This is a genomic window from Kribbella endophytica, assembly GCF_054781295.1.
The window spans coordinates 616-107,442 of the sequence record NZ_BAAGUR010000009.1 but is presented as its reverse complement, the minus strand read 5'-3'; the positions used below and the strand labels follow the sequence as shown (position 1 = coordinate 107,442).

The following is a 106,827-nucleotide window of genomic DNA, read 5'->3' as shown; positions in this document are numbered from 1 at the left end:
CCTCCGGCCAGCCGCTGCGGTTCCCGGTCCAGTACGTGATCCGCCCGCAGACCGACGACCAGTACCGCGACTACCGCGGCTACACCGGAACAGTTGCCTCCGGCACCGTCTCGGTCGGCGACCAGGTGATCGTGCTCCCGGCCGGCCGCCGTACGTCGGTCGCCGGCATCGACCGCGCCGTGGTCACCGCCACCTCGACCGCCGTCGCCGAACGCGCCTCCGCCGTCGCCGGCGAGGCCGTCACGGTCCGGCTGGCCGACGACCTCGACGTCGCCCGCGGCTCGGTCATCGTCGCGGCCGACTCCTCCCCCGGCACCCGCCGGGAGCTGTCGGCCACCGTGTGCTGGCTGTCGGACCGCCCGCTGTCGGTGGGCGCCCGGCTGCTGATCAAGCACACCACCACCACCGCCCAGGCGATCGTCACCAAGATCAACGGCGTACTGGACCTGGACACGCTCGGAGTCATCGACGCCGCCGGGCTCGACCTGAACGACATCGGCAAGGTGCAGCTCAAGATCGCCGCACCGCTGGCCGCCGATCCGTACTCCAGCAACAACATCACCGGATCGTTCCTGCTGATCGACGCCCACGACGGGTGGACACTCGCAGCCGGCATGATCGACGAAGAAGAAGGGGAACTGCTGTGACCGCACCCGCGCTCGTAGTCCTCGCCCACGGCAGCCGCGATCCGCGATCGGCCGCCACCGTCCACTCGCTGGTCAAGTGCCTGCGCGAGATGCGGGACGACCTGCGGATCGAAGCCTCCTTCCTCGACCACTGCCCGCCCACGCCGTACCAGGTGCTCGGCAAGCTCGCCGCCGAAGGCGTCGAGGAGGTCGTGGTCCTGCCGCTGCTGCTCTCGACGGCCTTCCACGCCCGGATCGACATCCCGGCCGTGATCGACGAGGCCCGCGGCCGGTTCCCGAGCTTGCGGATCATCGCCTCCGACGTGCTCGGGTACGACGAGACGCTGCTCGACGTGCTCGACCGCCGGATGCGCGCCGAGCTCAAGGACGGCCGGGTGCGCGAGCTCGACGCGCTCGTGCTCGCCTGCGCCGGATCCAGCGACGCCCAGGCGAACGCGGCCGTGACCCGGCTCGCCCGCCTCTGGGGCCAGCGCCACAAGCTCCCGGTCACCGCGGCGTTCACGACCGCGGCGTCCCCGAGCCCGGCCGAGGCCGTCCTGCAGTGGCGGCTGGAGGGTCGTCGGCACGTTGCCGTCGGCTCCTTCTTCCTCGCCCCCGGCGTACTGCCGGATCGCGCTGAAACCACGGCCCGCAAGGCCGGAGCGGTCGCGGTCTCCCGCCCGCTCGGCGTCAGCGCCGAGGTCGCCCGCCTCGTCATGCTCCGGTACGGCGTAGCCGGCCTGGACCTGCTCACGCTGGCTGCACCGGCCCCGCGCCCGCAGCTCGTCCGTACGGCCTGACCTGCAAGCGGCTGCCGGGTTCCCATTCCCGGCAGCCGCTTCACCGTAGGGTTGGACCATGCCCTACGTCCTCAAAGCCCGGTCCGGTCCCGGCAACCTCTGGGTGATGCGGGACCATCCCGGTCAACCCGAGTACGGCGACTACCTCGGTGCGGACGGCGAGAGCCTGTACGACCTGATCGCCGACGGACGCGTCGAGGACCTTGGCTTCACGCCGCGGTTCACCCGCTCGAACAGCGGCAAGCCGGGCGACCTGCTGTGGACGACCGGCGACATGGCGAAGCTGGCGTCGCGACGTTTCGTCGACGTCCTCGAAGCGGTGGGAGCGACGGGATACCGGACGTTCCCCGTGGAGGTCCGCGGGAAGCGTGGCGAGCCGATCGGTGACTACGTCGGGTTCGCCGTGCTCGACGCCGACCCGGAGAAGGATCTGCGGTTCGAGCTGTGGTACCAGGGGTGGAGCTTCGTCGCGTCGGACCGGGTGGCGGACGCGTTGAAGGCGGCCGGGGTGACGGAGCTGTCGGTCAAGCGCCTCAAGAGCTGAAGCGTCGAGGGTCGAGGAACGTCGTGTCGCAGTACGGCGTCTCGCCGAGGGTGAGTTGGGCGAGGAGCTCGCCGAGGCCGCCGGCGTGTTTGAAGCCGTGGCCTGAGTCGCCGCCGGCGATGACCAGGCGACCGGTCTCGTCGGGGTGGCCGATGAGGAACTGGCCGTCGGGTGAGTCCGTGACGATGCAGGGCAGGAGTTTGACCGGGACCGGGTCGAGGCCGGGAAACGCTTCTTCGACGGCGGCGGAGATCTCGTCGACGTCGCCTCGGGGATGGACGTAGCGGTCGACCTCGTCGGCGTCCGCGAACGGCGTGCCCGCGACGTGGCCGTCGTGTTCGAGGCCGAGCTTTACGCCGTACCCGTCGCCGGAGCCGTGGCCCCAGAAGCCGATCCCGCCGGCGCGCTGCCAGATGAACGCGGGGAAGCGCTCCAGCGTGAACTCGTCCGACGCGGGATCCTTCGGCTCGAACCAGTACAGCGGCGTACGGCGAGGCACGAGCGGCAGGCCGGGGACGACCTTGCCGAGCCAGGCGCCGGTCGCGACGACGACGCGTTCGGCGCGGATCTCGATCGTGGGCGTCCTCACCAGCACGCCATCGCCTGAGGCCTCCACGGCGGTGACGAGGGTGTGGGCGAAGACCTGTGCGCCCAACTGCCGCGCGGCTTCGACCTGCGCGCGGACGATCGGCTCCGGGAAGCACAGACCGGCGCCCGGATCCCAGACGCCGATGTCGTCCGCGCCGAAAGCGCCGTACTGCGGTTGGCGGGCGACCAGCTCTGCGTGGCTGAGCTCGACTACGGGGACGCCCGCTTGAGCTGCGGCGGCTAGAGCACCGGTGACGGGCTCGCTGCCGGGCGGACCGGCGTTGAGCGATCCGGTCTGCTCGACCAGGACCTCACCGGTCTGCGCTCCGAGAGCGGTCCACAGTTCGAGCGACTTCTGCGCGATCGGCGGCAGGCCTGGGTGCTCCATGCAGGCGATCCGGAACAGGCGGGTGATGCCGTGCGACGAGCCCAGCGCGTGGCCGATCGCCTGGCGCTCGACACCGATCACGTTGACGCCGCGCGCAGCCAACCGCCAGAGCGCGGCCGAGCCGAAAGCGCCCAGGCCGACCACCACGACATCCGTGCGCAACGTCTCCATGTCAGCCCCAGGTGAGCGGATCCAGCAACAGGTAGAAGTCGAGCCGACGCTGATCCGGCTCCTCCAGACCGTACCCGCGCAGGAACTCGTCGGCGGGCAGATCCCACTCGTCGAGCAGTTGGGCGGTGGTCAGCGCCAGATCGGCGTACCGGTCAGCCAATCCGAGCCGGCCGAGGTCGATGAACCCGGTCAGTTCGAGCGTCTCCGGGTCGAGCAACACGTTCGGCAGGCACGCGTCGCCGTGGCAGACGACCAGGTCGGCGACCTTCTCGGCGTACGGCTGCTCGGCCTTGACCCGCTCCAGCAGGGTATCGGGCCGTTGCTTTCGCGACTCGTCGTTGAGGAAGTCCGGGTTCACAGCACCACGCCGTACGACGTCCGCCGCTTGGTCGACGACCTCGCTGAGCGGCCGGGAGAACGGGCAGTCCGGCAGCTCATGCAGCGCTCGGAACGCGGCCGCGAGAGCAGAGAGCGCATCCTGGCGTTTCTCCGGCGGAAGATCGACCGCCGCGACACCAGGGACAGCAGTCGTCACCAGGCAGGCGCCGTCGGCGGACTCGATCCAGTCCAGCACCTCAGCACCCGGGATCCCGGTCGCAGCCAACCAGATCGCGCGATCGCGCTCCCCGCGCAGCTCCTCGATCCCGTGCACCGGAGCGCACTTCGCGTAGGCCGCACCGTCCGGGCGCCGGAACACCTCGGTGTCCGACTCACCAGAACCCACCGGACCCCAGTCCCCGGCGGGCAGCACCGCCGGCCGGCCCTCGCCGGAGAGGCCCGTCATCCCCATCAGGTCGTGGCAAGGCGGGCCTTCTCGCCCTCCACGTCGAAGTCGGCGGTCGGCCACTCCGGGTTCAGGTCGCGCAGGGTCTCCAGCAGCAGGGTCGTGACGGCCCAGTTGCGGTACCACTTGCGGTCGCTCGGGATCACGTACCAGGGCGCCGACGGGCCGTTGCAGTTCTCCAGCGCCGCCTGGTACGCCTCGGCGTACGCCGGCCAGAACTCGCGCTCGTCGATGTCGCCGGGGTTGTACTTCCAGTACTTGGTCGGGTCGTCCAGCCGCGCCTCGAGGCGTTCCTTCTGCTGGTCGGCGGAGATGTGCAGGAAGCACTTCAGCACCGTCACGCCGCTCTCGGCCAGCTCGGCCTCGAACTCGTTGATCTGTTCGTAGCGCCGGTTCCAGACCGGCGGGGCGACCAGGTTCCGCACCCGGGCGATCAGCACGTCCTCGTAGTGCGAGCGGTCGAAGATCCCGATCATGCCGGGTTCCGGCAGCGCTTGGCGGATCCGCCAGAGGAACCCGCGCCGCTTCTCGGCCGCGGTCGGCGCCTTGAACGACGTGATCCGCAGACCCTGCGGATCCATCAGTCCCGCGCCGTGCCGGATGACGCCGCCCTTGCCGGACGTGTCCATCCCCTGCAGCACCAGCAGCACCGACCGGTTGCCGCCCTTACGGCCCTCGGCGAACAGGCGTTCCTGCCAGTCCGACACCTCCGCGCCGAGCGCGTCCAGCGCGACCTTCCCGTCGTCCTTCGACCCGTCGAACCCGGTGGTCGCGCGCGTGTCGTAAGCGCTCAGGTCGACCGGCCCCGCCGGCACCCGCAACGCGTCCAGCAACTTGTCGCCCGGTGCAGCCTTCTTCTTCGCCATGACGACATCCTGCCCCATCCCCACCGGCAAACCGGTGAGGACAGGGCAGGTGCGGTACGACGTCAGCGCGTAGTGACGGCGCTGCCGAGGTCCCAGCTGATCGACGTCGAGTACAGCGAGAAGCGGTAGTCCCGCACCTTGCTGTACTTGTACGAAAGGCTGACCTCACCCTTCGAGTTCGTCCACAGGCCACCCTTGAGGGTCTGCCACGTGGTCGAGCCCTTCTCACGGAACTGGAAGACGCCCGCGGCCGACCGCTTGAAGAACACGTTGTTCCCCACGGAGTACAGCAGCGAGGTGCCCTTCAGCGTGACGACGTCCGCCTTGCGCGACGACGAGATCCACGCACCGGCCGCCAGCTTCACGGTCGTCGAGGCGCTGTTCTGGGTGTAGGTGGTGCCGTCGGTGTTACTGGAACCGCGACCCTGGAAGGTCTGGGTGCCGATCGCGTCGTCGGAGTAGACCCACCAGGTGCCGTCCAGGTCCGGGTCCGTGGCGTCCCAGCCGATGAAGTTCACATCGCCCTTGGACGGGTGGTTGAGCACCCACAGCGAGGCGTTGCCCGCGCGGTTGCAGTCGCCGCTGACCTTGCCCGGCAGGATCAGGAGCGGCTTGCTGATGGCCACCCGGGTCGGGACCGAGACGTTGCAGGTGCCCGCGGCCTGCGCCGAGGCCGGCGCCTTGAAGGACGGCTGCGGGACCGGCCGGCCGGCGGAGGCCGCCAGCGGGGTCACAGCGGCGATGCCGAGTACGGCAACGGCCGCCGTGAGGGTACGACGAATCATTCGATGTGCTCCTTGGTGTCGAACCTGATCGGCACTGGGACCCCCCTCAGCACCATGCAATGGGGCGGAGCGTAGTTCGCGACGGGGTCGCAGGTGACCAGGTTCGACGGCAACTGAGAGCTGGGTCACTCGCCAGTTGCACCAAGTTGCAACTCTCAGCGGGTGGTGACGGCGCTGCCGAGGTCCCAGCTGATCGAGGTCGAGTACAGCGCGAAACGGTAGTCGCGGACCTTGCTGTACTTGTAGGAGAGAGTGACCTCACCCTTGGTGTTGGTCCACAGGCCGCCCTTGAGGGTCTGCCACACCGTCGAACCCTGCTCGCGGAACTGGAAGACGCCGGCCGCCGAACGCTTGAAGTAGTTGTTCGTGGTGACCGAGTACAGCAGCGAGGTGCCCTTCAGCGTGACGACGTCGGCCTTGCGCGACGACGAGATCCACGCGCCGGCCGCCAGCTTCACCGTGACCGGGACGTTGTTCTGGGTGAACTCGGTGCCGTCGGGGTTGATGCTGCCGATGCCCTGCCAGGTCTGGGTGCCGATCGGGTGGTTGTCCGGCACCGACCAGCGACCGTCGCCGATCGGGTCGACCGGGTCGAACAGCAGCCCGTTCACGTCACCGAGGCTGGGGTGGTTCAGGATCCAGCCCGACGTGTTGTCGGCGACCGCGCACCCACCGGTGCGCTTGCCGTACAGGGTCAGGTCCGGCTTGCCGATCGCGACCCGCGTGGGGACGGACAAGGTGCAGGGTCCGGCGGCGTCGGCCGCGGAGACCGGGCCCTTCAGGCTCGGCGGCATCACCGGGCCGGGGCGGGCGGCCGAAGCCGACAGCGGCGCGAGGGCCGCGAGACCGACGACCGCGACGGCGGCCGTCAGAGTACGACGAATCATGCGATGTGCTCCTAGGTGTCAGTCACTGATGGCACTGGGACCCCCCTCAGCACCGAGATGGTTCGCAGGCTAGCCACCCAGGGGTTCTCCGGCCGGAGCATTGCGTGCAAGCCGAATGGTCAGTCCATTCCCGCGTGAGCCAGGGCGATCAGGCGGGACAGAGCGCGCAGGTACTTCTTGCGGTAGCCGCCCTTGAGCATCGGCGGCGAGAAGAGGCGGTCGAGCGGGAGGCCGCTGTGGATCAGCGGGAGGTCCCGGTCGTACATGCGGTCGGCGAGTACGACGAGGCGGAGCGCGATGTTCTCGTCGGTGAGTTCGCGGAGGTCGGTGATGCCGACGATGTCCACGCCGTCGAGGAACGCGCCGTATTTGCTCGGGTGGAGCTCGCCGAGGTGGTGGTACAGGTCGACGAAGTGGTCCGAGGAGGCGTTCGGGCGTTGCGAAGCGGCCTGCTCGACGGCGGCGTCGGTCCAGGGGTCCGGGGCGACCGGAAGGCCGCGGTGGCGGTAGTCGGGGCCGTCGATCCGGCGTACGTCGAAGTGGCCGGACAAGGCCTGGATCTCGCGGAGGAAGTCGGTCGCCTGGAAGCGGCCCTCGCCGAGCTTGTCCGGCAGCGTGTTGGAGGTCGCCGCGAGCTGGACGCCGGCGTCGACGAGCTGGCGCAGCAGGCGTGAGATGAGGACCGTGTCGCCGGGGTCGTCGAGCTCGAACTCGTCGATGCAGATCAGCCGGTACGCCGACAGCGCCTCGACCGCGTTCCGCAGGCCGAGCGCGCCGACGAGGTTGGTCAACTCGACGAACGTGCAGTACATCTTCGGCCCGGCCGACACGTGCCAGAGCGACGCGAGCAGATGGGTCTTGCCGACGCCGAAGCCGCCGTCCAGGTAGATGCCCGGCTTGAGCGTCTCGGCCGGCGCCTTCCGCCGCCACCAGGACTTCTCCCGGCGCGGTTCGGCGAGCACCTTCCCGCGTTCGACCAGTACGCCGAGCACCTCCGCCTGACTCGGCTCCCCCGCCGCCGGCCGGTACGTCTCGAACCGCACGTCGGCGAAGCGAGGTGGAGGCACGCACTCCGAGAGCAACCGGTCCGGACTCACGTCAGGCCGCCGCCCAACCAACCTGATCGCCATACCGGCAACCCTACGATTCACCGCGGACTGATGGTGACCGCAACACAACCAGGGCGGTCACCATCAGACAGATCAGCCCACGTGCGGGCGGTGCCCCGGCTCCTGGCGGGGGAACGTCTGGTGGCTGCCGGGAACTTCTGGCAACGGCAGCTGCGAGGCCTGGTACTGCGCGAGGCTGTACTGACCGGTGGTGTCCGGCAGCGTCGGCGCGTGCTTGGTGTCACCGAAGCGGAACGCGCCGGTCAGGTCGCCGACGGTCCGGCGCCGCCACGGGCTGATGTTGGTCTCCTTGACCCCCGTGATCCGCTCGAGGAGACGCAGCTGCGACGTGTGGTCGGAGGTCTCGGAGAACACGTAACCACCGGTCGTCCACGGCGACACGATGATGCACGGCACCCGGAAGCCCAGCCCGACCGGCAGGCCGCCTCCGTCGACGCCGGTGTTGGACGTCTTGGTCACGAACTCCCCCGGCGTTCCCGGCCGCGGCGTCGGCGGTACGACGTGGTCGAAGATCCCGTCGTTCTCGTCGTACGACAGGATGAAGACCGTCTTGGCCCACACCTCGGGGTTCGCCGCGATGGCGTCGATCTTGCTCGCCACGAACGTCGCGCCGGCCGCGGGCAGCGATGCCGGGTGCTCGTCGAAGCCCGACGGCGGCAGGATCCAGCTCACGGTGGGCAGCTGGTCGTTCATCGCGTCGTACTCGAACTGTCCCATCGGCTGGGTGACCATGCCGTTGTCGTACAGCGGATCGCCCGGCTGCGCGCCGCCGAACTGCTTCCACTTGGTGATCGACGCCGCTCCGGTCTGGCCGCCGGGCTGGCGGTAGACCTTCCAGCTGACGCCCGCCTCCTGCAACCGCTCGGGGTAGGTCGTCCAGCTGAACTGGTTCGCCGGGCCACCGGTGGTCAGCGACGGTCCGCCGGCCAGGCCGTCCGGGTCGATAGTGCCCGACATCCACATGTGCCGGTTCGGGGCCGTCGGGCCGAGCACCGAGCAGTGGTAGCCGTCGAGGATCGTGAAGGCCTCGGCCAGCGCGAACTGGAACGGGATGTCCTCGCGGGTGAAGTAACCCATCGTGTACGGGCCGTTCTTGGCGCCGTCGGCCGCCAGGTGCGCGGGCAGCCAGTTGTCGTTCCGGCCGCCGTTCAGCGCGTCGTGCTGGACCTTCCACTCGTGGCTGGTCGACGGGATCGCCTGCGCGGCGCTGATCTTGGTGTTCAGGCGGTACGGCAGCAGAAACCCGTCCGGGTTGGACGGGTCCGGCTGGTAGAACACCGGCCGGCCGTTCGGCAGCCGGGCCGCGTGCGGATCGTTGAACCCGCGGACGCCGGACAGCGTCCCGTAGTAGTGGTCGAAGCTGCGGTTCTCCTGCATCAGCATGACGACGTGCTTGATGTCCTTCAGGCCGCCGTGCTTCGGCGGCGGTGACGCCAGCGCCGCCCGGACGTTCGGCGGCAGGGCGAGCGAGGCGGCGGCCAGGCCGGCAGCGGCCGCACCGCCGCCGAGCAGGCGACGCCGGCTGACGCCGGTGGGCTGGTCGGATGAGTCGTTCATCGGGTCTCGATTCGAGGGGGTGGGCGCGCCGACCGTTCGGCGCGGTGCCACTGTCACCGTCCGTCCGCGAAAAGATCGGCGGCCAATACTTATGTGGCGAACCGGCGAACATCCGGCAACCCGTGCGTGCGTCCATCCGGATCCCGGGACGGTCCCATCCGATCTGAAGGCACCGCGTGGAAACAGCGGGGAAACGATCGTCCGGCCTTGACGGCTTTCTTACTTTTAGTTAGGAAGTTGTCAACGGGGATCGCAGCCGGGCTGAACGAGCGAGGAGTCAGCATGCAGGGTGATCGGCAACTCCCATCCACACCGTTTCGACGACGGACCCTGCTCAAGGGCGCGCTCGGCGGGGCCGCGGCGCTCGGGCTCGGGTCCTCGCTGGCAGCCTGCAGCGACGACGGCGGGTCGAGCAGCAGCGGCGGCAAGGCCGTCGTCCGGGTCTGGTCCTGGTACAGCGACCAGGAGGACCAGTTCCCGAAGCTGATCGAGAAGTTCCAGGCCGCGCACAGCAACATCACCGTCGAGAACCGGATCTTCGGCACTCCCGACCAGTACCTGCCGGCCCTCCAGGCCGCGGTCGCCGGCGGCGACGTACCGGAGATCTTCGCGCCGCACACCCGGGCGCTGACCTACGGCACCGGCGGCGTCTCGGCCGACCTGAAGAAGGACCTCGGCGACGACTTCTTGAAGGACTTCTTCGACTCCGCCAACCAGGAGTACACCCTCGACGGCAAGCAGTACGCCGTGGGCTGGATGGCGCAGACCTTCGGCCTGTTCTACAACCCGGACATGCTGAAGAAGGCAGGTGTCGGTGAGGACGAGATCGAGACCTGGGACGACCTGATCGCGGCCGCCGCCAAGATCAAGGCCATCGGCAAGCACCCGGTCGCGCTCAGCTGCAACCCGACGACCAGCTCGCTGGACTTTTTCCTGCCGCTGCTCACCCAGGTCGCCGACGACCCGACGTTCTACCTCAAGCTCGACCAGCTCCAGGACGGCCTGACCTACGAGGACCCGAAGGTGATCCAGGCGCTCGAGCTGAACCAGAAGATCGTCAAGGGCGGCGTCTTCCAGCCCGGTACGACGGGCACCAGCGGCGACCAGGTCCCGCAGATCTTCTACACCGAGAAGTCGGCGATGCTGTTCAACGGCTCGTGGTCGCCGCAGGGCCTGTCCAAGGACGCTCCCCCGGCGTTCGCGAAGAAGTACAAGGTGATGAAGACCCCGGCGATCGCGCCGGGCAAACGGCACTGGTGCGCGAACCAGGCCGGCGCCGGCTGGGCGGTCTCGGAGACCAGCAAGAACAAGGACGCCGCGCTGGAGTTCCTGCGCTTCCTGTACTCCGCCGACCAGTACTCCCCGACCATGAACGACTCGAACTCGATGCCCGCGACCAAGAGCGCCGCGGCCCGGATCGAGCTGCCGATCATGAAGCAGATGACGTCGTGGCTGACCGACGGCGACGGCTGCCCGCACATCCCGTTCGGGCCGGGCTCGGTCGCCGCCGGGGATCCGCTGTCCAAGATCTTCGACGGCACCGGCGAGCCGGCCGCGGTCGCCAAGGAGATGCAGCAGGCGGTGCAGAACGCCAAGGGCGGCTGATCGGGTGGCGACCGCGACCACCGCCCGGCCGTCAGCGGCACCGGCACCCCGTCCGCAGCGCAAGGCCGGCCGCTTCGGTTCACCGCTGCGCAAGTCGCAGCGGATCGCGGGCTACCTGTTCGTGCTGCCGACGTTCGCGCTGTTCCTCGGCTTCGTGCTGTGGCCGATCCTCCGGACGACGTACCTGAGCCTCACGCGGTGGGGCGGGTTCGGGTCGCCGCAGTTCATCGGGCTGGACAACTACACCCGGATGCTCGGCGACCCGGTCGCGCGGCGCGCGCTGATCGTCACGCTGGCGCTGACCGCGGTGACGACGGTGATCCTGACCTTCCTCGGCCTGCTCACGGCGGTTCTGGTGAACGTCGTGTGGAAGCACGTCGGGGTCCTGGTCCGGACCATCCTGTTCATCCCGGGCATCGTCTCGTTCGTGGTGTCCGGCGTGCTCTGGAAGCTGATCTACGACCCGAACATCGGCACGCTCAACCAGGTGCTCGGGGCCGTCGGACTCGACTCGCTGCAGCATCCGTGGCTGGCCGACAGCCGGACCGTGCTGCCGGCCATCATCGTCGTGACGGTGTGGGGCGGGCTCGGCTTCAACATGCTGATCTTCTTCGCCGGCATCCAGGGAATCGATCCCAGCCTGTACGAGGCGGCGGCGGTCGACGGCGCGAACACGGTCCAGCAGTTCTGGAACATCACCGTGCCGAGCCTGCGCGTCGTGACCGGGCTGGTGGTCAGCCTCGGACTGCTGAACGGGTTCAAGGCTTTCGACATCATCTACGTGATGACCGGCGGCGGCCCGAACCACGGCAGCGAGGTCCTCGGGACCTACCTGTACTCGCTCGCCTTCGGCTCGACGTCCGGGTCGATCCCGCAGCTCGGCTACGCGAGCGCGTTCAGCGTCGTGACGATGATCCTCTGCACGATCGCGGTGATCGCTCAGCTCTGGCTGACCAGAAGGGCGGACCGATGAGCGCATCCACGGTCGAGCAGGACCGGCGTACGGCGGAACAGCACGCGCCGTTCCGCTTCCCGCTCGGCAAGAGCTTCGCGGCGTTCGTGCTGGCGCCGTTCTGCGTACTGATGGCGTTCCCGTTCGTCTGGATGCTGCTGACCTCGCTGCGCGAGCCGAGCACGATCTTCGGCGGGCCGATCATCCCGGACAAGCTGACCTTCGCCGGCTACTCGACCGCGTGGACCAAGATCGAGTTCCCGCTGCACTTCTGGAACAGCGTCTGGATCACGTCCGTGACGGTCGTCGGCGTACTGGTCTTCGCGACACTCAGCGGGTACGCCTTCGCCAAGCTGGACTTCCCGTTCCGCAACACGTTGTTCGTCCTGCTGCTGACCACGCTGATGATGCCGTCGACGGCGCTGATCATCCCGCTCTACCTGCAGCTCAAGACGCTCGGGCTGCTGGACACCCAGACCGGGTTGCTGGTGCTCTACATCTCCGGCTCGGCACCGTTCGCGATGTTCCTGATGCGGGCGTTCTTCCAGACCCTGCCGGACGAGCTGATCGAGGCCGCGCGGGTCGACGGCGGCTCGGAGCTGGTGATCTTCTGGCGGGTGATCCTGCCGCTGACCCGGCCGGGCATCGCGACCGTGGTGATCTTCCAGTTCCTGCAGACCTGGAACGAGTTCCTGATCGCGAACACCGTGCTGCAGGACACCAAGTCGCTGCCGCTGCAGCCGGTGCTGTTCACGCTGATGGGCCAGTACTCGACCAACTGGCCGGCGCTGACCGCCGGTCTCACCCTGTCGGTCGTCCCGGTCGTGATCGTCTACGTCCGGATGCAGCGGCAGTTCGTCGCCGGGATGATGCTCGGCGCCGTCAAGAACTAGAACCCCTACCGAAGGAGAACCGTGTCGATCAAGAACGTGGTCGTCAACTGCACCGACGTACCGGCTTCGGTCGAGTACTACGGGAAGTTCCTGGAGCTGCCGCTGATCGGCGAGGCCACCGAAGAGCGCGCTCTCCTGGACGCCGTGACCGCGACCGTCGAGCTGCGCCGGGTCGAGACCGGGCGGGAGGCGACCACCTGGGTCGGCGACGACCTGCAGAAGGGGTTCCGGCACGTCGGCTTCAAGGTCGACCGGCTCGACGAGCGGGCCGCGGTCCTGAAGGCCGCCGGGGTCGAGTTCAAGCTCGATCCGCTGGACGCCGAGGGCGCGGTCCGGATCTGCTTCTTCTTCGACCCGGACGGGACGCTGCTGGAGATGATCCAGGGGGATCTCCAGTACGCCGCCGTGCTGGACGCGGACGGGGTCGCGAAGGAGCGCGCGCTCGGCGTACCGGCGCGGCCGCGGTTCGACCACGTCGCGGTGACGATCGAGGACCGGGAGGCGACCCACGAGTACTACCGGGACAACTACGGCTTCTCGTTCATCGGCACGATCGAGCAGCCGCACGACCCGCGCGGGTTCAGCATCGGCTACCTCAAGGGCGGCGACACGGTGATCGAGGTGTTCACCTACGACCGCGAGAAGTCGTCCCGGGAACCGCAGCTCGACGTGGCCGGTTTCTCGTACGCCGTACTGGCCGGTGACGCTCCTTCCGGACTGCGCGCGCTGACCGCTCCCGACGGAACCCAGGTCCACGTCGATCCGGACGGTTTCGCGTTCACCACGATCTGACTTAACCGGTTAGGCTACTGCCAACAGACCTCGTCGCCCGCCTGCTCCTTCAAGTACCAACCCCCGATCGGTGGCCGGTACTTGAAGGAGTGGGTGGGTTGAGGCCGCCCAGCCACCCACCTCCCGAAAGTTGGTCCTCGTGACTGATCCCTCGGCCGACGACTGGCTGCGGCCGCTCGGCTCGACCGGACTGACCGTGTCCGCCGTCTGCGCCGGCGGCGCCCTGCTCGCGAGCATGCCCGAGGTCTTCGGGTACGAGGTGAGCCGCGACGAGGCCGTCGCCGTGATCGACCGGGTGTTCGACGGTCCGCTGCGCTGGATCGACACCTCGAACGGGTACGGCGCCGGCGAGAGCGAGCTGCGGATCGGCCAGGCGATCGCGGACCGCGGCGGCCTGCCGGACGGCTTCCTGGTCGCGACCAAGGTCGACGCGCTCGGCGACGACTACTCGGGTGACCGGGTCCGGGCCAGCGTGGCCGAGAGCAAGGAACGGCTCGGGCTGGAGCAGCTGCCGCTGGTCTACCTGCACGATCCGGAGTTCCACGACTTCGCGAGCATGCGGGACGCGGTCGACACCTTGATGAAGCTGCGCGCCGAGGGCGAGATCGGGCACGTCGGTCTGGCCGGCGGGTCGGTGCAGGAGCTGGCGCGCTATCTCGACCTCGGAGGCTTCGAGGTGCTGCTGGTGCACAACCGGTGGAGCCTGGTCGACCACAGCGCGGAGGCCCTCATCGAGAAGGCGCTCTCGGCCGAGCTCGCGGTGATCAACGCGGCGATCTACGGCGGCGGGATCCTGGCGAACCCGCAGGGCGGCCTGCAGAAGTACGGGTACCGCGACGCGCCGGCGCAGATGCTCGAGGCGGTCGCGCAGATGGACAAGGCGTGCCGCGAGTACGGGATCGACCTGTCCACGGCCGCGCTGCAGCACTCGGTGAACGACCCCAAGATCACCGGCACCGTCGTGGGCTTCAGCAAGCCGGCGCGCGTCGACCAACTGGTCGCGGCGCTGGAGACCGAGATCCCGGCGGAGCTCACCGCTCGCCTGGCCGAACTGATGCCCGACCGCACCCACTGGCTGGAAGGAACCCGATGAGCAACTCTGATGGTGCGATGCCCGCGGACTCGACGTCGCCCTCGCTCGGGCTCGCCCGATCCGCTTTTCCGAGCGACTTCGTGTGGGGCGCGGCGACCGCGTCGTACCAGGTCGAGGGCGCGACGCGTGAGGACGGCCGCGGGCCGAGCATCTGGGACACCTTCGCCGCGACGCCGGGAAAGATCGCGGACGGCGAGACCGGGGAGGTTGCCGACGACCACTATCACCGGTACGAGGAGGACATCCGGCTGCTGGCGGGACTCGGGCTGAAGGCGTACCGGTTCTCGGTCGCCTGGCCGCGCGTGGTGCCGACCGGGAGTGGTGCGGCCAACCAGGCGGGGCTCGACTTCTACCGGCGGATCGCCGAGACGTGTCTCGCGAACGGCGTCACGCCGTACGCGACGCTCTATCACTGGGATCTCCCCCAGCCGCTCGAGGACGCCGGCGGCTGGCTCGTGCGCGACACGGCCGAGCGGTTCCGGGACTACGCGGCGCTCACGCACGACGCGCTCTCCGACGTGGTCTCGCACTGGATGACGCTGAACGAGCCGTGGTGCTCGGCGTTCCTCGGATACGGCAACGGCGAGCACGCGCCGGGGCGGGTCGAGGGTGCGGATGCGCTGAAGGCGGTCCACCATCTGCTGCTCGGGCACGGCCTGGCGCTGCAGGCGATCAAGACGCCGTCGAACACCGTCGGGATCGCGTTGAACCCCGCTCCGGTGTACGCCGCGTCGGAGTCGGACGCCGACCGGGACGCGCAACGCCGGGTCGACGGGCTGCGGAACCGGATGTTCCTCGATCCGCTGCTGGTCGGGAAGTACCCGGCCGACGTACTGGAGGACACCGGGACGGCCGAGTGGTTCAGCCGGTACGACGCGGACCTGCGACTGATCTCGGCGCCGCTGGACTTCATGGGCGTCAACTACTACTGCCCGTCGACGGTCGCGGCGCCGGCCGACGGCGAGTTCGCCGCGCCCGGTGGACCGACCACCCAACCCGGCAGCGAGAAGGTCGTTGCCGTCGACACCGGTCTCGACAAGACCCAGATGGGCTGGGGCATCGACCCGAACGGCCTGCGCGACATCCTCGTCCAGATCACCACGATGGCACCCGAGCTCCCGCTCTACATCACCGAGAACGGCGCGGCGTACCCCGACGAGATCACCGCGGACGGCACGATCGAGGACGCCGAACGCCAGGCGTACTTCGAGAAGCACCTCACCACGGCCGCCGAGGTCGTCGCCGAAGGCCTGCCGCTGAAGGGCTACTTCGCCTGGACCCTGATGGACAACTTCGAGTGGTCCTGGGGCTACACGCGGCGCTTCGGGCTGGTGCACGTCGACTACACGACACAGCAACGCACGATCAAGAACAGCGGTCTCTGGTTGAAAGACTTCCTAGGTCGCTAGAGCCCGGTTGGAAGTCTGGTGCGGCGTCAGCTGGCTGTGCAGGACCAGCGACGCCGCACCGAGCGCTGCCGCACTCGGGCCCAGCTTGGACACCTCGACCCGCGTCGGGTGGATCGCCCGGACGAACGAGAGCCGGTTGATCTCCTCCGTCGCGGCGCGGGCGTAGAGCTCACCGGCCTCACTGAAGCCGGGGCCGGCCAGGATGATCTGCGACAGGTCGAGCAGGTTGGTGATCGAGAGCAGCGCCTTGGCCAGGTACCGCGCGGACTGCTCGATCAGCTCCAGGCAGCGGGCGTCACCTTCGGTGGCCCGCCGGGCGATCCGGGCGAAGTCGGTCCGTACCGACGTGCGCTTTCCGCGCAGGTCCTTGGCCAGCGCCGGATCCTGCTGGGCCAGCTCGACAACCCGCGCGGGCGCGGCCAGCGCTTCCAGGCAGCCGTTGCCTCCGCACCAGCACGGCGGGCCGTCGACCTCCAGGACCATGTGGCCGATCTCGCCGACGTTCGAGGACGAGCCTCGGTAGACGTCCCCGTTGGTGACCAGCCCCAGGCCGAAGCCGGCGGCGAGGTACAGCGTGGCGAAGTCGTTGGCCGACGGGATGCGGCCGGCCCAGAACTCGCCGATGGCGGCACAGGTCGAGTCGTTCTCGACGACGACCGGGTGGTCGATCGCCTGACTGAGCTGACCTTGTACGGCGAACGGCTCCCACGCGTACCGCTCGCGATCGGCCCGGAGCAACGACGACCCACTCCCCTGCCGGCCGGCCAGCGCGACGCCAACGCCGACCAGGGTGGCCGGCTCGACGCCGGTCCGCGTGATCAGGTCCTCGAGCTCGCCGACCAGCCGGGTGATCACCGTCGCGGGGATGTCGCGGCCGATGCCCTTGGAGGCGAGCTGCTCGATCACGCGGCCGTTCATGTCGGTCACGACGTACGTCGTACTGAGCGTGTCGATCGAGATCCCGACCGCGTGCCGGGCCCGCGGGTTGAACTGCAGCAGCGTCGCGCGTTTACCGCCGGTCGGGTCGCCCAGGCCGGTCTCGACGATCAGGCCCTCGGCCAGCAGCTGCTTGACCACCCGCGAGATCGACGCGCCGGTCAGCCCGGAGCGGTCGGCCAGCGCGACCCGCGTCACGGTGCCGCTGGAACGGATCAGGTCCAGGATCGCGCTGTGCGTCTCCTGGGCCGTCGCACCCTTCAAGATCTTCGCCACGTCGTTCCCTCCCTGTCCGCACTTTAATACAGAAGGTAAGGAAGTGGTGCAGGTTGACCTCAACTGAAGTTGAGGTCCTAGCGTGCGAGGGAGGTTTCCAGAGAGGGAGTGCGCAGATGCGGGCGATCCGCTTGTACGAGTTCGGTCCGGCCGAGAACCTGATCTTCGAGGAGGTCCCCGACCCGGTGCCCGCGGCGGGTGAGTTGCTGATCGCGGTCGAGGCCGCGGGAGTGCATCTGCTGGACACGATGCTTCGGCGCGGGACGGCGGCCGGCGGGCCGGTCGCTCCCCCGACGCTGCCGACGATCCCCGGGCGAGAGGTCGCGGGACGCATCGAGGCTGTTGGCGCGGACGTCGACGCGGGGTGGGTCGGGAAGCGCGTGGTGGTCCACCTCGGGCCGGTGCCTGGCGGGTACGCCGAGAAGGCGGTCGCCCGAGTCGAGTCGGTGCACGGAATTCCCGATCACGTGAGTGCTGCTCACGCGGTCGCCACGATCGGTACGGGCCGGACGGCGACGGGGATCCTGGAGCAGGCGGCGATCACGGCTGACGACGTCGTACTGGTGACGGCGGCCGCCGGTGGGATGGGGAGCCTGTTCGTGCAGAGCGCGCGCAATGCGGGAGCGACGGTGATCGGTCTCGCCGGTGGCGCGGAGAAGACCCGGCAGGTGCAGGAGCTCGGGGCGCAGCTCGTGATCGACTACCGGCAGGCCGATTGGGCGGATCAGGTCGAGGAGAAGCCGACAGTGGTTCTCGACGGCGTCGGCGGCGAGGTCGGGCAGCAGGCGTTCGAGCTGCTGGGGATCGGCGGGCGGATCCTGATGTTCGGCTGGTCCGGCGGTGGGCCGGTCGAGCTCACCACGGCCGACCTCATGCAGCGCGGGCTCAGCGCGACCTGGGCGATCGGGCCCAAGCTGATGCACCGGCTCCGGGATCTGGAGACCGAGGCGCTGCGCCGAACCGTCGAGGGCGAGTGGGTGCCGCTGGTGACCAGCTTCCCGCTGGCCAAGGCGGCCGACGCCCACCGTGCGCTGGAGAACCGTGAGACCGCCGGCAAGGTGGTCCTGGGCACCTAGACCAGGAATCCCCCTGCGCCTCAATGCCGGGGAGCCCGGGCCTTCGCCGACGGTCTCACGGGGTGCGGGCTCCGGGCCGCCTGGTGTGCGGTCCGGAGCCCATCAACCGCGACTTACCAGATCTGGTAACCGAACGTGGCACTACCGCTTGCCCCGCCACTGTCGGTCGCCGTCACCGTTGCCGAGTAAGTCCCGCGGCTGGTCGGTGTCCCCGAGATGACTCCGCTGGTGCTGATCGACAGGCCCGGGGGCAGTCCTGTCGCGCGGAAGGTGACCGGCCGGCCAGAGCTGGCCGTTGCCCGGATCTGCAACGGGAAGCCCTGGTAGCCGACGAACCCGTACTGGCTGCCCGGGTTCTGCACCGTCACCGTGCCCGTCGACGAACCGGTCACCGTGAGGCTGAAGGTCACCTCGTGGCTGACCGCGCCGGTGCCCTTGACCGTCACCTGGTACGTCCCGGCCGGCGTTGTGGCCGACGTCGCCAGGGTCAGGGCCGAGGTGCTCCCGGACGTCACCGAGGACGGCGAGAAGGAGGCCGTCGTACCGGACGGCAGGCCGCTGGCCGCGAGCTGCACGGTCTGCGCGTCGCCGCTCGTGGTCGCCGTACGGACCGTGGTCTGCGCCGAGCCGCCCGCCGCCACCGACCGCGAGGCCGGGTCGAGCGACAACGAGAAGTCGTTGCCGGCCGGCGGGGTCTCCCCCACCGCGAGCTTCCACAGCCCGTACGCCGCGGCGTCGGCACTGCGGTCGAGCACGGTCGCGTTGATGTTCGACGGGTACTTGTCGCAGGAGCCGTGGTAGCACGGGTCGTACGCCGAGCCCGACGTACCGCCCCACTTCTGCGCCTGCGCCGTGGTCTTGCGCGCACTCGCCCCGGCGGCCACGCCGCTGGTCGGGATCCCGGCGTTCTTGAACGACGCGTCGTCGGAGCGCCCGGCGCCCTCGGTGTTCTCCTCCGGCGCCAGGTTCAGCCCGTCGTAGAACTCCTTCAGCACCTTGCCGGTCGTCGTGGTGATGTTGTTGACGAAGTACCCGGCGTTGGTCGAGGCGACCATGTCGAAGTTGAAGTACGCCTTGATCTTGGACCGCTCGGCCGAGGGCAGCTGACCGATGTAGAACTCGGAGCCGTTCAGGCCCTGCTCCTCGTCGGTCCACCAGCCGAACCGGACGTGCTTGGCCAGCGACGGGTTCTTCGCCGCCAGCGTCAGCGCGGTCTCCAGTACGACGGCCGATCCGGACGCGTTGTCGTTGCTGCCGGCCCCGGCACTCACGCTGTCCAGGTGCGCGCCGAGCATGACGACCTGGTTCGCGTCCCCACCGGGGAAGTCGGCGATCAGGTTGTCCGAGGGGTACGTGCAGTTCGTGCAGCGCTGCTTGGCGACGGTGAACCCGGCGTCCCGCAGCTTCTGCTCGATGTAGTTCACCGACGCCGTGTAGCCCGCCGAACCGGCGCGTCGGTTGCCACCGTTGTTGTCGGCCGCCTGCTGCAGCGCGGCCAGGTGTGCCTTCACCTTCTCCACGTCGACGTCCGGTACGCCGGCGGGCGGGGCGGTCCCGCCGACGGTCAACCGGTACGTCGCCGTCCGGTCGGCAGCCGTTCCGTCACCGGTGATCGTGACGGTGTAGCTCCCGTCCGGCGTACTGGACGACGTGGCGATGGTCAGCGTCGAGGAGTTGCCCGACTGGACCGAGGCCGGCGCGAACGACGCGGTGGCGCCGCTCGGCAGGCCGGACGCGCTCAGCTGCACGGTCTGCGCCGAGCCGCTGCCGATCACGGTGTTGATCGTCGCGGTCGCGGACTCACCGGGCTTGACCGAACCGTTGGCCGGCGAGACCGTCATGGTGAAGTCGTTGCCGGTCGGCGCACAGGTCGTCTCGCCGGACTGGGTGCCCAGGGCAACGGCATCCCAGGCGGCCTTCACCTTGGCGTGCAGCGCGCAGCTGGAGTCCAGGTTCTTGGCCGCGGCCAGCGTCGCCACCCGCCACTTCGGGTAGCTCATCCCGGAGGTCTTGGCGAGCATCGTGTTGTAGAACAGCTTGCCCGCTTCCTGGTGCCCGATGCCGGTCAGCGTGCTGCTGTTGCAGGTCGGGCTGTTCGGCTTGCCGTTGCCAGGGTTGCTGCCTTCGGCGAGCAGGTAGAACCAGTGGTTCATCGGGCCGGCCGCGGCGTGCACCGACGACGGCAGGCTGGTCGAGTAGCAGTTCGGGTGGCCGGAGATCTTGGCCGGCTCGTACATGTACCGGATCGGCCCGGCGCCCTGCAGGTTGATCTCCTCGCCGACCTCGTAGTCCGGCGGGTCGTTCGGGTTGTTCAGGTAGTGCTCGGTCAGCGTGCCCCAGATGTCCGCGACCGCTTCCTGCGACGGGTGGCCGGAGATGCCGCCCGGCGTCTTGGCGTCCAGGCCGTGCCCGTACTCGTGGGCGACGACGTCGGTGCCGGTGATCCACTGCCGGTTGTTGTTGTAGCCGAAGACGACGCCGTCCGGGTTGCTCTGGTGACCCCAGTACGCGTTGACGTCGCCCAGCCCGACCAGCGCGTCGGCCCACTTGCCCTGGCCGTCGAGGCCGTTGCGGCCGTACCAGTCCTTCAGCATGTTCCACTCACCGGCGGCGATGTACATGACGTCGACGCAGCCGGCCTCCTTGTCGGTCTTGGAGGTGCTCCCCCAGACGTCGTCGGAGCCGGAGTAGACGGTGCCGGTGCTGTAGTCGGCGCAGCGCAGGTTCGGCCGGCCCGGGTCGGCCATCGTGTACGACGAACCGCTCTGCGTCGTACCGAACGACAGGTTGCCGCCGTTCCAGACGCCGGTGCCGGTGCCGGACGCGGTCTGCTCGATCGCGTGCACGACCTTGCCGGTGCGCGCGTCGACGTACACCTTCTGCCGGCTGTCCTCGCCGTGGTCACGGCCCTGGACGATCGACTCCCAGGCGAGCACCGGCTTTGCGCCTCCGGCGTACACCACCAGCGTCGGGTCGCCGGGAACGGCCTTGGCCTGGTCGAGCGCGGTCAGCGCCGCCTTCTCGGCCGCGGCCTTGCCGACGACCGGGTGACGGTTCACGTCGATCGCGCGCTGCTGGGCGACGGAGATGCCCCGGGTGTTGCCCTTGGCATCCGTCGTGACGACGAAGTCGCCGCCGATCACCGGGAGGTCGTAGTACGTGCGCTGGTAGGCGACGTACTGCAGGCCCCACGGCGTACTGATGTCCTGCTGCCGGACGAACTGGTCACCGGGGCTCGCCTTGAGCTCGGCGGCGCGACCCTCGACCAGCCGGTCGGCGGTCGCCAGGGCGGCGGCGCGCGGATTGACCGGTGGGTCGGCCTGGGCGTCGGCTGCGGGGAGCCTGGTCGCGACCACCGCTGTGGCGGCGGCCGCGAGACTCAGCACGCAGCCGGCTGCGACAGTGCGCAGGGCTGTGCGTTTCACTGGGACACTTCGTTTCTTCATGTGTACGGCCTCACTGAAAGGGGCGGGACCCCAGCGCCGGCCGGGGGGCTGCAGGGCCGTCCGGCCGGCGGCGGGGGACGAGGATCCGGGGTTCGGACTGGGCAGGTGAACGCCCGGGGTCCTCTGTGCAAAGAGATTGGCACCCGTGAGTTATGGCTGTGATATCCCAGCAGGGCATAACCTCGCCGCTATGGAGCTCGAGCTGAGGCATCTGCGAGTGGTCTGCCGCCTGTCCGAGAGCGGCAGCGTCTCGAAGGCCGCGGCGGCCCTGGGCATCTCGCAGCCGTCACTGACCGCCCAGCTGCAGCGGATCGAGGAAGCGATCGGCGGACCGCTGTTCAAACGCGGCCCGTACGGCGTGGAGGCGACTCCGCTCGGCAAGCACGTCCTGGGTCGCGCCCGCTCGATGCTGGCCGACATGGACGACCTGGTCGGCAGCAGCCGCCGGTACACGATCGGCACCGGGCCGATGCGGCTCGGCGCCATGCGCACGGTGATGTACGGCGCCTGGTTGTCCCGGCTCGAGGAGGTACTGCCCGGACGGGAGATCATCACGCAGGTGGACTCGTCGTGCGCCGTACTGACCGATCTGCTCGCGGCCGACATCGTCGACGTCATCATGCTGGGGCGATGTGACGACGTGCACGCGCCGCCGTGCCCGACCGGCGTCCGGGAGCAGACCATGGTCTACCCGGAACCGTTCGCGGTCGCGCTCCCGGCGACGCACCGGCTCGCGGAGCGCGACGAGATCGAGCTGAGCGACCTGGCCGGTGACATCTGGATCTGCCCGCCGGCCGGTCAGGAGGACGGCGACCTCGCCTACCTGCGGACGACGTGCGAGTCCGTCGGCGGCTTCACGCCGCAGTTCCGGTACTCCAACCTCGACACCCCCGACATCGAGCAGCTGATCGGCGCCGGGCGCGGAATCAGCCTGTGCGCGCCGACCGTCCGCGAGATCCCGAACACGGTCGTCCGGCCGCTGCGCGACCACCCGCTCACCTGGCGCCGGACGTTGCGCTGGCGCACCGACCACACCACGCAGGAGGACGTCGACCTCGTGCACCAGGCCTTCGTCGCCACCTACCGGGCCACGATCGCCGAGAACGCGACCCGGCGGCCGTGGTGGACGACCCACCCGGGCTCCCACCCGACCGTGCTCGACCCCGGCGAATAGACACCGACTTGTGACTTCCGGGGCCGGGTCGTCGGACGGCCCGGTCCCGTACGCTCCCCGCCATGAACGTGCCCAGCCAGTCCGAGATCTTCATGATCTCCGGCGAGGAGCGCCGCCTGGTACCTGACGGCCCGGCGATCGTCGACAGCGCGGGCGGTCGGCGCGACGTACCGCCGAAGGCGCTCGACGCACTGCACTACGTGGAGACCGCCCTGCGCGAGGGGTACGCCGTACAGGTCTCGCTGCTGCGGCACGAGCTGCCCGTCCGGGAGGCCGCGCTGGCGGTGGACCTGTCCGAGGAGGAGGTGCGCTCCTGCCTGCCGACCGGGGGTGCGCCAATGGGGCCGGACGACTCCGACGAGTGGGTTCAGCTTGATCAGGTGCTGCAGCTGCAACGGCGGGTGCGGGCGTCGCGACGTGAGGCCGAGTACGAGGCCTACGAGGAGGAGCTCGAGCAGGACACCTGGTAGGCCGTCATCCCAATAAGCTGTCGGCCATGGAGGTCCTGCCGGGTCAGTCCGAGGTGTTCCTGCCGTCCGCCGCCGAGCGCAACCTGGTGCCCGCCGGACCGGCCATCATCGATGCCGAGGCAACCGTTACGACGTACCGCCGAAGATGGTCGAGGCGCTGCGGTTCGTCGAGACCGCGCTGCGCGAGGGGCTTGCCGTGCAGGTGACCGCGCTGCGGCACGAGCTGCCGATCCGTGAGGCCGCGGCCGCGATCGGGATGGCCGAGGACGAGCTGCGCTCGTACGCCGCCTCCGGTGCGCTGGCGTTCCGGTCCGACGAGCCGGTCGACTGGGTCCGGCTGGAGGACGCGCTGGCGTTCAAGCAGCAGCTCAAGGCGCGGCAGCGCGCGATCCTGGACGAGATGCTCGCCGAGTCGGACTACGACGCGGACCCTTCTGACTCCTCCGGCCGGCAGGACTAGCCGGTGGCCGATCCGTCCCGTCGCGCCTTCTCGACGCCAATGTGCTGCTCGGCTCGCTGCAGACCGACATCCTGCTGACGCTCGCGGCCCGCGACGAGTTCCAACCGCGGTGGAACTCCGAGGTTCCGGCCGGCCGGAAGACGGGCGAGCAGGAGAAGGCGCAGACGACGCAGGCTCAGAAGCCGCCGGAGCGCGAGCTGTAGGTACGGCGTACAGGCGCTGCGGTCAGCGGAAGTCGGACCAGGTCAGCGTGTAGAGGACCGCGCCGAACTGCAGGATGTCGCCGGCGCGCACCGCGGTCGGTGAGGTGATCCGGGAGCCGTTCAGGTGCGTGCCGTTCATCGAGTTGAGGTCGCGCACCATCCAGCCGTTGCCCACGTGCCGCAGCTCCGCGTGCCGACGCGACACCGACTCGTCAGCAATCCGCAGGGTGGCGCCCGGGCCGCGCCCGATCCGGATCGTCGGCGACCCCGCCGGCGGTAGCGCCAGCCCCGGCAGCGAAGCCCGCTTCGACCGAGGAGTGAGCGTCACGTACGGGACCTTCGAGATCAGCTCCCGCAACCACTCGACCGCCCGCGGCTCCCGCCCCGGCAGGTCGTGCGTGGCGTCCCGCAGTTCACTCCGGCTCTGAGCCCCGAGCACAAAGCTCATCCGCCGCACGAACGTGTCCTGCGACAACCGCCCGGTCCCGGCGCCCTCGCGAAGGATCTCCAGCGCGCGGTCTCGCTCACGGTCCGAGGGACGCGTGAGTTCCAGGCCGGAGGTCATGCCGGAATTGTCCGCTGACCAGCGGTTCACTGTCCAGCACGCCCAGCTCACAGCCCGCCGGCCCAACCTGCCGCCAGCTCACACCGTACGGCGCACGGCGCACGGCGCACGGCGACGACGCGACAGACTCCCCCACCCCACGCACCAGGCTGTGGGCCCCCGACCGGCACTGCAGGGTCCCCGGCCAATGCCCTCGCCCGCCCCCGTACCTCTCCCCTCTCGACTCGTGTCCCGTCGTGGGTGGGGTGGAGGTGGTTAGCTGAGCAGATGGTTGACGAGGCGAAGATCCTGGGACAGCTGACGGTCGAGGAGAAGGCGGCGCTGTGTCTGGGGTCGGACTTCTGGCATACCGCGGCAGTGGAGCGGCTCGGCGTACCGGCGGTGATGCTGGCGGACGGCCCGCACGGACTGCGGCGGCAGCCGGACGAAGGCGACCATGTCGGGATCGGCGGGAGCCTGCCGGCGACCTGCTTCCCGACGGCGAGCGCGCTGGGTTCGTCGTGGGACTTCGACCTCGTACGGCGGGTCGGCGCGGCGATCGGCGTCGAGGCGCGCGCTCAGGGTGTCGCGGTGGTGCTCGGCCCGGGGATCAACATCAAGCGGTCGCCGCTCTGCGGACGGAACTTCGAGTACCTGTCCGAGGATCCCCTGGTCTCCGGCGTGCTGGGCGCGGCGCTGGTCGACGGGTTGCAGAGCCAGGGTGTCGGCGCTTCCCTCAAGCACTTCGCGGCGAACAACCAGGAAACCGATCGGTTGCGAGTGAGTGCCGAGGTCGACGAGCGGACGCTACGGGAGATCTACCTGGCCGGCTTCGAACGCGTGGTGCGCAGCGCGCGGCCGTGGACGGTGATGTGCTCGTACAACCGCCTCAACGGCGTACACGCGTCGGAAAACCACTGGCTGCTCACCGAGGTACTACGTGAAGAGTGGGGCTTCGACGGTCTGGTGATGTCCGACTGGGGTGCCGTCCACAACCGAGTGGCGTCGCTTGCGGCCGGGCTCGACCTGGAGATGCCACCCAAGCTCGGCATCAGCGATGCAGCAATCGTCGCAACCGTGGCCTCGGGCGAACTGGACGAAGCAGTCCTGGACAAGGCAGTAGAGCGAGTACTCCGCCTGGCAGCGCGTGCCACGGGTCCTGCCGCCACGGGTGCGACTCCGGCAGCGGAGGCAGCAGCACCAGAGGCGACCACCTCCGAGTCGGGGACCTTCGACGTCGACGGGCACCACGCGCTCGCGCGGGAGGCGGCCGCCAACAGCATCGTGTTGCTGAAGAACGACGACGCTCTGCCGTTGGAGCCGGCTGCTGGTGAGTTGGTCGCGGTGATCGGCGAGTTCGCTCGGACCGCGCGCTACCAGGGCGCCGGCAGCTCGCAGGTGAATCCGACCCGCGTGGAGAACGCCTTCGACGAGCTCCGGGCTGCGCTCCCATCCGAGGTCCCGCTGGAGTTCGCCGCTGGGTTCGCTTCCGACAGCGACGACGCTGAGCTGACCGACGAGGCTGTTGCGCTCGCGGAGCGCTCATCTCACGTGCTCCTCTTCCTCGGACTGCCCGCTGTGGAGGAGTCCGAGGGCTTCGACCGCACTCACCTCGACCTGCCCGCGAACCAGCTCGCCCTTCTCGACCGCCTGGCGGCCGTGAATACGCGCGTGGTCGTCGTACTCAGCAACGGCTCGGCCGTCCGGCTCGCGCCGTGGGAACAGCAAGCGGCGGCAATCGTCGAGTGCTGGCTCGCCGGCCAAGCATCGGGCGGCGCGGTGGCCGACGTGCTGCTCGGCAAGGTCAACCCGTCCGGCCGGCTCGCCGAGACGTTGCCGCTGCGGATCGAGGACACCCCGGCGTACCTCAACTTCCCCGGCGAGCACGGGCAGGTCCGGTACGGCGAAGGTGTGTTCGTCGGGTACCGCGGGTACGACGCGGTCGCGCGCGAGGTCAGCTACCCGTTCGGCCACGGCCTGTCGTACACGAGCTTCGCGTACGCCGATCTGACGGTGACTGTTGAAGACGACCTTGGGGTCAACCTCAACTGCAGGGTGACCAACACCGGCGACCGCGCCGGCCAGGAGGTCGTGCAGCTGTACGTCGGCGATCCGGTCGCGCAGGTCCGGCGTCCGGTGCGCGAACTGAAGGGCTTCGCGAAGGTCTCCCTCGCGCCGGGCGAAAGTATCGACGTCAACTTCACCCTTACCGCCCGCGACCTCTCGTACTGGTCGACGCAACACGGTCGGTGGGTCGTCGAGGGTGGCGATTTCGAGTTCGCCGTCGGCGCATCCTCGCGCGACCTGCGGCTCACGACCACCGTCGACATCGACGCACCGCCGCTGCTCCCCCGGCTCGACGAGATGGCGACGCTCGAGGAATGGCTGGAACACCCGGCCGGCGCCGCTGCACTACGAGAGCTGATCGGAGTCGATGCCAACGGCAACCCGCAGGGCATCCTCGCGAGTCCCGACCTGCTGAAGATGATCGGCAACTTCCCGATCAGCAGCATCGCCTCGTTCCCGGGCCTCGGCCTGACCCCGGACAGCGTCAGCAGCCTGGTGGCAAAGGTCGTGGGTTAACCCAGGACGTCGTCGAGGGCGAACTTCACGGGTTCTTCGAGTTGGTCGTACGTGCAGGACTCCGGCGTACGGTCGTCGCGCCAGCGGACGAACTGCGCGGTGTGCCGGAAGCGGACGCCTTCCATGTGGTCGTAGCGGACCTCGACGACACGCTCCGGGCGGAGCGGGACGAAGCTCAGGTCCTTGCCGGCCTGCCAGCGGCTGCCCTCGGCGTTGCGGGGAGTCCGGTTGCCCTCCTCCTGCTTCGCCCAGGCCCACGGATGGTTGTCGAAGTCCGTGACCAGCTCCTGCATTTCCTCGAACAGTTCCTCGCGCCGCGCCATCGGGAACGCTCCGATCACCCCGACGCTCGCCAGCACGCCCTCGTCGTTGAACAGCCCGAGCAGCAGCGAGCCGATCCGGTTCGGGCCGCTCTTGTGCACGCGGTAGCCCGCCACAACGCAGTCGGCAGTCCGCTCGTGCTTGATCTTGAACATGGTCCGCTTGTCCGGCTCGTACAGCCCGTCCAGCGGCTTCGCGATCACGCCGTCCAGGCCCGCGCCCTCGAACTGGTGGAACCACTCGGTCGCCAGCGCCTTGTCGGTCGTCGTCCGGGTCAGATGGATCGGCGTCTTGGCCGGAGCGAGCGCCTTCTCCAACGCCGTACGACGTTCGACGAACGGTCGCTGCGTGTAGTCCTCGTCACCGAGCGCGAGCAAGTCGAACGCGACGAACCGCGCCGGCGTGGTCTCGGACAGCATCTTCACCCGCGACGCCGCCGGGTGGATCCGCTGCTGCAGCACCTCGAAGTCGAGCCGGTCACCGGACCCGCCGACGACCACGATCTCGCCGTCGACCACGCAGCGCTCGGGCAGGTTCGCTTTGATCGCCTCGACCAGCTCGGGGAAGTACCGGGTCATCGGCTTCTCGTTACGGCTGCCGATCTCGACCTCGTCGCCGTCGCGGAAGATGATGGAGCGGAACCCGTCCCACTTCGGCTCGAAGCTCACCTCGCCGTCCGGCATCTGCTTGACGGCCTTGGCGAGCATCGGCTTGACCGGGGGAACCACGGGTAGCTGCATGCGGCCATTCTGCCCGCGGACGGGGCATGATGGAGGTATACCGAACGGTAGCGACCGGAGGTACCGCGATGTACGACGTCGTACTGCTTGTCGAGCAGGAGTTGTCGCAGGAGGACGCCCACCGGGTGGCCGAGCTGCACCAGGACATGCCCGAGCCCGTGAAGTACCACGTGCTCGTGCCGTGCCACAACGCCGAGGCGGGCGTCGAGGCGTCGATCAGCGCCCTCGGAACGGCCGACCTGTACGGCACCGGGCTGATCGATCAACGCGAGGAACTGGCCGAGGCGCAGAAGGCGATCGACAGCGAGGCGCGCGACTGCACGGGGCGCAGCGTCCAGCGGCTGCGCGACCTGGGCCACGACGCCGTCGGCGGGATCTCGCACGACCGCCCGATCGACGCCCTGACGGCGACGGTCGACAAGGTCAAGGGTCAGGAGGTCATCATCCTGACCCGCCCGCACATCGTCGCCGAGTTCTTCCACCTCGACTGGACCAACACCGCCCGCCGCCACCTCGGCGTCCCGGTCCTCCACCTGCTCGAACACGACCCGGAGAAGGCGAAGAAGTAGAACCCCGGTGCAGCATCAGGGCGGCGGCGAAGCCGGCGGCGTGGACAAGGCAGCCGGAGGAGCCGCCCGCGTACTGGTCATCGGCCTAGATCCCGCCAAGCTCGACGGTTGGGATCCAGAGCCGGTGCTCGCGGCGATGGCTCGCGGGCGGGAGCGCTTCGACGAGCTCGGACTGACCGCTGACTGGTGCTTGATCGCACCGGACGACCATCCCGAGCAGGCGGTGATCGAGGCGCTGACCAACAGCACCTACGAGTGCGTGGTCGTCGGCGGCGGCATCCGGAAGCACGAGCCGTTGCTGGAGCTGTTCGAGCAGGTGGTCAATCTCGCGCGCCTACATGCCCCCACCGCCGCGATCGCCTTCAACAGCACCCCCGACGACTGCGCAGACGCCGCCCTACGCTGGCTGAACTAACCGCTCAGGGCCGCGTGAACTGACCCGCTCAACCGCTGGGTGAGCTGACCGCTCAGGGCCGCGTGAACTGACCCGCTCAGCCGCTGGGTGAGCTGGCCGCTCACTCGCTCGGTGAGCTAGCCGCTCAAGCGCTCGGTGAGCTGGCGGCCCACGCAGCTTCACCGAGCCGGTTGGAGCAGCCAGCTCAGTGGAGCATTACGGCGGCGTACGTTAGGCCGGCGGCGAGGGCGGCGAAGAAGAGGGACAGGCCTCGGCGGAGTGTCTGGTCGCCGACCTTGCCGTAGTGGACGCCGTCCTCGGAGTTGTAGGCCAGCCTGAAACCGGTGTAGCCCGCGCCCAGGACCAGTGCGTACTTGATCATCCCGAAGTCCTTCCCTCACGTCAGGACAATGCCGTTTCCTATCAACAGTATGGCCGCTGATAGGTCTGTGCTTCGGCAGGTACCCGGAGGGTGGACGTCTACACAGCCGCAGGCGTCTCCGCGAACTGGGTCCGGTAGAGATCGGCGTACTCACCGTTCAGCGCCAGCAGCTGCTCGTGGGTCCCGCGCTCGACGATCGTGCCCTGGTCGACGACCAGGATCTCGTCGGCGTTGCGGACCGTGGAGAGCCGGTGGGCGATGACCAGCGACGTCCGGCCTTCCAGCGCGGTGTCGAGAGCTCGCTGCACAGCGACCTCGGACTCCGAGTCCAGGTGAGCCGTCGCCTCGTCCAGTACGACGATGTGCGGCGCTTTCAGCAGCAACCGGGCGATCGCCAGCCGCTGCCGCTCACCACCGGACAGCCGGTGGCCGCGGTCGCCGACGACCGTGTCGAGACCGTCGGGCAGCGTGGAGACCAGGTCCCACACCTGCGCCGAGTCCAGCGCCTCGATCATCTCGTCCTCGGTCGCGTCCGGCTTGGCGTAGACCAGGTTGGCCCGGATCGTGTCGTGGAACATGTGTGCGTCCTGTGTGACGTACCCGATCGCGTCGTGCAGCGACTCGAGCGTCACCTCGCGGACGTCGTGCCCGCCGACCCGCACGGCTCCCCCGGTCACGTCGTACAGCCGAGCGACCAGGTTGGTGATCGTCGTCTTGCCGGCTCCCGAAGGACCGACCAGCGCAACCATGTGGCCCGGCTCGACCGTGAAGCTCACGTCGTGCAGCACCTGCGACGATGCACGCTTGTCCAGCACGGCGACCGACTCCAGGCTCGCGAGCGAGACCTGATCGGCGGTCGGGTACGCGAAGGCGACCTCGTCGAACGTCACCGACGCGGAGACGTCGTCCGGCAGCGGCTTCGCGTCCGGCCGGTCCTGGATCATCGGCTCGAGGTCGAGCACCTCGAAGACCCGCTCGAACGAGACCAGCGCGGTCATCACGTCGACCCGTACGTTGGAGAGCGCGGTCAGCGGCCCGTACAGCCGGCCGAGCAACGCGACCAGCGCCAGCAGCGTGCCGATGGTCAGCGTGTCCCGGACGGCGAGGTTGCCGCCGACGCCGTACACCAGTGCGGTCGCCAGCGAGGCGACCAGAGTCAGTGCGGTGAAGAAGACCCGCCCGAGCATCGCGGTCCTGATCCCCAGGTCGCGGACGCGTCCAGCGCGCTCGCCGAACTCTGCGTTCTCCGATGAGGGCCGGCCGAAGAGCGTCACCAGCAGCGCGCCACCGACGCTGAACCGCTCGGTCATCGCCGTCGACATGTCCGCGTTGAGCTGCATCTGCTCGCGCGTCAAAGCGGCCAGCCGTCGCCCGAGAACCCGGGCCGGGACCAGGAAGACCGGCAGCAGCAGGATCGCGACCAGCGTCAGCTGCCAGCTCAGCAGGAGCATCGCGCCGATCACGAGGATCAGGCTGATGATGTTCGAGACGACGCCGGACAGCGTCGAGGTGAAAGCCTGCTGGGCACCGATCACGTCGGTGTTGAGCCGGGAGACCAGCGCACCGGTCTGCGTGCGGGTGAAGAACGCCACCGGCATCTTCTGCACGTGCCCGAACACCTTGGTCCGCAGGTCGAAGATCAGTCCCTCACCGATCTGCGCCGAGTACCAGCGCTGGACCAGGCCGAGACCGGCCTCCACGATCGCGAGCAGCGCGACCAGCAGGGCCAGGCCGGTCACCAGGCCGGCGTTGCCCTTGCTGATGCCGTCGTCGACGATCTTCTTGAACAGCAACGGCGAGGCGATCACCAGGAACGCCGACACCACCACCAGCACCAGGAACACCGTGATCTGCCACCGGAACGGCCGCGCGAACCGCACGATCCGCTTGACCGTGCCCTTCGCCAGCTTCTGGTTGACGACCGACGCGTCCTGCCGGCGCCAACTCCCCGCGCCGCCGCGGCCCCCTTGCATCATCCCTGCACTCATCCGGCTCCTCCCCGTCCTCCACCCGTCGACCTCAACAACACTCCAGGTCAGCCGTTCCTTCCCGATCCGGTCAGCTGAGGTAGGAAGCCAGCGCCGCCAGCCGCCGCTGCTGAGCCTCGCGCTCGGCCTTCAACTGCTCCTGGTAGGAGCGATCCGCAGCACCCAGCAGCAGCGCCTTCGTCTCTCGGATCGCATCCACAAGCGGCGTCAGCAGTGCATCGGTCAGGTCCTTCACCGTGCCTTCCAGCTCCTCGGCCGGTACGACGATGTTGGCCAGCCCGATCTCCTTGGCCTCGGCCGCCTCGACCCACCGGCTGGTCGCACAGATCTCCAGTGCCCGCGAGTACCCCACGAGTTGCACCAACGGCTGCGTCCCACCGAGATCAGGCACCAGCCCGAGCGCGGGCTCCCGCATGCTGAACTTGGCGTCCGGCGCCAGCACCCTCAGGTCGCAGGCCAGCGCCAGCTGGAACCCCGCGCCGACAGCATGGCCCTGAACCGCCGCGATGCTGATGATCTCGGGCTTGCGCAACCAGGAGAACCCGGCCTGGATCTCGGCGATCGTCTGGTGCACCTCGTCGACCGGCTTGGTCCCGAGCGCGAGCAACGGCTCGTCGCCCTCGACCGGCTCGGCCGTCATCAGCGCCCGGTCGAGGCCCGCCGAGAACGACGGCCCCTCCCCCGACACGACAACGACCCGCACGTCCGCGGGCAGGGCTGCCCCGAACTCCGCAAGCGCCCGCCACATCCGGGGCGTCTGCGCGTTCCGCACCTCCGGCCGGTCGAGCACCACTCGCGCGACCGGTCCGTCCACCGTCAACCGCAGTCCGTTGTTCTCCATGCCCAAGAACATACGGGAACGGACCCCCGTTTTCGGGGCGTCCTGATCGGCTGTGGAAAACGTCTCAGGCCAGCGACACCAGGTCGGCGTACTCGTTCGTCCACAGGTCCTCGACGCCGTCCGGGAGCAGCAGCACGCGCTCCGGCTCGAGCGCCTCGACGGCGCCTTCGTCGTGGGTGACCAGCACGATCGCGCCCGTGTACGAACGGATCGCGTTCAGCACCTCGGCGCGCGAGGCGGGGTCCAGGTTGTTGGTCGGTTCGTCGAGCAGCAGCACGTTCGCCGCCGAGACGACCAGCGTCGCCAGCGCGAGCCGGGTCTTCTCGCCACCCGACAGCACGCTGGCCGGCTTGTCGGCGTCGTCCCCGCTGAACAGGAACGCGCCGAGCACCGAGCGCGCCTGCGTCTCGTTGAGCTCCGGGGCCGCGGACTTCATGTTCTCCAGGACGGTCCGGTTGACGTCGAGCGTCTCGTGCTCCTGCGCGTAGTACCCGAGCTTGAGCCCGTGCCCGTCGAGCACCTCGCCGGTGTCGGACTTCTCGACCCCGGACAGCACTCGCAGCAGCGTCGTCTTGCCTGCGCCGTTGAGGCCCAGTACGACGACGCGCGAGCCGCGGTCGATCGCCAAATCGACGTCGGTGAAGATCTCGAGCGACCCGTACGACTTGGACAGTTCCTTGGCCATCAACGGCGTCTTGCCGCACGGCGCCGGCGTCGGGAACGCGATCTTCGCGACGCGGTCGGAGGCGCGGACGTCCTCGAGCGAGGCCATCAGCTTCTCGGCACGCTTCAGCATGCCCTGGGCCGCGGTCGCCTTGGTCGCCTTCGCGCGCATCTTGTTGGCCTGGTCGACCAGCTGCGAGGCCTTCTTCTCCGCGTTCGCCCGCTCGCGCTTACGGCGGCGCTCGTCGGTCTCGCGCTGGGTCAGGTACGCCTTCCAGCCGACGTTGTAGACGTCGATCTCGGCCCGGTTCGCGTCCAGGTGGAAGACCCGGGTGACGGTCTCCTCGAGCAGGTTCACGTCGTGGCTGATCATGATCACGCCGCCGGCGTACTGCTTGAGGAAGTCGCGCAGCCAGACGATCGAGTCGGCGTCCAGGTGGTTGGTCGGCTCGTCCAGCAGCAGCGTCTCGGCCTGCGCGAACAGGATCCGGGCCAGCTCGACACGGCGGCGCTGACCACCTGACAGCGTGTTCAGCGGCTGGCCGAGGACGCGGTCCGGCAGCCCGAGGTTCGCCGCGATCCGGGCGGCCTCGGACTCCGCGGCGTACCCGCCGGCGGCGTGCAGGTCGGCCTCGGCGCGCTCGTACCGGCGCATGCCCTTCTCGCGGGTCTTGTCGTCCGAGCTGGCCATCTGCTTCTCGGCGTTGCGCATCCGGCGTACGACCTCGTCGAGACCGCGCGCGGACAGGATCCGGTCACGGGCCAGTACGGCGAGGTCGCCGGTCCGCGGGTCCTGCGGGAGGTAGCCGATCTCGCCCGAGGAGTTGACCGAACCGCTGGCCGGCAGGCCCTCACCGGCCAGGATCTTGGTCAGCGTCGTCTTGCCGGCGCCGTTGCGCCCGACCAGACCGACCTTGTCGCCGGGACCCACCCGGAAGGACGCCGGCGCGAGCAACTGCCGGGCCCCGACGCGGACCTCGACGTCTGTGGCGGTGATCATGGCGGCGCAGGGGTCCTCAAAGTCGGGTGGCAGGGGTGGGACACGCGTCGGCGACGCCACGTCACGAGGCGGCCTCTACTGTGTGTCCAGGTCTAGTGTAGTTGCTGTGAAATTCAATCCGGACGCCGACTTGGACACCAGCGGTGTGGAGGACACCCGCGGCAGCGGGGGCGGTGGCGGCGGTCTGCTGCCCGGCGGGATGGGGATCCCGGTCGGCGGCGGCATCGGCGGCCTGATCCTGCTCGTGGTCATCCTCCTGCTGAACGGTGGAATCCCCGGCGTGGGCGGCGGCGGCTCCGAGGAGCCCACCGTCCGCAACACCGCCGCGGGCAACCTCGACTCCTGCAAGAAGGGCACCGACCTCGCGAACAACGAGGACTGCCGCTTCGTCTTCTACCAGAACTCGATCGAGGGCTTCTGGGCCGCCGAGCTCCCCCGCCGCGGCAAGAAGTACGTCAAGGCGCCGATGCGCGTCTTCGGCGGCCAGGTGAACACCGGCTGCGGCGCTGCCTCGAGCGCGGTCGGGCCGTTCTACTGCCCGCCCGACCACCGGGTCTACCTCGACATCGGCTTCTTCCAGACGCTGCAGACCGAGCTCGGGGCCAAGGGCGGCAACTTCGCCGAGGCGTACGTGGTCGCGCACGAGTACGGCCACCACATCCAGAACCTGTACGGCTACCTGGACCGGATCAAGACCCGGGAGGGACCGACGTCGGACTCGGTCCGCTCCGAGCTGCAGGCCGACTGCCTGGCCGGGATCTGGACCAACCACGCCACCACCGCCAAGGACGCCCAGGGCGACACGTTCATCGAGGGCCTGACCGACGACGACATCGACCGTGGTCTCGACGCGGCCGCGGCCGTCGGCGACGACCGGATCCAGCAGAAGACCCAGGGCCGCGTCACCCCGGAGAACTTCAGCCACGGTACCGCCGAGCAGCGCCAGCGCTGGTTCCGCACCGGCATGGACTCCGGCGACATGAGCGCGTGCGACACCTGGGGCGCCCAGAGCCTCTGACGCCTGTACGACGAAAGGCCCGCTCCCCGAGGGGAGCGGGCCTTTCGCATGCGTACGGCGTACTGGCCTACTAGGCGACGGCCGCCGGGCGGCGGTAGCCCGGGAGGAGCTCGTCGACGAGGGCGTCGGTCTCGGCCTCGGCGCCGCGGGGGCCACCGTGCTTGGACAGGGCCGTGTACATCTGGCCGGCGATCACCGTGACGTCGTCCGTCGTACCGAAGTGGGACGCCAGGCGCAGGGTCGCGCGCCACAGCTCCTCGGACGCCGGGGCGAAGCTCAGACCGGTCTGGAGCGCCGTGCGGGCCAGGTTGCCGTCGTTGTGGCGCAGGCTGGCCTCGGCCAGCTTGAGCGCCGCGTCGACGACCGACTCGGCCATCCGCCGCTCGATGCCGGCCGCGGCGAGCCACGAGTACCGACCGGCGGGCAGCCCGGACCAGGCCTGGCCGTGCACCAGGCTGAGCGCCGTCGACAGCGGCTGACGCGGGTCGTCCATCAGCTCGGCCTGCTTGGCCAGCGTCCGGAACACGTCCCAGTCGACCCGTACGACGCTGCGGTTCAGCATCCAGCGGCCGGACTCGTCGGCGTACATGGCATCGACACCGACCCACTGGCGGGTGTGCTCGAGGGCCGAGTTCCGCAGCTCGTCGCTGATGCCACGCGGCCAGATGGAGCCCGCCAGCACGTTCGGGTGGACGCCGTAGTCCTGGCCGGCCAGGAACGCCACGATCTCGGTCGCCAGCTGCACGCGGCCCGGGTCGATCGGCCCCCGCGCGTCGACCTCGACCGGTCCGAGCAGGTCGACCTCGACCGGCGCGGCCTGGCTCAGGTCCATCGAGGAGAACTCGTACGCCGGCATGTCCTGCTCCGTCCGGCGCTTGTCCCGCGCCTCCGACTCGGCCGTCTCGAACAGCGCGACCAGGTCCGCGAACTGGGTCGGGTTGATGCTGTGGGCATCGACCTCGAGGCCGAGCAGGCGGCAGACCGCCTGGTTCTTCTCGTCCACGACGAACCGCCAGGGAGCGTCCAGCACGTCACCGACGACGACCACCGCGACGCAGCGCTTCGGGTCGGCCGCCAGGCGGCCCAGCCGCTGCTGCTCCTCCAGCGAGGGCGGAGCGGACACGAAGATGATCTCCGCGCCCCACAGCATCGCGTCGGGGTGCGCCATCCGGGCAGTCGCGACCGAGTCGGCATCGCGGCGGGCACAGGCTTGCACCTGGTTGTCGGTACGCCGGGTGACCTCCTGCAGCGCGTCCTCCAGCCGGGTCCAGTAGCTCAACCGGGCCGGGGCCAGCGACGACAGGTCGTCACCGAAGCCCACCATGCTCACGTGCGCGCCCTCGGACCACAGGTTGGTAGCCAGCTCGGCCGCCAGCGACCCGACCACGTCGCGGGACGCGTTGGTGACACCGCCGAAGCTGACCACACCCCGCGCGGCGTCGAGGTCGACCAGCACGGTGGCGCCGTCGGCGTTCCGGCCGATGGTCACCAGCGTCGGGTACGGCGAAGGCGCGGTCACGTCGCTCGTCGGCGCGTACGCCCGGCGCAGCACCCAGCGGCGCCCGTCGGCGATGACCTGCCACGGCGCGGGCGGCGGGGCCTGGTTCTCCCCCGGCTCCAGCACCAGCGTCAGCGCCCGGTCGGTGACGAGCGCGGCCACGACGACCGGCATCATCCGGTTCGCCTCGGTCATGCTCGCGCCCAGCTGGCGCAGCGAGTTGTCCACGAACTGCGCGGTCGGTACGTCAGCCGCCAGCCGCAGGTTGATCTCGGTCTGCCGCCCGGACGCCGCCTTCGGGCCAGGGCCCAGGGCCCAGCCGCGCCGGCGCTTCAGCGCCACCGCGAGACCGGCCGCCAGCAGGGTCGCCCCGAAACCGTAGATCCCGGCCTCGGTCGCGCTGATCCCGCTGTCCGACTCGACGACCACGTCCGGCACCTTGGTGCCGCCCGCGACCGGGTCACCGGGCTGAGCTTCCGTCGTACCGGGTCCGTGGGGCTGAGTGACGTCGATGCTCGGATCGGCGGGCTTGGTGTCCTTGACGGCGGGGTCGCTGCCGATCGAGATCGAGGACGGCCGCTCGGTGCCCTCCTCCTCGAACCAGCGGGTGCCGGTGCCCGGCTTCACGTCCGTGGACGTCTTCACCGCCGGCTTGGTGACCTTCGGGGTCACCTTCTCCTTGGTGTCCTTGGTGTTCGGCGACAGCTTGTCGTCCTGCTGGACCGGCGTCGGGGTGTCGATCGCGACGCGGACCGTGTGAACGCCCGGGCCCTTCGCGTCGGCGGGCAGGCGGACCTGCCAGCCCGGCATGATCAGGTCCGGGTTGGTCAGCCGGCGGCCATCGGGCTGCAGCTTGTTCTTGTTGAGGTCGTAGATCTCCTTGTAGCGACGACCCTCGCCCAGGTACCGCTCGGCGATGTCCCACAGGCAGTCGTAGTTGCGCCCCTCCGGCGGGCGGACCTCGGTGTACTTGACCACCTGACCGGTCTGGTCGTTGTTGGTCCGTACGCCGGTGTGCCCGCCGCTCAGCACCGTGCTGCGCTTCTCGGTCTGCCGGTACGTCGAGGCGGAGTCGTCACCGCCCTGCGACACGCTGATCGAGCTCGGCGAGGCACCGCTGGTCGTGACCGCGTTGGCGACCGGCAGCGTCACGCTCGCCGCGCCCGCGATCAGCACCACGCCGGCCACGAGCCGCCGGGCCAGGGTCTGCGACCCACCACCCAGCGGGATCCGCGGCGACAACCCGTGCCCCCGCACCTCGGCCACGGCCTCCGCGATCAGGCAGATCACGAAGTGCGCCCACGCGAGCCACACGAAGAACCCGATGATGCCCAGCACCGTCTCGATGCTCAGCTCACTGAACAGCACGTCCCGCGAGGGCATCTGGTCGGGCCAGGGCTTGCCGAAGAACGTCAGCAGCACGTACGGCACGCCACCGACGATCGCCAGCACCGCGAGCAGCGACGCAAACCCCTTCAGCCGGTCGGCCGCCGCACTCCCCGACCCCCGCTGCGGCAACCGCGCCGACCGCACCGGATCAGTCGTCTTCACCATCGTCGTCCCTCCATCGCCCCACCGTCACCCACCGATAGCCTGCACTTCCTGCACAGGCAACCGCTGCACCGCGTCGACCCAGGCCGAGTCAATGAACTCCCAGGTGTCGTCATTGGTGTGCCAGTACGAAACATCCCAGCGGATCCGCAGCTTGACCGTGTACATGCCGTCCGGCTGGGTCGCGCTCGACCGCTTGTACACGTGCTTGCAGTTGCTGATCTGCTGGTCCGGATCTTTGGTCTTGTCGTAGCCGTCCTTACCCAGCGGAGCGACGCCACCGATGCAGTCGATCGGCTTCGAGCCGTCGCCCGGGTCGACGATGATCTCGCCCACCACGCCCCGCATCGTCAAGGAGTCCTGGTCGATGCCGTACACGGCGATAGACGAGTCCTTCTTGATGTACGCACTGTCCGGCGTGAGGTCGAAGTAGGCCGGGATGTTGACCCGCGGCGTGAAGGTCGGGTTGACCTGCAGCACCGGCGGCGGGTAGCCCTCGTCGAACGTCGACCAGAACTTCTCCATGTACTGCAGGACAGGGCACTGGCCTCGCTCAGCCGCTCCGACCGGAATGATCGCGCGCTCGATGTGCGCCTTGACGCCGCCCGGAGGCGCCGCCGACTGCAGGTCGTAGTCGACGATCGTCAGCCGGAGCTTCCATTCCTTGCCGTCCGGCGCGGCAGGCAGGGTCACGCCCGGCGGGACGTCGAAGTCGCGGCACGGAACGAACGGCAGGCCGCCGAGGAGCTCGCGCCAGTTGCTCGCGGCTGTGCCCAGCCAGCCGGATCCGCAGAACGCGCCGAACCCGTTCGAGTTCACGTACAAGTTGCAGGTTCCCGCGCCGATGTGTTTGGTGTCGGCACTCGCCGTACCAGCCGGGACCACCAGTAGCAGTGCCAGCACGGTGCTCAGGGCAATGAAGCCTCGGGCCACCCGGTTGCGCATCCTGTCTCCTGAGTCTTGTCCTACTGGCAGGTTATCGCCGCCCGGGAGCATCATGCCCGCCTCAGCGTGCGTGACACCATCACAGCGGCGCGATCGTGATTAGGTCTAGGCCGGAAAGCGCACCTTGGCGCAGCTGAACGGCTTGGCGGGTCGCATCTCGCGGTACATCGACCAGCCGAGTCCGGTCTCCACCATCTGGATCACCTGCGGATAGCCCTGCGGCGCCGGCTTGACCCACGCCTTCTTGGCCGGATTCCAGTACTGCGTCCGCTGCGACAGACAGAGGTTCAGCTGGACCAGGCCGTGCGGGATGTTCACGGCACTCATCACGACCACGCTGCCCGGCGGCCGCATCACGTAGCCGCGGGTCTTGGCGGTCTTGATGTTGTCGGTGACGTCCAGGTAGAAGTACGCCGGGAACGTCTCCTTGATCACGCTGTCGTTCCGGTCGACGCGGGCCTTGTAGTAGATCGGGTACTTCGCCACGAGGCCTTGGACGGCGGGGTTGTTCGCGTAGTTCCCCGGTACGACGACGACCTGCGCCTTGGCCCCGGGCGGGGTCTTGCCCGGCGTACCGGGTTTGGTGGTCGTGCCCGGTGCCGACGGATCGGGAGTGCCCGGGGTGTCGCTCGTGCTCGTCGAGCCGGAGTCGTCGACACCTTCGGGGACGGTGCCCTTGTTGGTGTCGCCGCCGCCGCATCCGGTCAGCAGGAGGGCAACCGCGAGTACGGCGGCAGGAAGCGTCGGTCGTCGCACGACGGAGACTCCTTCGGGGCGGGTCGGCATCAGCCGGCGGTCGGGGGCACGGAGTTGCGCGGGAAAGCGGTGGGTTCCGGGCCACCCCCACCGGGAGGACTGGTGGGCGGAGACTTCGTCGGAGGGGTTCCCGGCGGCTTGTCCGTCGGGCTGTCCGAGGGACTGTCGGTCGGGCTCGGCGTCACGTTCGGGGTGCAGCTGTCCGGCAGCGGGATCGGGATGGTCAACGTCGGCTTCGGATCGCCGACCGTCCAGGTCGGGCAGCTGACGCTGATCGTGGGCGGTTCGGCCGGCTCGGTCGGCGCGCCTGGTCCCTCGGGCCTGGTGATCACGGAGATCGGCGGGATCTCCTGGGTCTCGTCCGGCTTGGTGACGCCCTGCTCGGCGTGGGCCTCGCCGGTGCCGTGGGCGTCGAGGTTTCCGATGCCGACCATGCCGAGGAACGTGGTCTTGTTGCTGATCGTCACGTCGACGGCGAGGTCCTCAGGGGTGAGCTTCGACGTACCGCAGGCGGTGACGGCCGGGTCGTTCGCGGTGACCTGGGCGCAGAACGCGGTGACCGCCGTACTGGCCTTGGTGGCGTCGATCCTGGCTTCGGCGACCTTCAGGTCGATGGTCGCGGCGCCGACTCGCGCTGCTTCCTGGGCGTAGCCGACGGCTCTCGAGCGGGCGCCCAGTTGGCGGCCGCCGTCGATGACGAGGCCTGCGAGGGTGAAGATCATCAGGGCGAGGATCACGACGGCGGGGCTGAGGGCGCCGCGATCGTTGCCGGGGGCATCGATGCGGAACCAGGCGGTCAGCCGCGTGAGAGTTCGGCGTACGGCGGGCGCTCGGCCCGCGCGGCTACGGGTTCTCGCCATCTCGGACTCCGCGGTAGGGGTCGAGGGAGCTGGAGAACTTCTTGGTGATGGTGGTGTCGCCGCCGATGCCGAGGAGGCCGAGGTCGCGGTAGTCGATGGTGCAGGTGACCTCGACCGACAGCGGCGTACCGGCGACGAAGCCGGTGGTGATGCTGCCGGAGGCGGAGGTCTTGCAGGACTCGACGGCCTGGTCCATGGTGCGGGCGACCGCTTGGTCGACGCGGGCCTGGGCGGTGGACAGATCGCGTGCCTGGCTGGCGGAACGGGCGCCGTCGCGGGCGGCGTTCTCGAGCAGGGACGAGGTCTGGAAGTACCGGCCGCAGGCCAGGAGGAAGAAGAAGAGGATCAGGAGAATGGGGGCGAGGATGACCATCTCCAGGGCCATCGTGCCGCGTTCACTTCTCTTGCGCGCGCTCATTCGCCGTCGTCCGCTTCGAACTGTTCGATGGGGCCGGTCGCCGTACGGGACACCGTCAGCTTCAGACCGGGGACCAGGGAAATGGTCTCGCCGGTGACGGTGAAGGAGACCTGGCCTTCAGGGTCGTTGTACGACGGTGCATCGACCTTCGCGTCGCCGAGGGAGTTGCCGGCGAGCTGCTGGGCGTACGCCTCGATGTCGACGCGGACCTTCTCGCCGATCGCCGGCGAGTACTGCGTCGGCTGGACCATCCGCAACCGGGAGACGCCTTCCTGGGCGGCGTTCAGGGCGACCGAGCGGCCGTACAGCCACAGCGCGCTCTGGATCGACACGAAGATCAGGGCCAGGATCGTCGGCGCGAGGATGGCCAGCTCCAAGGAGCTGGCACCTCGTTCCGACCGGGATCCGGGTACGCCGAAGCGCCGCCTGGACGAGCCGGCTCCGCCGGTCCGGGCGAGGCGGTGCCCGGTGGTGGCGGTGGTGCGCCGGCGTCCCTGCGGCAAGGCGTCAGCCCTTCTGGATCTCGCCGGTGCGCTTGTCGATGACGCCCTTCACCACGGCGCCGATGGCGATCGCGGCGGCGACCAGGATGGCCGAGATGATCGCCCACTCCAGCGCCGAGGCCCCGAGCTCGCTCTCACCCCGCCGGGCCTTGGCCCGTTGGTTGTGGGCCCGCGCCAGCGCGTACCCGACCATCGCGCGCACGAACTGCACTTCCAGGTTCATCCGATTGCCTTTCCCACTCGTGAGCCCGAACCGGGCCTCAGTATGCCCGGTACGACGACCGAACTGCCTCGACGGATCCCTTGCCCGATCCGCCGGCACCACTAACTTCCCAGGATCGCGGCTCCTGCCGGGTAGCCGAGGAAGAGCATGAAGGCGGCGCACATGACGAGCTGGGCCACCAGCATGGACTGGGAGCGTTCGCCGGCCTTGCCTTCGACGTCGGCGAGCTCCTTGCGGCGCAGGGACGCCGCGCGGGACAGCAGCGAGGCGCGGATCTTGGCGCCTTCGTCGCCGGCCAGGGCCAGTGCGGACGCTAGGTCGCGGAGCTCCTCGACGCCGAGGTCCTCGCCGAGGCGGGCCATGGCGTCCCACGGGGTGATGCCGATCAGACGAGCGTTGGCCAGCGCCTGGCGGATCCGGGCCATCGCCCAGTGGTCGCCGATCGTGGACGCCGTCATCAGCGCTTCGGGCAGCCCGCGGCCGCCGGCCAGGTTCATCGCCACGAGGTCGAGGAAGCTGCCGACCACGTGCCGGAAGTCGCGCCGGCGTTCCTCGGCCTCCTGGCGCAGCGCCAGGTCGGGCAGGAAGAACGCGAAGGCCATCGCGGCCAGCGTGACCACGGCGGGGGCCGCGCCCGGTGCAGGGAAGCCCAGGTACGACGCGGCGAACAGCACCACCGGGATGAAGATCAGCGCGCCGAGCGCGAAGAACACCTTGGTGGCGAGCATCGCCGCGAACGGCTGGTTCATCACCGCGAGGTCGCGGCGCAGCCGGCCGAACGCCCAGCCGCGCGCGTTCGCCTCGGCCTCGAGCCGCCGGCCGAGGGTCTCGCGGGCCTTGTCGACCCCGCCGAGCACCTTCTCCCCCGCCGCGCTCGCGGTCGAGCCGCTGGAGTACCCGGCCCGCCCGGCGTCGATCCGCGCGATGGTGGACAGCACGTTCGGCGCCGGCCGGACGAGCATCCGGACCAGCAGGAACACCCCGATGCCGACCAGACCGCCACAGATGAAGGCCCACGTCATCCGCCCACCACCTCCATCCGCTCGTCGCCGGCCCGTGCGGACCGTTTGTCGTCGGCCCGGATCAGGAACCGCTCGGGCACCTCGATCTTGGCCAGCTTGCGCAGCCAGACCAGCCCAACGGCGTACAGGGCGATCACCAGGAAGAGCACGAACTGGCCGATGAAGCTCGTGTACGGCTGGACGTAGACCGGGTTGAACAGCACCAGCGCGGCCGCGACCAGCAGCGTGATCGCGACGACGACCTGGACCGAACGCCGGGTCGAGCGCCGTTCGGCGGCGACCTTACGGCGTACGTCGAGCTCTTCGCGGGCCGAGTCGGCCAGGGCGGTCAGCACCTCGCGCAGACCGGGGCCGCGCAGCCGTGCGTTCAGTACGAGGGCGGCCACGATCAGGTCGGCCGACGGGTCGTCCAGGTCGTCGGCGAACCGCATCAGGGCCGAGGGCAACGGTTCGCGGATGCGGAGCCGGTCGACCAGCAGGTTCAGGCCGGGCTTGATCGCCGGCGCCGCGTTGACGGCGGTCGCCGGGATCGCCTGCTCCAGGCCGACCGCGCCGGCGATCGTGTCGCGCAGCGCCTCGGTCCAGGTGGCCAGGGCTTCCAGCCGCTCGATCGCGCGGCGTTCCTCGCCGGTGCCACCGAAGAACCGGTCGGCCATCGCGGCCAGCAGACCGAGTGCGACCGCGAGCACGAGCCAGCGGGTCACCACCAGGACGATCAGTCCGACGGCGATGCCGGCGCCGAGCCGGGTCAGCTGCCGCCGACCGTCCGCGCTGCGGCTGCGTTTGAACAGTGAGGGCGTCTCGTCGCGCGGCTCGGTCCCGCGGAGCGCGACGATCAGCAGCAGGATCCCGCCGCCGACCACCGCGCCGCTGAGCAGCGCGATCAGGGTCCGGTCATCCATCGGTCCCCCTCACGCCCACCGGCCGTGCACCATCGGCTGGTAGCCGAAGTGCTCGAGCTCGTCCATGCAGGAGATCGGCGCGTGCGCCGCCGCCCGTCCGTCGGGTCCCGGGGCGAACACCTCGCCGGACAGCACGCGGCCGTCCCAGCCGGTCACCTCGCGGATGCTCTCGACGTACCGGCTCAGCGTGCCGCCGTGCTGGTAGTCGTTGTGCTTGCGGACGAACACGACGAAGTCGAGCGCGCCGGAGATCAGCATCTGGGTGGCTTCCATCGGGAGCCGCTCGGTCGCCTGGATGGCGTAGGTGCTGATCCGGTTGAACACCTCCATCGAGCTGTTCGAGTGGATCGTCGACAGCGAGCCGTCGTTGCCCTGGCTCATCGCGTTCAGCATCGTGACGATCTCGTCGCCGAGCACCTCACCGACGATGACGCGGCTGGGGTTCATGCGCAGCGAGCGGCGGACCAGGTCGGCCATGCTCACCTCGCCGACGCCCTCGGAGTTCGGCAGCCGCTCCTCGAACGCCACGACGTTCGGGTGCAGGTCCTTGAACTCGCCGAGCCCGAGCTCCAGCGAGCGCTCGACCGTGATCAGCCGCTCGTGCGGCTGGATCTCGTTGCCCAGCGCGCGCAGCAGCGTGGTCTTCCCGGAGTTGGTGGCGCCCGCGATCATGATGTTCTTGCGGGCCGCGACGGCCGCCTTGAGGAACGAGCCGATCTCGTCGGAGAACGTCCCGTTGGCGACCAGGTCCTTCAGGAACACGCGGCCCAGGCGGGAACGCCGGATCGAGACCGCCGGGCGCGACGTCACGCCCATCACGGCCGACAGGCGGGAGCCGTCGGGCAGCCGCAGGTCGAGCTGGGGGTTCGCCGAGTCGAACGGGCGGCTGGTCAGTCCGGCGTGCGCGGCGAGGACCTGGATCAGCTCGATCAGTTCCTCGTCGGACTCCGCGACCGGTCCGGGACGCTCTTCGCGGCCGTCGCCGTACTGGACGAAGACCTGGTCGCAGCCGTTGATGTCGATGTTCTCGACCTCGGGGTCGTCGATCAGCGGCTGCAGCCGGCCGACGCCGAAGAGCGCGGAGTGGATCGCGCCGGCGATCTGCGCGTCGTCCTCGGGCGTGGGCGGCGTGCGGCCCTCGGCCAGCTCGTAGCGGGCGTGGTCCTCCAGCACCTGCACGATCAGCGAACGGGCATACTCGCGCTCGTCCTCGGCGCTCATCGGCGGTACGCCGTTGACCTGGTCGCGGCGGCGCTGCTCGTTCAGCCGCTCGGCGACCTGGACCCGCAGCTTGCGGACCAGCTCCTGGTCGGTGATCACCTACGGCCCTCCCCGTCCCGCGGCAGTGCCTGCGCCATGTCGTACTCGTACTGCGAGGGCGCCCCGACGACCGCGGCCATCTCGGCGGCGATCTCGCTGCCGGTCCGGATCAGCGCGGTCTTCTCGAGCCGGCCGTGTCCGCGTCCGTCGAAGAACGACGCGCCGACCGGGTCGTAGGCGAGGTGCCAGCGGTGGTGGATCTGGATCGACATCGCGTCCACCACCGACCAGACCTGCTTGACGCCGTCACGGCGCTTCGGGTCGGCCACGACCATCACCGCGAGCCGAGCGTCGACGTGGTGCACCAGCGACGACAGCCGCTCCCGCAGGTGGGCGACGGACGAGCCTGTCGCCGTACAGACCAGTACGACGAGCCGAGCAGCCTGTACGACGGGCAGCTGCGGCGACGAGGCCCCGATCCGCCCGCAGTCGGCCAGTACGTCGGCGCTGTGCATCTGGTTGAAGGTGATGCCCAGCGGCGCCCACAGGCCGCCCATGCCACCGATCTGCTCGGGCGAACGCACTCCGAGCATCACGTCCAGCCCACCGTCGAGCTGCTGGCTGTGCGCCATGATGACCTCGTCGCCGAGGCCCTTGCGGCCCGCGGCGGCCAGACTGACCAGTCCGCGGTCCGAGTTGAGCGGCTGGCCGCCGGGCGCGGTCATCCGGATCGCGACGTCGCTCCCGGCCGGGTCGCACTCGGCCATCAGCACCTGGCGCGGCCAGAGCGCGCCCAGCACCAGACCGGCCGTCGTCACCCCCGGCGAGCCCTTGGCGCTCGCCAGAGCGACCAGGGCCATCAGCGGGCTCCGGGGTCGTTGGAGATCTCCGGCTTCACCGAGTCGGCCAGCTTGACCAGGACCAGCGTCTTCGCCGCGGCGGCGGCCGCCACGTTGGTGACGCGCGAGTCGCGGATCAGCACGGTGATGTTGGCCGTCGTGCTCGCGCCGGTCTTGCCGTCGGTGAGCGAGCCGCTGGTGTTGGTCACCCGCGCCGCCTCCACGATGACCTGCGCGCCACCGGTTTCCTGGTTGGCGGCCGGGACCCGGACGAGGCGGACGATGTCGCCGATCCCGACCGACTCGGCCGGCGCCCGGCCGCTGTCGACACTGATGCCGATCAGTACGCCGCCCGCGGGGATGGGGTCGGGGATGAAGTTCTTCTTCGACACGAACTGACCCGGGTAGATCCACCCGGTCGTGTACTGGTTCTTGATCGAGTCCCGCTCCGACCACAGCAGCAGCGTGCCGGTCGCGCCGGCCAGGTCGCCGCGGGTCAGGTCGTCCTCGGTGATCTGCTGGCCGGGAGCCAGCGTTCCTTTGACGGCCACGAAGTACTGGCGGTCGCCGCTGCGCAGGGCGATCAGCGTGGAGCCGGCGGCGCCGAGCAGGATCAGGATCACCGCCAGGGCGGCCAGCGCGGGGCGGCGCTCGCGACTGCCGGGCAGACGTCTGCCGGTGCCGCTGGGCTTGGCCGCGCGGGCGCCGGCGGCCTGGGGACGGTTGGAGGAGGAGAAACTCACGCGCCTACCGTAATGGCCAGTAGGGACCAACTCCGCCCTCAGGTCCACAGCGTGGCGAGGCTGTTACCCCGCGGACACGTCCGCGACCTCTTCGGGCGTCAGCAGCTCGGTGAACGCACCGGGTCCGCCGTACAAGTGGTCTAGATAGCTGTACAGCGCCTGCAGGCAGCGGCCGAGCTCGCCCTGCCACTCCGGCGCCGCGGCCAGTTCGGTCGCCAGCTCACGTCCTTCGGCCAGCGTCACGGCGGCGTTGACCGGCTGGTCGAGCCGCGCATCCGCTTCTGTAGTTGAAAGATCCACCGGTACGCCGTGCCCGCGAGCCTTCCGGATCCGCCCGGCCAGAGCCGCGCGCTCCGGCTCGGGCAGCAGCCGGTCGAAGCCGGCGCCGCCGTACAACTCGTCCAGATAACCGGTCAGGGCGCCGAACAGCTCCAGGCCGTCGTACTCCGGGCCGGTGAGATTGGTGTGCCGCAGCCGGGAGGTCAGGCTGCGGGCTTCGGCGACGGTCCACGACGAGGGCGACAGAACAGTGCTCACCGAGCCAGCCTGGCACACCCAGGTTGATGCATCAGGCAACGAAAGTGGACGGCCGATGTCAATCACCCACCGTTTTCCGATCGAGATCGGAAGTCGGTTGCCTGAGGGAACCGCGCCAGTTACCTTGCGGTCACACTCACGTCACAATGAGGTGATACGGAGGGGGACTGAGCAGCGATGACCGAAGCACCTGGGGTCTCTTCGAGCGGTCGGTTGCGGTTCACGCCGGCCGAGCGGGCGCGTGCCGCACTGGGCGTCGCACTCGGCGTGGTGTCGCCGGAGGCTGTCGCGCTCGACGACGGCCGGGTCCGGCTCGGCGGTGCGGGCGAGCTGCTGGAGCACGCGGCGATGGACCGGCTGGACACACGACTGGCCGCGATGGCCGGGCGCGAGAACATCACCGACCAGCGGCTCCTGGTGGAAGCGGTTGCCGCGCTGGGCGCGGAGGTCGACCACAGCCGTGGCGGTTCGTCCCCGGTCGACGGAGCGACGGTCGCACTGGACCAGTTGCTCGATCTGCCCGACGCGGCCGAGGACGTCCAGGACGAAGCCCGGACCGTGCTGCGCAACGTGCTGGAGACCAACCAGCTCACCACCGACACCGCCGTACGACGGCTGGCCGCGGAGCGGGCTGCCGAGCGCGCTCCCCTGCTCGCCGACACCGGCAGAGCGTCGTACGAGATCCAGCGGGAGGCCGAGCTCCTCGGTCGGCCCAGCACTCCCCCGGCAATCGTCCGGCGACGTACCGAGACCGGACGGCACCGCCGCCAGGTCGGTGCGCGCCACCGCAAGGCCAATGCACCCCGCACAGCCAGTACGCCGGCAGCAGGCGGCCTGACCGCGACCGGCCGCCCGGAGTCCGAGCCGAAGCTGACACCGGCCGAGGCACTCGACGCGCTCAGGCTGGTCCAGCCCAGCGACCTACCCGGTGAGATCACCACCCCGAACGACGTCACCAGCCGAGGCCTCGGTCTGGTCACCACGGCGGACCACGGCCGCCAGTACTTCCGGGTGCTGGACGAGGAGCCGCCGGGCCGGCTGGTCGCGCACACCACAGTGCGGTCGGGCAGCTTGACCGATCCGCACCTGGTCCGGATCGCCGGCCGGGTGCCCGCCGAGCAGCTCCCTCGTGTCTGGGCGAGCCAGATCGGCGGAGCGCTACGGGAGGTCAGCGCCAAGGCGCCTACCAGCAGGATCGGCAAGCTCCGGGCGCATTTCCCCAGGTTCCAGGGTCGCGAACGGCAGGCGGCCGCGCAGTACGACCAGTTCCGGCTGGTCAGCCGCAACTGGCGCGAGGAGCAGCTCCAGGCCACGCCCGACCAGGCCAAGCTGACCCAGCTGCGCGGTGAGCTCGAGCAGCTGGCCAGTGCGATCGAGCGGACCGGCCAACCGGCTCCGGCGCTCCCCGACTCGGCCCGCGCCCTCATCGTCGTACCGCAGACCCAGCCGGCGCCGGCTCCGGCCCAGCCGAACACGCCTGCCCATCTGCGCGAGCAGGTGGTCCAGGAGATCGCCGGACTCGAGAAGGCCGCGGAGGGACTCGACGGCCGCGCGAAGAGTCACCGTACGACGGCTGAGGACGCCAAGACGGCCGCCACCGACTCGGTGGCCAAGGCGGAGGTCGAGGAGGGCCGCAAGGACTCGGCAGGTGGAGTACGCGGCCGCAAGCTGCGGGTCGCCGCACAGTCGTCGAGCCGCAAGGCAGGGCGGCACGAGACGATCGCAGAGACCTGTGGTGTCGCCGCCGCCCAGGCGCGAGAGGCCGGGCAGGCGTACGGCGCTCTGCTCACCAAGCTGGAGGAGCTGGAGGCCTCAGGCGGCAAGCCGGGCCCGGAGATCCAGCAGCTGGCCCAGGCTGCGACCGAGAAGGTCTCGGCGTACCGGGCTGCTGTCACGGCGACCATGCCGTCGCAGGACGTCCAGCACACCGCGATCACGTCCGGCCGCTTCCCGCACCTGACCAAGCTGACCCGTGAGCTCAACCAGGAGCTCTCCCGGCGGCAGAGCACCTTCCGCTACACGCCGGAGGTGCTGCACCGACGGCTCCGCTCGGCGACCCGGCGAGTGCTCTCACCGGACGGCGTCCTGCTGACCGTCGGCAACAACCCGCGGGCGGACGCCGCCGGCGTGATCCAGTTCAAGGTGAAGCTGAGCCCCGGTGAGCTGCGCGAGGTCCTCTCGTCGCCGCTGACCTTCGACGAAGGTGCGCTCGCCCAGCTGCGGCAGGGCGGCTTCAGTGTCGCGACGACCACTGTCGAGTCGCTCGGTCAGAACAGCGCCGCCGGCCTCAGGGCACTCACGGCGGCCTTCCCCGACCACAGCGCGCTCAAGGGCTTCTCGCACGTCATCACTCCCGGGTTCGAGCACGCCGTCGGCCAGAGCCACTCCGTCACCGGCAGCGCCCAGGAGAACGGTCTGTCCGGCGCGGTCGAGGTCCTGAACGGCGAGATCCTGCGCTACTCCGCCGACGCGCCGGAGTGGCGCTGGCAGGTCCGTGGTGGCGTGGGCGAGCCGTGGTCGCAGACCAACGTCGTCGACTCGGGCGACCCGCAGGACGCCACGCAGTTGGTGATGGGCATCAGCCACAGCTACACGGTCGCTCCCCCGAAGGACACCGTCCGGCTGGACGACCTCGAGTTCGGTCCGGACGTCGACCCCGCCGTCGCCCTGGAACGGACCGAGCAGCTGCCCGAGCACGTCGCGTCGCGGGTCGACGGCATGGACGACCTGGCCGACAAGGGGATCGCCGGGCTGGGGAGCCGGCTCGGCAAGCTCGACCGGACCGCGGTCGACCAGGTCCGCGCGATGTGCGTCGAGGACGCTCCGGCGGCGCTCACCGAGGCGACCCGGCCGGGCGGGTTCGGCCGGATCATCTACAACGGCGGGCGCGCGGTCGCGTACGCGCAGCTGAGGACGACCGTCGTCCGCGACTCCGCGGAACTGCTCAGCGACAGCTCCCCCGAGCACAAGATCGAGCGGATCCGGGTGGGCTTCTCCGGCGCGAGCGGCGGCCAGTCCTTCGGGACGTCGTCGTCGACCGGGGCCACCCTCGAGTACCCCGGCAAGGCCATGAGCGACTTCGCGGGCAGCACGGACTTCGGCCCGACCCTGCGCGTCGGGCGCAGCGTGTCCCGCGGCGACAGCCTCAACGTCAGCGACGTCGCCATCCACCCGAGCGTCCAGCGGACCGAGGAGACCATCGGCGTCAAGGTCCGGCTCGAGCACACGCTCACCTTCCACCGGCTCGACAAGGAGGAGTCGTTCGACGTCGAGAACGCCGGCGACGCCGTACTGCGGCTGCCGGAGAACGAGGCGGCCGACAACAACCTCCCCTTCCCGAAGGCCGCGCTCGTGCTCGACGAGAACGGCAAGGCCCAGCTCAGCGCGGACGGCGGTGTCCTGACCCGCGGCTGCGCCCAGCCGGGCGAGCCGATGAAGCTGCCGGTCTGGATGGGCAACGACAAGGGCCAGCTCCGTGGCGCGGGCGCCGCGCTGGTGCAGAAGCTGCGTGGCGCCGATCCGGCGTACAAGGCCTTCGTGCGACACCTCAGCGACGAGGGGATGGTGCCGAAGCTCGACAAGGACTTCCAGCCGATCCTGAAGGGCGCCGACCTCCAGGACCCGGTGGTGGTCAGTCAGCTGGCCAACCTCGAGCGGGTGTCGCAGCAGCTGTCGCAGCACCGGTTGGAGACCGGGTACGACCAGGCCTGCCAGGGCGGATTCGTGTTCGCGCTGACCCAGCACCGGGTCAGGGAGTCGCCGCAGGAGCGGACCTACCGGGTCGCGATGACGCAGGACTTCAAGAAGCCCCGCTGGCTCGGGCTGAACCGGTCGCAGACCGCCGCCAACCTGCACATCGGGTCGAACACGACCAGCCGCTCCCGCAGCCGGTCGAAGGGACTGCCCTGGACGGCCAAGTTCGGCCTCAGCGACAAGCCGGGGGAAGGCCAGGCGGGCAGTACGCCGAGCGTCGGGCCGTCGTACGGGCGTTCCGCGATGGGCCGGTTCTTCTCCTGGGTGACCGGTACGACGGTCAACGGCGTGACGCTGACCGAGAGCTCGGGGCCGCTGGCAGACTTCCGGATCAACCACACGCTGACCGTCACCGAGGTCTTTCCCGACGGCGACTCCGACCCGATCGTCGAGGTCGAGGGCAGCGCCAAGATCTCGATCGACAGCGAGTTCTGCGACCGTGGCGAGCCGCAGTGCGTCGCGATCGACGGCCAGGTCAACGCTCAGCTCCTGCAGACCGCGACCTGGCAGCACCTGGACGGCGGCGACATCGCGACCCGGCTGACCGCCGCCATGCCCGCGGTCGCTCGCAGCGACTCCGCCGCCCTGCACCACCTGGCCGGCTTCGTCAGTGTGCGCAACCTCAACGCGCACCCCGAGATGCTGACCACCGAGTACCGGACCGACTTCGCGGTCAGCCCGGCGCCGTCCGACGCCCAGCAGGCGGTCGCCCAGCGCGGTCTCACCCCGCGCCGCGGCAGCATCACGATGACCACGAAGATCGAGAACCTCCGATACGTCGGCAGCGGGCACCCGATCATCGGCGACATCAACCTGACCCTGGACAGCGCCGGCTTCACCACCGGCAGCTCGACCGGGAACACCGCCGGCATCGGTGGCGGCACCGGATCGGTCGACCCCGTCGGTGACGGCTGGAGCGGCTCGGTCGGCGTGAGCCGGTCGGGCAACATCTCCAGCTCCAGCAACGAGCTGGCGATCCGGGGCGTCGAGCGGCTGAACATCAAGGACGGTCAGCACTACCAGTTCGTCGGCGACCTCAAGCTGGAGGCCAAGATCAAGGCGGCCGGACTGGCCGCGCCGCAGAAGGTGGAGCTCGACGCCGGCACGGTGATGCTCACGCTCCCCGAGCGGGACGCGTTGCAGATGTACGGCGCCAAGGACATGGACCTGCCGCTGGAGAAGGTCGCCGACGCGGTCGAGCGGCTGAAGGACGGCAACCTCAGCCTCGACCGCCGGACGTCCGCGGCCATGATCCGGCGCTACCAGCTCGACAAGAAGGGCGTCACCACCGGACTCGCGGCCACGCACACCGACGAGCAGCTGAAGGCGCTGCTGCGCCGTAAGGTGCCGGTCACCAAGCCGCAGTCCCAGCCGGAGACGTTCGAGCAGGTCGCGGCCGACGCCGAGAAGGTCGCCGCGACGCGGGCCGAGGCGCAGCTGCCGGACCACTACAAGACCACGATGGGCGCCGGGCTGATCGACCGCGACCTCTTCCGCGACGCCGACGGCAACGTCACCACGATGGAGCGTGAGGTGAACGCGGCGGTCGCCGAGGCGGTGCCGGACGCGAGCGCCGACCCGGCCGTCGGTGCGGCGATCCGCAGCCAGCTGGCCTCGATCCGCTGGCGCGGGCACGCCGAGAAGGTCAAGGACCCGACCGGGTTGAACCTGGAGCTGCCGTTCGGCGGCGAGGAGCCGGGGACGTCAGCGCCGCGCGTCCTGCGGATCCGCGCCCGGATGGTCCGCACCGGACCGATCACCATCGACGAGGCACCGGGCGAGGGGACTCCCCCGCAGCCGGCCGCCGGCGCGACGCCCGCCGTGCCGGCCGCAGCAGTGACGCCGGCTGTCGCGGCCGAAGGCGCGGCTCCCGAGGGCACGGCGACGGCCGAGGGCGACGAGCCGGAGCAGACCGAGAACGCGCTGATCATCCTGCAGGGCTACGACTACATCGAGGAAGGCCGCGGCATCACCCGCAGCGTCGGGTACGGCGCGGAGCTCGGTGCCGGCCTCACCGACGGCGACGCCGGGTCGGCCGGGCTGAGCACCGAGCTGACCACGTCCGAGTCCGTCAACGTCGTCGACCAGAGCACCCACCTGAGCCGCGCGCTGTGGTCGAAGACCAAGCGGGTCGAGCACGACTTCCGGCTCGTCATCGAGGTCGAGGAGGTCCCGGGCCCGGGCGCCGAGACCAAGGGCAAGCTGCGCCAGACCGCCGACCGCCTCCGCAACGACGAGAAGCGCCCGGCGCCCCACAAGCGTGAGGCCACCGGCCGCATGACGCTGCTCGTACCGGCCTCCGACGTGAACCAGGTGCCGTTGAAAGCGCCGGAGTTCACCGACCACCGCCCGGTCGTGCTGTCGACGCAGAAGTTCCTGCGCGGCATCCAGCTGCACGACCAGAACGGCGAGCTGCCCAACGAGCAGGAGACGATCGACGACCCGAACTTCGACGACGCGCTCGTCACGCGGGTCACCAGCGAGCTGGGCGGCCGCCGCTGGCTGACCAGGGCCGGCGTCCAGCAGCACAAGGGCCTCCTTCGCGAGGAGCTCAACGGCAGCGCACGCCGGATCGCCTTCGAGCGTTCCGACGGCACCGGCAGCCCGTGGACGCCGGGCCTGCCCGTGCCCGGACACGGCTCGCGCCAGGTCCGGCTGCGGCTGCGCGCCGACCTGTCCGGTCTGCAGCTCGTTTCGGACAGCTCGGAGCACGCGCAGCTCGGTGAGGCGCACCGTAACCAGGTCGCCGTCAACACGAGCCAGGAGAGCACCCGGCTGGCCCCCACCAGCCAGAACATCGGGATCTCGGACCCGACCACCGGGGTGAGGTTCGGTGTGTCGTCCGGTGAGCAGGCGAAGGAGAAGAGCTCCGACACCTCCGGCAACCGCGACGAGACCAACTCCAACGAGTCCGGCGAGCTCGTCACCGTGCAGCTGCTGGTCACGTTCCACGTCGACGCCCGGCGGCAGCGCACGACCCGCGACCACCAGACGAAGGTCACCCACGAGGCGACCTTCGAGAACGCCGCGACCGGTGTGGTGACGCTGAGCGTGTTCCGGCACGAGTTCGAGGCGATGCAGGCCCGGATGGAGGCCGGCCAGGCGCCGATGCAGCACTGGAACCCGGACGAGCTCGCCAAGCTGGCCAAGCGCGTCCCGGTACGACGGGTGGCCGCCAGCGAGGTCGTCACCGGCCCCGACGGCTCGAAGAAGGTCGAGCCGTACAAGCCGCTGGTCAAGGCGCTCGAACGGGCCCGCAAGGAGCAGGTCGAGGTCGTCGTCACGATGAAGCAGCAGGACGGCGGCAAGCAGGTCTACCGTGCGCTGCCCAACGGCACGATGGTCGGCAAGGACGACAACGGGTACGGCGCGGCGTTCGGCGCGCTGCACCCGTCGCTGGCGATGCTGGCCGAGGGCAACAAGGTCGACCTGCGCGCCCTGTACGACGCCAAGGGCGCCGGCGAGCGGTTCAGCGGGACCGTGGTCCAGGCGCTCGAGGAGAAGGGCGTGCCGGCCTCGGCGCTGACCGGGCTCGACCACACCCGGTCGAGTCCGCACAACGCACCGGAAGAGGCGCAGGGCGCGAAGGCGCACGCGGCGCAGCACGTGGCGATGGCCCGCGGCAAACGCGGCAGCGGAATGGGAGTCCAGTGAGCGACCACGACCCGACGTACGCGATCGCCAGGACCGGCGACGAGACGCTGCTGTTCCTGGAGCTGAACCCGTGCCCCGACTGCGGCTCGATCGAGACGCCGTGGGAGCACGGGCTGGCCGACGAGGACGGCGAGCTGGTGATCAGCTACGCCGGGATCTGCTCCGGCTGCGGCGCTTCCCGCGAGTACTTCTTCGGGCTGCCGGAGACCGAGTCGGTCGGGCCCTTCCCGAACTTCGGTGGACCCGAGCCGTCGGAGCTGCTGGACGCCGGGCAGTGGATGTCGGTCGCCGACAGCGCGGCCGCTTCGGTGCCCTCGGATGCCTCGACCGACGACCAGCAGGCCGCGACGGTCATGGCGATCGCGCGGGCGGCGGTGGAGGAAGTGATCAAGTTCGTGCCGCCGGACGGCGCCGTCGTACCCGACGATGCCTTCTGGACCGACGAGGGGCGTGCGCTCCGGGACGCCGAACCGGGTAGGTTCCGGGTGGAGCGACTGCTCGTCGTCCGTGACAGCTACAGCGATCCGGGAGTTGTTTGATGCTGACCGCGAGGACCTTGGCCGAGGCAGAGGTCTACCTGAGCGTGCTGGCCACCGCCGTCGAGGCGCCGCGGGTGACCGCGACGCCCGAGATCAGCCGGACCGAGGGCGAGGAGGCCTGGACGGTCAGTTCGCCGACCGGAGAGGTCCAGGTGCTGTACAGGACCGAGGAAGCGGCGCGACTGAGCGAGGCCCGGTTCGGCCTGGGCAACTCGCTGCTGCTCGACGCGGGCGACTGGGTGCAGCTGGCGTCGGTGTGGGCGCAGCGCGCGCAGGACGCCGACCTGGAGTACACCGGGCAGCCGGGCCAGGACCGCGCGCCGGTCGAACTGAACTGGGAGTTCGCCCGGGACGCGATGGGTGAGGCGCTGAAGTTCCTGCCTGAGGGCGCCGATGAGATCCCCGACGAGGGTTTCTGGACCGAGCTCGGGCTGCGCACGCACGAGCTGGACCGCGAGCTGTTCACCCGCGCGAAGCTCACTGAGGACTACGAGTTCTACCGCGACACGCTGATCGACTTCCGCAAGCTCTACGGCGAGGCCTGATCGCCTTCCGGGTCGGTCAGTTCGATCCGGATCGCCCGGGCGTCGACACCAGCCTGCTCGAGCACCTTCTGCTTGGGATCGGCCACCCCCAGAAAGGGTGGCCGGACCAGGCCCCTCAGCGCCTTGAGCCGCGGGTCCTCCAGCACGGTGTCGATCGCCTTCCGGTCTCCCCCGGTCACCAGCGCGTCCAGCTTGGCCGGCGCCAGAATCCGTACGGCGACCTCCGTCGCCGCGTTGAACGCCTCCCGCGCCTGGTTGTCCCGCCGCCGGGCGAACCGCTGCTGCGACCAGCCGCCGGCCTTCGTCGTCCCCTGCACGTGCCGCGACCCGACCTTCGAGTCGGTCAACCTGCCGCCGACAAAGACGCCCGCGCCGTAGCCACCCCGCCGTACCAGCAGCAGTCCGAGCCGGTGGTCGCCGAGCACATGCGCGACCAGGCCTTCACGCGTCAGTTCGTCGAGCGGCCCGAACGGAACGGCGATCTCGGCAATCGAGCCGTCCTCCCCCACCACCCGTACGACGTCCGGCTTCACGTCGTACGACGTCTCGCCGTGCCGCTCCCCGAACCCGGTCAGCCACCGATCGAGCCGCTCCGGAGCGACGGAAACGACGCGAGTCACCTGCGGAAGTCTTCGATGTTGACGGTGGGAATGCCGCCGCCGGCCCGGGCGATGATGGCGACCGACGGCTCGTCGGTGGGGTTGGACTCGCGGTGGATGGTGAACGCGGGGACGTGGATGAAGTCGCCGGCCTCCGCGTCGAGGTAACCGTCGCCGCCGTCGAACTCCAGGCGCAGGATGCCGGAGACGACGTACAGGCTGGTCTCGTTGCGGTCGTGGTGGTGCCAGCCGGAGATCGCGCCCGGCGCGGTCTCGACGCGGCCGGCCCAGAGGATCGGCAGCTCGAACGCCTTCTTCCGGAGCATGCCGCTGGTCGGATCGGACTCGATCAGGTCGACCTCGCGGATCACGCGCACCGGTTCGCTCATCCGTCCATTGTCACGCAACCGAAGCCGGGCATGCGAAAGCCCGGGCCACCTGACCCGGGCTAGCGCAGTACGGGGAGAGCTCAGACGTTGAAGCCGAGCGCGCGGAGCTGCTCGCGGCCGTCGTCGGTGATCTTCTCCGGGCCCCACGGCGGCATCCAGACCCAGTTGATCCGGAAGTCGTTGACCAGGCCGTCGAGCGACATCCGGGTCTGGTCCTCGATCACGTCGGTCAGCGGGCAGGCCGCCGACGTCAGCGTCATGTCGATGATCGCGGTGTTGCTGTCGTCGACGGTGACGCCGTAGATCAGGCCGAGGTCGACGACGTTGATGCCGAGCTCGGGGTCGACGACGTCCTTGAGCGCCTCCGTCACGTCCTCGACGGCGACACTGCTGCCGGCCGGGGCCGCGGCTGCTTCGAGGTCCACCTCGGGCAGCTCGATCTTCTCTTCGGTCTGGTCAGGCATTGCTCACTCCCTCAGTCTTGGCCAGCGCCTGGGCGGTGGCGTCGCGCCAGGCCGACCAGCCCAGCAGCGCACACTTCACCCGGGCCGGGAACTGCGCGACGCCCGCGAAGGCGACGCCGTCCTCGAGTACTTCCTCGTCCGGTTCGACGTTGCCCCGGCCCTGCATCAGCTCCAGGAACTTCTCGTACGTCGCCATGCCCTCGGCGACCGGCTTGCCGATCACCAGGTCGCTCATCACCGAGGTCGCCGCCTGGCTGATCGAGCAGCCGACCGACTGGTGCGTCACGCCGGTCACGGTCTCGCCGTCGAGCTCGACCCGGAGGGTGACCTCGTCCCCGCAGGACGGGTTCACGTGGTGCACCTCCACGTCGTACGGCTCCGCGAGCCCAGCGTGGTGCGGGCTGCGGTAGTGGTCCAGGATGATCTCCTGGTACAAGCTGTCGAGCTGCATATCTCAGTCCACCTTGAAGAACGATCGGACGAATCCGAGTCCGTCGACGAGCGCGTCGATCTCCTCGGGTGTCGTGTACAGGTAGAAAGACGCTCTGGTCGACGATTGCATTCCGAACCGCTCGTGCACCGGCCGCGCGCAGTGGTGCCCGGCGCGGACCGCGATGCCACGGGTGTCCAGCACGGTCGACACGTCGTGCGGGTGGACGCCGTCCAGCTCGAAGCTGATCGCTCCCCCGCGGTCGACCGCGGTCGTCGGCCCGAGGATCTTCAGGCCCGGCACCGTCTGCAGGCCGTCCAGCGCGTACGCCGTGATGGCCTGCTCGTGGGCGGCGACCTTGTCCATCCCGATCCCGGACAGGTAGTCCAGCGCCGCACCGAGACCGACCGCCTGCGCGATCGGCGGCGTACCGGCCTCGAACCGGGCCGGCGGCGGCGCGTACGTCGAACCGGTCATCCGGACGATCTCGATCATCTCGCCGCCACCGAGGAACGGCGGCAGCGAAGCGAGCAGGTCGTACCGTCCCCAGAGCACGCCGATGCCGGTCGGGCCGACCACCTTGTGACCGGTGAAGGCCAGCAGGTCGGCACCCAGCGTCGAGACGTCGACCGGGAACTGCGGCACGGCCTGCGACGCGTCGACCACCATCACGGCGCCGACGGCGTGCGCCTTGGCGGCGATCTCGGTGATCGGGTTGATCGTGCCGAGCGCGTTCGACACCCAGGTCAGCGAGACGACCTTCGTCCGCTCGTTGATGAGTTCGTCGATGTTACTCAGGTCGAGGCGGCCCTCGTCGGTGACGCCGAACCACTTCAGCGTCGCGCCGGTCCGCTCGCAGGCCAGCTGCCACGGGACGATGTTGCTGTGGTGCTCCATCTCGGAGATCACCACCTCGTCACCCGGCTTCAGCGAAGCACCGAGCGTGTACGCCGCCAGGTTGAGCGCCTCGGAGGCGTTCTTGGTGAAGACGATCTCGTCGCGGTTGGCCGCGCCGATGAACGCGGCGACCTTGTCCCGACCGCCTTCGTACGCCGCGGTCGCCTCGGCCCCGAGCTGGTGCATCGCGCGGGCCACGTTCGCGTTGTGCTTGAGGTAGTGGTCCTCGATCGCCTTCACGACCTGCGCCGGCTTCTGCGACGAGTTGGCCGAGTCCAGGTAGACCAGCGGGAACCCGCCCGCGAGCTCGCGGGACAGGATCGGGAAGTCCGCCCGGACCGACTGCAGGTCCAGCGGACTGCTGAAGGTCCGGGCGTCCGTCATGCCTTGGCGCCCGTCTTCAGGAACCGCTCGTACCCGTTGGCCTCGAGCTCGTCGGCCAGCTCGGCGCCACCCTCTTCGGCGACCTTGCCGTCGACGAACACGTGCACGAAGTCCGGCTTGATGTAGCGCAGGATCCGCGTGTAGTGGGTGATCAGCAGGACGCCCTTGTCGCCGGCCTCGGCGAACCGGTTGACGCCGGTGGAGACGATCTTCAGCGCGTCGATGTCGAGGCCGGAGTCGGTCTCGTCGAGGATCGCGATCTTCGGGTTCAGCAGCTCCAGCTGGACGATCTCGTGGCGCTTCTTCTCACCACCGGAGAAGCCCTCGTTGACGTTGCGCTGACCGAAGTCGGCGGCCATGTCCAGGTCGGCGAGCGCCTTGTTGACGTCCTTGACCCAGGTCCGCAGCTTCGGCGCCTCGCCGTCGATCGCGGTCTTGGCGGTGCGCAGGAAGTTCGACACCGACACACCGGGGACCTCGACCGGGTACTGCATGGCCAGGAACAGGCCGGCCCGGGCGCGCTCGTCGACGGCCATGTCCAGCACGTCCTCGCCGTCCAGCGTCACGGTGCCGCTGGTGACGTTGTACTTCGGGTGGCCGGCGATCGAGTAGGCCAGCGTGGACTTGCCGGAACCGTTCGGGCCCATGATCGCGTGCGTCTGACCACCGGCGATGGTCAGGTCGACGCCGCGCAGGATCTCCTTCGGGCCGTTCTCGGTGTCGACCGACACGTGCAGGTCGCGGATCTCGAGTGTCGCCATGGGTTTTCTTCTATCTCCGTCGCTAGGAAGCTTGGTTCAGGGGGTTCTTGACGTCGACCAGCACGTCGTCTCCGTCGAGCCGGACCGGGTAGACCGGGACCGGGTCGTACGCCGGCAGGCTGGTCGGCTCACCGGTGCGCAGGTCGAACCGGGAGCCGTGCAGCCAGCACTCGATCTCGCAGTGGCCGACGTCGCCCTCGGACAGTTGGATCTGCGCGTGCGAGCACTCGTCGCGGACGGCGAAGACCTGGCCCTCGCTCTTCACGACGGCCACCTCCACGCCGCCGACCTCCGTGGCCAGCACTCCCTCGTCGGGGAGGTCTGCGAAGGCGCACGCGCGTTCGAACGTGTCGCTCATGTTCAGGCCTTGGCCGCCGCGCTCAGCTCGGCCGTACGGGCCAGCTTCTGCTCGATCACCTCGTGCAGGTGCTCGGTCACCTCCGGGACGCCGATCCGCCCGATGATGTCGTTGAAGAAGCCCGACACCACCAGCCGGCGCGCCACGTCCTCGGGGATGCCGCGGGCCTGCAGGTAGAACAGCTGCTCGTCGTCGAACCGGCCGGTCGCCGAGGCGTGCCCGGCGCCCTCGATCTCGCCGGTCTCGATCTCCAGGTTCGGCACCGAGTCGGCGCGGGCGCCGTCGGTGAGCACCAGGTTCCGGTTCAGCTCGAAGGTGTTGGTGCCCTCGGCCGCGGCCCGGATCAGCACGTCGCCGATCCACACCGAGCGGGCGTGGTCTCCGGCCAGCGCGCCCTTGTAGAGCACGTTGGACTTGCAGTTGACCGCTTCGTGGTCGACGAAGAGCCGGTTCTCGTGGTGCTGACCGGCCTCGGCGAAGTACACGCCCAGCAGCTCGGCGTCGCCACCCGGACCGGCGTACCGGACGTTGGTGGACAGTCGCACGATCTTGCCGCCGAGGGTGACCGCGACGTGGTTGAGCTTGGCGTCGCGACCGACGACGGCGTCGTGCTGGCCGACGTGGATCGACTCGTGGTCGCCCTGCTGGATCGTGACGACCCGCAGCTCGGCGCCGTCGCCGACGACGATCTCCACGTTCGCGCCGTACTCGCCGGAGCCGGAGTGGTCGATGATCACGGTCGCGCGGCTGTGCCGGCCGGCCTCGATCACGAGGTGGCCGTAGCCACGGCCGCCGAGACTGGCGACGTTCACGTGCACGGGCTCGGTCAGCTCGGCCTCGACCGGGATGCGGACCGCGAGTGCGTCAGCGGCGTGCTTCCACGCCACGGCGGCGATCCGGTCCTGCGGGGTGAGCGCCTTGACCGCGTCGATCGCGATCGTCTCGACCACGACGCCCTCGGGGCCGCGGGCCTCGATCTTCGGCGACTCGGTGCCGGCCTCGTCGGCGTACAGGCCCTTGAGCGCCTTGACCGGGGTGAAGCGCCACTCCTCCTCGCGACCGTTCGGCACGGCGAAGTCGGCCACGTCGTACGACGTGGTCCGCTCGCTCCGGGCCTGCAACGGCACCGGGGAGCCCGGTCCGTGGGAGTGGCCCTGGTTACCGGTGGCAACCAGGGTTTCGGTGGCGGTCATCAGCCGACGGCCCCTTCCATCTGCAGCTCGATCAGTCGGTTCAGTTCCAGCGCGTACTCCATCGGGAGCTCGCGGGCGATCGGCTCGATGAAGCCGCGGACGATCATCGCCATCGCCTCGTCCTCGGCCATGCCCCGGCTCATCAGGTAGAAGAGCTGGTCGTCACTGACCTTGGACACGGTCGCCTCGTGCCCCATCGCGACGTCGTCCTCGCGGACGTCGACGTACGGGTAGGTGTCGGAGCGGCTGATCGTGTCGACCAGCAGCGCGTCGCAGCGCACCGTGGACTTGCTGTGGTGCGCACCCGGCGCCACCTCGACGAGCCCCCGGTACGACGTCCGGCCGCCACCGCGGGCGACGGACTTCGACACGATCGAGCTGGAGGTGTACGGCGCGTTGTGCACCATCTTGGAGCCGGCGTCCTGGTGCTGGCCCTCGCCCGCGAACGCGACCGACAGGGTCTCGCCCTTGGCGTGCTCGCCCATCAGGTACACGGCCGGGTACTTCATCGTCACCTTGGAACCGATGTTGCCGTCGATCCACTCCATCGTCGCGCCCTCTTCGCAGGTGGCGCGCTTGGTGACCAGGTTGTAGACGTTGTTCGACCAGTTCTGGATCGTCGTGTAGCGGCAGCGGGCGCCCTTCTTCACGATGATCTCGACGACCGCGGAGTGCAGCGAGTCCGACTTGTAGATCGGCGCGGTGCAGCCCTCGACGTAGTGGACGTAGGCGTCCTCGTCGACGATGATCAGCGTCCGCTCGAACTGGCCCATGTTCTCGGTGTTGATCCGGAAGTAGGCCTGCAGCGGGATGTCCACCTTGACGCCCTTGGGCACGTAGATGAACGAGCCGCCGGACCAGACCGACGTGTTCAGCGCGGCGAACTTGTTGTCGCCGACCGGGATCACCGAGCCGAAGTACTCCTGGAACAGCTCCGGGTACTCCTTCAGGCCGGTGTCGGTGTCGAGGAAGATGACACCCTGCTCCTCCAGGTCCTCACGGATCTGGTGGTAGACGACCTCGGACTCGTACTGCGCGGCGACGCCGGCGACCAGGCGCTGCTTCTCCGCCTCCGGGATGCCGAGCTTGTCGTAGGTGTTCTTGATGTCCTCGGGAAGCTCTTCCCAGCTGGTCGCCTGCTTCTCGGTCGACCGGACGAAGTACTTGATGTTGTCGAAGTCGATGCCGGACAGGTCGGCACCCCACGACGGCATCGGCTTGCGGTCGAAGAGCTTCAGGCCCTTCAGCCGCAGGTCGAGCATCCACTCGGGCTCGTTCTTCAGCGCGGAGATGCCACGCACCACGTCGGCACTGATGCCGCGCTGGGCGACCGCGCCGGCGGCGTCGGAGTCGGACCAGCCGTACTGGTAGTTACCGAGGCCTTCCAGTTCGGGGTGAGCGGTTTGCGTCATCGTGCAGTCCTCGCAGATTCGCCGTCGGATACAGGAGAAACCGGCTGGGAGCCGGGAATGTGTGTCGTGCAGACACCGTCGCCGTGCGCGATGGTGGCCAGTCTCTGGACGTGCTTGCCGAGCAACCGCGAGAAGACCTCGGTCTCGGCCTCGCACAACTGGGGGAACTGCTCGGCCACGTGCGCGACCGGGCAGTGGTGCTGGCACAGCTGCTCGCCGGCACCGGCCTGCTGGGTGGAGGCGGCGTACCCGTCGCCGGTCAGCGCCTGGGCCAGCACCTCCGCCTTCTCGCCGTCGGGAGCCGCGTCCAGCAGTTCGCGGTACCGGTCCTCGACCTCGGCGACCCGGCGCCGGGCGAACTCCGCCACGGCCTGGTCACCGCCGGCCTCGGCGATGAACTGCAGCGCGGTCGCGGCCAGGTCGTCGTAGGCCTGGTGGAACGCGTGCCGGCCGGAGTCGGTCAGCACGAACACCTTGGCCGGACGGCCCCGCCCGCGCGGTCCGTAGATCCGCTCCTCGCGGGACTCGACCAGCCCCTCACCGAGCAGGTGGTCGAGGTGCCGGCGGACCGCCGCCGGGGTCAGTTCGAGCCGTTCGGCCAGCACCGCGGCACTGGACGGCCCGTTGGTCAGGATCGAGCGGGCGACCCGGTCCCGGGTGGACTCGTCGCGTGCCTGAGCGCTGCCCGAAGGCAGGCTGTTCCCCCTGGTGGAGGACGACGCGGGAGTTTTCACAACAACAGTGTCGCGTAAATGCCAGGGCCCTTCAAATAAGGCTGCCCTAACCGGTTCACGCCGTTCCGCCTCAGCCCAACCAGGACCGTGAGCAGCGTCACGTCGACGGGTTTCCTACACTGCGTACGTGCCAGTCGCGGTGGAGATCGACAACCTAGTCGTCCGGTACGGCGAGAAGACCGCTGTCGACGGCCTCACTCTCACCGTAACCGGCGGGACAGTCACGTCCGTGCTCGGCCCCAACGGGGCGGGCAAGACGACCACGGTGGAGACCCTCGAGGGGTTCCGCCGTCCGGATTCCGGCGCGGTCCGGGTGCTCGGGCTCGACCCGATCGCCGACCACGACGAGCTGATGCCACGGATCGGCGTGATGCTGCAGGAGGGCGGCGCGTGGTCCGGCGTACGGGCGCTCGAGATGCTCCGGTACGTCGCCTCGCTGCACGCCCACCCGCTCGATCTGCCGGCGCTGGTCGAGCGGCTCGACCTCGGCACGTGCGGCAAAACGCCGTACCGGCGGCTGTCGGGCGGGCAGAAGCAGCGGCTGTCGCTGGCCCTGGCGATCGTCGGGCGGCCGGAGATCGCATTCCTGGACGAGCCGACCACCGGCCTGGACCCGCACGGCCGCCGCGAGATCTGGCAGCTCATCCGCGACCTGCGCGAGGACGGCGTCACCGTCGTACTGACGACGCACGCGATGGACGAGGCCGAGCAGCTGTCCGACCAGGTGCACGTGCTGTCGGCCGGCAAGGTGATCGCCTCCGGCAGCCCGGACGCCCTGACCGACCACGGCACCAAAACGCTCGAGGACGTCTACTTGGCGTTGACTGCACCACCCGCGCGGGAGACGAAGTGAGCAGGACTGTGCCGGAGACTCCAGTAACCGCCTACACCCCCAGGCCCGGCTCCGCGCCGTGGCCGCGCAAGGTGTTCGCGCACGCGCAGATGGAGTTCCGGCTGCTCCTGCGGAACGGCGAGCAGTTGCTGCTGGCGCTGGTGATCCCGCTCGGACTCCTGCTGTTGCTGGGTGGCACCGGTCTGGGCGACCGGCTGCCGCTGGGTGACGGTCGGGCTGTCGACCTCGCTGTACCGCGGGTCCTGGCGCTGGCGGTGCTGTCCACGTCGTTCACCTCGTTGGCGATCGCCACCGGGTTCGAGCGCCGGTACGGCGTCATCAAGCGCCTCGGTGCCTCACCGCTGTCCCGGACCACACTGCTGGCCGGGAAGATCGGCTCGGTCCTGGCCATCCAGGTGGTCCAGCTGGTCGTCCTGATCGGCGCGGGCTTCGCGCTCGGCTGGAAGCCGGTCGGCGGAGTCGACGCGGTGGTCGGCATCGTCCTGATGGTCCTGTGCGGAACGGCGGCGTTCGCGTCGCTCGGACTGCTGATGGCCGGCATCCTGCGCGCCGAGGCGACGCTGGCCGCGGCCAACCTGCTCTACCTGCTGCTCCTGGTCGGCGGCGCGATCATGACGCCGGTCGACGAGTACCCGAAGGGCATGCAGGGCATCGTCCGCCTCCTGCCGAGCGCAGCACTGGCCAACGGCTTCGCCCACTCCACCGTCCAGGGCGTCATCCCCTGGGCCGCCGTACTGTCGTTGACGCTCTGGGCCGCGGTGCTCGGGTACGTGGTGTCCCGGACCTTCCGCTGGGACTGAGTGATACCTCTCACCACCGGCGGAGACACCGTGCCCACCCGTCACTGTTCGTTCTGGCAGGCACATTAGAGTGTGCCGGTGATGAGCACCGAGACCCCGGCCCCCGCCACCGAGCCGCCCGTCACCGGATTCTGGCGTCTGCTGCCCGAGCCGAGCCTGGACGTCGTCCGGCGCTGGGGCTGGGTGTCCGTGATCGTCAACATCGGCATCGTGGTGACCGGCGGTCTGGTCCGGCTGACCGGCTCCGGCCTCGGCTGCCCGACCTGGCCGTCGTGCACCGACTCGTCGTACGTGCCGCACCCGGAGCTCGGGATCCACGGCGCGATCGAGTTCGGCAACCGGATGCTCGGGTTCGTGGTCGCGATCGTCGCGATCGGCACCTGGCTGGCCGTGATGCGGTACCGGCCGAAGCGCAAGGACCTGCGCCGGCTGGCGACCGCGGCGGCGCTGGGCGTCCCGCTGCAGGCCGTGATCGGCGGCGTCAGCGTGCTAACCGGGCTGAACCCGTGGATCGTGTCTGCGCACTTCCTGGTCTCGCCGATCATCATCACGCTGACCGTGTCGATGATGCGCCGGTCGCGCACGAGCCCTTATCCACATACTCCCCCGGTGGTCCGCGCCCTGGCGACCGCCTCGGTGGTGGCGGTCTGGCTGGCCGTTGCCCTCGGCACCCTTGTCACCGGCGCCGGCCCGCACTCGGGTGATCCCGACACCGGCCGGAACGGCTTCGACGAGGAGCTGATCAGCCAGCTGCACGCCGACGTGGTGTTCGCGCTGCTCGGCGTCTCGATCGCGCTGGTGATCGCGACCCGCGTCACCGCGACGTCGCGGACGCTGCGCAAGCTGGCCGCGTGGCTGCTCGCGATGGAGCTGCTGCAGGGCGTCGTCGGCTTCACCCAGTACTTCACCGGCCTGCCCTGGGTGCTTGTGCTGATCCACATGTTCTTCGCCGCCGTACTGATCGCGCTGGTCACCGCCGTGTACGCCGAACGCGGTACTCCCGCTACGTAGAACAGCACCCGGGGCGTCCGGTCGGGTGAGACGGCCGGACGCCCCGGGCTGTTCGGGGAGGGACTACCTCACGCGGTAGATCGCTCCTGGACCGAAGACGGGCGACGAGACGTACAGGTCACCCCATCTGCTCCACGCTGCACCGCTGGGCAGCTGAAGCTTGCCGCGGGCCACCTCCTTGCGGGGACCGCCGTTGTGCCACTTGTTGGGCCACTGGACGATCAGCGAGCCGACAGCGGTCGGCTGACCACTGACCTCCCACCTGAGCCAGCTGTCACGTGCCAGCTGTACGGCGGCGATCGCACCGCGCGGACCACCGGCCAGGTCGACGATCGACGTGTAGCCGTCGGCCCACCGCTGGCAGTTGCCCTTGTTCGGCTTGTACGGGTCACACGTCGCGCCCACCGAGCCCGGCTTGATCCGCCAGATCTGCGACGTGCCCGGTGTGGCCGGGAAGCCCCGCAGCTCGCCGACGTACCAGTAGCCGTCAGAGCCGACCGTGACCGACGTAGCGACAGCCTCGCTGACCACCGGCGTACCGGCCGGCGGGAAGTCCGGCGGCGGTGGGTAGCCCGTCGGGACCTTGACCGTGCGCGGCTTCAGCCGGGCCACGGTCTTGATGTGACCGTTCGGCCAGACCCGCAGCAGGTCGTTGTTGGCGGCGTCGGCGACCAGGACCGTACCGTCACGCAACGCGGCCACCCCGAACGGGTTGGACTCGGTCGGGCTGTCGGCCTGGTTGTACGGATCCGGGTCCTTCGACTGGTACTTGCCGATGTCGGCGATCTTCAGCGGCGCCTTGCCCGGCCGCAGCTTGTACAGCGTCGCGGCGCCCGGCGTGAGCGGCGCTCCCGGCTCACCTCCGGCTCCGGTCAGCGCGTACGTCGTACCCCAGACGTTGGTGTCGATGGCGGGTGCGAAACCGCCTGGGACCGTACCGAGCTTGCGGATCTTGTGACCGCTGGACCAGGCCTCCCACACCGAACCGTCGCCGGTGCTGTAGATGATCCTGGACCAGAACGTCGAGACACCGCGCGGCGAGTCGATGCCGGTGACGACCGGCTTGAGTCCATTACCGCCGGTCGCTTCGGACGGAGCGGCCACCAGAACCGATCCGACCAGCACGGCCGCCGAAACAGCGGCCAGACGTGCTTTGGTAACCCCCACTAGTTCCCCCTAGTGTCCTGCCTCCCCAGGGTGGAGTGTGGCTCCACAGACCACCCCATGGCAGCACCGAGAAGCGAGCAGGTCAACGGGAGGACTCTGCGCTTCCAAACGGATGCCGACAGCAACCAGTAGATCAGTGCAGCAAGGGGTCGATTGCCGCGGCGATGAACAGCAGCGCCAGGTAGATGTTGGAGAAGTGGAAGAGGCGCATCGGGCGTAGGGCCGGGCCCTCGGCGCCGGTGTGGGCTCGGGCCAGGAGGGCGAACGCTTCGCGGAGGAAGACGACACCCAGGATGACAGCGGCGAGCGGGTAGACGAAGCCGGTGTCGGCGACCGGCCAGAGGGCCAGCGAGGTGATGACCATCAGGATGCTGTAGACGAGGATCTGCCGCGCGGTGGCGACGGGAGTGGCGACCACCGGCAGCATCGGTACGTCGACCGAGGCGTAGTCCTCGCGGTAGCGCATCGCCAGCGCCCAGGTGTGCGGCGGCGTCCAGAGGAACACCACGCCGAACAGCACCAGCGGCGTCCAGGCCAGGTCGTTGGTGACCGCGGTCCAGCCGATCAGGGTCGGGAAGCAGCCGGCGATCCCGCCCCAGACGATGTTCTGCACGGTCCGGCGCTTGAGCACCATCGTGTAGACGAACACGTAGAACAGGTTCGCCACCAGCGCGAGCACCGACGACAGCCAGTTGACGAAGAAGCCGAGCTCCAGCGTGGCCAGCACGCCGAGCACGATCCCGAAGACCATCGCCGAGCGCGGGCTGACCGCGTGCCGCGGCAGCGGGCGGCGGCGGGTGCGGCGCATCTGCTCGTCGATGTCGCGGTCGAGCACGCAGTTGATCGTGTTCGCGCTGCCGGAGGCGAGGATCCCGCCGACCAGCGTGGCGGCCACGACGCCCAGCCCGGGGACTCCCCCGGCGGCCAGGAACATCACCGGCACGGTCGTGATCAGCAGGAGCTCGATGATGCGCGGCTTGGTCAGACCGACGTACGCCTTGATCACGTCGCGTACCGACGGACTGGGCACCTCAAGGGGAGCAGCCTCGGTCGGCAGCGGCGCCGGGTACGACGTCGTCGCGGCTGGACGCGGGTCGACGGCCGTCACGAACACCTCGAACTATTGGGGTTGACGCCGGGGACCGGCGCTGACGGTTAGAGAGTCTACGACGCCCCGTAGGAGGTGCCGAACCACCCCCTGCCACAGTCGATCGACGGGTGCTGGTGACCTAACAGACAACCCCACCGGTTACACACTTGGGAACAACAGTTACGACATCCGGGTTGCCAGGGATGAAGGGTGATCAGGAGGCTGGCGAGTAGGCTCGCAGCGATCATTCTGTGCCCCAGAAACGTGCCGTGAATGTACTGCCATCGAGAGGAGCGCCGCCGGCGTGACGGAGAAGACCAGCAGCAAGCTTGAATGGACCGATGTCGACCAGCGCGCGGTCGACACCGTGCGGGTCCTCGCGCTGGACGCCGTGGAGAAGGTCGGCAACGGCCACCCCGGAACGGCGATGAGCCTCGCCCCGGCCGCGTACCTGCTGTTCCAGAAGGTGATGCGGCACAACCCCGCCGACCCGCACTGGGCCGGCCGTGACCGTTTCGTCCTCTCGGCCGGGCACTCCAGCCTGACCCTCTACATCCAGCTGTACCTGGCCGGTTTCGGCCTGGAGCTGGACGACCTGAAGTCGCTGCGGACCTGGGGCAGCGCGACTCCCGGCCACCCGGAGTACAGCCACACCCCCGGCGTCGAGACGACCACCGGCCCGCTCGGCCAGGGTGTCGGCAACGCGGTCGGCATGGCGATGGCGGCCCGGCGTGAGCGCGGTCTGCTGACCCCCGACGCGGCCGCCGGCGAAGGTCTCTTCGACCACCGGATCTACGTGATCGCCTCCGACGGCGACCTGGAGGAGGGCGTCTCCTCCGAGGCCTCGTCGCTGGCCGGGCACCAGAAGCTCGGCAACCTGACGGTGATCTACGACGCGAACAAGATCTCCATCGAGGACGACACCAACATCGCGTTCTCCGAGGACGTCGCGGCCCGCTACGCGGCGTACGGATGGGACGTCCACGACGTCGACTGGACCAACGGCGGCACGGGCTACGAGGAGAACGTCCAGGCCCTGTACGACGCGATCGAGGCCGGTCACGCCGTCACCGACAAGCCGACCTTCATCCGCCTGCACACGATCATCGGCTGGCCGGCACCGAACGCGCAGAACACCGGCAAGATCCACGGCTCGGCCGCGGGCGCCGCCGAGGTGGCCGCGACCAAGACGGTCCTGGGCTTCGACCCGGAGCTGACCTTCGAGGTCGCGGACGACGTGATCGCGCACACCCGTGGCGCCATCGACCGTGGCAAGGCGCTCCAGGAGGAGTGGAACACCAAGTACGACGCCTGGCGGCAGGGCGCTCCCGAGCAGGGCGAGCTGTACGACCGGCTCACCAAGCGTGAGCTGCCGGCCGGCTGGAAGGACGCGCTGCCGACCTGGGAGGCCGACGCGAAGGGCGTCGCCACCCGCGCGGCGTCCGGCGAGGTGCTGACCAAGGTCGCGCCGGAGCTGCCGGAGCTGTGGGGCGGCTCGGCCGACCTGGCCGGCTCGAACAACACGACTCCCAAGGGCCAGCCGTCGTTCATCCCGGCCGAGCACGCCACCAAGGAGTTCCAGGGCAACGAGTACGGCCGGGTGCTGCACTTCGGCATCCGCGAGCACGGCATGGGCTCGGTGATGAACGGCATCGCCCTGCACGGCCTGACCCGCCCGTACGGCGGAACGTTCCTGGTCTTCAGCGACTACATGCGCCCGGCCGTCCGGCTGGCCGCGCTGATGAAGCTGCCGGTCACGTACGTGTGGACGCACGACTCGATCGGCCTCGGCGAGGACGGCCCGACCCACCAGCCGATCGAGCACCTGGCCGCGCTGCGCGCGATCCCGGGCCTCGACGTGGTCCGCCCGGCCGACGCCAACGAGACCGCCGCCGCGTGGGCGACGATCCTCGAGCACACCGACCGCCCGGCCGGCCTGGTGCTGACCCGGCAGAACGTGCCGACCTTCCCGCGCGGGACCGACGGCTACGCCACCACCGAGAACGTGCACAAGGGCGGGTACACGCTGCTCGACACCGACGGCACGCCCGACGTGGTCCTGATCGGCACCGGCTCGGAGCTGCAGCTGGCCGTCGAGGCCCGCGAGACCCTGGCCGCCGAGGGCGTCAAGGCCCGCGTCGTGTCGCTGGTCTCCCGTGAGTGGTTCGACGAGCAGGACGACGCCTACCGCGACTCGGTGATCCCGCCCGCGGTCAGGGCGCGGGTCTCGGTCGAGGCCGGCATCAAGCTCGGCTGGCGCGACCTCGTCGGCGACGCCGGGCGCAGCGTCAGCCTGGAGCACTACGGCGCTTCGGCCGACTACAAGCGGCTGTACTCGGAGTTCGGCATCACCGCCGACGCCGTCGTACAGGCCGCGAAGGACAGCCTTGCCGCGGCAGCCGAGCTCGGTGGCAGCGGTGTACCGGCAGGACGTGCCGCGGCCGGACCGGTCGGTCCGGCGGACACCTACGCCGCCAACTGACAACCAAGAACATCGGAGGCTTCGGACAATGAACGACCGTTTGAAAGACCTCGCCGACGCCGGCGTCTCGATCTGGCTCGACGATCTCTCCCGTCAGCGACTGACCAGCGGCAGCCTGGCCGCCCTGATCCACGACCAGCACGTCAGCGGGGTGACCACCAACCCGACGATCTTCGCCAAGGCGATCTCGGACAAGAACGCCTACGCCGAGCAGGTCGAGCGGCTGTCGGCCGAGGGTGTGTCGACCGACCAGGCGATCCGGGTGATCACCACCGACGACGTCCGGAACGCCGCGGACCTGTTCAAGCCCGTGTACGACGACACCGACGGTGTCGACGGCCGGGTCTCGATCGAGGTCGAGCCCGGGCTGGCCCGCGACACCGCGAAGACCGTCGAGCAGGCCAAGCTGCTGTGGGACATCGTCGGCCGCGAGAACGTCTTCGTGAAGATCCCGGCCACCAAGGAAGGCATCCCGGCGATCGCCGAGACGCTGGCCGCCGGGATCAGCGTGAACGTGACGCTGATCTTCTCGCTCGACCGCTACAAGGCCGTCGCGGACGCGTTCCTCACCGGCGTGGAGAAGGCGATCGACAACGGGCACGACGTGACCAAGCTGGGCAGCGTCGCCTCGTTCTTCGTCAGCCGCGTCGACACCGAGATCGACAAGCGACTCGATGCCATCGGCACCGACGAGGCGAAGGCCCTGAAGGGCAAGGCGGGAATCGCCAACGCGCGCCTGGCCTTCGAGGCGTACGAGGAGATCTTCTCCTCCGACCGCTGGCGCGAGATCGAGACCGTCGGCGCGAAGCCGCAGCGTCCGCTGTGGGCGTCGACCGGCGTCAAGGACCCGGCGTACAAGAGCACCATGTACGTCGAGCAGCTGGTCACCCAGGGCGTCGTCAACACGATGCCGCAGGCAACGATCGACGCGGTCGTCAAGGAAGGCGACATCACCGGCGACACCGTGCGCGGCGACTACGACGGCGACCGCAAGGTGATCGCGGACCTGGAGAAGCTCGGCATCTCGTACGACGAGGTCGTGCAGCTGCTCGAGGACGAGGGCGTCAGCAAGTTCGACGCCTCCTGGTCGGAGCTGCAGAACACCGTCACCGCGGCCCTCAAGGCGGCGGCCAAGTGAGCACTCCCGCCGTCAGCACCGCCAACGGTGACTGGGGATCGACGATCGACCGGCTGGTGTCGGAGAAGATCGCGTCCCGGATCGCCGCCAAGGACGCCACCGTCTGGGGTCCGGAGGCCGAGTCCGAGTCGGCCATCCGGCTGAGCTGGGTCGACCTGCACGACTCGTCGCGGCCGCTGCTGGCCGAGATCGAGGCCCTGCAGGCCGATCTGCGGGCCGAGGGCCTGGACCGGATCGTCCTGGCCGGCATGGGCGGCTCGTCGCTCGCGCCGGAGGTGATCACCCGGACGGCCGGCGTCGAGCTGGTCGTCCTGGACTCCACCAACCCGAGCGTGATCGCCCGTGCGCTGGCCGGTGACCTGCAGCGCACGGTGATCGTCGTGTCCAGCAAGTCCGGCGGCACGGTCGAGACCGACAGCCAGCGCCGGGTCTTCGTGAAGGCCTTCACCGACGCGGGCATCGACGCTTCCTCGCGGGTCGTCGTCGTCACCGACCCGGGGTCGCCGTTCGAGAAGCTCTCGGCCGACGAGGGCTACCGCAAGACCTTCCTGGCCGACCCGCACGTCGGTGGGCGCTACAGCGCGCTGACGGCGTTCGGTCTGGTCCCGTCGGCTCTGGCTGGCGCGGACGTGGCCGAGCTGCTCGACCAGGCAGCCGAGGCGGCTCCGGCGCTGCAGGCGGACTCCGCTGCCAACCCGGCCCTCGTGCTCGGCGCCGTACTGGCTGCCAGTGCGGGACGGGACAAGGCGATCATCGCGGCCGAGGGCTCCGACATCGTCGGCTTCCCGGACTGGGCCGAGCAGCTGATCGCCGAGAGCACCGGCAAGAACGGCAAGGGTGTCCTGCCGGTCGCGGTGAAGGGCGTGCACGCGCCCGAACTGCACAGCACGGCGTCCGACCTGGTGCACGCGCTGCTCGCCGACAAGGCGAACAGCGACGTACCGACCGCTCTCACGTCGGGTTCGCTCGGCGGGCAGTTCCTGCTCTGGGAGACGGCGACCGCGGTCGCCGGGTACCTGCTCGGGATCAACCCGTTCGACCAGCCGGACGTGGAGAGCGCCAAGAAGGCCGCGCGTGGTCTGCTCGACGCGCAGCCCGAGCCTGAGGCTGCCGCGTTCACCGACGGTGCCGTGGAGGTTCGCGGGACCGACGGCCTGCTCGACGGTGTCGACACCGCCAAGGGCGCGCTCGACGCGCTGCTCGGCCAGCTCGCCGACGACGGGTACCTGGCCGTCATGGCCTACCTGGACTCCGAGCGTGACGAGAACCTGATGGCGATCCGCCCGGCGCTCGCGTCGAAGACAGGTCGCCCGGTGACCTTCGGCTGGGGCCCGCGGTTCCTGCACTCGACCGGCCAGTACCACAAGGGCGGCCACCCGCAGGGCGTGTTCCTGCAGATCACCACCTCGGAGTCCACCGACGTGGAGATCCCGGACCGGCCGTTCACGTTCGGGACGCTCATCTCGGCGCAGGCCGCGGGTGACGCCGGCGTCCTGGCCGACCGCGGCCGACCGGTGCTGCGGCTGCACCTGACCGACCCGCAGGCCGGCGTACAGCAGCTCATCTCCCTACTCGACGCACACGACAAGTCGGAGGCAAGCGGCCGATGACCGCTGAGTTCGAAGAAGAGTCGCCCGGCCCGGTGAACCCCCTGCGGGATCCCCAGGACCGGCGGCTCCCCCGGATCGCCGGGCCCTCCAGTCTGGTGATCTTCGGTGTCACGGGCGATCTGGCCCGCAAGAAGCTGATGCCGGCCATCTACGACCTGGCGAACCGGGGGCTCCTGCCCCCGGGCTTCGCCCTGGTCGGGTTCGCGCGGCGCGACTTCACCAACCAGGATTTCGCGCAGATCGTCCACGACTCCGTCAAGGAGCACGCCCGGACGCCGTTCCGCGAAGAGGTCTGGCAGCAGCTGGCCGAGGGCTTCCGGTTCGTGCCGGGCGACCTCACCGACGACGAGGCGTTCAAGCGACTGCGGGAGACCGTGGACGAGCTGGACGTCAACCGCGGTACGGGCGGCAACCACGCGTTCTACCTGTCGATCCCGCCGGGCCTCTTCCCCAAGGTGGTCGAGAAGCTCAAGCAGCACGGCCTCGCCGACGAGACGCCGGGATCCTGGCGCCGGGTCGTCATCGAGAAGCCGTTCGGGCACGACCTGAAGAGCGCGCGTGAGCTCAACCACGTGGTCGAGTCCGTGTTCCCGCCCGAGGCGGTCTTCCGGATCGACCACTACCTGGGCAAGGAGACCGTCCAGAACATGCTGGCGCTGCGGTTCGCCAACGCCATGTTCGAGCCGGTCTGGAACAGCCACTACGTCGACCACGTGCAGATCACGATGGCCGAGGACATCGGCATCGGCGGCCGGGCCGGGTACTACGACGGCATCGGCGCGGCCCGGGACGTGATCCAGAACCACCTGCTCCAGCTGCTCGCGCTGGTCGCGATGGAGGAGCCGGTCAGCTTCGACGCGTGGTCGCTGCGGCAGGAGAAGAAGAAGGTGCTCGCGGCGGTCAAGCTGCCCGAACGCCTCGACCTGCACACCGCCCGCGGTCAGTACGCCGCCGGCTGGGCCGGTGGCACCAAGGTGAAGGGCTACCTGCAGGAGGACGGCATCCCGAAGTCCTCCGCGACGGAGACCTTCGCGGCGATGCGCGTCGACGTGGACACCCGCCGCTGGGCCGGCGTCCCGTTCTACCTGCGCACCGGCAAGCGCCTCGGCCGCCGGGTGACCGAGGTCGCGGTGATGTTCAAGCGCGCCCCGCACCTGCCGTTCACGGCGACCGAGACCGAGGAGCTGGGACAGAACGCCCTGGTGATGCGGATCCAGCCGGACGAGGGCATCACGATGCGCTTCGGCGCCAAGGTGCCGGGCACGATGATGGAGATCCGCGACGTGAACATGGACTTCGCCTACGGCGGGTCGTTCACCGAGTCCTCCCCCGAGGCCTACGAGCGGCTGATCCTCGACGTGCTGCTCGGCGACCCGCCGCTGTTCCCGCAGCACACCGAGGTCGAGCTGGGCTGGAAGATCCTCGACCCGGTGATCAACTTCTGGGCCGACCACGGTCAGCCGGAGCAGTACGACTCCGGTGGCTGGGGCCCCGACTCCGCCCACGAGATGCTCGCCCGCGACGGACGCGCCTGGAGGCGGCCATGATCATCGACCTGACCGGTACGACGTCGAGCGAGATCGCGTCGGCGCTGCTGAAGGCCCGCCGCAACGCGGGCTCGCCGGCCATGGGCATGGTCGGCACCATCGTGGTGGTCGTCGACGAGGCGTCCCACCACGACGCGATGAAGGCCGCGAACGAGGCCGGCCGCGAGCACCCGTCGCGGGTGCTCGTCGCGATCCTGCGGCCGGGGCGCGGCGAAGGCGGGCTGGACGCGGAGGTCCGCGTCGGCGAGGGCGTTCCGGGCGAGGCGGTGCTTCTGCGGCTGCACGGCGAGCTCGCGAAGGTGCCCGAGTCGGTCGTCACTCCCCTGCTGCTGCCCGACTCCCCCGTCATCGTCTGGTGGCCGGGCGGTGGGCCGAAGGTGCCCGCCACCGACCCGCTGGGCAAGCTCGGCCGGCGCCGGGTCACCGACGCCGCGGCGACGCGACGGGCCTCGGTGGACTTCACCGCACGCGCCGAGGGCTACCGGCCGGGCGACACCGACTTCGCGTGGGCGCGGCTGACGCCGTGGCGTGCGCTGATGGCGGCCGCCCTGGACCAGTACCCGGCGCACGTCACGGGCGCGGAGGTCGTGTCGGCGAAGGGCAACCCGAGCGCCGACCTGATGGCCGCGTGGCTGCAGTGCAAGCTGGGCGTCGCTGTCGAGCAGAAGACGTCCCGCGGGCCGGGTCTGACCGCCGTACGGATGTTCACGCCTGCTGGTCCGATCGAGTTGAGCCGGCCGGACGGGTCGATCGCGACGTTCAGCGTTCCTGGTCAGCCTGACCGACCGGTCGCGCTCAAGCGTCGTACGCCGTCCGAGCTGCTGAGCGAGGAGCTGCGGCGGCTCGACCCCGACGACGTGTACGCGCAGACGTTGGCGTGCATGGTCGAGCGGGAGGCGATGCCGGCCGAGGCGAAGAAGGTCAGCGCGACCGACCGGCGTTCGGCGCAGTCGGCGGCCGAGAAGGCAGCTGTGCGTACGGCGGGGGTCTCCGGCAAGGCTGCTTCGACGGCACTGGAGGCTCACGCGGCCGACGCGAAGAAGAAGGCGCCGTCGAAGGCCGCAGTCAAGAAGACTGCCGCCGCGAAGAAGACGGCGGCCGCGAAGGCGACCCCCAAGAAGGCGACTGCGAAGAAGTCAGCCGCCAAGAAGTCGGTCAAGCGGGTGGCTGGGCGCTCATGACTTCAGAACCAACTGTTCTGGTTGCGCCGGATGCCGAGGCGCTGGCGGCCGCGGTTGCTGCTCGGTTCGTCACCCGGCTGATCGACGCTCAGGCCGGCCGCCGGGTGGCGCACGTCGTACTGACCGGTGGTCGGGTGGCGTCGGCTGTCTACCGCGCGGTGGCCGAGTCCTCCGCCCGTACGGCGATCGACTGGCAGCGGGTCGAGTTCTGGTGGGGCGACGAGCGCTTCCTGCCGGACGGCGATGCCGAGCGCAACGCCACGCAGGCCTGGGACGCACTGCTGTCCAAGGTCGACGTGGACCCGTCCAAGGTCCACGAGATGGCCGCCGACACCGGCCAAGGCCCAGAAGCAGCAGCAACCGCGTACGCGGAAGAGCTGACAGCGGCCGCCACGGCATCAGGCGAGACGGCCCAAGTACCGGCCTTCGACCTCTTGATGCTGGGCGTCGGGCCGGACGGGCATGTGGCTTCGCTCTTCCCCGGCTTCCCGCAGCTCACGGTCGACAACACCTCGGCCGTGGCGGTGCACGACTCCCCCAAGCCCCCGCCGACCCGCGTCTCGCTGACCTTCCCGGCGCTCGCGCAAGCGGCGGAGATCTGGTTCGTCGTGGCCGGCGAGGACAAGGCCGACGCCGTACAGACCGCCCTTTCCGGCGGCGACGTACCGGCCACGACACCACAGGGCAAAGAACGCACCCTGTGGCTGCTCGACAATGCGGCAGCTTCAAAAATCAAGTAATTCCTCTTGTAAACTCCGCGGCATGTTCAAGCGCATGATTGCCGTCACGGCCGGACTCTCCCTGGCCGTGACGGCTTTTGTCGTCTCGGCCGGCGCGGACGACGTTCAGGCCGCCACTCCGATCCTGATGGGCGTGCACGACAAGACCGCGCCCGCCGACCTCGCCCAGCGCTATCCCGGCGTCCAGGCGACCCGGGAGTTCGTCGACGGCGTGCAGAAACCCACCGTCGACCTGCGCACGAAGTACGACGCGGTCGCGAAGAAGCCCTGGGCGGCCGGACTGATCCCGTTCGTCAGCATCAAGACCGATCCCGCGAAGACCGGCAGCGGCGCGTACGACGCGCGGTTCCGCGAGCTCGCGGAATGGTTGAAGAACAAACCCGAAACATTTTTCATCTGGTACCACGAGCCGGAGGACAACATGTCCGGCCCGGTCTTCGCGAAGGCATTTCAGCGCGTCCGCGACGTGATGAAAACAGCGAATCCAGGAGTGAAGGTCGGCTACTCCGCAATGGCCTATCAATGGGGATTCCCCAAGTCGACCAAGGACCCGAAGCCCTGGCGGGTCGCCGCCGACTTCTACGGCGCCGACACCTACAGCGGCGGCACGCAGCCCGCGACCGCGATCCTGTCCGAGCACAAGGGCCACCAGCGCTGGTACGACGAGTTGGTACTCAAGACCCCCGGCGCCTCGACCAAGTGGGGGCTGACCGAGCGCGGCTTCAAGCAGACCAAGAGCGACACCCGGCGCGCCGCCGACATCGACCGCGAGACGGCGTACCTCAAGACGCTGAAGACGCCGCCGAGCTTCTACCTGTACTGGAACACACCCGGGACCGAGGGCGACGCCGACCTGGTGAACGGCCCGAAGGCCCAGGCCGCCGTCGCCCGGCTGGTCGCCGCGTTCTAGCCGCTCACCTCGGCCGTGGCGGGCTCCTCCGTCACGGCCTGCCCCTCCGCCCGCGTTTCGATCCCCTTCTGGATCTGGTAGCGGGCCACGAACGAGACCACCAGCGCGACGAAGAGCAGCACCATCGCCAGCGCGACGCCACCGGTCGGCGGCGGGTCCGCCTCCAGCCCGACCTCCTCGCGCGACGAGCCGTTCAGGAACGGCATCACCGCGAGCACGCCGATCCCGAGCGCCGACTCGATCAGCACCACCTTGGGGAAGTGCCCGAGCACCAGGTGGAACAGGCCGCGCCGGTCGCCGGCCGCGCGCACCCGCGCGATCTTCGGCAGCAGCACGGCCTCGTTGAACGCGCCGAGCCCGAGGATCGAGAACACCAGCAGGACCTTCAGCAGCAGGTACTTGCCGTACGTCGTACCGAGGATGTCGCCGACCGACACCGACCCGACCGCCGTCCACGCCTCCAGCAGCCCCGACACCAGCAGCAGCGTCACGCAGACCTGCGCCATGATGCTGAACCGCTGCCACAGCGAGGCCCAGATCAGGCCACCGCTGTCCTGCGCCAACTGCTTGCGGGCCAGCGCCAGCCCGGACAGCACCAGCAGCGACCCGATCCAGAAGCCACCGGCGTACGGGTGCACGGTGGTGACCACGTGGGTCGCGAAGTACGCCGCCTCGAGGTCGGCGGGCCGGCTCGGGACCATCAGGAACAGCGCGGCGACCAGGATCACGACGACCCCGATCCCCGCGATCTTGTCGACGTGCCGTCGTACCGGCCGGAAGAACAGGCTCATCAGCAGCAGGGCACCGAGGCTGTAGATCAGCGCTTGCAGGCCGGCGGTGACGCCGGAGAAGAACCACGCGTTCTTGGGCGCCGCGGTCTGCAGGTAGTCCCAGATCGCCGAGGGCTGCATGCCCTCGGAGAACGCCATGCCCTTGGTCGCACGGGTGACCTTGCCGGCGAACTGCGGGTACGTCGCGAGCAGCAGCGCGGTCCCGGCGATGGCGAGCAGCACGGCCGACCGGTTCCGCAGGGCGCGCCGGTCGGACTCGCTCTCGGTCCGGTTGAGCACCGGCCGCAGGACGAAGGTGTGGAACAGCACGCTGCCGCCGGCCAGACCGGTACTGAGGAAGTAGCAGGACTTGGTCAGGATCCGCCAGAGCTGCGGATACGCGTACAGCGTCTCCGCCGCGTCAACCATGATCGCCACGAGGGGCCTCCTTCGGGTCGCCGGCTTCCAGGCGGGAAGCGGCGGTACCGAAAGTTACAGCCAGACCTTCCTTTGTAGCCAACATTACATCCATACTGTGGACAACTCGTTCGGCGCCGGCCGAACCGAGACTGCGGGAAGATCGTGGGATGACAGAGTTTCGTGAGCTGCACAAGGCGTCGTTCGTGATGCCGAACGCGTGGGACGCCGGGAGCGCGATCGTGCTGGCCGAGGCCGGCTTCACCGCGCTGGCGACGACGAGCGCGGGAATCGCGTTCTCGCTCGGCGCGGGCGACCACACGCTGCCCGACGGCGCGCCCTCGGTGCCGATCGACGTGATGTTCGAGCGGATCCGGCAGATCACCGACGCGGTCGGCGTCCCGGTGAACGGCGATCTGGAGGACGGGTACGGCGCCCGGCCGGAGGACGTCGCGAAGACGATCCGGCTGGCCAAGGACGCCGGTCTGGCCGGCGGCAACATCGAGGACTACGACGGCCGCGAGCTGTACGCCGAGGAGTTGTCGGTAGAGCGGATCGTCGCCGCACGGGAGGCGGCCGGGCCGGACTTCGTGCTGACGGCTCGCACGGACGGCCAACTGCTCAAGGAGCCCACTCCCCTGGCGGACTCGATCCGCCGGGCGAACCTGTTCCGCGAGGCCGGCGCGGACTGCCTGTACGTACCGGGCGTCAACGACCTGGATCAGCTGCGCACGCTGGTGCAGGAGATCGACGGCCCGCTGAACGTCGTCATGGGACTGGGCAGCTCGACGCTGACCGTCGCCGAGGTGACCGGCGTAGGTGTCACCCGGATCAGTCTCGGCGGCAGCATCGCCCGGGCGGCACTGGGCTTCGTACGCCGGGCCGCCGAGGAACTGCAGACCCACGGCACGATGAGCTTCGCGGAGGGACAGATTCCGCAGGGCGAGCTCAACCAGCTCTTCGCCCGGTACGCCGCACAGCACTGAGCACCGGAGCGGAACCCGGCGGCAACGCGAACACCCGGGCGGTCCGTTGAGGACTGCCCGGGTGTACGACGTACCGGCTAGAAGATGATCTCGCCCTTGGAGCGGCGGGCGCGCAGGCGTTCCAGGGCCTCTTCGAGGATCTGGGCGGCCTCCTGCTCGCTGCGCCGTTCCTTCACGTACGCCAGGTGCGTCTTGTACGGCTCGATCTTCGTCGGAGGTGGCGGGTTGTTCACGTCGGTGCTGGTCGGCAGACCGCACCGCGGACAGTCCCACGCCTCCGGAACGGCCGCCTCGACGGCGAAGACAGTCGCGGTCTCGTGCCCGTTGGCACAGAAGAAGACCACGCGCTGCCGGGGCGCGGCCTCGCCGCGCTCCGCCTCGCCCATCGGTCCAGCTCCGACCCGGCTGCCACGAATGGCGCCACCACTACCAGCCACGTGAGCTACTCCCTCTCAGCCGAGCTTGTACAGCAGGCCGAGCGCGACGATGGCCGCGAACCAGATCAGACCGACACCGATCGTGATCCGGTCGAGGTTCCGTTCGGCGACCGACGAGCCGCCCAGGCTGGACGACACCCCGCCACCGAACAGGTCGGAAAGGCCACCACCGCGGCCTTTGTGCAGCAGCACGAGCAGCGTCAGGATCAGGCTGCAGATGACGACAACGATCTGAAAAGCGAGAATCACGAGGAGTAGCCTAACTGAAGGTCCAGGTAACGACAGATACCGGCGAACTCGTCCACCTTGAGGCTCGCTCCCCCGACCAGGCAGCCGTCGACGTCCGGCTGGGCCATGATGCCACCTGCGCTGCTCATCTTCACCGACCCCCCGTACAGAATTCGCACCGAGTCGGCCACTGCGGGTGAGAAGGTCTCCTCGAGCCGGACGCGGATCGCGGCGCAGACCTCCTGCGCGTCCTCCGGGGTCGCCACCTCGCCGGTGCCGATCGCCCAGACCGGCTCGTAGGCGATGACGAGCTTGCGCACGTCGTCGGCCTTCAGCCCGGCCAGCGCGCCGTCGATCTGGTTCACGCAGTGCGCGACGTGGCCGTCGGCCTTGCGGATCTCCAGACCCTCACCCACGCAGACGATCGGGGTCAGCCCGGCCGCCAGCGCCTTGGTCGCCTTGGCGTTGACGAGCGCGTCGTCCTCGCCGTGGTACTGGCGGCGCTCGGAGTGCCCGACCAGCACGTAGGTGCAGCCCAGCTTGGTCAGCATCGCGGCCGAGATCTCGCCGGTGTAGGCGCCCTCGTCGTGCACGGACACGTCCTGCGCGCCGTACACGATCTTCATCCGGTCACCGTCGACGAGCGTCTGCACGCTGCGGATGTCGGTGAACGGCGGCAGCACCGCCACCTCGACCCGCGCGAAGTCGTGCTTTTTGTCCTGCAGCGTCCAGCTCAGCTTCTGCAGCAGGTGCACGGCCTCGACGTGGTTGACGTTCATCTTCCAGTTGCCCGCCATCAACGGCGTACGGGCAGCTGTGCCTTCAAAGGCAGCCATTCGTCGTCAGTCCTCTTCCAGCATAGCCAGACCCGGGAGCTCCTTGCCCTCCAGGTATTCCAGTGACGCGCCACCTCCGGTGGAGATGTGCCCGAACTGGTCGTCGGCGAAGCCCAGCTGCCGTACGGCGGCAGCCGAGTCGCCACCTCCGACGACACTGAGTCCGTCCACCTCGGTCAACGCACTCGCGACGGCCTTGGTTCCACCGGCGAACGCCTCCATCTCGAAGACACCCATCGGGCCGTTCCAGAACACGGTCTTCGCCGCGGCGACCTCGGCGGCGAACGCCTTGCCGGAGTCCGGACCGATGTCGAGGCCGAGCTGGTCGGCCGGGATCGCGTCGGCGGCGACCACGGTCGCGGGCGAGTCGGCCTTGAACTCGGGCGCGACCACGATGTCGGTCGGCAGCACGATCTCGACGCCCTTGCTCTTCGCGGTCTCCAGGTAGCCCTTGACCGTGTCGAGCTGGTCCTCCTCGAGCAGGCTCTTGCCTACCTCGTGGCCCTGGGCCTTGAGGAAGGTGAACACCATGCCGCCACCGATCAGCAGCTTGTCGGCCTTGGCCAGCAGGTTGTCGATCACCGCGAGCTTGTCCGACACCTTCGCGCCGCCGAGGACGACGACGTACGGGCGGGCCGGGTCCTCGGTGAGCTTCTTCAGCACCTCGACCTCGGCCAGCACCAGGCCGCCGGCCGCGTGCGGGAGCTTGCGGGCCACGTCGTACACGCTGGCCTGCTTGCGGTGCACGACACCGAAGCCGTCGCTGACGAACACGTCGGCCAGGCCGGCCAGCTCGTCGGCCAGCGCGCCGCGCTCGGCCTCGTCCTTGCTCTCCTCGCGCGGGTCGTACCGCACGTTCTCGAGCAGCAGGACCTCGCCCTCGTCCAGCTCCTGGACGGCTTCCTGGGCGCTCTCGCCGGTCACGTCGGTGGCGAAGTGCACCTTGACGCCCTCGGGCTGGAGCAGCTCACCGAGCCGGTTGGCCACCGGGGCGAGGGTGAACTCCGGGTTCGGCGTGCCCTTCGGGCGGCCCAGGTGCGCGGTGACGATCACCTTGGCGCCGGCCTTGGCCAGCTTCAGCAGGGTCGGCACGGAGGCGCGGATGCGGCCGTCGTCGCCGATCTGGTCACCCTTGATCGGCACGTTCAGGTCGGAGCGGACCAGCACCCGCAGGCCGGCCACGTCACCGAGGTCATCGATGGTCTTCACAGGTTCAAGTCCTCAGCAAACAGGCTTGCGCCCGGGGCCGGCACCAGGCCGTCCGGACGCAAGCTGTGGGTGGTGGAACGTCAGAGCGTGGCGCCGACGTGGTTGACCAGGTCGACGAGACGGTTGGAGTAGCCCCACTCGTTGTCGTACCAGCCGACGACCTTGACCTGGTTGCCGATCACCTTGGTGAGGCCGGAGTCGAAGATGCACGAGGCCGGGTCGGTGACGATGTCGCTGGAGACGATCGGGTCCTCGGTGTAGGTCAGGTACCCCTTCAGCGAGCCCTCGGCGGCGGCCGCCTTGTAGGCCTCCTTGACCTCCTCGACCGTGACCTCACGGCCGACGGTGACGGTCAGGTCGGTGGCCGAGCCGGTCGGGACCGGGACGCGCAGCGCGTAGCCGTCAAGCTTGCCCTTGAGCTCGGGCAGGACCAGGCCGATCGCCTTGGCCGCACCGGTCGAGGTCGGCACGATGTTCAGCGCGGCGGCGCGGGCGCGACGCAGGTCGCTGTGCGGGCCGTCCTGCAGGTTCTGGTCCTGGGTGTAGGCGTGGATCGTGGTCATCAGGCCACGCTCGATGCCGAACGCGTCGTTGAGGACCTTCGCCAGCGGGGCGATGCAGTTGGTGGTGCAGGACGCGTTCGAGATGACGGTGTGCTTGTCCGCGTCGTACAGGTCGTGGTTCACACCCATCACCACGGTCAGGTCCTCGTTCTTCGCCGGGGCGGAGATGATGACCTTCTTGGCGCCGTTGTCGGCGTGCGTCTTGGCCTTGGTGGCGTCGGTGAAGAAGCCGGTCGACTCGATCACCACGTCGGCGCCGACGTCGGACCACTTCAGGTTCGCGGGGTCGCGCTCGGCGAACGCCTTGAACGTGTGGCCGGCGGCGGTGATGTCGTCGTCGGTCGCCGTGACCTCGCCCGGGAAGCGGCCCAGGATCGAGTCGTACTTCAGCAGGTGGGCCAGGGTCTGGTTGTCGGTCAAGTCGTTGACGGCGACGACCTCGATGTCGGCACCGGACGCCTGAACAGCGCGGAAGAAGTTACGGCCGATCCGGCCGAAGCCGTTGATACCTACGCGTACGGTCACGGGACTACGTCTCCTTGAACTAGCTGTCGAGCACTGCCGCTACAGCCGAAACACTAGCCCAACAGCCCACTTGATCCACTGGTAGCGTCCACATGAGACCACCCCACCACGGGATGGACCACCGGACCAGACCACCCCACGCACGACGGCCCCGGGGTTTCCCCCGGGGCCGCCACGTGAATACCACTGGTCCTACTGGTGAATCCCCTCAGCGCTCGACCACGGGGGCCGGGCGGGTCGGGCCGGTGGTCGCCCGTCCTCTCGCGCCGTCGGCACGGGACTTGGTGGTCGAGTTCCCGGTGGGACGACGTTCGCTGTCCAGCAACTGCTTGGCCAGCGCGAGATCGCCGGCCTTGCCGATGCCGAGCTTGCCGGCGATCGCGGTGACCGGGCCGGACTTGGCCTCGGCCACCGGCCAGCCGGTCGGCTCGGCCGCGACCATGTTGCCCTGGCCGTCCCGGTACTTCTTCAGGTCCGCGTCCCGCTGTTCCTTCTTGACCGTGTTCTCGGTCTTGACCCGCTCCAGGTCGTTCTTGGCCGCTTCTTCGTCCTTGGCGTCGCCCATGGGTCCTCAGCTTGTCGTCGGGTGGTTTCGTCCCCGTACGGCAATCCAAGCAGCGGAGGAATCCGGGTCAACCGGCGTCGGAGCACGGAACGGACACGATCAGGCCGGGTCGAGCATCTCCGGGGTCAGGTTGGCCTCGGTGTTCGGGATGCCCAGGTCGGAGGCGCGCTTGTCGGCCATCGCCAGCAGGCGACGGATCCGGCCGGCCACCGCGTCCTTGGTGAGCGCCGGCTCGTGCAGCTGACCGAGCTCCTCGAGGCTCGCCTGCTTGTGCTCCAGCCGCAGCTTGCCCGCGACCTGCAGGTGATCCGGTACGTCGTTGCCGAGGATCTCCAGCGCCCGCTCCACCCGTGCCCCGGCCGCGACCGCGGCCCGCGCCGAGCGCCGCAGGTTCGCGTCGTCGAAGTTGGCCAGCCGGTTCGCCGTCGCGCGGACCTCGCGGCGCATCCGGCGCTCTTCCCACGCCAGCACCGACTCGTGCGCACCGAGCCGCGTCAGCAGCGCGCCGATCGCGTCGCCGTCGCGGATCACCACGCGGTCGACGTTCCGCACCTCACGCGCCTTCGAACCGATCCCCAGCCGCCGTGCGGCACCGACCAGCGCCAGCGCCGCCTCGGGCCCGGGGCAGGTCACCTCGAGCGACGAGGAGCGCCCAGGCTCGGTCAGTGAGCCGTGCGCCAGGAAAGCACCTCGCCAGGCCGCCACGGCGTCGCAGGAGGCGCCGGAGACCACCGCGGGCGGCAGGCCGCGGACCGGACGGCCCCGGTTGTCCACCAGGCCGGTCTGCCGGGCCAGCGCGTCACCGTCGCGAACCACGCGGACGACGTACTTGGTCTGCTTGCGGATCCCGGACGGGGAGATCACCACCACCTCGGACGGGTGACCGAAGATCTCCGCGATGTCCTTGCGCAGCCGCCGGGCGGCCCGGGCGCTGTCCAGCTCGGCCTCCACGACGATCCGGCCGGACACGAGGTGCAGCCCACCCGCGAAGCGCAGGACCGAGGAGACCTCGGCCTTGCGGCAGCAGGGTTTGGTGACCTGGATGCTGGTCAGCTCGGACTTCACCTGTGCTGTCATCGCCATGAACGAAATCCTCCCACTGCTGTCAAAGACCCTCGCCCGATATCCGGACCAGCCCCGCCGCCCGCGGTCCTAGGGTCCAACTCCCCCAACACGACCAGTGTTACGCGTCTTCCCAACCTTCGTGGCAACCTTTTGGGGTCCGGCTGTCGTTCCTCTTCCGACAGCCACGGGAGGAGCACGATGCGACGACGCAGTGAGGCGGACTTCACGGAGTTCGCCGAAGCGGCCCTGCGCCGCCTGCGCCGTACGGCGTACCTGATGTGCGGTGACTGGCACCGCGCCGAGGATGCGGCCCAGGACGCCCTGGTCCGGATCTACCGCGCGTGGGACCGGTTGGACCACGAGGCCGGGTTGACCACCTACGCCCACCGAGCGGTGGTGTCGGTGGTGCTCGACCAGGCCAAGCGGCCCTGGCGCCGTGAGTTCTCCGACGACGCGGTGCCGGACCAGCTGCTGGCCGACCACTCCGGCGCCGTCGACGAGCGGCTCGCGGTGGTCCAGGCGCTGACCGGGCTGCCCGCCCGGCAGCGGGCCTGCGTGGTCCTGCGGCACTACGCCGACCTCAGCATCGAGGAGACCGCACAGGTGCTCGGCATCAGCACCGGCGCGGTCAAGAGTCAGACCTCCCGTGGTCTCACCGCTCTGCGCGAGCAGCTGAAGCGCCCGGCGCCCGAGGCGTCCGACGCCAAGGCTGTTCCGGTCAACAACAACGAAGGGGTTCTGTCATGAGCAGCGACATCGAGGACCTGCTGGTCGACGCGGCCGACGACTCGGCCGAGCCGATGCGGCACACCGTCGACGACGTCGTACGGCGGGGCCGGCGCGGTCAGCGCCTGCGCCGGATCAGCGCGGTCGCCGTGAGCGCGATCGCGGTCGCCGGCGTCGCCACGGCAGTGGCCGTCCTGCCCGGTCAGGACGACGAGGCGCCGGTCGCCGGTCTCGGCCTGCCCGCGCCGGAGTCCACGATCAGCCTCGACCCGAAGACCGGCAGGGCCACCGAGGTGCTGCCCGCGAAGAGCGCCCTGTCCGACGCGCAGGTCATCGCGCGCTGCCAGACCGCCGACGGCAAGTACCGGCAGAGCGCGGCGAAGGCCGGTGGCGGCTCGGAGTCGATCTCCGGCTGGAAGGTCGCCCTGACCCAGGCCTCCGGGAGCTGGGTGAGCGCGATCCTGGTCTCTCCCGACCAGAAGCGCTTCGCGTACTGCCTGGACAACGCCGGCACGGGCGCGCCGAGCGACGACTACCAGCGTCAGGCGGCCACGGCCGACAAGCCGTACGTCGTGTGGGCCGACCACAACGGCTCCCGCGGCGTCGTCCCGAGTGGTGTTGCGAAGGTCGACTTCCTGACCAGCGACGGCGTCACGTCGCCGGCCGCGGTCGAGGACGGCTTCTTCCTGTGGGCGTCGCGCCGTACGGCCGTCGGTGACCCGTCGGCGCCGATCTGGGCGATCTTCTCCGACGCCCAGGGCCGCGAGGTCGCGCGCTTCAACGCCAACCCGTTCCAGAACGACCAGGTCGGCGTCCCCGGCAGCAAGACCGTCGAGCGCGCGCCGATCTTCCCGAAGCGCTGAATCCGGTCGGCCCCGATCTGAGGGGGTCGGGGCCGGTCGGGTTCAGGCAGTCGGAGTCAGGCGAAGAGCTCGCGGTAGACCTTGGCCAGTTTGGCCGGGTCGTGGTGCAGCAGCTGGTGGTCGTCGGCGATGTCGGCGACCACCAGTTCCGCGCCCAGCGAGCTCGCCGTACGCCGTAACGACGCCGGATCGGGCACGTGCCCCTCATCGGCCAGCACCACGTCGATGCGCAGCTCAGGAGCATGCGCGGCGAGCACCTCGAGATGTGTCTCCGGGGAGAACCCGTCGGTCTCGCCCTTCTGCTCCCCCAGGTTGAGGGTGACCAGCCGCCGAGCGCTCGTCTGCTCCAGGCCACGGCACAGCGCCGGCACCAGCAAGTTCGGGATCACCGACGTGAACCACGACCCCGGCCCGACCACCACCCAGTCGGCCTCGGCCACCGCGACCAGTGCCTCCGGACAGGCCGGCGGATCGGCAGGGTCGAGCGCGACGTCGACCACGTGCCCCTCGGTCGTCGCTACCTCGGTCTGGCCGCGGATCTCCGCGACCGCCTCGGGATGCAACGGATCCAGCCCGATCACGCGGGCCGTGATGTCGAGCGGTACGGAAGACATCGGCAGCACGCGCCCCTGGGCCCCGAGCAGCCGACCGACCCAGTCCAGCCCGTCGACGGCTTCGCCCAGCAGCTCCCACAACGCGACGATCAGCAGGTTCCCGACCGCGTGGTCGTGCAGGGCGCCATCACTGCGGAACCGGTGCTGCAGCACATCGGCCCACGTCCGGCCCCACTCGTCGTCGCGGCACAGCGCGGCCAGGGCCATCCGCAGATCGCCCGGGGGCAGTACGCCGAGCTCCTTGCGCAACCGTCCCGAAGACCCGCCGTTGTCGGCGACCGTGACAACAGCGGTCAGCTGGTCAGTGACCTGCCGCAGGGCAGACAAAGATGCGGCGAGGCCATGCCCGCCACCTAGTGCGACGACCCGTGGGGCCCTCGTCACTCCCGCCCCAGATCTCTGTGCACCACCAACGTCGGTGACCCCTTCTCGCGCAGCCGGCGCCCGATCTCCTCGGCCATCGCGACGCTCCGGTGCTTCCCACCGGTGCAGCCGATCGCGACCGTGACGAACCGTTTGCCCTCGTTCAGATAGCCGGTCCGCAGGGTGTCCAGCACGTCCACGTAGTTCTGCAGGAACTGCTGGGCCAGCGGATGACCGAGGACGAAGTCTGACACAGGTTTGTCCTGCCCGGTCATCGGGCGCAGATCGGGCTGCCAGTACGGGTTCGGGACGAACCGCATGTCGGCCACCACGTCCGCGTCGACCGGGATGCCGTACTTGAAACCGAACGACACCACGGTGGCCCGCAGCTCGGCGTTCTCCTCGTCCCCGAAGGCGTTCACGATCTTCGCGGCGAGCTGGTGGATGTTCAGGTTGGAGGTGTCGATCACCAGGTCCGCGCCGGCCCGGATGTCGCCGAGCAGCGCGCGCTCGCGCTGGATCCCGGTCAGCAGCCGGCCCTCGCCCTGCAGCGGGTGCGGCCGCCGGACGCTCTCCTGCCGGCGCACGATCACGTCGTCGGAGGCCTCCAGGAACAGCACCTGCGGCCGGTATCCCTTGGTCCGCAGGTCTTCCAGCGCGGACCCGAGCTCGTCGAAGAACATGCCGGTCCGCACATCGACCACGACGGCGAGCCGCGGCGACGCTCCGGTGCCGACCACCTGCTCGACGATCGTGGTCAGGAACATCGGTGGCAGGTTGTCGACCACGAACCAGCCGAGGTCCTCCAGCACGTCCGCGACCGAGCTCCGGCCCGCGCCGGACATTCCGGACACGATGATCAGGTTGCCGCTCGACTCGTCCATCAGTTCAGGTTCTCCCCGTTCGGCGGACCGGCGGGCCCCGGTCCGTCGTCGTCCAGTATCTCGCCTGTGGCGGTGTTCACCGACGGCGCCCGGCCGGTGTCGGCCTTCGTTGCCGCGGCGTTCACCGCGAGGACGACCGACTCCGCCGTACGACGGCCGAACCCGGGCAGCTCGGCGACCTCGTCGATGGTCGCCCCGCGGAGCTTGCGCAGCGACCCGAAGTGCCGCAGCAGCGTTTTGCGGCGGACCTCACCAAGACCTGGTACGTCGTCCAGCACGCTCTCCACCATCGACTTGGAGCGCCGGTTGCGGTGGTGGGTGATGGCGAACCGGTGTGCCTCGTCGCGCAGCCGCTGGAGCAGGTAGAGCCCCTCGGAGGTCCGGGAGAAGATCACCGGGTCCTCCTCGTCGGGCAGCCAGACCTCTTCGAGCCGCTTGGCCAGGCCGCAGACCGGGATGTCGCCGAGGCCGAGCTCGTCCATCGCCTGCCGCGCGGCCGCGACCTGCGGCGGACCACCGTCGACGACGACCAGGCCCGGCGCGTACGAGAACTTCTTCGCCCGCCCGGTCTCGGGGTCGATCAGCGCCGCGGCCGCGTCCTGCTCGCCGTCGCTGAACGCCGCATCGCCACCTGACTCGTCGCCCGGTGCTGCGGTCCCGCCCAACGTCGCCCGCTCGTCCAGCAGCCGCTTGAACCGCCGGGTCAGCACCTCGGCGATCGAGGCGACGTCGTTCTGCCCCTCGACGCCCTTGATCACGAACCGCCGGTACTCGCTCTTGCGCGGCAGGCCGTCCTCGAAGACCACCATCGAGGCGACCACCTCGGTGCCCTGCAGGTTCGAGACGTCGTAGCACTCCAGCCGCAGCGGCGCCTCGGGCAGGTCGAGCGCGGTCTGGATCTCCTCCAGCGCCTGGTTGCGGGTGGTCAGGTCGCTGGCCCGCTTGGTCTTGTGCATGGTGAGCGTCTGCAGCGCGTTGCGCGCGACGGTCTCCATCAGGTCCTTCTTGTCGCCGCGCTGCGGCGTCCGGATCGCGACCCGCGAACCGCGCCGCTCCGACAGCCACTCGGTCAGCGCCGTCTCGTCGTCCGGTACGACGGGAACGAGGATCTCCCGCGGGATCGCGTCGGCGGCCTCCGTGGCGTACATCTGCTGGATGAACCGCGACACCAGATCGCCGGTGGTCGCCGTACCGTCGGCCTTGTCGGCGATGAACCCGCGCTGACCGCGGATCCGCCCGCCGCGGACGTAGAAGATCTGGACCGCGACCTCGAGCGGGTCCTCGCTGAGCGCGACCACGTCGGTGTCGGTGCCGTCGCCGAGCACGACCGCGTTCTTGGCGAGGGCCTTGTCCAGCGCCGACAGGTCGTCGCGGATCTTCGCGGCCCGCTCGTACTCCAGCTCGGCCGCGGCGGCCTTCATCTCCTTCTCCAGCCGGCGTACGTACGTCGCGGTCTGGCCGGACAGGAACGCGGAGAAGTCCTCGACGATCTTGAGGTGCTCCTCCTGGCTGACCTGGCCGGTGCAGGGTGCGGCGCACTTGCCGATGTAGCCGAGCAGGCAGGGCCGGCCGATCTGGCGGTGCCGGTTGAAGACGCCCTTGCTGCACGAGCGCATCGGGAAGACCCGCAGCAGCAGGTCGACGGTCTCGCGGATCGCCCAGGCGTGGCTGTACGGGCCGAAGTAGCGCACGCCCTTCTTCTTCGGGCCGCGGCCGACCATCACCCGCGGATACTCCTCGTTGAGGGTGATCGCCAGCCACGGGTACGACTTGTCGTCCCGGTACTTCACGTTGAACCTCGGGTCGTACTCCTTGATCCAGGAGTACTCCAGCTGCAGCGACTCGACCTCGGTCGAGACCACCGTCCAGTCGACCTTCGCCGCGGTCGTCACCATCGACTGGGTCCGCGGGTGCAGGTTCGCCAGATCCTGGAAGTACGACGACAGCCGGGCGCGCAGGTTCTTCGCCTTGCCGACGTAGATCACCCGGCCGCCGGCGTCGCTGAAGCGGTACACCCCGGGCGAGTCGGGGATGGAGCCCGGAGCCGGGCGGTAGGACGATGGATCAGCCACCGCACCACCCTAGTTCGCCCCGCCGACAACGCTCGCCAGTCCTGGCGCCGGCGCGCAAAAGTCTCTACTGCAGCTTCAATGAGACGCTTGAAGGCATGAACTTCGACCAGTACCTCGACCGGCCCGGCGTCCGGACCCTGACCGCGAACGGCGACACCTTCTGGATCTACGACCCGGCCGCTGATCTCCCACCGGAACGGCAGATGCCCTGGGCCACGCTCGTCACCTCCGACGTCTACGACTCCGCTTCGAACCTCGACCGGCCCGGGGTCGAGCGGCTCAATCTCGGCCTGCCGAAGGCGGACTACCTCGAGCTCTTCCCGTCCGTGCCGGACGACGTCGACTACACGGCGCTCGACGTCGTACTGCCGCACCCGGTCTACGCCCCGCAGTACTGGATCTGTGTCGTCTCGCCGTCCGAGGCGACGCTGAAGGAGCTCGAGCCGCTCACCGAACTGGCGTACCGCTTCGCCGTTCGCAAGTACGACAACTTCCGGCGGCGCTGACGTCTCGGCCGCACTGAGATCGTGTTACGGCTTCTCCCCTGCTCCCGGTCGGTGGCGCGTCCGGACGGCGACCCGGTTTTAGCGTGAAACTGACCCGCTGTGTGCCGAGTCAGGGAGCATCCATGAAGCTGTCCACGAACTCGCGCGGCCTGACCGCCGCTCTCGCCGCCGTCCTGGTCTGCGCCTCGGCCCTGCCCGCGGCCGCGCGGGTCGCGCCGGAGACCGACCGCTTCGCGCCGCTCGTCCTGGAGGCGAACTCGCCGACAGCGGTGCCCGGCAGCTACATCGTCGTGCTCAGCGGGACGCCGTCGGCCGACATGACCCGGGCGACCAACCGCAGCCTCGCGTCGACGTACGACGTGACGGTACGACGCGAGTTCCACGCGTCGGTCCGCGGCTTCTCGGCGGCGATGAGCGAGGAGAAGGCCCAGCAGGTGGCGGCCGATCCCCGCGTCGGCTTCGTGCAGCAGAACCAGGTGCTGAAGGCGACGCAGGACGATCCGCCGTGGGGCCTGGACCGCAGCGACCAGCGCACGCTGCCGCTGGACGAGAAGTTCGAGTCCGACACGACGGCCAGCACGGTGCACGCGTACGTGATCGACACCGGAATCTACGCCGACCACAAGGACTTCGCCGGCCGCGCCTCGATCGGCACCGACACCCTCGGCGACGGCCAGAACGGCGTCGACTGCATCGGTCACGGCAGCCACGTCGCGGGGACCATTGCCGGGACCAAGTACGGCGTAGCGAAGGCGGCGAAGGTGGTCGGTGTCCGCGTCCTTGACTGCTCCGGCAACGGCACGACCGAGTCGGTGGTGGCCGGCGTCGACTGGGTCACCGCGAACGCGGTCAAGCCCGCCGTCGCGAACATGAGCCTCGGCGGCAGCAGCGACCCGGCCCTGGACGCGGCCGTCAAGGCGTCGGTGGCCTCCGGCATCAGCTACGCCGTCGCTGCAGGCAACGAAAGCGCCGACGCCTGCGGGGTGTCGCCGTCCCGTGAGCCGTCCGCCGTCACGGTCGGCGCGACCGACCGGAGCGACACCCGGGCGAACTTCTCCAACTTCGGCGCCTGTGTCGACCTGTTCGGTCCCGGCGTCGACATCGAGTCGGTCGGCATCACCGGGCCGGAGGCAACGGAGACCAAGAGCGGCACCTCGATGGCGACGCCGCACGTCGCCGGCGCGATCGCGCTCTACCTGGCCGACAACCCGGAGGCGACACCTGAGCAGGTGACGAAGGCGTTGCTGGAGGCAGCGACCTCGGACGCGGTGAAGGACCCGGGCACCGGTTCGCCGAACAAGCTGCTGTACCTGGTGCCGCCGACGCCGGTGACCCCGCCCGTCACTCCCCCGGTCACCCCGACCCCGACGCCGACTCCCACGCCCACTCCGACCGAGACACCGGTGGTCACGCCTAGCACGACACCGGTCGGCACGCCGAGCCACACGTTGCGGTCGCCCGACGGTTTCGTTGCGGACCGCCCCATACCTCGGACCTGATCACCGAATGGGATGAGCGGCGAGCACGGTCTGTCACCCAGGGTGTACGGCAGGACCGAGCGTGAGGCACCGGGCCGCACGCACTTGCAGAGGGAGATACCGCCCATGTCCCCAGTCACCCCATCCCGTCGTACCAGAGCAGTGCTCGGCGCGGCCGCCGCTTCCGCGCTGGCCGTGTCGGGTCTGGTCGCCACCGGCGTCGCGAGCAACGCCGACGAACCGGCTGCCGCCACTGTCCGCGGCGCAGGCAGCGCGACGGCCATTCCCGGTAGTTACGTCGTCGTCCTCAAGGGCGAGCGTTCCGTCGCGGCGACCAAGGCCACGACGCAGAGCCTGGCGGCGTCGTACGACGCGACCGTGCGCAAGCAGTTCAGCGCGTCGATCCAGGGCTTCTCCGCCGCGATGAGTGAGGACCAGGCGAAGAAGCTGGCCGGCGACGAGCGGGTCGCGTTCGTGCAGCAGAACCAGAAGATGCAGGCCAACCAGGACAACCCGCCGTGGGGCCTGGACCGCGCGGACCAGCGTGACCTGCCGCTCGACAAGAAGTACACCGGGTCGTCGACGGCCGAGAACGTGAACGTCTACGTGATCGACACCGGCATCTACCCCGACCACAAGGACTTCGGCGGCCGCGCCTCGGTCGGCACGGACACCGTTGGCGACGGCAAGGAAGGCATCGACTGCGCCGGGCACGGCAGCCACGTCGCGGGCACGATCGCCGGTGAGACGTACGGTCTGGCCAAGGGCGCGAAGGTGTTCGGCGTCCGCGTGCTCGACTGCGCCGGCTCGGGCTCGACCGAGTCCGTCGTGGCCGGGATCGAGTGGGTGACCGCCAACGCGAAGAAGCCGGCCGTGGCCAACATGAGCCTCGGCGGCGGCGCCGACGAGGCGCTCGACGCCGCCGTGAAGGCGTCGGTCGGCTCCGGCGTGACGTACGCCGTTGCTGCCGGCAACGACACCGCGGACGCCTGCACCACCTCCCCGGCCAAGGAGCCGTCGGCGATCACCGTCGGTGCGACCGACGACGCCGACGCGAAGGCGTCGTTCTCGAACTTCGGCAAGTGTGTCGACCTGTTCGCGCCCGGCGTGGACGTCGAGTCGGTCGGGATCACCGGACCGGACGCGACCGACACGATGAGCGGTACGTCGATGGCGACGCCGCACGTCGCCGGTGGCGTCGCGCTCTACCTGGCCGACCACCCGGACGCCAAGCCGGCCGACGTGGCGACCGCCCTGCTCGGCGCCTCGACCCCGGACAAGGTCGGCGAGCCCGGCGCCGGTTCGCCGAACAAGCTGCTGTTCGTCGGCGCCGTCGACCCGGCCGCGCAGAAGTAACCCGCTAGCCGTCCCCGGCTCGGTCCTCCCCCCTGCCGAGCCGGGGCCTGTACGACGAAGGACCTGGTCACTGTTTCCCGGCCAGGTCCTTCGTCGTACCCCTCCAACTGTCAGGCGGAACCGACGATGTTCCCGCCCTGCACCGAGACGGTCACCGCGGCCAGCGGGTCACGCGCCGGTCCGCTCTTCACGCTGCCGTCGGTCGCGCTGAACTTGCTGCCGTGGCAGTTGCAGTCGATCTCGCCGTTCTCGACCTTCGCCACGATGCAGCCCATGTGGGTGCAGACCGCGGTGAAGCCCTTGTACTGCCCGGCGGTCGGCTGGGTGACGACCACCTTCGCGTCCTTGAAGATCGCACCGCCGCCGACCGGGACGTCCGAGACCGGGCCGAGCACCGGGCCACCCGCGCTCGGAGCCGAGGAGGGCGCCGAACTGGGGGCCGACGTCGGGGCGTCGGAGGGGGCGGAGCTGGTCTGGGTGCTGCTCGGCGTACCGCCGGCGTCGCCGTCGTCACCGCACGCCGCGAGCAACGGCACACTCACGCCCGCCAGCCCTACCACGGCGGCACCGCGCAGCACCGATCGGCGGTCCCGCACATCTGCCACCACCCGGTCGAGCTTGGCCGTTCTGTCGTCGCTCATGAATCTGGACCTCCGTGAGCTGGATGTAGTTGAACGCTCTGCTACCTGCTGTTCTACCCGACCCGGCCAAACCGGGTCGTACCAGGAGGAACGGGCAGATCAGTGGATCGGTTCAAGCGCGACGGGAAACTTGTTCAACGCGTCGCGCGCTCGACCAGCCGGGCGGCCATCTCCAGCGCCGCGCGCCGGGTGGCCGGCTCGAGCATCTCCGGGCGCAGCGGCCAGGCGTGCTGGAAGTGCGCGTCGTACGGGAGCACGACGTACCCGAGACCGCGGTCCGAGACGGCCGACTGCAGCCAGCGGACCGGCTCCGGGTCGTCGGGCCGGTTCTCCGCGATGATCACCAGGCCCTTCTGGACCAGCATCTGCTGACCCTCCGGGGTGAGCTGGTCGAGCTGGGCGATGCTGGCCGGAGCGTCTTCACGCGCCGTCGGGATCACCAGGGCGACCGCGTGCGACGAGCCGGCGACGTACGCCGTGGCCTCGTCGAACAGGCCGGCCGGGCAGTCCACCAGCGAGATCGGGATCTGGTTCGCGCCGCCGACGTTGCGCGAGGCGAGGACGTCGCTGATCGCGTCAGCGGTCGACTCGGCGCGCGCCAGCTGGACCCGGGAGTTCGGCGTGTTCGCGATGCCCTGGTCGAGCCGGTGCGTCAGCTTGCCCTCGAGCGGGAACGCGTCGACCGCGAGCACCATGTCGCTGCGCTGCGACGCGATCGTGTCGGCCAGCAGCGCGGTCACCGTCGACGTGCCGCTCTGCGGCACCGGGCCGAGCACGCCGATCATCCGGCCGATGCCGATCGGGCGGCGGATCACCGCGATGTTCTCGACGTCGCGCTGCATCCGCCCGGAGGCGCCGGCGATGTAGGCCGCCTCGGCAGCGAACCGGCCGACCTTGCGCAGGAAGCCGCCGGGCTTGTCCTCGTGCTGCAGGCCGACCGTGTTCGTTGCCACCGGCAACGCTCCGCCGAGCGGGTCCTGGTACTGCGGCGTGTAGGCCTGGCGGCCGGGACCGCCGTCGGGCGCCGGGTTGTCCCAGCCGCCCGACTCCTGCGCCTGCGGCGTGTTCCAGCTGCCGTCGCCCTGAGGCTGCTGCGGCGGGTACTGCTGGTACTGCTCCTGGTACGGCGGCTGCTCGTACTGCTGCACCGGTGGCTGCTGGTACTGCGGGTACGGCGGCTGCTGGTACTGCTGCTGCTGAGGCGGCGGTGCGTACTGCTGCTGTTGTTGAGGCGGCGGCGGCGCGTACTGCTGCTGCTGTTGTGGCGGGTAGTACGGCGCCTGCTGCTGGTACTGCTGCGGCGGAGCAGGCGGCGGCTGCTGCCACTGCTGCTGGTACTGGGGGTTCTGGTACTGCTGCTGCTGCGGCGGCGGACCAGGCTGCTGCTGCTCGTACTGAGGAACCTGCTGCTGCGGAGGCACAGGTGCACCCCACCCACCACCGGTCGGCGCGGGCGGAGGCGTCATCGTCTGCTCCGCCGGCACCTGTGCCTGGTGAGGGGTGGGCTGCTGCTGCGGCGCGGCCGGTGGGCCGGCCGCCGCCGGCTTGTCGTCGAGGCGGTCCATCATGTCCGCCTGCCAGTTCGGCCCGGTCATACCATCCGATCAGAAGACGTCGAGCAGATCGCTGAACACCCCGAAGGCGCCAAGCACCAACGGGACCAGCGCCACCACAGCCACCACCTGGACCTGGTCCAGGATCTGACCGAGCCGGACCTGCACGTGGTCCTGCGGCGTCCAGGAGAGACCGAAGCCTCCGACCATGGCCACCACCACGAGTAGTCCGACTGCTACCAGTGTGCCACCCACCGACTGCTGGGACAGATCCTGGACCAGCGCGGCGATGACAACTCCAGCAGCGGCGAACAGTCCGAGCACCTCCGCGGCCAGCGGGTACAGCCGCGAGCGCGAGCACAGCAGCAGCGCCAGCAGGGCCGCGATGCTCACCGTCCAGGCGGAGCCGTGCAGCGCGAGCACCAGACCAGCAGCGGCCGACCAGAGCGCGATCGCCGTCGCGGACAGCGCCAGGCCGACGTGCGCCGCGTTCAGCGCCGCCTCGACGTCTGGGCGGCCGACCTCGTTGCCACGGGCCCGTACGTCGTCCAGCGCGGTCAGGCCGGACAGTCCGAGCGCCAGTCGCGGCAGCACGCCGAGCAGCACGACCGCGACCACCGCGATCAGCGCGCTCAGCTTGTCCGCGGAGACGCCCGCGCCGACACCGATGATCCAGATCACCGCGAAGACCATCGCCGTACCGCCGCCGACCAGTCCGCCACCGGCCAGGCCGGCCATCGCGAACAGCAGCGGGCCGACGCCCAGGGCGAGTGCGATGATGCCACCGCGCATCGGAACCGACCAGTCCTCGGACATCCCGAGCGACCAGGCGACGATCGAGAGCAGGACCGGAGTGACCACCAGCAACGTGATCGCGGTCGCCCGCTGGTCCGCCCGGCCCAGTACGACGCCACCGAGACCGGTGATGATCGCGACGACCAGTACGACGAACGCGGCAACGTCCGGCTGGGTCGCCCGGACCAAGGCGATCGCTCCGGCCAGCAGGGCGAAGATCAGTGCGGCACCCGCGGCCCACTGGCGGTGCTTACGCTGGAAGGTGGTCCCCCGGCGTTCGAGGTCGTCCACCGCCTCCTCGGCCACGTCGTACACGGTCGGCGGCGGCGGCACCTCGCCCTCGGCGGCCAGCCGGAGCACCGCGCCGTCACCGATCTGGGCCGAGCCCAGCGTCAGCTCCAGCGAGACCGTCTGCCCGGTCGGGGTGGTCAGGTACCGGCGCCGCGGCGACGGATCGACCGGTTCGCCGAGCATCCGGAGCAGGTCCGGCATCAGCCGACCCAACGGCTCGTCGACCGGCAGTACGGCGTCCATCTGACGCTGCCGCCCGATGATCGTCACCCGGTTGTAGACCGCAGCCACCCGTCACACCTCTCTGATCGTCACAACTACTGAGCTACTGCTGCTGAACGGTTCAGGCGCCGACCGGCGCACCCGGCGGGACCAGCCGGCCGAGCAGCGCGCTGTAGACGTTCCAGTCCAGCTGGTTCTTGCCGTCGCCGATCGGGTACCAGACCGCCGGCGTACCGGACGGGCCGATCTTCACGGGAGTGATCTCGGCGACGCCGGTCAGGTCGAGCGCCCGCTCCGCGCCGGGGCCACGCAGGGCCTCGTTACCGACCGCCATCGCCATCGGAGCCGGTACGCCGGTCCAGTGCGGGATCGCGTTGGTGTCCTTGCCGTTGCCGCGCGTGCCCTGGGCGAAGAACGAGACGAGCGTGAAGGAGTTCGCCAGCTTCTCCGCCACCTTGCGTACGGCGTCCTGCGACGGCAGCCCGTCCGGAGTGGAGACGGCCATCGTGATGACCTCCTCCAGCCCGGCGGGCCGTCGGTGGATCTCGACAGCACCGGATGCGCTCAGGCCGTCCTTGCCACCGCTCAGCGACAGCCAGGTCGGCTTCGGCGCCCGGCGACGGCAGTACGCCGTGAGCTGGCCGACGTTCCAGGGCTGGGTGACCGGCTCAGCCGTGCCCCAGCCGGCCGGGGCTGCGCCGGTCAGGTCCTTGAACAGCTGTTCGGAGGCCTTGCCGACGACTGTCGTCTCCAGCGCCTGGTAGCGGACCCGGGCGGTGATCATCAGCTGCCACGGCAGCTCCAGCTCGACCGCTGCGAAGGTCGGACTCATGTCGACCTTGTCCTGCTCACCCGCCGCGACGGCCGCGAACATCTCGCCGTCCCACTGCAGCTTCGAGCCGCCCTGCCCGTCGTACGCGCCCTCGCCGTTCGGCTCGGTCACCACCCAGCGCGACTCGAGGCCCCGGAACAACGTGGTCCGGGCGTTGAAGGTGAGCTGCGTGGTCGCCGGAGTCACCAGCTGCAGCCCGAGGCCGTCCGCCTCGGCAGCAGCGAGCGCGTCGACCATCCACGCGGACATGCCGACCACCGGGCGGTCCTGCATGATCACGACGACCTTGTCGGTCCGGACGTCGATCGCCGGGCTGAGCTCGACTGGGTTAGGCATGCTGGCCTCCAGCAGCGTTCTGCGCGGTTGCGGCAGGGGTGGGCGGGTTGAACGGCGGCGGAACTGGCTTCCACACTCTGCCACCGAGCCGCTCGACCAGCGTCTCGGCGTACCGGTCGGCCAGCTCCGGACCACCCTCCTGCGGGTTGGCCCGGACCTCCATCCACCACACGGGGGTCTCGATGCCGGCCAGCTCGGCGCCGAGCAGCCGCTCGACCTCACCGGGCACCTGGATCAGTACCGGCGCCTCCAGCGAGGCCAGCGGAGTCCCCTCCGGGGTGCACAGCTGCAGTACGGCGCCGTCGGAGACCTCACGCACCAGCCAGTCCGGTCCCGCGGCCATCATGCCGGCGAGCACGTCCTGGTACGACGGCCTGCCGTCGATCAGTGCCACCACGTCGTAGCTCACTTCACTCCGCCTTCTGGTCGGCAGCGGACGTGGTTCCGTCCGCCAGTGCGGTCTGGATCAGAGAGGGCCGCTCACCGCGCCGGACGAACAGCCCGCGGCCAGGCGGGTAGTTGCCCGGGGCGGCACCGGTGAACAGGGCGCCCTCGGCCTTGTCGCCCGACAGCACCAGGCCGGCGGTGCCGGACTCCATGACCGTGGTCAGGAACGGTTCGTACATCGCGCGCCCGGCACCGGCGGCGCGGCGGGCGATCACGAAGTGCAGGCTGATATCGCGACCCGACGCGATGTACGGCAGGAACGGGTCCATCGGTGCCTGCCCACCACTGGTCAGCAGGTCGTAGTCGTCCGCGACGACGATGACCTTCGGACCGGCGACCGGCGGCGGAGCCGCGTCGTTCAGGTCGTCCGGCAGCCGCTTCTCCAGCTCGCCGGCCACACCGGCGGCCAGCCCCGCACCGACCCGGCCGCTGGTCGCGTAGCCGCCCAGGTACTTCTCCGGGAGGAACCCGCGCAGACCGCGCCGCGGGTCCATCACCGCGAACACGACCTCGTCCGAGCTGTACCGGTCGGTGAGCTGCTCCAGGATCAGCTTCAGCAGGTTGGTCTTGCCGGACGCGGTGTCGCCGAAGATGACCAGGTTCCCGTCGCGCTCGAACAGGTCGAGCAGGACCGGCGCCATCGCCGTCTCGTCCAGGCCGATCGGCACTCGTACAGGCTCTTGCTGCGGGCCGGGCATCGTCGACCGCTCCAGCTTGTGCGGGAGCACCCGGACGCGCGGCGCGACCGGACCCTGCCAGGCCGAGCTCAGTGCCAGTGCCTGGCCCTGGATCGCCTCGCTGAGGTCGTCGTCCTGCAGCAGGCTGTCCGTCCGCGGCAGCGCCAACTGACCGAACAGCTTGCCGCGCGGAGTGAGGACCCGGCCCGGTCCGGCGTTGCGCATGGTCTCCTGCAGCCGGCGGTCGATGTTGGAGTCCGACGGGTCGTTCAGCCGCAGCTCCAGCACCGTGCCGAACAGCGTCTGGGTCGCCATCCGGACGTCGCTCCACCGCAGCATCGCGGTGACCATGTGGATCCCGTAGCTGCTGCCGCGCTGGACCAGGTCCGCGATCGGCTCCTCCAGCTCGTCGAACGTGGTCTTGATCGCGCCGTAGTTGTCGAGCACCAGGACGACGTCGGCGACCGGCAGCTCGGGCACCTCGCCCGCGGCGTGCATCGCGCGCAGCCGTTCCATCGTGTCGATGCCGCGGTCGCGGAAGACGATCTCGCGCTGGTCGAGCATGCCGCGGACCTCCTCCAGCGTCCGGCGGATCTTCTCCCGGTCGGTCCGGATCGCGACCCCGCCGACGTGCGGCAGGTCGGCCAGCGGCTGCAGGCCACCACCGGCCAGGTCGATCGCGTAGACCGCGACCTCCTGCGGCGTGTAGCTGTGCGCCAGCGACGTGACCAGCGTGCGGAGGAACGTCGTCTTGCCCGACGACGGCCCACCGACCAGGGCGACGTGCCCACCGGTGTGGGTGAGGTCGAGCCGGAACACGCTCTGGCTCTGCTTGCGCGGGTCGTCGACGACACCGATCGCGGGCGACATCGGCGGCGCCGGTACGGCGTACTGCAGGCCACGCGCGGCGGTCATGTCGACCGGGCCACCGACCTGGTCCAGCGTGCAGACCTTCGGCAGCGGCGGCAGCCACACCTGCGGGACGGGTGTCGCGGCCGGCTTGACCTGGTCGACGAACACCCCGAGCACCGTCGGCCCGGTGGTGCGTTCGGTCGAGTCGTCCTTGTCGTCCTTCTTCTCGTCCTCGGCCGCGAGCTTGGCCAGGTCGGGCTGCTGGTACGGCGTGACGAGGTACGGCCGGACGGCGGGACCGTCCTTGGCCTTCTCCTCCTCGGGCAGGACGCGACCCTTGTACGGCCCGGACACGTAGGCCGCGCGGAACCGCTGGTACACGCTGGTGTCGACCTTCAGGTACCCGAAGCCCGGCAGCGGCGGCAGGTGGAACGCGTCCTCGGTGTCGAGCACCGTGCGGCTCTCCTCCTCGGAGAACGTCCGCAGACCGAGCCGGTAGGACAGGTAGGTCTCCAGGCCGCGCAGCTTGCCGCCCTCGACCCGCTGGCTGGCCAGCAGCAGGTGCACACCGATCGACCGGCCGATGCGGCCGATCGACAGGAACAGGTCGATGAAGTCCGGCCGTGCGGTGAGCAGCTCGCCGAACTCGTCGATCAGCACGAACAGGTGCGGGTACGGCGGCATCTCCGGCCGCTGCTGCCGCAGCAGTCGGTAGTCGGTGATGTTGGCGACGTTGCCGGCGTCCTTCAGCATCTGCTGCCGGCGCTGCACCTCACCGGCCAGGCTGGCGTACGCCCGCTCGGTCAGGCTCGGGTCGTCGACCAGGTTGGTGATGATGCCCGCGACGTGCGGTACGCCGTCGAACGGCGCGAACGTCGCACCACCCTTGTAGTCGATCAGGACCATCGCCAGGTCCTCCGGCGAGTGCGTCGCGAGCAGACCCATGACCAGTGTCCGCAGTACCTCGGACTTGCCGGAACCGGTCGCACCGATGCACAGACCGTGCGGACCCATGCCCAGCTGGGCCGACTCCTTCAGGTCCAGTACGACGGGCTGCCCGTGGCTGTCGACACCCAGCGGCACCCGGAGGAAGGCCCGCTCGTGGCGCGGCACCCACATCCGCTCCAGGTCGAGATCACCCGGGTCCTGGATCTGCAGCAGGCCCATGAAGTCGACGGTCTTCAGCGACGCGTCCTCCTCGAGCGACTCCTCCGACAGCCGCAGCGGGGCCAGCGAACGCGCCAGGCCCTCCGCCGTCGCCAGTGGGGTGTCGTCGAGCTGGCCCTCGGCGGTCATGTAGCCGCCGCCGCGCAGGTCCTCGACCAGGACGCGCGCCTCCTGGACGGTGATCCGGATGGCGACGTTGCTCGGCTCCTGCATCCGGTCCTGGACCAGGTGGAGCACGGTCACGCCCAGCTCGCCGATGCCCAGCGTCGGGTCGGCCGGAGTGACCTCGGTCGCCACGTCGCCGTACGTGTCGTGCAGGACGAGCATGCGCTGGATCATCCGGCGCTGACCGGTGCCGAGCGAGCCACGGCGGGCCTCGCTGGCCAGGGTGACGCGGGAGGCGACGTCGTCGCGGATCAGCTCGGCCAGGTCACCCGGCTTCGAGGCGATCCGGCGGAACGGGTGCGGGCCTTCGCGGCGCTCCGGGTCGACGGTGTGCGGGAGCCAGCCGACCCACTGCCACTGGTCGAGCGCGCTGGCCGGGAAGCTGGCCGCCACCTCGAGGTCCTCGGGTGCATGGAAGACGGCCGCCTGCAGCATCAGCGCCCGCGCGATCCGTACGACGCCGTCGCGGTCACCGACGATGCTGACGTTGCCCGCGAGGTCCAGCGGGATCGTCAGGGGCATGTCCGGCATCAGCGCGAACCGGCGGGCCAGCGCCTCGGCCTCGGCCATCATGAACGGGTCCGGCGGGTCCATCATCGAGCCGCTCTGCGCGAGCGACGCCGGGACCACGGGCATCCGCCCGGTCGCACAACGCACCAGCAGGAAGTCAGGATCGCTGCGCCGTCGCTCCCAGAGCCGGGCCGGGTCGCGGACGCAGTCCACCAGGGCGTCGGCCGGCGGGTTCAGCGCGAGAGCGGTCTTGCGGTTCTGCCGCTCCATCTTGCCGAACTCCTCGCGCAGCCGCTCGAGGTAGTCCAGGTACCGGTTGCGCTGGTCACGGCTCTCCTTGCCGGACCGGCCGCGCTGGGAGAACATCATCCCGAACGTGCCGACCACGGTCAGCGCCAGGACGCCGACGCCGATCACCGCGGACGTCCCCGTCCGCATCGTGCTCATCATCCCGACCGAACCGAGGACGCCGACGGCCGGCATCAAGGCCTGCATCGCGTTCCCGCCGGCCTTGCCTCGCGCGCCGGGCGGCGGGGTCTCGATGACCCGCGGCTGCCCGGTGTCGATACTCCGGGTGCTCCGCGCCGGGCGGTGCACGAGTCGTGTCGACACTGTCTCTCCTCAGCTGGGCCCGACCGGCCCCTCGACTGCACGACATGAACGCCTCAGATGGCATGCTGCACCGGACTCTAGTGGAGGGGCGGCTCACTACCGATGACCGATACACCGTTCGACCCGCGGCAGGTGCTGGACCTGGTCGCCGACCTGCTGCCGGTACTCCTGCCGGACGCCGAGCTGGACCCGGCCGGGCCGATCGTCAAGCTGCGCTGGAGCCGCGGGGGTCTGGTCTCCAGCGCGGAGGTCGGACTGACCGAGCTGTTCGATCGATGCCGTCAGCAACCGAACCACCTGTGGCCGCGCACCGTCGACGACTGGCTGCGCGCCGTCGTCGCCGAGATCGGGGTCGCGACCGACGAGCACCTGTACGGCGCGGTCGCCGACCGCCAGCGCGTCACGCTGCGTCCGCAGGGCTGGACGGCGTCGTACGACAGCGTGCTCGCGGGCCTCTCGGTCCCGTTCGGCCGGTACTTCGAGATCGCCTTCGGCATCCAGAGCGGTCCGGACTGGCACCGGCTGACGCAGGTGCGGCGAGTCATGCACGGGCTGCACCTGCCGGGCAGTCCGTCCGGACTCGAGCTCACGCTGAACTGGCTGAACGGACTCGTACTGCAGGAAGTGCCTGGTACGCCGTACCAGCGCTTCACGCGACCCGGCGACCAGACCGTCGGTCTGGCGCTGGTCGACCACGAGCAACTCCTGCCCGGTGCCGGCAAGGGACGTGGCTCAGTGCTCGCGCTGCCGTCGACCGACCAGCTGGTGCTCTGCCCGGTCGACCGGAAACAGGACATGCAAGCCCGCGTCGACGAGTTCGCCCGCTGGGTCGCCAAGGAGCACGCCGACGCCGCGGACCCCTGCTCCCCCGGCGTCTACTGGCTGGTCGGCGAACTGCTCGCCGAACTGCCGGTCGACCTGGACGTCACCCCGTCGGTGACGTTGCCCAAGGCCCTCAAATCCCCGTTCTGGCGCCGCGGCCGGAAGTGAGCACGCAGAACAACCCAGCCGCCGTACCGGTGGCTGGGTTGTCGGTGTGGATCAGCGGCCGATGAAGTCGTTCCACTCGTCCAGCGTGATCGCCGGCCCCGGCGGCTCCGGCGGCGCCAGCCCGTCCCGCTCGGCGCGCGTGGCCTCCACGGCGTACTCCTGCGTCTCACTGGAGTACGAGAAGGGGCGCACCACGCCCTCACCGACCAGGTACAACTGGTTCGTGAAGCCACCCGGCGAACTGAACGCCAGGAACTCCTCGACCGGGTAGACCTGCCACCCCTCCAGCGACTCGGCGTCGATCAGTTCGTCGACGTCGTCCTCGTCCTCCTGCGCGTTCATCCACTCGGCCAGCGCCTGCCGGGCACGAGCCAGGACCGCCTGGTCGATCTCTTCCGCCATCCTCAGTCCTCTCCTCGGGCCGGCGTGATGCCGGGACCCCGTCGCGCCGCAGCTCGTACGGCGCTCAGTTCTCCACGTCCAGGGCGTCCAGCGTCGCCTCGTCGATCGGCATCGGCTCCAACCCGGCCCGGTCGGCCAGGTTGCGCAGCGGGTACGCGCCGTACCCGAGGTCGACCTCCCCCGGCCCGATCGTGTACGCGCCGCCGCGCTCGAACAGCGCCAGCAACGGCTCGTACGGATCGTCCAGCTCGGGGAACCTCTGCCGGGGCAGCTCACCGAGCGTGGCCCAACGGACGATCGCCAGTCTCATCGACTCCGGCACGGGGAACGGCCCAGCGGTCGCCGGGTCGAACCGCAACTTCTCCGCGAGCACGGGATCGATCTCGACGGTGGGATCCAGCCGGACGGCCAGGTCGCCGTACGGCCACTCGTCCTCCGCCCCGAGCGCCTGCGCCCACTGCGCCGTACGGCGCAGGAACTCGCGGGTCAGCCGGAACCGCGACGACTGCTGCCGGTACGCCGCGTCGTCGTCCCACGTGACGGCCAGCAGCCGCTCGGTCACCCGCTCGGCCGCGGCGGTGTCGCTCGTCATCCCAGTCCCTCTCGTGCGATCCGGACGATGTCGTCCAGGTTGGACAGATCGGCCGCCATCCCGCCCGGGGGCGGCGTCAGGCCGAGTGCGCGCCAGTGCCGCAGGAGATCGACGCCGTCGGCGGCCTGCCACGACAGCGGCGCCATGTTGTGCGCGCCCGGGAACTCACGGGAGAACCGCGGCACGTCATCGTCCCACGCCTTCGGGTTGGCGATCCGGTAGGGGATCCCCGCCTCCATCAGCTTCGCCTCCACGTACTCGTGCGCGATGAACGACCGGAGCAGGTTCTGCTCGCCCGGGTCCAGCGGCGTACCCTCCGAGGCCTTCTTCCACAGCTTCGCGTACTGCAGCTCCGGGGTGAAGTTGCCGTGCCGGACGTCGCCCGGCCCGATCGGCACGTCGTGGGTGCGCACGAAGACGTTCTGCTTCGCCACGTCGACGATCTCCGGGTCCAGTCCCAACTGGTCCGCGATCTTCGGTACGTCCCCGGTCGTCGTCCGGATCTCCCGGTAGGCGTCCTCGGCCTTCGGGTCGTTGGTGACGAACTCGTTGTGATCGGGATCGCGGACCGGGTACTCCTCGTTCCACCGCGGGCCCGAGCCGTCACCTGAGGTGTGCCCACCCGAGCCGTCACCCGGGGTGTGCCCTCCCGGGCTGTTGTCCGGGGTGCTGCCCCACGAGTCGTTCCGCGGAGGTTGCGAGTGCGGCTGCTGGGGCTGCGGCTGCCCACCGTCACGCGGAGGTGTGCCCGGCTGGTCGCCACTGTGGGTGGGCGTGCCCGGCTGGTCGCCACTGTGGGTACGCGGGCCCGGCTGGTCGCCAGCGTGGGTACGCGGGCCCGGCTGGTCGCCACCGTGGGTGGGCGTGCCCGGTTGGTCGCCACTGTGCGGCGGCCGATCCGGTCCCCCGTGGTGCGGTGGCGTCGCCGGCCGCTGCATGAAGTCCTCACGCGGATCCCGCCCGGAAGCCGGCCGCTCGGGATTGAGCCGGTTGTCGATCCGGTTCGGATCGTGCGGCGCCGGCGGACCGTCGGGGTGCACACGGTTGTCGGCCCAGTTCGGGTCGTGCGGCGCGGGCGGACCGTCCGGGTGCAACGCGTTCGGGATCCGGTTCGGATCGTGCGGCGGCGCGTCAGCAGACCGTGCGGGAGAACCGTCCGGGTTCAGCCGGTTGTCGATCCGGTTCGGGTCGTGCGGCGCCGGCGGACCGTCCGGATGCAACCGGTTGTCGGCCCAGTTCGGGTCGTGCGGCGCCGGCGGACCGTCCGGATGCATCCGCTCCGGAATCGACCGAGGCTCCCCCGGCCGCTGCATGAAGTCCTCCCGAGGATCGCGAGGCTGCTCCGGCGTACGGTCATGCGCCGCCGGGTCGCGACGGTCCATGAAGTCTTCCCGAGGATCGCGCGGCTGCTCGGGCGTACGGTCATGCGCGGCCGGATCCCGCCGATCCATGAAGTCCTCACGCGGATCCCGCGGCTGCTCCGGCGCACGGTCATGCGCCGCCGGATCCCGCCGATCCATGAAGTCCTCACGCGGATCCCGCGGCTGCTCCGGCGCACGGTCATGCGCCGCCGGATCCCGCCGATCCATGAAGTCCTCACGCGGATCCCGCGGCTGCTCCGGCGCACG

The 106,827-nt window shown here is 69.8% G+C and carries 97 protein-coding genes and 1 pseudogene; 38 read left to right on the top strand and 60 right to left on the bottom strand.

The genetic code is table 11. The features are described from left to right. From ACYVIO_RS42700 to ACYVIO_RS42690, 3 genes are all read left to right on the top strand, one after another. The coding region (locus ACYVIO_RS42700; RefSeq protein ID WP_460656747.1) for an elongation factor 1-alpha C-terminal domain-related protein at positions 1–647 on the top strand (647 nt) is incomplete at its 5' end. After that, positions 644–1,426 carry a sirohydrochlorin chelatase gene (locus ACYVIO_RS42695; protein ID WP_460656746.1) on the top strand — a complete coding sequence of 261 codons (783 nt, stop codon included), beginning with the start codon at positions 644–646 and terminating at the stop codon, positions 1,424–1,426. The genes ACYVIO_RS42700 and ACYVIO_RS42695, both read left to right, overlap by 4 nt. 58 nt (positions 1,427–1,484) lie before the next feature. Next, the gene (locus ACYVIO_RS42690) at positions 1,485–1,970 is read left to right on the top strand and encodes a hypothetical protein (RefSeq protein WP_460656745.1); all 486 of its coding nucleotides are present in this window, start codon (positions 1,485–1,487) and stop codon (positions 1,968–1,970) included. Here ACYVIO_RS42690 and solA read toward each other — a convergent pair. The 7 genes from solA to ACYVIO_RS42655 form a co-directional block, all read right to left on the bottom strand. Further along, the gene (gene solA, locus ACYVIO_RS42685) at positions 1,960–3,117 is read right to left on the bottom strand and encodes an N-methyl-L-tryptophan oxidase (RefSeq protein WP_460656744.1); all 1,158 of its coding nucleotides are present in this window, start codon (positions 3,115–3,117) and stop codon (positions 1,960–1,962) included. The genes ACYVIO_RS42690 and solA overlap by 11 nt on opposite strands. A 1-nt stretch (position 3,118) precedes the next feature. Continuing rightward, entirely contained in the window at positions 3,119–3,901 is a 783-nt protein-coding gene (locus ACYVIO_RS42680) for a phosphotransferase (protein WP_460656743.1), read from the bottom strand. Positions 3,902–3,906: 5 nt separating this feature from the next. Beyond that, entirely contained in the window at positions 3,907–4,767 is an 861-nt protein-coding gene (locus tag ACYVIO_RS42675) for a PPK2 family polyphosphate kinase (RefSeq protein ID WP_460656742.1), read from the bottom strand. Between the two features lie 62 nt (positions 4,768–4,829). Further along, on the bottom strand, positions 4,830–5,552 hold the full coding sequence (locus ACYVIO_RS42670; RefSeq protein ID WP_460656741.1) for a hypothetical protein: 723 nt from the start codon (positions 5,550–5,552) through the stop codon (positions 4,830–4,832). A gap of 155 nt (positions 5,553–5,707) precedes the next feature. Next, a complete protein-coding gene (locus ACYVIO_RS42665; protein ID WP_460656740.1) occupies positions 5,708–6,439 on the bottom strand; it encodes a hypothetical protein in 732 nt (243 codons plus the stop codon). A 119-nt stretch (positions 6,440–6,558) separates the two neighbouring features. Beyond that, the gene (gene zapE, locus ACYVIO_RS42660) at positions 6,559–7,569 is read right to left on the bottom strand and encodes a cell division protein ZapE (protein WP_460656739.1); all 1,011 of its coding nucleotides are present in this window, start codon (positions 7,567–7,569) and stop codon (positions 6,559–6,561) included. 72 nt (positions 7,570–7,641) lie between these two features. Then, complete coding sequence (locus tag ACYVIO_RS42655) at positions 7,642–9,126, bottom strand: alkaline phosphatase family protein (protein WP_460656738.1); 1,485 nt, start codon at positions 9,124–9,126, stop codon at positions 7,642–7,644. A 282-nt stretch (positions 9,127–9,408) separates the two neighbouring features. Between ACYVIO_RS42655 and ACYVIO_RS42650 the strand changes: the two genes are divergently transcribed. The 6 genes from ACYVIO_RS42650 (at position 9,409) to ACYVIO_RS42625 (ending at position 15,870) form a co-directional block, all read left to right on the top strand. Continuing rightward, positions 9,409–10,731, top strand: coding sequence for an ABC transporter substrate-binding protein (locus tag ACYVIO_RS42650; RefSeq protein WP_460656737.1), 1,323 nt, complete (start codon positions 9,409–9,411; stop codon positions 10,729–10,731). A gap of 4 nt (positions 10,732–10,735) precedes the next feature. Next, positions 10,736–11,704, top strand: a complete 969-nt coding sequence (locus tag ACYVIO_RS42645) for a carbohydrate ABC transporter permease (protein ID WP_460656736.1) — start codon at positions 10,736–10,738, stop codon at positions 11,702–11,704. Further along, the gene (locus ACYVIO_RS42640) at positions 11,701–12,576 is read left to right on the top strand and encodes a carbohydrate ABC transporter permease (protein ID WP_460656735.1); all 876 of its coding nucleotides are present in this window, start codon (positions 11,701–11,703) and stop codon (positions 12,574–12,576) included. Before ACYVIO_RS42645 ends, ACYVIO_RS42640 begins: the two co-directional genes overlap by 4 nt. Before the next feature lie 21 nt (positions 12,577–12,597). Then, a complete protein-coding gene (locus tag ACYVIO_RS42635) occupies positions 12,598–13,368 on the top strand; it encodes a VOC family protein (RefSeq protein WP_460656734.1) in 771 nt (256 codons plus the stop codon). A 139-nt stretch (positions 13,369–13,507) separates the two neighbouring features. After that, positions 13,508–14,461, top strand: a complete 954-nt coding sequence (locus tag ACYVIO_RS42630; RefSeq protein WP_460656733.1) for an aldo/keto reductase — start codon at positions 13,508–13,510, stop codon at positions 14,459–14,461. Then, a complete protein-coding gene (locus tag ACYVIO_RS42625; protein WP_460656732.1) occupies positions 14,458–15,870 on the top strand; it encodes a GH1 family beta-glucosidase in 1,413 nt (470 codons plus the stop codon). The genes ACYVIO_RS42630 and ACYVIO_RS42625 overlap by 4 nt, the downstream gene beginning before the upstream one ends. Here the strand turns inward: ACYVIO_RS42625 and ACYVIO_RS42620 are convergent. After that, the gene (locus tag ACYVIO_RS42620; protein WP_460656731.1) at positions 15,859–17,082 is read right to left on the bottom strand and encodes an ROK family transcriptional regulator; all 1,224 of its coding nucleotides are present in this window, start codon (positions 17,080–17,082) and stop codon (positions 15,859–15,861) included. The genes ACYVIO_RS42625 and ACYVIO_RS42620 overlap by 12 nt on opposite strands. Before the next feature lie 116 nt (positions 17,083–17,198). Here ACYVIO_RS42620 and ACYVIO_RS42615 point away from each other — a divergent pair, with 116 nt between their 5' ends. Next, positions 17,199–18,158, top strand: coding sequence for a zinc-binding dehydrogenase (locus ACYVIO_RS42615; protein WP_460656730.1), 960 nt, complete (start codon positions 17,199–17,201; stop codon positions 18,156–18,158). A gap of 113 nt (positions 18,159–18,271) precedes the next feature. Here ACYVIO_RS42615 and ACYVIO_RS42610 read toward each other — a convergent pair whose 3' ends face one another. Next, complete coding sequence (locus ACYVIO_RS42610) at positions 18,272–21,583, bottom strand: M28 family peptidase (RefSeq protein WP_460656729.1); 3,312 nt, start codon at positions 21,581–21,583, stop codon at positions 18,272–18,274. A gap of 211 nt (positions 21,584–21,794) precedes the next feature. On the opposite strand from ACYVIO_RS42610, the gene ACYVIO_RS42605 reads away from it, so the two are divergent. The 4 genes from ACYVIO_RS42605 to ACYVIO_RS42590 all read left to right on the top strand — a co-directional run bounded on the left by ACYVIO_RS42605 (position 21,795) and on the right by ACYVIO_RS42590 (position 23,911). Then, positions 21,795–22,778 carry a LysR family transcriptional regulator gene (locus ACYVIO_RS42605; RefSeq protein ID WP_460656728.1) on the top strand — a complete coding sequence of 328 codons (984 nt, stop codon included), beginning with the start codon at positions 21,795–21,797 and terminating at the stop codon, positions 22,776–22,778. Positions 22,779–22,840: 62 nt separating this feature from the next. Then, a complete protein-coding gene (locus ACYVIO_RS42600; protein WP_460656727.1) occupies positions 22,841–23,248 on the top strand; it encodes a hypothetical protein in 408 nt (135 codons plus the stop codon). 145 nt (positions 23,249–23,393) lie between these two features. Then, positions 23,394–23,708, top strand: a complete 315-nt coding sequence (locus ACYVIO_RS42595) for a hypothetical protein (RefSeq protein ID WP_460656726.1) — start codon at positions 23,394–23,396, stop codon at positions 23,706–23,708. A 41-nt stretch (positions 23,709–23,749) separates the two neighbouring features. Then, positions 23,750–23,911 carry a hypothetical protein gene (locus tag ACYVIO_RS42590; RefSeq protein ID WP_460656725.1) on the top strand — a complete coding sequence of 54 codons (162 nt, stop codon included), beginning with the start codon at positions 23,750–23,752 and terminating at the stop codon, positions 23,909–23,911. Between the two features lie 22 nt (positions 23,912–23,933). On the opposite strand, the gene ACYVIO_RS42585 is transcribed toward ACYVIO_RS42590, so the two are convergent. Beyond that, positions 23,934–24,476, bottom strand: a complete 543-nt coding sequence (locus ACYVIO_RS42585; RefSeq protein ID WP_460656724.1) for an FHA domain-containing protein — start codon at positions 24,474–24,476, stop codon at positions 23,934–23,936. A gap of 267 nt (positions 24,477–24,743) precedes the next feature. Between ACYVIO_RS42585 and ACYVIO_RS42580 the strand changes: the two genes are divergently transcribed. Then, complete coding sequence (locus ACYVIO_RS42580) at positions 24,744–27,038, top strand: glycoside hydrolase family 3 C-terminal domain-containing protein (protein WP_460656723.1); 2,295 nt, start codon at positions 24,744–24,746, stop codon at positions 27,036–27,038. On the opposite strand, the gene ACYVIO_RS42575 is transcribed toward ACYVIO_RS42580, so the two are convergent. Next, the gene (locus tag ACYVIO_RS42575) at positions 27,035–28,099 is read right to left on the bottom strand and encodes an ATP-dependent DNA ligase (RefSeq protein ID WP_460656722.1); all 1,065 of its coding nucleotides are present in this window, start codon (positions 28,097–28,099) and stop codon (positions 27,035–27,037) included. The genes ACYVIO_RS42580 and ACYVIO_RS42575 overlap by 4 nt on opposite strands. 68 nt (positions 28,100–28,167) lie before the next feature. Here ACYVIO_RS42575 and ACYVIO_RS42570 point away from each other — a divergent pair, with 68 nt between their 5' ends. Both ACYVIO_RS42570 and ACYVIO_RS42565 read left to right on the top strand, forming a co-directional pair. Then, positions 28,168–28,668 (top strand): hypothetical protein, encoded by a 501-nt coding sequence (locus tag ACYVIO_RS42570; protein WP_460656721.1) that lies wholly within the window; start codon positions 28,168–28,170, stop codon positions 28,666–28,668. A gap of 7 nt (positions 28,669–28,675) precedes the next feature. Continuing rightward, positions 28,676–29,083 carry a hypothetical protein gene (locus tag ACYVIO_RS42565; RefSeq protein ID WP_460656720.1) on the top strand — a complete coding sequence of 136 codons (408 nt, stop codon included), beginning with the start codon at positions 28,676–28,678 and terminating at the stop codon, positions 29,081–29,083. 184 nt (positions 29,084–29,267) lie between these two features. Here the strand turns inward: ACYVIO_RS42565 and ACYVIO_RS42560 are convergent, their stop codons facing one another. The 4 genes from ACYVIO_RS42560 to abc-f form a co-directional block, all read right to left on the bottom strand. Then, positions 29,268–29,444: a hypothetical protein gene (locus ACYVIO_RS42560; RefSeq protein WP_460656719.1), complete on the bottom strand. Its 177-nt coding sequence runs from the start codon at positions 29,442–29,444 to the stop codon at positions 29,268–29,270. Positions 29,445–29,542: 98 nt separating this feature from the next. Beyond that, positions 29,543–31,432 carry an ABC transporter ATP-binding protein gene (locus tag ACYVIO_RS42555; protein ID WP_460656718.1) on the bottom strand — a complete coding sequence of 630 codons (1,890 nt, stop codon included), beginning with the start codon at positions 31,430–31,432 and terminating at the stop codon, positions 29,543–29,545. Between the two features lie 70 nt (positions 31,433–31,502). Beyond that, entirely contained in the window at positions 31,503–32,273 is a 771-nt protein-coding gene (locus tag ACYVIO_RS42550) for an enoyl-CoA hydratase/isomerase family protein (RefSeq protein ID WP_460656717.1), read from the bottom strand. Between the two features lie 64 nt (positions 32,274–32,337). Then, positions 32,338–33,936 carry a ribosomal protection-like ABC-F family protein gene (gene abc-f / locus ACYVIO_RS42545; protein WP_460656716.1) on the bottom strand — a complete coding sequence of 533 codons (1,599 nt, stop codon included), beginning with the start codon at positions 33,934–33,936 and terminating at the stop codon, positions 32,338–32,340. Between the two features lie 106 nt (positions 33,937–34,042). Here abc-f and ypfJ point away from each other — a divergent pair, with 106 nt between their 5' ends. Then, positions 34,043–34,954, top strand: coding sequence for a KPN_02809 family neutral zinc metallopeptidase (gene ypfJ / locus ACYVIO_RS42540; RefSeq protein ID WP_460656715.1), 912 nt, complete (start codon positions 34,043–34,045; stop codon positions 34,952–34,954). A 70-nt stretch (positions 34,955–35,024) separates the two neighbouring features. On the opposite strand, the gene ACYVIO_RS42535 is transcribed toward ypfJ, so the two are convergent. The 13 genes from ACYVIO_RS42535 to ACYVIO_RS42475 form a co-directional block, all read right to left on the bottom strand. Next, the gene (locus ACYVIO_RS42535) at positions 35,025–38,006 is read right to left on the bottom strand and encodes a hypothetical protein (protein ID WP_460656714.1); all 2,982 of its coding nucleotides are present in this window, start codon (positions 38,004–38,006) and stop codon (positions 35,025–35,027) included. Between the two features lie 24 nt (positions 38,007–38,030). Then, positions 38,031–38,948, bottom strand: coding sequence for a hypothetical protein (locus ACYVIO_RS42530; protein ID WP_460656713.1), 918 nt, complete (start codon positions 38,946–38,948; stop codon positions 38,031–38,033). A 105-nt stretch (positions 38,949–39,053) separates the two neighbouring features. Further along, positions 39,054–39,704: a hypothetical protein gene (locus ACYVIO_RS42525; protein ID WP_460656712.1), complete on the bottom strand. Its 651-nt coding sequence runs from the start codon at positions 39,702–39,704 to the stop codon at positions 39,054–39,056. A 29-nt stretch (positions 39,705–39,733) separates the two neighbouring features. Next, positions 39,734–40,564 carry a TadE/TadG family type IV pilus assembly protein gene (locus ACYVIO_RS42520; RefSeq protein WP_460656711.1) on the bottom strand — a complete coding sequence of 277 codons (831 nt, stop codon included), beginning with the start codon at positions 40,562–40,564 and terminating at the stop codon, positions 39,734–39,736. Continuing rightward, complete coding sequence (locus ACYVIO_RS42515) at positions 40,548–40,982, bottom strand: TadE/TadG family type IV pilus assembly protein (RefSeq protein WP_460656710.1); 435 nt, start codon at positions 40,980–40,982, stop codon at positions 40,548–40,550. The genes ACYVIO_RS42520 and ACYVIO_RS42515 overlap by 17 nt, the downstream gene beginning before the upstream one ends. Continuing rightward, on the bottom strand, positions 40,979–41,359 hold the full coding sequence (locus ACYVIO_RS42510) for a TadE family protein (RefSeq protein ID WP_460656709.1): 381 nt from the start codon (positions 41,357–41,359) through the stop codon (positions 40,979–40,981). Before ACYVIO_RS42510 ends, ACYVIO_RS42515 begins: the two co-directional genes overlap by 4 nt. Positions 41,360–41,489: 130 nt before the next feature. Then, positions 41,490–41,708 carry a hypothetical protein gene (locus ACYVIO_RS42505; protein WP_344171457.1) on the bottom strand — a complete coding sequence of 73 codons (219 nt, stop codon included), beginning with the start codon at positions 41,706–41,708 and terminating at the stop codon, positions 41,490–41,492. A 101-nt stretch (positions 41,709–41,809) separates the two neighbouring features. Beyond that, positions 41,810–42,730, bottom strand: a complete 921-nt coding sequence (locus tag ACYVIO_RS42500; RefSeq protein ID WP_460656708.1) for a type II secretion system F family protein — start codon at positions 42,728–42,730, stop codon at positions 41,810–41,812. Beyond that, positions 42,727–43,632 carry a type II secretion system F family protein gene (locus tag ACYVIO_RS42495; RefSeq protein ID WP_460656707.1) on the bottom strand — a complete coding sequence of 302 codons (906 nt, stop codon included), beginning with the start codon at positions 43,630–43,632 and terminating at the stop codon, positions 42,727–42,729. Before ACYVIO_RS42495 ends, ACYVIO_RS42500 begins: the two co-directional genes overlap by 4 nt. Before the next feature lie 9 nt (positions 43,633–43,641). Next, a complete protein-coding gene (locus ACYVIO_RS42490; RefSeq protein WP_460656706.1) occupies positions 43,642–44,952 on the bottom strand; it encodes a CpaF family protein in 1,311 nt (436 codons plus the stop codon). Next, positions 44,949–45,752 carry a hypothetical protein gene (locus ACYVIO_RS42485; protein WP_460656705.1) on the bottom strand — a complete coding sequence of 268 codons (804 nt, stop codon included), beginning with the start codon at positions 45,750–45,752 and terminating at the stop codon, positions 44,949–44,951. The genes ACYVIO_RS42490 and ACYVIO_RS42485 overlap by 4 nt, the downstream gene beginning before the upstream one ends. Beyond that, positions 45,752–46,474: a hypothetical protein gene (locus ACYVIO_RS42480; RefSeq protein WP_460656704.1), complete on the bottom strand. Its 723-nt coding sequence runs from the start codon at positions 46,472–46,474 to the stop codon at positions 45,752–45,754. The genes ACYVIO_RS42485 and ACYVIO_RS42480 overlap by 1 nt, the downstream gene beginning before the upstream one ends. A gap of 63 nt (positions 46,475–46,537) precedes the next feature. After that, positions 46,538–47,011 carry a hypothetical protein gene (locus ACYVIO_RS42475; RefSeq protein WP_460656703.1) on the bottom strand — a complete coding sequence of 158 codons (474 nt, stop codon included), beginning with the start codon at positions 47,009–47,011 and terminating at the stop codon, positions 46,538–46,540. Positions 47,012–47,188: 177 nt separating this feature from the next. Here ACYVIO_RS42475 and ACYVIO_RS42470 point away from each other — a divergent pair, with 177 nt between their 5' ends. Genes ACYVIO_RS42470 through ACYVIO_RS42460 form a run of 3 tightly spaced genes read left to right on the top strand, consistent with a single transcriptional unit; the run spans position 47,189 to position 55,502 of the window. Then, on the top strand, positions 47,189–54,418 hold the full coding sequence (locus ACYVIO_RS42470; protein WP_460656702.1) for a hypothetical protein: 7,230 nt from the start codon (positions 47,189–47,191) through the stop codon (positions 54,416–54,418). After that, positions 54,415–54,957 (top strand): hypothetical protein, encoded by a 543-nt coding sequence (locus ACYVIO_RS42465; protein WP_460656701.1) that lies wholly within the window; start codon positions 54,415–54,417, stop codon positions 54,955–54,957. Before ACYVIO_RS42470 ends, ACYVIO_RS42465 begins: the two co-directional genes overlap by 4 nt. Further along, positions 54,957–55,502, top strand: coding sequence for a hypothetical protein (locus tag ACYVIO_RS42460; RefSeq protein WP_460656700.1), 546 nt, complete (start codon positions 54,957–54,959; stop codon positions 55,500–55,502). The genes ACYVIO_RS42465 and ACYVIO_RS42460 overlap by 1 nt, the downstream gene beginning before the upstream one ends. Here ACYVIO_RS42460 and ACYVIO_RS42455 read toward each other — a convergent pair. From ACYVIO_RS42455 to ACYVIO_RS42410, 10 genes are all read right to left on the bottom strand, one after another. After that, a complete protein-coding gene (locus ACYVIO_RS42455) occupies positions 55,487–56,122 on the bottom strand; it encodes an acVLRF1 family peptidyl-tRNA hydrolase (protein ID WP_460656699.1) in 636 nt (211 codons plus the stop codon). The two genes, ACYVIO_RS42460 and ACYVIO_RS42455, sit on opposite strands and share 16 nt — an antisense overlap. Continuing rightward, the gene (locus tag ACYVIO_RS42450; protein ID WP_460656698.1) at positions 56,119–56,490 is read right to left on the bottom strand and encodes a cupin domain-containing protein; all 372 of its coding nucleotides are present in this window, start codon (positions 56,488–56,490) and stop codon (positions 56,119–56,121) included. Before ACYVIO_RS42450 ends, ACYVIO_RS42455 begins: the two co-directional genes overlap by 4 nt. 80 nt (positions 56,491–56,570) lie before the next feature. Next, positions 56,571–56,954: a metal-sulfur cluster assembly factor gene (locus ACYVIO_RS42445; protein WP_460656697.1), complete on the bottom strand. Its 384-nt coding sequence runs from the start codon at positions 56,952–56,954 to the stop codon at positions 56,571–56,573. After that, positions 56,947–57,405 (bottom strand): Fe-S cluster assembly sulfur transfer protein SufU, encoded by a 459-nt coding sequence (sufU, locus tag ACYVIO_RS42440; protein WP_460656696.1) that lies wholly within the window; start codon positions 57,403–57,405, stop codon positions 56,947–56,949. Before sufU ends, ACYVIO_RS42445 begins: the two co-directional genes overlap by 8 nt. A gap of 3 nt (positions 57,406–57,408) precedes the next feature. Then, positions 57,409–58,665 carry a cysteine desulfurase gene (locus ACYVIO_RS42435; protein WP_460656695.1) on the bottom strand — a complete coding sequence of 419 codons (1,257 nt, stop codon included), beginning with the start codon at positions 58,663–58,665 and terminating at the stop codon, positions 57,409–57,411. Then, positions 58,662–59,426, bottom strand: a complete 765-nt coding sequence (gene sufC, locus ACYVIO_RS42430; RefSeq protein WP_460656694.1) for a Fe-S cluster assembly ATPase SufC — start codon at positions 59,424–59,426, stop codon at positions 58,662–58,664. The genes ACYVIO_RS42435 and sufC overlap by 4 nt, the downstream gene beginning before the upstream one ends. A gap of 22 nt (positions 59,427–59,448) precedes the next feature. Continuing rightward, complete coding sequence (locus ACYVIO_RS42425) at positions 59,449–59,784, bottom strand: non-heme iron oxygenase ferredoxin subunit (protein WP_460656693.1); 336 nt, start codon at positions 59,782–59,784, stop codon at positions 59,449–59,451. Between the two features lie 2 nt (positions 59,785–59,786). Continuing rightward, positions 59,787–60,977 carry a Fe-S cluster assembly protein SufD gene (gene sufD, locus ACYVIO_RS42420; protein ID WP_460656692.1) on the bottom strand — a complete coding sequence of 397 codons (1,191 nt, stop codon included), beginning with the start codon at positions 60,975–60,977 and terminating at the stop codon, positions 59,787–59,789. Beyond that, positions 60,977–62,389, bottom strand: coding sequence for a Fe-S cluster assembly protein SufB (gene sufB, locus ACYVIO_RS42415; protein WP_460656691.1), 1,413 nt, complete (start codon positions 62,387–62,389; stop codon positions 60,977–60,979). Before sufB ends, sufD begins: the two co-directional genes overlap by 1 nt. Next, positions 62,386–63,084, bottom strand: a complete 699-nt coding sequence (locus ACYVIO_RS42410) for a helix-turn-helix transcriptional regulator (protein WP_460656749.1) — start codon at positions 63,082–63,084, stop codon at positions 62,386–62,388. The genes sufB and ACYVIO_RS42410 overlap by 4 nt, the downstream gene beginning before the upstream one ends. 166 nt (positions 63,085–63,250) lie before the next feature. Here ACYVIO_RS42410 and ACYVIO_RS42405 point away from each other — a divergent pair, with 166 nt between their 5' ends. The 3 genes from ACYVIO_RS42405 (at position 63,251) to ACYVIO_RS42395 (ending at position 65,787) form a co-directional block, all read left to right on the top strand. Beyond that, on the top strand, positions 63,251–63,976 hold the full coding sequence (locus ACYVIO_RS42405) for an ABC transporter ATP-binding protein (RefSeq protein ID WP_344171420.1): 726 nt from the start codon (positions 63,251–63,253) through the stop codon (positions 63,974–63,976). Beyond that, entirely contained in the window at positions 63,973–64,776 is an 804-nt protein-coding gene (locus ACYVIO_RS42400; protein ID WP_460656690.1) for an ABC transporter permease, read from the top strand. Before ACYVIO_RS42405 ends, ACYVIO_RS42400 begins: the two co-directional genes overlap by 4 nt. A gap of 81 nt (positions 64,777–64,857) precedes the next feature. Then, positions 64,858–65,787, top strand: a complete 930-nt coding sequence (locus ACYVIO_RS42395; protein WP_460656689.1) for a COX15/CtaA family protein — start codon at positions 64,858–64,860, stop codon at positions 65,785–65,787. Positions 65,788–65,850: 63 nt separating this feature from the next. On the opposite strand, the gene ACYVIO_RS42390 is transcribed toward ACYVIO_RS42395, so the two are convergent. Then, positions 65,851–66,891 (bottom strand): ScyD/ScyE family protein, encoded by a 1,041-nt coding sequence (locus ACYVIO_RS42390; protein WP_460656688.1) that lies wholly within the window; start codon positions 66,889–66,891, stop codon positions 65,851–65,853. Between the two features lie 196 nt (positions 66,892–67,087). Next, positions 67,088–68,062, bottom strand: a complete 975-nt coding sequence (locus tag ACYVIO_RS42385; protein ID WP_460656687.1) for a heme o synthase — start codon at positions 68,060–68,062, stop codon at positions 67,088–67,090. Positions 68,063–68,348: 286 nt separating this feature from the next. On the opposite strand from ACYVIO_RS42385, the gene tkt reads away from it, so the two are divergent. The 7 genes from tkt to ACYVIO_RS42350 are packed head-to-tail and all read left to right on the top strand — an operon-like array spanning position 68,349 to position 77,652. Then, positions 68,349–70,526, top strand: a complete 2,178-nt coding sequence (gene tkt, locus ACYVIO_RS42380; RefSeq protein WP_460656686.1) for a transketolase — start codon at positions 68,349–68,351, stop codon at positions 70,524–70,526. Between the two features lie 28 nt (positions 70,527–70,554). Then, complete coding sequence (tal, locus tag ACYVIO_RS42375; RefSeq protein ID WP_460656685.1) at positions 70,555–71,664, top strand: transaldolase; 1,110 nt, start codon at positions 70,555–70,557, stop codon at positions 71,662–71,664. Further along, complete coding sequence (locus tag ACYVIO_RS42370; RefSeq protein ID WP_460656684.1) at positions 71,661–73,274, top strand: glucose-6-phosphate isomerase; 1,614 nt, start codon at positions 71,661–71,663, stop codon at positions 73,272–73,274. Before tal ends, ACYVIO_RS42370 begins: the two co-directional genes overlap by 4 nt. Continuing rightward, positions 73,271–74,821 (top strand): glucose-6-phosphate dehydrogenase, encoded by a 1,551-nt coding sequence (gene zwf, locus ACYVIO_RS42365; RefSeq protein ID WP_460656683.1) that lies wholly within the window; start codon positions 73,271–73,273, stop codon positions 74,819–74,821. The genes ACYVIO_RS42370 and zwf overlap by 4 nt, the downstream gene beginning before the upstream one ends. Beyond that, positions 74,818–76,002: a glucose-6-phosphate dehydrogenase assembly protein OpcA gene (locus tag ACYVIO_RS42360; RefSeq protein ID WP_460656682.1), complete on the top strand. Its 1,185-nt coding sequence runs from the start codon at positions 74,818–74,820 to the stop codon at positions 76,000–76,002. Before zwf ends, ACYVIO_RS42360 begins: the two co-directional genes overlap by 4 nt. Further along, on the top strand, positions 75,999–76,742 hold the full coding sequence (gene pgl / locus ACYVIO_RS42355) for a 6-phosphogluconolactonase (protein ID WP_460656681.1): 744 nt from the start codon (positions 75,999–76,001) through the stop codon (positions 76,740–76,742). The genes ACYVIO_RS42360 and pgl overlap by 4 nt, the downstream gene beginning before the upstream one ends. Positions 76,743–76,764: 22 nt before the next feature. Then, on the top strand, positions 76,765–77,652 hold the full coding sequence (locus ACYVIO_RS42350) for a hypothetical protein (RefSeq protein ID WP_460656680.1): 888 nt from the start codon (positions 76,765–76,767) through the stop codon (positions 77,650–77,652). On the opposite strand, the gene ACYVIO_RS42345 is transcribed toward ACYVIO_RS42350, so the two are convergent. Beyond that, positions 77,649–78,851 (bottom strand): CopD family protein, encoded by a 1,203-nt coding sequence (locus ACYVIO_RS42345; protein WP_460656748.1) that lies wholly within the window; start codon positions 78,849–78,851, stop codon positions 77,649–77,651. The genes ACYVIO_RS42350 and ACYVIO_RS42345 overlap by 4 nt on opposite strands. 158 nt (positions 78,852–79,009) lie before the next feature. Between ACYVIO_RS42345 and ACYVIO_RS42340 the strand changes: the two genes are divergently transcribed. After that, on the top strand, positions 79,010–79,825 hold the full coding sequence (locus ACYVIO_RS42340; protein WP_460656679.1) for an isocitrate lyase/PEP mutase family protein: 816 nt from the start codon (positions 79,010–79,012) through the stop codon (positions 79,823–79,825). Positions 79,826–79,902: 77 nt separating this feature from the next. On the opposite strand, the gene ACYVIO_RS42335 is transcribed toward ACYVIO_RS42340, so the two are convergent. The 7 genes from ACYVIO_RS42335 to whiA all read right to left on the bottom strand — a co-directional run bounded on the left by ACYVIO_RS42335 (position 79,903) and on the right by whiA (position 85,271). Continuing rightward, complete coding sequence (locus tag ACYVIO_RS42335; protein WP_460656678.1) at positions 79,903–80,262, bottom strand: RNA polymerase-binding protein RbpA; 360 nt, start codon at positions 80,260–80,262, stop codon at positions 79,903–79,905. A gap of 15 nt (positions 80,263–80,277) precedes the next feature. Then, a complete protein-coding gene (gene secG, locus ACYVIO_RS42330) occupies positions 80,278–80,511 on the bottom strand; it encodes a preprotein translocase subunit SecG (protein WP_077013974.1) in 234 nt (77 codons plus the stop codon). Beyond that, positions 80,508–81,326, bottom strand: a complete 819-nt coding sequence (tpiA, locus tag ACYVIO_RS42325; RefSeq protein WP_460656677.1) for a triose-phosphate isomerase — start codon at positions 81,324–81,326, stop codon at positions 80,508–80,510. Before tpiA ends, secG begins: the two co-directional genes overlap by 4 nt. 6 nt (positions 81,327–81,332) lie before the next feature. Next, a complete protein-coding gene (locus ACYVIO_RS42320) occupies positions 81,333–82,535 on the bottom strand; it encodes a phosphoglycerate kinase (protein WP_460656676.1) in 1,203 nt (400 codons plus the stop codon). A gap of 80 nt (positions 82,536–82,615) precedes the next feature. Further along, positions 82,616–83,623, bottom strand: coding sequence for a type I glyceraldehyde-3-phosphate dehydrogenase (gene gap, locus ACYVIO_RS42315; RefSeq protein WP_460656675.1), 1,008 nt, complete (start codon positions 83,621–83,623; stop codon positions 82,616–82,618). A 208-nt stretch (positions 83,624–83,831) separates the two neighbouring features. Then, a complete protein-coding gene (locus tag ACYVIO_RS42310; protein ID WP_460656674.1) occupies positions 83,832–84,188 on the bottom strand; it encodes a hypothetical protein in 357 nt (118 codons plus the stop codon). A 99-nt stretch (positions 84,189–84,287) separates the two neighbouring features. Then, positions 84,288–85,271 carry a DNA-binding protein WhiA gene (gene whiA, locus ACYVIO_RS42305; protein WP_184794734.1) on the bottom strand — a complete coding sequence of 328 codons (984 nt, stop codon included), beginning with the start codon at positions 85,269–85,271 and terminating at the stop codon, positions 84,288–84,290. Positions 85,272–85,451: 180 nt separating this feature from the next. On the opposite strand from whiA, the gene ACYVIO_RS42300 reads away from it, so the two are divergent. Continuing rightward, positions 85,452–86,000 (top strand): SigE family RNA polymerase sigma factor, encoded by a 549-nt coding sequence (locus ACYVIO_RS42300; RefSeq protein WP_460656673.1) that lies wholly within the window; start codon positions 85,452–85,454, stop codon positions 85,998–86,000. Continuing rightward, entirely contained in the window at positions 85,997–86,842 is an 846-nt protein-coding gene (locus tag ACYVIO_RS42295) for a hypothetical protein (RefSeq protein WP_460656672.1), read from the top strand. The genes ACYVIO_RS42300 and ACYVIO_RS42295 overlap by 4 nt, the downstream gene beginning before the upstream one ends. 56 nt (positions 86,843–86,898) lie before the next feature. On the opposite strand, the gene ACYVIO_RS42290 is transcribed toward ACYVIO_RS42295, so the two are convergent. Genes ACYVIO_RS42290 through uvrC form a run of 3 tightly spaced genes read right to left on the bottom strand, consistent with a single transcriptional unit; the run spans position 86,899 to position 90,775 of the window. Further along, on the bottom strand, positions 86,899–87,840 hold the full coding sequence (locus ACYVIO_RS42290; protein ID WP_460656671.1) for a gluconeogenesis factor YvcK family protein: 942 nt from the start codon (positions 87,838–87,840) through the stop codon (positions 86,899–86,901). After that, on the bottom strand, positions 87,837–88,703 hold the full coding sequence (rapZ, locus tag ACYVIO_RS42285; protein WP_460656670.1) for an RNase adapter RapZ: 867 nt from the start codon (positions 88,701–88,703) through the stop codon (positions 87,837–87,839). Before rapZ ends, ACYVIO_RS42290 begins: the two co-directional genes overlap by 4 nt. Further along, entirely contained in the window at positions 88,703–90,775 is a 2,073-nt protein-coding gene (uvrC, locus tag ACYVIO_RS42280; RefSeq protein WP_460656669.1) for an excinuclease ABC subunit UvrC, read from the bottom strand. Before uvrC ends, rapZ begins: the two co-directional genes overlap by 1 nt. A gap of 95 nt (positions 90,776–90,870) precedes the next feature. Between uvrC and ACYVIO_RS42275 the strand changes: the two genes are divergently transcribed. From ACYVIO_RS42275 to ACYVIO_RS42265, 3 genes are all read left to right on the top strand, one after another. Then, on the top strand, positions 90,871–91,281 hold the full coding sequence (locus ACYVIO_RS42275; RefSeq protein WP_460656668.1) for a DUF6194 family protein: 411 nt from the start codon (positions 90,871–90,873) through the stop codon (positions 91,279–91,281). A 122-nt stretch (positions 91,282–91,403) separates the two neighbouring features. After that, positions 91,404–92,780: a S8 family peptidase gene (locus tag ACYVIO_RS42270; RefSeq protein ID WP_460656667.1), complete on the top strand. Its 1,377-nt coding sequence runs from the start codon at positions 91,404–91,406 to the stop codon at positions 92,778–92,780. Between the two features lie 105 nt (positions 92,781–92,885). Continuing rightward, entirely contained in the window at positions 92,886–94,115 is a 1,230-nt protein-coding gene (locus tag ACYVIO_RS42265; protein WP_460656666.1) for a S8 family peptidase, read from the top strand. A 110-nt stretch (positions 94,116–94,225) separates the two neighbouring features. Here ACYVIO_RS42265 and ACYVIO_RS42260 read toward each other — a convergent pair whose 3' ends face one another. The 6 genes from ACYVIO_RS42260 to eccCa all read right to left on the bottom strand — a co-directional run bounded on the left by ACYVIO_RS42260 (position 94,226) and on the right by eccCa (position 103,215). Beyond that, entirely contained in the window at positions 94,226–94,756 is a 531-nt protein-coding gene (locus ACYVIO_RS42260) for a Rieske (2Fe-2S) protein (protein WP_460656665.1), read from the bottom strand. 134 nt (positions 94,757–94,890) lie between these two features. After that, a complete protein-coding gene (locus ACYVIO_RS42255) occupies positions 94,891–96,351 on the bottom strand; it encodes a MinD/ParA family ATP-binding protein (RefSeq protein ID WP_460656664.1) in 1,461 nt (486 codons plus the stop codon). Between the two features lie 9 nt (positions 96,352–96,360). Then, positions 96,361–97,686: a type VII secretion integral membrane protein EccD gene (gene eccD, locus ACYVIO_RS42250; RefSeq protein ID WP_460656663.1), complete on the bottom strand. Its 1,326-nt coding sequence runs from the start codon at positions 97,684–97,686 to the stop codon at positions 96,361–96,363. A 52-nt stretch (positions 97,687–97,738) separates the two neighbouring features. After that, positions 97,739–98,785, bottom strand: coding sequence for a DUF6177 family protein (locus ACYVIO_RS42245; RefSeq protein ID WP_460656662.1), 1,047 nt, complete (start codon positions 98,783–98,785; stop codon positions 97,739–97,741). Then, a complete protein-coding gene (locus ACYVIO_RS42240) occupies positions 98,778–99,194 on the bottom strand; it encodes a hypothetical protein (RefSeq protein ID WP_460656661.1) in 417 nt (138 codons plus the stop codon). The genes ACYVIO_RS42245 and ACYVIO_RS42240 overlap by 8 nt, the downstream gene beginning before the upstream one ends. A gap of 1 nt (position 99,195) precedes the next feature. Further along, the gene (eccCa, locus tag ACYVIO_RS42235) at positions 99,196–103,215 is read right to left on the bottom strand and encodes a type VII secretion protein EccCa (protein ID WP_460656660.1); all 4,020 of its coding nucleotides are present in this window, start codon (positions 103,213–103,215) and stop codon (positions 99,196–99,198) included. A gap of 102 nt (positions 103,216–103,317) precedes the next feature. Between eccCa and ACYVIO_RS42230 the strand changes: the two genes are divergently transcribed. Further along, a complete protein-coding gene (locus tag ACYVIO_RS42230; protein ID WP_460656659.1) occupies positions 103,318–104,205 on the top strand; it encodes a hypothetical protein in 888 nt (295 codons plus the stop codon). 51 nt (positions 104,206–104,256) lie between these two features. On the opposite strand, the gene ACYVIO_RS42225 is transcribed toward ACYVIO_RS42230, so the two are convergent. The 3 genes and pseudogenes from ACYVIO_RS42225 to ACYVIO_RS42215 all read right to left on the bottom strand — a co-directional run. Then, positions 104,257–104,607 carry a hypothetical protein gene (locus ACYVIO_RS42225; RefSeq protein WP_460656658.1) on the bottom strand — a complete coding sequence of 117 codons (351 nt, stop codon included), beginning with the start codon at positions 104,605–104,607 and terminating at the stop codon, positions 104,257–104,259. Between the two features lie 64 nt (positions 104,608–104,671). Continuing rightward, positions 104,672–105,199 (bottom strand): hypothetical protein, encoded by a 528-nt coding sequence (locus ACYVIO_RS42220; RefSeq protein WP_460656657.1) that lies wholly within the window; start codon positions 105,197–105,199, stop codon positions 104,672–104,674. Next, positions 105,196–106,827, bottom strand: a pseudogene (locus ACYVIO_RS42215) (hypothetical protein); the annotation flags it as partial. The pseudogene ACYVIO_RS42215 and the gene ACYVIO_RS42220, both read right to left, overlap by 4 nt.

Coding starts and splice junctions, on each gene's coding strand:
- ACYVIO_RS42690 (WP_460656745.1), top strand. CDS start 1,485: ATGCCCTACGTCCTCAAAGCCCGGTCCGGTCCCGGCAACCTCTGGGTG.
- solA (WP_460656744.1), bottom strand. CDS start 3,117: ATGGAGACGTTGCGCACGGATGTCGTGGTGGTCGGCCTGGGCGCTTTC.
- ACYVIO_RS42680 (WP_460656743.1), bottom strand. CDS start 3,901: ATGACGGGCCTCTCCGGCGAGGGCCGGCCGGCGGTGCTGCCCGCCGGG.
- ACYVIO_RS42675 (WP_460656742.1), bottom strand. CDS start 4,767: ATGGCGAAGAAGAAGGCTGCACCGGGCGACAAGTTGCTGGACGCGTTG.
- ACYVIO_RS42670 (WP_460656741.1), bottom strand. CDS start 5,552: ATGATTCGTCGTACCCTCACGGCGGCCGTTGCCGTACTCGGCATCGCC.
- ACYVIO_RS42665 (WP_460656740.1), bottom strand. CDS start 6,439: ATGATTCGTCGTACTCTGACGGCCGCCGTCGCGGTCGTCGGTCTCGCG.
- zapE (WP_460656739.1), bottom strand. CDS start 7,569: ATGGCGATCAGGTTGGTTGGGCGGCGGCCTGACGTGAGTCCGGACCGG.
- ACYVIO_RS42655 (WP_460656738.1), bottom strand. CDS start 9,126: ATGAACGACTCATCCGACCAGCCCACCGGCGTCAGCCGGCGTCGCCTG.
- ACYVIO_RS42650 (WP_460656737.1), top strand. CDS start 9,409: ATGCAGGGTGATCGGCAACTCCCATCCACACCGTTTCGACGACGGACC.
- ACYVIO_RS42640 (WP_460656735.1), top strand. CDS start 11,701: ATGAGCGCATCCACGGTCGAGCAGGACCGGCGTACGGCGGAACAGCAC.
- ACYVIO_RS42625 (WP_460656732.1), top strand. CDS start 14,458: ATGAGCAACTCTGATGGTGCGATGCCCGCGGACTCGACGTCGCCCTCG.
- ACYVIO_RS42615 (WP_460656730.1), top strand. CDS start 17,199: ATGCGGGCGATCCGCTTGTACGAGTTCGGTCCGGCCGAGAACCTGATC.
- ACYVIO_RS42605 (WP_460656728.1), top strand. CDS start 21,795: ATGGAGCTCGAGCTGAGGCATCTGCGAGTGGTCTGCCGCCTGTCCGAG.
- ACYVIO_RS42600 (WP_460656727.1), top strand. CDS start 22,841: ATGAACGTGCCCAGCCAGTCCGAGATCTTCATGATCTCCGGCGAGGAG.
- ACYVIO_RS42595 (WP_460656726.1), top strand. CDS start 23,394: ATGGTCGAGGCGCTGCGGTTCGTCGAGACCGCGCTGCGCGAGGGGCTT.
- ACYVIO_RS42585 (WP_460656724.1), bottom strand. CDS start 24,476: ATGACCTCCGGCCTGGAACTCACGCGTCCCTCGGACCGTGAGCGAGAC.
- ACYVIO_RS42580 (WP_460656723.1), top strand. CDS start 24,744: ATGGTTGACGAGGCGAAGATCCTGGGACAGCTGACGGTCGAGGAGAAG.
- ACYVIO_RS42575 (WP_460656722.1), bottom strand. CDS start 28,099: ATGCAGCTACCCGTGGTTCCCCCGGTCAAGCCGATGCTCGCCAAGGCC.
- ACYVIO_RS42570 (WP_460656721.1), top strand. CDS start 28,168: ATGTACGACGTCGTACTGCTTGTCGAGCAGGAGTTGTCGCAGGAGGAC.
- ACYVIO_RS42560 (WP_460656719.1), bottom strand. CDS start 29,444: ATGATCAAGTACGCACTGGTCCTGGGCGCGGGCTACACCGGTTTCAGG.
- ACYVIO_RS42555 (WP_460656718.1), bottom strand. CDS start 31,432: ATGAGTGCAGGGATGATGCAAGGGGGCCGCGGCGGCGCGGGGAGTTGG.
- ACYVIO_RS42550 (WP_460656717.1), bottom strand. CDS start 32,273: ATGGAGAACAACGGACTGCGGTTGACGGTGGACGGACCGGTCGCGCGA.
- abc-f (WP_460656716.1), bottom strand. CDS start 33,936: ATGATCACCGCCACAGACGTCGAGGTCCGCGTCGGGGCCCGGCAGTTG.
- ACYVIO_RS42535 (WP_460656714.1), bottom strand. CDS start 38,006: ATGGTGAAGACGACTGATCCGGTGCGGTCGGCGCGGTTGCCGCAGCGG.
- ACYVIO_RS42530 (WP_460656713.1), bottom strand. CDS start 38,948: ATGCGCAACCGGGTGGCCCGAGGCTTCATTGCCCTGAGCACCGTGCTG.
- ACYVIO_RS42520 (WP_460656711.1), bottom strand. CDS start 40,564: ATGGCGAGAACCCGTAGCCGCGCGGGCCGAGCGCCCGCCGTACGCCGA.
- ACYVIO_RS42515 (WP_460656710.1), bottom strand. CDS start 40,982: ATGAGCGCGCGCAAGAGAAGTGAACGCGGCACGATGGCCCTGGAGATG.
- ACYVIO_RS42505 (WP_344171457.1), bottom strand. CDS start 41,708: ATGAACCTGGAAGTGCAGTTCGTGCGCGCGATGGTCGGGTACGCGCTG.
- ACYVIO_RS42500 (WP_460656708.1), bottom strand. CDS start 42,730: ATGACGTGGGCCTTCATCTGTGGCGGTCTGGTCGGCATCGGGGTGTTC.
- ACYVIO_RS42495 (WP_460656707.1), bottom strand. CDS start 43,632: ATGGATGACCGGACCCTGATCGCGCTGCTCAGCGGCGCGGTGGTCGGC.
- ACYVIO_RS42485 (WP_460656705.1), bottom strand. CDS start 45,752: ATGGCCCTGGTCGCTCTGGCGAGCGCCAAGGGCTCGCCGGGGGTGACG.
- ACYVIO_RS42470 (WP_460656702.1), top strand. CDS start 47,189: ATGACCGAAGCACCTGGGGTCTCTTCGAGCGGTCGGTTGCGGTTCACG.
- ACYVIO_RS42460 (WP_460656700.1), top strand. CDS start 54,957: ATGCTGACCGCGAGGACCTTGGCCGAGGCAGAGGTCTACCTGAGCGTG.
- ACYVIO_RS42450 (WP_460656698.1), bottom strand. CDS start 56,490: ATGAGCGAACCGGTGCGCGTGATCCGCGAGGTCGACCTGATCGAGTCC.
- ACYVIO_RS42445 (WP_460656697.1), bottom strand. CDS start 56,954: ATGCCTGACCAGACCGAAGAGAAGATCGAGCTGCCCGAGGTGGACCTC.
- sufU (WP_460656696.1), bottom strand. CDS start 57,405: ATGCAGCTCGACAGCTTGTACCAGGAGATCATCCTGGACCACTACCGC.
- ACYVIO_RS42435 (WP_460656695.1), bottom strand. CDS start 58,665: ATGACGGACGCCCGGACCTTCAGCAGTCCGCTGGACCTGCAGTCGGTC.
- sufC (WP_460656694.1), bottom strand. CDS start 59,426: ATGGCGACACTCGAGATCCGCGACCTGCACGTGTCGGTCGACACCGAG.
- ACYVIO_RS42425 (WP_460656693.1), bottom strand. CDS start 59,784: ATGAGCGACACGTTCGAACGCGCGTGCGCCTTCGCAGACCTCCCCGAC.
- sufD (WP_460656692.1), bottom strand. CDS start 60,977: ATGACCGCCACCGAAACCCTGGTTGCCACCGGTAACCAGGGCCACTCC.
- sufB (WP_460656691.1), bottom strand. CDS start 62,389: ATGACGCAAACCGCTCACCCCGAACTGGAAGGCCTCGGTAACTACCAG.
- ACYVIO_RS42395 (WP_460656689.1), top strand. CDS start 64,858: ATGAGCACCGAGACCCCGGCCCCCGCCACCGAGCCGCCCGTCACCGGA.
- tal (WP_460656685.1), top strand. CDS start 70,555: ATGAACGACCGTTTGAAAGACCTCGCCGACGCCGGCGTCTCGATCTGG.
- zwf (WP_460656683.1), top strand. CDS start 73,271: ATGACCGCTGAGTTCGAAGAAGAGTCGCCCGGCCCGGTGAACCCCCTG.
- ACYVIO_RS42360 (WP_460656682.1), top strand. CDS start 74,818: ATGATCATCGACCTGACCGGTACGACGTCGAGCGAGATCGCGTCGGCG.
- pgl (WP_460656681.1), top strand. CDS start 75,999: ATGACTTCAGAACCAACTGTTCTGGTTGCGCCGGATGCCGAGGCGCTG.
- ACYVIO_RS42350 (WP_460656680.1), top strand. CDS start 76,765: ATGTTCAAGCGCATGATTGCCGTCACGGCCGGACTCTCCCTGGCCGTG.
- ACYVIO_RS42345 (WP_460656748.1), bottom strand. CDS start 78,851: ATGGTTGACGCGGCGGAGACGCTGTACGCGTATCCGCAGCTCTGGCGG.
- ACYVIO_RS42340 (WP_460656679.1), top strand. CDS start 79,010: ATGACAGAGTTTCGTGAGCTGCACAAGGCGTCGTTCGTGATGCCGAAC.
- tpiA (WP_460656677.1), bottom strand. CDS start 81,326: ATGGCTGCCTTTGAAGGCACAGCTGCCCGTACGCCGTTGATGGCGGGC.
- ACYVIO_RS42310 (WP_460656674.1), bottom strand. CDS start 84,188: ATGGGCGACGCCAAGGACGAAGAAGCGGCCAAGAACGACCTGGAGCGG.
- whiA (WP_184794734.1), bottom strand. CDS start 85,271: ATGGCGATGACAGCACAGGTGAAGTCCGAGCTGACCAGCATCCAGGTC.
- ACYVIO_RS42300 (WP_460656673.1), top strand. CDS start 85,452: ATGCGACGACGCAGTGAGGCGGACTTCACGGAGTTCGCCGAAGCGGCC.
- ACYVIO_RS42295 (WP_460656672.1), top strand. CDS start 85,997: ATGAGCAGCGACATCGAGGACCTGCTGGTCGACGCGGCCGACGACTCG.
- rapZ (WP_460656670.1), bottom strand. CDS start 88,703: ATGGACGAGTCGAGCGGCAACCTGATCATCGTGTCCGGAATGTCCGGC.
- ACYVIO_RS42275 (WP_460656668.1), top strand. CDS start 90,871: ATGAACTTCGACCAGTACCTCGACCGGCCCGGCGTCCGGACCCTGACC.
- ACYVIO_RS42270 (WP_460656667.1), top strand. CDS start 91,404: ATGAAGCTGTCCACGAACTCGCGCGGCCTGACCGCCGCTCTCGCCGCC.
- ACYVIO_RS42265 (WP_460656666.1), top strand. CDS start 92,886: ATGTCCCCAGTCACCCCATCCCGTCGTACCAGAGCAGTGCTCGGCGCG.
- ACYVIO_RS42260 (WP_460656665.1), bottom strand. CDS start 94,756: ATGAGCGACGACAGAACGGCCAAGCTCGACCGGGTGGTGGCAGATGTG.
- ACYVIO_RS42255 (WP_460656664.1), bottom strand. CDS start 96,351: ATGACCGGGCCGAACTGGCAGGCGGACATGATGGACCGCCTCGACGAC.
- ACYVIO_RS42245 (WP_460656662.1), bottom strand. CDS start 98,785: ATGCCTAACCCAGTCGAGCTCAGCCCGGCGATCGACGTCCGGACCGAC.
- ACYVIO_RS42230 (WP_460656659.1), top strand. CDS start 103,318: ATGACCGATACACCGTTCGACCCGCGGCAGGTGCTGGACCTGGTCGCC.
- ACYVIO_RS42225 (WP_460656658.1), bottom strand. CDS start 104,607: ATGGCGGAAGAGATCGACCAGGCGGTCCTGGCTCGTGCCCGGCAGGCG.
- ACYVIO_RS42220 (WP_460656657.1), bottom strand. CDS start 105,199: ATGACGAGCGACACCGCCGCGGCCGAGCGGGTGACCGAGCGGCTGCTG.